This window comes from Paenibacillus sp. NPDC057934 (genome assembly GCF_042887565.1).
Lineage (GTDB): Bacteria > Bacillota > Bacilli > Paenibacillales > Paenibacillaceae > Paenibacillus_AQ.
Map to the genome: position 1 here is coordinate 223,299 of NZ_JBHVPB010000004.1, position 115,343 is coordinate 338,641.

A 115,343-nucleotide genomic window follows, 5' to 3' on the forward strand; every position below is an offset into this window, starting at 1 on the left:
GGAGTATGAGTATGAGTATGAGTATGAGTATGAGTATGAGTATGAGTATGAGTATGAGTATGAGTATGAGTATGAGTATGAGTATGAGTATGAGTATGAGTATGGATTAAGGAAGGAGATGCAATTGTGGAAGTAACTGCTCAGGATGTCGCCGAGTGGATGGTTAAGGAGATCCGGTTTACTGGAACCCTTTATCAGACGGCGGCAATTGAATATGTGAAGACGAATTTCGGCGAAGAATTTGTATTTGTGAATGAGAATGGCAATGCTTCTCTATCCAAGGAAGTGAAAAAATCCTTCCGCAAGCTCCACGGCGGCAGGATCGCCTGGGACCGCGACGGATTCCTGTGGGCCTGGACCTAAAAAAACGACCGGTGAGGGTCGTTTTTTTAGATTCAGGATATCTAGGAGGACAGGTTAGGGACTAGTTGCAGACTTGGCTGTATAGTTAGCATACAAGGTAGCGAGGTAGTGTCGGAAGGTTAGAAGATTAGCAGGAGTTACTTCTGCCGTCGGAATTTTAGAGGAATAACAGGAATTACTCCTGTTATTCTTGACTTGGATCAGCTATACAATATATTAACAGGATATAATCCTGTTAAATTGTGGTTGGAACCCCGATTTAGCCTTCTCTCAAAGAATTAGCTGGAGTTTTTCCAGTTAATTCTGGCCTATTGAAGAAAATCGACGAATTAACGGGAGTTTTTCCTGCTGACTCTGATCGTTATTCTTTAGTGCATATAACAAGTGGGATATACTAGCTACTTGTTAATAGGATGATCTCAGCCACACAGCACTAGTTACTCCGCGACAGGATGATCTCAGCCACACAGCACTAGTTACTCCGCGACAGGATGATCTCAGCCACACAGCACTAGTTACTCCGCGACAGGATGATCTTAGCCACACAATACTAGTTACTCTGCAGCAAGATGAGCCCACCCCACACTATACTAGCAACCTGCAACAAGATGAGTCTAACCACGCAATAATGAGGTACTCCGCAACAGACTAAGTCCAAATTCATATTAAACGAGCCACTCCATCGTTCGGGTCTTAAGTTCATCTAACTAACTATGTTGTATCAACTCACAGCCTTACCCTCCGCTGAAACGTGGTTGTGCTACACACTCTTCTCTTACACTCTTCTCTTACACTCTTCTCTTACACTCTTCTCTGTTACACTCTCTCAAGCTCACCTAGATTCACTGCTGTTGGGCTAGACTACTTCTACATGTGTCCCTCTATACCGGGACAACCCGGGTACTCTTCTCCATCGGTGAGCTACACAGCGGGCAGGGCTTGGAGGCCAGATGGTCCTCGGCCCCGCCTGCCTTCATACGCGTCCAGCCAGGACAGGACGCGCCAGTGCAGTTCCAGACCGGCACGGTGTGGGTCCGGCCGGTCGTAGCTCTGGCGGCCGGCAGCGTCTTGGCCGTGATGACGGCGGCGCTGCGGTGCCCGGAGCCCGGCCGCGTGGACCCGGCTGCTGCGGCTGTGGCTGCCGCCGAGCGAAAAGCGGACAGCATGAAGCGGGAGACGTCCGCTTTTTTGCCCCTGTGACGGGCCGGGGAGCTGATGAACAGCTCCTCCCGAGCCCTTGTTACGGCGACGTAAGCTAGCCGCCGCTCCTCTTCCAGTGCTGCCAGCGCCAACCCTGCGGCAGCGGCGCTACTGCTCCCGGCCCCGGATTTTCGATCCTTGAGCCGGTCGGCTTCCAGTGCCGAGCTATGCGGCAGGATACCTTCGGAGGCTCCGATCAGGAATACGACCGGGAACTCCAGCCCTTTGGATTTGTGAATTGTCATCAGCGCAATCCGGTCGCCTTGCTCCTTGAGTCCGGACTGGCGGCTGTGTTCGTTCCGTTCGGTCACATTGTCTATGAAATCAATGAATGTCTGGATGCTGTCAAACCGCTCCGCCGAAGCTTCCAGTTCATCCAGCATTTCTTTTAGGGTCTCCCGGTGCAGGGTAGCCTGATGCCGTTCATTGGCTTCGATGAAATAATCATAGAATTGCTTGCGAATCTGCCGGATCGCCAGTACCGGAATCTGCTCCCGGAGCCCGCGAATCAGATCGAGCCGCTCCCGTAGCTTGACGGCCTTGAAATCCTCCATCCCTGGCAGGGATAGCAGATGGATCATCGGGCCCTGCTTCGGCTGCATGGCCTCCATGCGGCGGATGTGGTCCATTCCTTTTTCCCGATTCATGTACAGAGTGGGGAGGATGTTCTCAATAGCAGCAAAATTGCGCCGGTTCAGCGACAGCCGCAAATGGTCGACCACCGGCGAGATCAGCCAATGCTCGTAGAGCAACTGGCCTTCACCGTAATCGATATACGGGATGTCGCGGAGCAGCAGTAGTTCTAGCAAAGCCCGGTTGCTGCTGGAAGCCCGGTAGAGCATGGCAAAATCACGGTACTCCCGCCGCCCGGCTGCTACCTCGTTGACGATGAACTCCACCATCTGCTCCGCTTCCTCATCCGCTGTTTGCGGACGCAGATAACGCGGCTGGCTGCCGGTGCCTCTAGCGGCTTGCAGGGTCTTGGAACGCCGCCGCTGGTTGTGGCGGATAATTCCGTTGCCAAGTCCGACGATGGCCGGGCCGGAGCGGTAGTTGATATCCAGCGTAATGACCTTAGCACCAAGATACAGCTTCTCGAATTCCAGAATGAACTCGCTGCGGGCACCGTTAAAAGAGTAGATCGTCTGGTCATCGTCCCCGACAACCATTAGGTTGTTCCGGGGCTGGGCAATCATTTTAACCAATTCGTATTGCAGAGCGTTGGTGTCTTGGAACTCATCCACCATCACATAATGAAACCGTTCCTGGAGATCACTCAGCAGCCGAGGGCTGTCCTTTAGCATCTGATAGGCAATCAGCAGTACATCGTCGAAATCGATTTTTAAATGATCATTCTTCCATTGCTCGTAGAGGCGCAGAACGGCCTTCATCTCTTGCTCGGCGATGGTGGACTCGGGCAGATCTTCCACGGTGCCCATGTTCATTTTGCAGGTGGAAAGCACGGTCAACAGTGTTTCTGGCGGATAAGCATCCTTGGGTAGTCCGAGCTCGCGCATGATTTGTTTCAGCAGAATATGCTGGCGGCGTGTTTCGCTAAAAATCTCCTGTTGCAGTCCCTGTCTGCGCAGGAAATACAGGAAGAACGAGTGAAAGGTCCGTGCTTGCAGCCGCGAGACATCACTCTCGTTCACACCCGGAAGCAGAGCGATCCGCTCACGCATTTCTGCCGCTGCTTTATTGGAAAAGGTCAGCAGCAGCAACTGGCTTGCGGCAACACCACGTACAGACAGCAGATAACCGGTTCTGCAGATCAGCACTGAGGTTTTGCCGGAACCGGCTCCGGCCAGGGTTAACAGCGGTCCAAGATGATGCCGAACGGCCGCGATCTGCGGCTTGTTCAGGTGAATTCCACCTTGTTCCAGTCTGCGAAAATAACCTGCATCCGATTCGCCGGCCTTAACCAGCTCCTTGCTGGTCATAGCAGAGGCCACAGCCGCCTGCGGAATACGTTCCCCGGAAGCGCCTAAGGGGATATTATGAAATAAGAGCTTGTTCAATGAATTCACCTTCGTTTAATCCTTCTTATGCCGTAAAACAGACAATCTACAATATATCATCTGATCCCGAATGATGCACACAAAGAAAAACTGTAAATCATATATTTTGAGATACAAAGGGCATTCCAGGGCGGTGAAGAAATTGCTGAAGTACATCGAGAAGAATTTGACGGAAGCAGTGTGTTTATAGCTGCAGTAGGCCTGGTCACGTTGGCAGCGGGACTGCTTCTACACTGAGTCAGGTTCCCGCTCTATCTGGAGCGGGCGATTTTCCCTAGAATCTCGTTCACATGCCGCTCGAATAACTTGGGGTGGTCTTCTTTGATTTCCTCCAGCAAAAAAGACAGGACGCGTTTGACCTGTGGGGACATTCCTACGGCAATATCGGCGTATTCATTCCGACAAAAGTCATCTTTTAAAATTCTTTTATTTAGTACAATCGCCCAATCCCGGGCCGGTTCCAGCATAGCAGGCAGCGACTCTAGCAGCTGGGTCAGATACATCTCCGTCTGGTAGCTCTCCACGAAATGAACAAGGCTGAACATGACTTCCTCTTGCTCGGTCTCATCATCGAACACCTTGAAAATCTCATGAATGATTCTATCCTCTGTATCCCCTGCAAGGCCCTCTAGCGCGCGGTCAAACCGCTCGCAATCCACTTCCGTGCGAAGCAGTCGATTCTCGTAGAGCGTGGCAATGCCAGGGTGCAAGTTTTCCTCCAAGGGTATGACTCTCCTTCTCTTCACATTCGAATAGATCCACAATTACATCTCTTATATTTTAGAAGCCGCAGAAGAAAATTTCTACCTTATTCAGTAGTGCTGGGATACAATATTATAAGATTAGTCGATAGTCCATTTTACTGTGCGGGAGCTTGCTACATGAATAAAGGCATAGTCTATAAAGTTGCATTGTTGCTGCTGGGCATAAGTTTTTTTGGATATTTTCTGGTTCAATTCTCAATGGCCGGGGCCGGTACCAAGCTCAATGCGAAGGCAGGTTATTTGGATTTAAGAGATTGGGATTTTAAGCAAGACGGCAACGTAGAATTGAGTGGCGAGTGGTCATTTTATTGGAATGTGCTGCTGACGCCTGATGAGCTGAATGCCGCTGCTTCAAATGAGGATATTATCGAGGTCCCGGGTAGTTGGAACCGTCATCTTGAGAAGCAAGGGATTGAAGAGCCCACCGGGTATGCTACGTATCGCCTTAGACTGCAATTAGAGGAGAATCAGGAAGGGATGTACGGCATCCGAACCTCCAATATTCGAATGGCGAACCGAATTTTTGTCAACGGAGTAGAAATTGGGGCAAGCGGTTCTCCGTCTTCGGACGAAAGCCAGGATCGGCAGGGGAACGTTCCATATGCAAGCTTTTTTCCATTATCCGAAGGGACGTCGGAGATTATCGTTCAGGTATCCAATACGCTGTACGCCTCGGGAGGGATGATTTACCCGCTTCTGTTCGGAGAGCAGACGGATATCTTGAGCGTAAGAGATCGCAGTGTTTTCAAGGATGCGGTGCTTATTGCTGGTTTTTTTGTGCCTGCTGCCTATTTCCTGATTCTATACTGGGGACGAAAGCAAGAGCGGTCTATGCTGTATCTGGGGCTGTTCTGTCTAGTCGTGATTCTGTATATGATGACACACGGCGAGAAATTGATGGAGATGCTTATTCCGTCGTTACCTTATACGGTTTTGATGAAAATACAGCCGATCTGCTCCACACTCGCTTATTATTTTCTGCTGCTATCTGCGGTCGGACTGAATCCCCGTGCGATTCATAAAGGAATTGTGCAGGGCGCCCATTGGCTTATGGCGGTTATCGTATCCTTCGCCCTGGTGTTGCCGATGAAAACTTTTTTTAAGTGGGATATTCAAATGATCGGACTTGGTTTTACGATGCTGCTGTTTGTAATGTACATCATGGCCAGATCGATCCGGACGCACAAAGCGGATGCCTTCTATATGATCATGAGTATGCAAAGCATTTTTGCGATTGTTGTGATCAGCACGATGCAAGTTCTGGGGATGTATGACGATCAAGTCCTCATTCCTTTTGAAATGCTGATCTTCGTTGCTGCGCAAGCCCTGATGTTTGCCAGAAGATTTGCGGAATCGGTTCGGGAGGTCGAGGCCCTGTCAAGCAAGCTACTCACGCTGGATGGGCTCAAAGACGAATTTATGGCCAATACGTCCCATGAGCTGCGTACACCACTACATGGCATGATCAATATTGCTGAATCTATGCTAGAGAGTGCTGCCGGGTCCGCTAATAGTGAGAAACAGGCCGAGAACCTGGCGATGATTGTGGCGACGGGGAAGCAGCTTTCCTCGCTGATTAATGATATTTTGGATTTTTCCAAGCTGAAGAACGGGGAGATCACCCTGCACAGGCAGCCTGTAGACCTGCCCTCTGTGGCCCAATCCGTACTGGAAGTGATTCCTTATCTGCTCAAAAGAAAACCGGTGAAACTCGTGCAGCAGTGGCCGGATCAGCTGCCTTTGCTGGATACCGATGAGGATCGGCTGAGACAGATCCTGTACAATCTGCTAGGCAATGCTGCGAAGTTTACGAGCAAAGGGCAAATTACGCTTTCGTCACGTGCTGAAGGAGACGATGTCGTAATTATGATAGAGGATACCGGCATAGGGATCGAAGCGGAGCGGCTGGAGACGATCTTTGATGCTTTTGATCAAGGTGGAGATGCGGTTCATCGCGATTATGCCGGGACAGGACTTGGACTCTCCATTACCAAAAAGTTGGTTGAGCTGAGCGATGGGCGAATCAGAGTGGAATCTGTGCCGGGTCAAGGCTCACGATTCATTGTGTGCCTGCCTTCCGCGAAGACACTCTCGCTGCCAGTGCCAGCCGTTTCAGACAAGCCAACGAAGCTTGTCGAATCGATGGACTCCGCTGGTGTATCAGTTAGGTCCTTAGAAGCGCAGGAACGGCGGGCAAGCCGGGAGCGGGAGAATACAGACGCTGAATATCGAGTAATGGTTGTCGATGATGATCCCGTCAATTTGCAGGTGCTGATTAACTTGCTAGAGCTTGAACATTATGAGGTAACTGCGTTCAGCGGAGGAGAGGATGCGCTAACAGCCTTGAGCGGCGCTCAGTCTTTTGATCTTGTCATCACAGACTGGATGATGCCAGGCATGTCAGGGCTGGAGCTTAGCCGTTCCATCCGTGAACGTTTCATGCTGTCAGAGCTGCCGGTGCTGTTGCTAACGGCCCGAAGCCGGCCAGAGGATATCCGGATTGGATTTGAGGCGGGAATTAATGATTATTTGAGCAAGCCGGTGGACGCCGGGGAGCTAAAAGCGAGGGTGCGCACATTGCTGGAACTGCGCCAATCAGTGCGAACAGCGATTCAATCCGAGCTGGCTTTCCTGCAGGCCCAGATTAAACCGCATTTTCTATATAACGCTTTGAACACCATTATCGCCTTTTGTCCAACTGAGCCTTATCAGGCAATGGATTTGCTTATCGAGCTTAGTCAGTATTTGCGAAGTAGTTTTGATTTCCGCAACCGTGATCGCTTGATCTTGCTGGACAAGGAGTTGGAGCTGGTTCAATCTTATCTGGCACTGGAGAAGGCGAGATTCAACGAACGTCTTCAGGTCGAGCTGAATCTGGAGGGAGACCTGAAGACGATGATTCCGCCGCTTAGTATACAGCCTTTGGTAGAGAATGCGATTAACCATGGCATTATGAAAAAAGAATCTGGCGGCGTAGTTAAAGTGTCGGTAAGCCAGAGCGACGACCACATGCGTATTGAAGTAACGGATAACGGCGTCGGTGTGACCAAGGAAAGGCTGTCGCTCGCATTATCGGATAGCGAAAGCGGCAGAGTAGGGATGAAAAATATCAATCGCCGACTGTTGATGCTGTACGGTGAAGGTCTGCAAATAGAAAGTGTGCCGATGCAGGGAACAACGGTTAGTTTCCGTATTCCGATGAAGCGAAGACAGTAGGACTTGGGCGTGGATGATTCATTGCAAGCAAAATACAGCCTGGACAAAAGCCGAAATGCAAAAAACACGCCACCTTCTCGCAAAGAGATCGGTGGCGTGTTTTTGAATTTGTATCTAGAAAACCGCTAAGAGATTAAAGCTTCCTTGACGTCTAGCATTCCTTGTTTGGGTACTATCGCTTACTGATGATTGTGAGAGGCTGCTTCAATATCTCCAAATGCCCAGTATGTGACGGGAACATCACTCCAGGAAGGGGAGATGGATCCAAGCGATGGTTCTCTGCGCAAAATACGGTTGAAGACGACAACCGCTTCAGCCCGCGTCAAGATCTCATTAGGCCGGAAGTGGCCATCCTGCGTGTCGGTCATAATCCCCACCTGGTTGACCCGTTCAATATCCGCCTGTGCCCAGTGGCCCTGAATATCGTTGGCGTCGGATGCTCCTACACCGGTCAATTTAAGCCAGCGGCTGGCGATTGTAGCCATTTCGGCCCGCGTAATCATGGCCTCTGGTACGAAGCTGCCCGCATAACCTTTCATGAGGCCGGTTGTTTGTACTTGGGCAATGAAGCTTGCTGCCCAGAATGTGGCGGCTACGTCTGTATAGCTGGAAGCTGGGACGGTTCCTTGGTCGCCTGCGCCAACCCGGGATAGCATCGCCGCTATTTCTGCCCGGCTAAGGCCTTTTTCCGGTTTGAAGGTTCCGTCCGGATAGCCGTTAATGAACCCTTTTTGCGGATTAAGGTAAGCCGACCAATTGTCGATATTCACTATCGTAAAGGTGCTGAATTTCAAGACGGTAAACACCAAGCTTAATTGTCCCGCACTGTTCGTCTCAATCTTTGGCTTAATCAACTCACGTTCTCCATCGCTATGTTCAATGAAGATTGCCAGATTGGCCAGCCATTGCTCGCGTTCCCGGGCGTTAGTTGGAATAGCGGAATCCGGTAGCGGAAGTTTGAGATCTACGGCCCGGGAGGAGAGATTGGTCTCGATCGTCATTGGGCGGCCAACGATTCGAATACCACCGTTGCCTAGTGCATCCTTCACGATCTGCTCCTGTTTGGCTCGTTCCTCAACCTGCAGTCGCTCCGAATCTTGTTTAATAGGAAGAATGCGGAAGTAAACGTCGGCCGCGATGCCGGACAGTGAAACGTATGGAATCGTAATACTTGCGTTTGGCGTAACCATTTCCAGATCGATTCCGCCCACCGCCAATTGCTGCACGGTTCCGAGAGGAAGATTCAGCTTCGTCTGCACGACTTCGTCCTTCGGATCTGGAATCAGGATACGAGCTGTATGCAAGCCAGCCGCCTGTAGCTTCGAAACAGTGTTCAGAGCATTGTCAGGCGAGAAGGTGATTTCATCTGTTTTTTGCCCTTTAGCGTCTGTTGTCCGCGTAATGGTAACTGAAGAAATATTATTGTCCCCCCCGCCATCAACGAGTACAGACAACTTCTCGGTCGGATTGGAGACGGTGACAGTCCCAGCGCTTGTGTCAGTGTTTCCGTCATTGTCCCCGCTTGGATTTTCCCCTGAACCTTCGCCCGGATTACTGCCAGAGTCAGCAGCATTAACGGTTACGAGGCATGAAGAGGAGAAGCCTCCGTCTTCTGTTGTCACAGTAATGGTGGCAACACCTGCGCTGATCGGCGTGACAACGCCGTTCTCGACTGTAGCCACCACAGGATTGCTGCTGCTCCAAACAACGGTTTTATTGGTGGCATCCGCCGGAATGATGTCAGCTGATAAGGTGGCTGTAGGTCCGCTAACAGTTAGCGTCTGTGTGTCGGCATTTAAGGAAATGCCGGTGACATGTTGGCCGGAGCCATGGTCTGGATTTTCCCCAGAGCCGTTGCCCGGATTACTGCCGGAATCAGCAGCATGTACGGTTACAATACAGGAAGCGGTGAATTCGCCGTCTTCTGTTGTCACAGTAATGGTGGCGACACCTACACTAATCGGAGTGACAACGCCGTTTTTAACGGTAGCTACCGCAGGATTGCTGCTGCTCCAAACAACTTCTTGATTGTCTGCATCTGCTGGGCTGACGATAGGTATCAACGTGATTGGAGGTCCACCAACCGTCAAGGTCTGTGTCTCAGCATTTAAAGAAACGCCGTCTACGTGTACGGGAGCTGGGATCCGTGTCCGATTGTAGATTTCAATTTCCTGAATGGTGAGATCCGCAGAAGGGACCACGCTCACTTGCACGTATCTTTTGGTGACAGGCTCCGGCAGGGAAAGCGTTTCGGTTGTATAACCGTTGTAACGGCCCTCGGAGTGGTTGACTGGTCCAATAGTGGAAGTATTTTCGATGTTTTCAAAAGGTTCTGTAAGGTCATCGCTGAATTTCACAGTATAAGAGTTAATGGCGGCTCGGCTCACGATGACGATATCGTTATAACTAACCCCTTCGCTCATATCTAGCGTGATCTTCCAAGGACCGTCGTTGCTATTGCTGCTCCAGCCGGTTTCAACGGAGTCGTCTGTTACATCGGCGATATTTCCGCTGGAAGTTGGTTTGTTAACTGCCACGGGAGCGCCTGAAGCTAGATTAAGTGTAAACTCCCTTACAGTGACGGTTCGTTTCACTTCGACAGCTTTGTTCCCCGCTGTGTCTGTGGCGTTATAGCGAAGGACGTAGGTGCCGGGAACAGATGTATCAATGCCAGGCAGACTAATATCATTCATACTGTAAGTCACTTGGGCAGCCAATCCCGTGTCGACGTTATCCGTAACGATGACGCCCGGGTCCGTGAAGACCGAACCATACTTCACTGATAAGTTGGCTGCTCCATTCAGCGTGATCGTAGGTTTTTCGGTATCGGGGGGAGGTCCGATATTGAATTCGGGAGCGGGAGTGATGCTGTTGCTCCGGGAGAGAAATGCCTCACCATCCGGTAGAAAAGCAATGCCGTTGAGACCGGGGATAGGAGCGTTGCTTTTCTTCTTAACCTGACTCCCATCCATGCTGATAGTGTAGAGATTAGAATCATCTCCGACGCCATAAATGACACCGTCTGGACTGATGGAGAGTTTGGAGATATGGGTATTCAAATTTTTGACGATTGTAGTCGCCGAACTTTGCCCCTGTGGCAGTTTGTAAATGCCCTTGTTAATATAGTCCGAGAAATATAAATTGTCGGCTTCATCGAAGGCAAGTCCATAAACATATTTAAAGCCGGTATTATAAAAATTTTTGCTGACAGTGCTGACAGTGGCTGAGGAAAGCGGAAGGTTCTTCAGATCGTTCTTGTCGATTTTTTTGATAGTTTCCGTGCTGTCGACCGTGTAGAACAAGTCTCCTGCCTGATTCAGTGCGACGGACATGATGTAGCCTAGATCAAGCACTTTAGTGACGGAACCTGTGTGAGCATCTACCCGGTAAATACCGCCCGGTCCTCTTTGAGCTACGTAGATATATCCGTCATGGTAAGCGATAGATCTTGCATCGGAAATCGTCGGGCTCTGGAATCCGCCGGAAGACGGGGAATCCGGGGCTGCAAAGACGCTGGACCACGGATGGGTTCCGACCAACAGCAGTAATATTAGTAGTACAGAAATTGTCTTCTTCATTACCCAAAATCCTCTCCTTACTTCATAGTTGCAAATCCGTAATGATAGGATGTTATCAAACAACGCTGGACCGATTCTGAGCAATTTCGACATCCTTTGTTCGGTTCTTTCAAAGCAAAAGTCCGGAGAGCGAAAAAATGATCGCTTTCCGGACTTTTTTTAGGGACTATTATTGCATAAGGGTTTGGTAAAGCGCAGTTGTCTCCGAATCGGGCTCGATGCCAAGCTCCTTGTTCAGCATCGCCGCGAATGAAAAATAATAGGTTTGGAGCAACTCGTAATCTCTCAGGCTGGCACAAGCTTGAAGGATTTGCTGGCAAATCTCCTCAGAGTAGGGGTCCTTGTCCTTGGCGGACACCAGCCTCTTGATGGCTTGCGTCTCACGGCCCGCTGCCGTTTCTTCTCTAGCGATGGCGAGCACCAATTCTATGTATTGCTGCCTCAGCTGCTCCTGTCGCGGTTTGGCCCACCAATAGTCGTGCTCCTCCAGGTAATGCCCGGAGTAGAGACTAAGCGCGCTGTCGTAACGGTGTGATGAAGTATTGGGGGAAGATGACAGGTCTTTCAGAATTCTCTCCAGTTCCTGCAAGAACAGTTCGACATCGGTAACCGTTCCCTCTAGCGAGAGCCGATAACAATCCTGTGCAAATTCGATGCCAGCACCCTCGTCCCATTCCCGCAGCAACTTGCGAATCTGATAGACAGAGGTATGCAAATGGGTTAATCCTTTGTCAGGGGCATAGTCTGGCCATAAGCTGTCGAGCAATAGGTTTTTGCTGACCCATTGTCCTTTGTTATGGAGCAAAAAGGCAAAGAGCTCCTGCGCTTTGGAGGTTCGCCATTTCAGTTTAATACCAGGCGTCCTGCCGCCCCGAAGCTCCAGACGGTGAAAACATAGGATGGACGGCTCGTATTCCGTCTGCGTAGCAGGAGATAGGGCGTTGCTCTTATGGCGATAAATATCTAACATGCGTGTAACGGTTTTGGCAAAGCGGCCAGCGCCGACAGGTTTGAGCAAATAATCAAGGGCATTTAACTCGAACGCTTCGACGGCATATTCAGAGTATGCAGTGACGTAGACAATGCGAATGTCCGGGTCAAGCTGCATAATATATTCGGCAGCAGCGAGGCCGCTCATCTCAGGCATGCCGATGTCTAGAAAGACAAAATCAACTTTGCATGTAGAGAGAGACTCAAGGCTTTCTCGCACGGTCGTAAATGCACCGATAACTTCGATCCGTCCGTCTGCTCTGATTAGTCTCTCCATTTGGATTAGTGCCGCCTTCTCATCATCAATTAATAGGGCTTTCATCTCGTTGGAAAAGAGGCTCCTTTCACAGTATCTTCATGAATGAAATTAGATGTTATCGTGAAGCCGGATTTGAGATATTGTTCATAGACAATCGCCAGTGGCTAGAATTATACGACAATTTGCCCGCACTTAATATGGAGTTTAATGGAAATTCGGGAGACTCCCCTCTTTGCAATCTATATAGGGAGAACAGCCGTCTTTTTGTCGGGCCCATTCATTCCTCAATTGCCGTTCATATCCTAAAAGCAAAATGATAAATCTGGAGATGAACGTATGTCACTACCAAGAAGAGCAGGGATCTCACAAGCGGCCAAGATTGATGTGCTAATTCCTGCTATCGAAAAGGATCTGGCAACCTTACCACATGTGGTGAAAGCTATTAGAACCCATGTTAAGCATCCCATTGGCCGCATCCTTATTGTTGCCCCGCGAAAGGAACGCCTACTGCATTTTTGCCGGGAGTACGGCTGTACCTTTGTGGATGAGAATACAGTTCTCCCTCTTACGAAAAAAGACATCCATTACCGCTCACGTACCTGGGAACGCTCCGGCTGGTTATTTCAGCAGCTGCTGAAGCTGAATGGAGACAGACTCTGCAAGGCCGATTACTTTCTAGTCATCGATGCCGATACGGTGTTGATTGCCCCGCACCAGTTTCGTCAGCATGGTCGCACCGTATTTTTCAGCCGAAGTTGGAGCCAACCGGAGTATTTTGTCACGTACAAAAAGCTCATGGGCCGCAAGGCCAGCGCACCGTCTTCACTTGTCACTCATTACATGCTCTTTGAGCGGAGCAAGCTCTCCCGGATGAAGAAAGAGATCGAAGCCCGGCATGGGGTGCCCTGGTATTCCGCTATACTCCGCAGCATGAACCGGAGCAAGCAATTTGCCTTCTCAGAATTCGAGACCTACGGCAATTACGTGTACCAGAGTGACCCCGGCGGAATGCTCATACGTAAGGCCCGCAATAGGAGTCTGCACCAGGACGCTGCCGGGGTCTCCCAGGCTGAGAAGGCGAAGCTGGCCAAGAGTTATAGATCCCTGTCCTTTCATAAACGCAAAGGGTATTCCCGATCATCGCAGGCCAGCCGCCACTGATTGAAGGTATCGGCTGCCTGATATCAGAGATAAGGAGGCGTCAATGTGCGGATTGTTCTCCTGTCCGGAGGCTCTGGCAAGCGGCTGTGGCCACTCTCCAATGAGGTCAGGTCAAAGGTATTTCTGAAGCTGCTGCGTTCTGAAACGGGCGTCATGGAATCCATGCTCCAGCGGATGTGTAGAGAGCTGGATCGGGTCGGGCTGCTATCCTCCAGCTGTATTGTAACGCACGAGTCCCAGGTCGAGATTACCGCTAGTCATGTCGGTGAGGGAATTCCCGTGCTTGGCGAGCCGCAGAAGCGGGGTACCTTTCCCGCCGTAGCTCTGGCGGCCAGCTACTTCTATTCTGTCCTCGGCATTGCTCCACAGGAGACGGTGGTAGTCCTGCCAGCCGATGCTTATGCTGCGCCGACTTTTTTTCAGCTGCTGCGGTGCTTTCCGGATGTACTTAGAGAGGGGGCAGCAGAGATCGCGCTGATCGGGAGCGTACCGAGGTCTCCCTCCGCGGAGTTCGGATATATAGTTCCGCAGGCGGGAAGCCCGGGCGAGGGCTACTATCATGTAGACCGTTTTGTCGAAAAGCCTGATCCGGTCACAGCACAAAAACTAATTGCGCAGCAAGCCCTGTGGAATTGTGGTGTCTTTGCTTGTTCGTTGTCTTTTCTCCTGAACAGTCTGTCCGAGCGGGGGATCGGATGGGAATATGAAGGGCTGCTGGAGAGCTACGACAGGCTACCTCAGGAGAGCTTTGACCGTGAGGTGCTGGAGCATTCTCGCCATACAGTAGTGATCCCGTACAGCGGCAACTGGAGTGATCTGGGGAGCTGGGACAGCTTATCAGTCCATCTGGAGCATCAGGTTACTGGTAAAGGTAGCCTCTCTCCCGATGCGCACCAGACGTATCTGGTCAATGAGTTATCCCTGCCGGTACATGTTATTGGCCTGAGCGGCGCCATTGTAGCGGCTGGCCCGGACGGTATTCTCGTTGCGGACAAGAGACGGGCAAGTGAAATTAAGACGGCGCTCGGGAGTAGTTATTCCATGCCCAGGTATGAGGAGACACGCTGGGGGACCTCCGTCATTTTGGACGATAACCCCAGTAAGGACGGACCTGTGACCGTAACCAGAAAGCTGCAGATCCATCCCGGTAAGCATACCGAGTATCATTTTCACCACAGGATTTCCGAAGTATGGACAGTAACAGAGGGCACAGGGAAATATATACTGGATGGGATTGAGTATGTCTTATCTACTGGTGACATTGTGCAGATTCCCGCAGGGGTGGGACACGCGATCCAGGCGGTGACTTCGCTCATACTGATTCAGATTGAGACGGGTGGACGACCGGGAGAAGCTGATTGTGTGAGATTAACTCGCAGCTGGAACATCGTGCAGGAGTAGTCTTAGGCCGCCTGGTTGAAGGGTATGGAGTAGAAGAAGCGGGTGTGCAAAGAGGACCGGGCGTGTATGCCCGGTCCTGCCATGTAGAAGGAGTTCTGTAATGATTGCTGGTGCTGTACCGTTACTTTTTATTCAAAATATGCCAAATTGCCGCAGCCACCCCATCTTCATGGTTGGTCGACGTGATATGATCGCAGTTCTCCTTGAGAATTGGTGCGGCATTTGCCATGGCAATACGATAGCCGCCAGCCTCGAACATCGGCAGATCGTTGTAGCTGTCTCCCATAACAACGGTTTGCTCCATCGGAATACCGTAATGAGCGGCCAAAATGGCCAGGCCTGAGCCCTTGTTGGCTTCTTCATGATTGATTTCAATATTATTGATATGGGAAGAAGTGATGATCAGGCCAGGAATGGAAGCGAATCTCGTGGAAGCCTCCTTCAGTAGTTCAGGCTTGAGCGAGAAGGCCAGTGTTTTATAAAGGACACTCTCTTCCTTGCTCCAGATTTCCTCCATACTCTCCACATAGGTTACGGCTGCCTGCCGGAATTGTTGATCGATAACGCCCTTCAGCAGCAATCTCATGTCTTCCGGCAGCTCGTCGCCGCCTTGGGCTGCGAGCTTCTCCAAGTGTACGCGTTTGTTCAGCTCCACGTAGACGTTGTCTTCTGTATAGACTTCATAATATAAGTCAGGAATCTCGTTCATCCAGCGCAGCGCCGGGATAACCTCTTCCTTATGCAGCGGTTTGCTGGCAGCGAGCGTTCGGTCCTGCAGCGTGACTACAGCGCCGTTCAGACTTACCACCGGTAATTCCAGCCCGGCCAGCCGAAGCTGTTTTTCTGCATCCATATACGAGCGTCCTGTAGCAATGATAACAATAGCCCCATGATTTTGAGCCTGTTCAATAGCTTCACGGTTCCCCGGACTGATATTGCCGTTGTCATTCAACAGGGTGCCGTCCATATCCAAAGCAATCAGCATATTCTGGCTCTCCTTTAACGTTAGTAGTCCCTGTTAAGGGCGATGAAAGTGCTAATGATAGTTTATCACTAATTTCCTGAAAACTAATAATTCAATTTCATTAAAAGGATGGTGGTTGGCGGCCCGATCTGCTCATCCGGGCACTAGCATGTACAGAAAGGGGAGTAATCGTGGTACAATGATGGATAAAGCACTGATAGGCCGGAAAAGGTCGCCAGTCCCTTGCCATTCTGCGGCTTGAACTGGCGGTCTTTAGCCTGCAAAGGAAACCGGTAGGTTGTCTATGCTGTACCCAAGGAGGACCCTTATGAGATCTAGACATTTAGCTACAATATCCCTCGCCGTTATGGCGATCGGCTTTCTGGCCACGCTGTTTCTACCGGAGAACCTGGCTGTTATCCTGCTGAGAGGCGGCTTCGAAGCCGGACTGGTAGGGGGAATTGCGGACTGGTTCGCAGTGACAGCGTTGTTCCGCCATCCCATGGGGCTGAAGATCCCCCATACCTCCCTGCTTCTTAAGAACAGGGATAAAATCATCCTGTCTCTGATCCACGCGATGGAGAACGAACTGCTCAACAAGAAGAGTATAGAGGACAAGCTGCGGAAGTTCGGTTTTATCACCCTCGCTTCTCGCTTGTTGACTAGAGTGTTCAGCCGGAAAAAGGCCCGGCAGGAAATGCTGGAGCAATTGAAGAGTATCGTACAGAAGGTGCCAGCCGAGAAGGCTGTTCCATATCTGCAAAAGGCTGTCGCCAGCTACCTCAGTCAGGCGGATCTTGGTACCGCAGCCGATGTTGCTTTGAGCAAGCTGATGAAAGACGGCAAGGATGTGGCTGCACTCGACTTTGCGCTGCAGGGCGTGTCCTCGTGGACCGCACGCCCGGAGACTAAAGCGATGCTGGGCAAGCTGGCCAGTCAGAAGCTGTCTGAAGTCAAGCTGGGCGGCTTTAAGGGTATGGCTTTTCAAGCCTTTGTGGGGTTCGTCGATGACGAGATGCTTGGCGATATGCTACAGGGTATGTTAATCTCCGGGATACGGGATTTTCAAGAAGAGGACAGCCCTTACCGCGAAGATGTCATCCGTGAGATCCGCACGGCACTGTTCCAGCTTATAGGTGACGAGGAGCGTCTGACATCCTTGAAGGCTTGGGCGGTTGAACAGGTAGAGGGCGCATCGGCCAATGGTTTCATGGTGGCCCAATTGGAGCTGCTGCGCAGCAAGACTGTGGCGCTGCTGGAAGAAGAGCAGGCGACAGGCGGGCGCAAGCTGTTCGCGCTATATGCTATGCTCACCCGTCGCATCCGCGACGAGCAGCAATGGATTCAAGGTTGGGAAACGCGTGTCCGTGATTCCCTGATTGCCTTTGTAGAGGCTAACCATTACCGGATCGGCCTGCTGGTGAAGGAGAATCTGGATAGCATGGACGATGCCAGTCTGGTGAACATGTTGGAAGATAAGGTGGGCAAGGATTTGCAATGGATTCGGGTCAACGGGGCATTATGTGGCTTTGTTGTTGGGCTGGTTCTTACCGTAATCCAATTGTTCTGACCCTAGTCTTTGATAAAGGAAATAAGTGGAGCAGTGAATGCAATCCGGGGGTAGCTTAAATGAGCCCCCGGAGGGCTTCGCTGCTTTTTTGCTATATCCGTACAGGTGAACCTCATCATTCGGCAGCAGCTGAAGTGGTTGCTGGCCCATATGCCGGCTTGGGACTGCTTCAGCCGTTCTCGGCTACCTTGAAGCATCTCCACCCGCATGATTCTATGAGCAGCTTACTTCTCGCTGTAAAGGCTGTGATACAGCACCTCTAACCGATCCGTGGTGTGCTGCCACTCAAAGGCCTGCAGCGCGTCGCTGCGTCCCTGTGCCCCGATCCGGGCAGCTAATGCGGGATTACGCGCCAGCCGCAGCAAATATCTTGCAAAGGGCAGCGCCTGAGTATAGCGCTCTACAAGATAGCCGTTATGTCCGGGAACGATGATCTCCCGGATGCCGCCATTGCTGGAGGCGACGACGGGCAGTCCGGAGGCCATGGCCTCGACGTTCACCAGGCCGAAGGATTCATGCCGCTGGGAAGGGCAGACGAAGGCATCTGCGGCCTGGTATAAGCCGTGGATGTCTTCGTGGGGGACGCTGCCGGGAAAAGTGACCGGCACACCCAGTCGGCGGGCGAGCTGTCGCAGCCGCCGGATGTACGCCGGCTTGCCTCTGCCGGCGACGACCAGATGGGCGCGGGTGTGCCGGTTCAGGAGGGCGACCGCCCGGATCAGCACCGGCACACCCTTGCGCGGAATGATCCGGCCGACGAACAATACGTTGAAGGCCGGAGGCAATCTGTGGAGCCCCCGCAGCCTCAGCCGCTCCGGCTGTGATACGGGGGCGAATCGAGACAAGTCCGCGCCTAGCGGGACGACGTGAATGCTGTGCTTTATGTGCGGGAATCGCCGGGCCAACCGCTGCTGCAGGGAGGCACTGTTGGCCACGATGAGATCGGCCCGCGCCAACCGGGCGGCGGTCTTGTCCGAGGCTGGTACAAAGGTCAGAGAATGGAGGAAGAGTACAGCAGGCGTCAGGGGTTGCTTTTGCTTCACTGCGGCTAGCAGATACGGGCGATTATCCACCTGAAATATATCGAAGTCTTTGCCTTCAATATATTTCAGAACCGAGTTGCGATATCTGGCCGGGCTTCCAGCTGGCAATCGCACGATCTCGACACGGGCCAGTTTTTCGGTATCCGGCAGATTCGGCATGTTCCGGCTGACAATGGTCACCTTGTGCTTCTCTGCCAGTCTCTCGGCAATGGCCCAGATGCAGATTTCTACCGAACCGTCCCCAGGCACCGGAAACTGTTCCGGTGCGATGATACAAATATGCATGTTCCCATCCCTCCTGTCCTCAGTTCCCTCTCGCTCTTTTACCATATGCAGCCTGTTGGGCGGAAGATACAGATTGGGCGCGGAGAAGGCGATCATCCCATGCGAACCGTACAGTGCCCGAATACAATACAAGGGCGATCATGTCTGAGCGAATGATACTGACTTAGAACAGGGGAGAGGGCTGGCTTGGGAAAGAAATATAGAACAGGATTGATGAGCAAATGGATCAAGACAAAGGTGTTGCTGCAGAGTCCGGAGATTTCGCCGCTGGTTCCGGATACACAAAGATTTGCCAAAGCAAGCCTGCAGAGCATGCTGCATAAGTACGGCATGGTCTATGTGAAACCGGTCAACGGTACTTACGGCAAGGGTGTCATCAGAGTAGAACTGAACCGAGGTTCAGGTGGAACAACCTATCAGTACCAGAGCGGCACGACCATCCGTACCTTTGGAGCCTTCGATGCCTTCCACCTGTCACTGAAGAAAGCAACCGGCGGACGCAGCTATTTGATCCAGAAAGGGATCGAACTGCTGAAGCATAAGGGACAGCGCTTTGATCTGCGGGTCATGGTCCAGCTCAGTCCGAAGGGGAAATGGGAGACAACAGGGTTGATTGGCCGGGTAGCTCAAAAAGGCAAGATTGTTACGAACTATCACAGTGGTGGCAAGCCAACAGCGATTGAGACCCTGCTGTCCCCGCATCTAAGCATGGCTCAGAAGGGAGAACTCATAAAAAAACTGGAGAAGTTAGGGCGGGATACCGGACGCTTCTACCATAAGAAATATCCCGGATTTAAGCAGATCGGCGTGGATGTTGGCCTTGACCGTAATATGACACCATGGATTATTGAAGTGAATACGAATCCCGACCCCTATATTTTCAACCAGCTTAAGGATAAAAGGATGTACCGTAAGGTGATGTCGTATCGCCGTGCTCACGATAAAGCAAAAACGTCTAAGAAATAAGTTTGGATTCTAAGTTGTCCGTTTAGGATACAAGCTGGGTCTTGGCGGTGGCAATAACGGCAGCCACTTTCTGTTCTGACTCGATGATTCTTTGCTTGGCATCGGCAAGCTGCCGGTATTGGGATACCATGGAGGACAGGGACTGTGAAGTCAGACTGGCGTTCTGCTTGCGGATGGCGGCTTTGAAATCACTCCAGTCGGCGGTTAGCCGCTTGTTCAATGCGGAGACGACGCTTTTCTGCGCCTTAATCGTCGATTGAGGGCTATCGATCCCGCTTAGGATCTTGCGAACTGCCGCAGTCTTCTTGGTGCGAGCGTCCTTGGCGGTACGCAGTTGTGTTTCTTTGGTGCGGATGTCCTGCCGGGCGATCTGGACTGCAATCTTCATAACGTCCGCCTGGGTCTTGAGCACGGCATTAAGATCCTTGTCCTTCAGCTTCTTCGCCAAGGAAATCCTGTTGTTAAGTGCACTGTACTGGTCGAATAGAGGTTGATAGCGTTGCTTCAGCTTGGCAGTTTCCCCCTCTAATTGACTTACTGCTGTGAGGCCAATCTCTTTGACTTGCTGACGTATCGCTGTCAGGGACTGCTCGTTATTGTAATGCAGGGACCGAATATTGCTTTCACGGTTGTCATCCTGCAGCTTCAGAACAGACCACTCGCTATATAAGCTGTTCAACTTGGTTCTGGCTGAGCCTTCTGCTGTGGCCACTGTTAGATCGAAGGCGGTTTTCACCGAAGGGGTAAATTCAATAGCGGGGGCTGCGAAGGCCGCAGTGGGAAGCAGCGGTAGCAGCAAGAGCGAAACGACTAGCGTGATCATGGCTTTGATGTTCATTTGGTGATTGTCCTCCTTTAATAGTTCCCCGATGGACGACAAAAAGCACCCGCAGCAAAGGCAATAAGCCTTTGTTACGGGTGCTTCCGTCGTAACAGGTCACGAATAATATGATGCTCTCATTGTAGTTTTCACAGCCCATAAAAGTCAATCATTTCAATTGAAATTATTCTCTCCTTTTCTTGTTTTAGGTGTGAGTACCGGATTTCTTTCCCTGCCTCTATTGACGTATACTGGGGTTAATAGAGTAAGAGAGAGTCGGCTGGATCAGGCTCATGATGAAGGAGGCCCATTGATGGATCACTTCTTGGCAGAAGACCCCAATATTCTGAATCAGGCGTTCATGAAGTCCCCCGTAGGTATGGCGATCCTTGTCCCTGAAGGAAGTGGCTGGCTGAAGGCCAACCCGGCTCTGTGCAGGCTGCTGGGTTATCAAGAGACGGAGCTCCATACCTTGGATTTTTTTAAAGGGAAAAAGAATGGCGACAGTCCCCTTTTGTCATTCCATGAGATCATGCACGGAATTGAGACGTCTGTTGACGGTGTTTTGGAGAAGGAATTACGTTTTCTTACTGGAAAAGGGAGATATGTTTGGCTCTCTCTGACATTCGCTCGTACGGAGAATGGACAAGCATCTTTAAGTCTGATTTTGTATGCCCAAGATATCACGGACCGCAAAATCGCCGATCAACTGACGGTGGATAGCAGCGATCTGTATGATTTGTTTATTAAAGATGATCAGAATCTCATCTCACTGACTCTGCCCGACGGAACGCTGTCCTTCGTGTCCCCTTCCAGCTATCCGCTCCTCGGTTACCGTCCAGAGGAGATGATAGGTACGAACCGGCTGGATTACTACCATCCCGATGATGCCGAAGAGATTAGACGGTACGGCAAATTTCTGGAGAGTGATGCTGTTGCCCGCCGTGTGCGCCACAAGGATGGTCATTATGAGTGGATCGAGACAGCTTTTAAGGTGAGACGGGATGAGAATAACGAAAGTACCTATATTCTGGGCATCGGGCGCAACGTGACTAAGCGTAAGCAGAATGATGAAGCGCTGGTGACAGCCCAGAGAGTGGCCCGTATCGGTTCCTGGATTTGGGAACTGCCCAGCGATAGGCTGAGGCTATCGGACGAATTACAGCGGATGCTGTTGTACCCACTGGAGAAGGAAACGATGTACTATGCAGATTTTAGACATTTTGTGCATCCTGAGGATCGAGCTTATGTGAATGAGGTGGTTCAGAGAGCTATAGCACAAGGGGGATCGGGAGAAGCCTCTTATCGCTTGTTGCTGCCAGACACCCGAGTTGTTGGCGTGCATGTCCAGTGGGATGTCATCATGGGACCGGGCGGAGTGCCGGTCCAATTAATAGGAATGATGCAGGATATCAGCGACCGGTTGAAGATAGAAGAACAGCTGCGGGAGAGTGAATACCATTTTCGGCTGCTGTCTGAGAGTTCCCTGGATTTAATCTCAAGGCATGCAGTCAAGGGTGTCACCTACCTGTACTGCTCTCCGGCCAGTCGCACTTTGCTGGGATATGAGCCGGAAGAATTGACGGGTACGAGTGCCTATGATTATGTTCACCCTGATGAACTGACCATGATTGAAAGCTATATGGAGAGCTGCCTGAGCACCGGCGTTCTTCCGGTAATCACCTGCCGTTTCCGCCGCAAGAACGGGAGTTATGTCTGGGTGGAGTCGAACAGCCGATTCATCTATGACAAGGGTGGGAATATTGTAGAGATTATCTCGGTGGGACGCGACATTACGGAACGCATACATCATACCGAGCAGATTGAGAAGCTAAGCAATGAACATACATTGATCCTAAATGCGGTGTCAGAGGGCATTCTCCGTCTCGATTCGGAAGGAAGAGTCACGTTCATTAACCCGGCAGGAGCAGCTATGCTAGATTTTCAGCAGGATGAGATCATTGGTCGTGCTTATCTGAAGCATATCCAGCAGAGTGCGTATGACGGAATGAACTTCGGTCCGCAGGAGTCACCGTTAATGCAAGCGCTTCGGTCCGGAATATCCCATGACAGCAAGGATGCGGTTTTATGGCGGCGAGATGGTTCCAGCTTCTTGGCTGAATATCAGGTGACACCGTTGTTCGACCAAGGAGAGCGTATTGGAGCTGTGCTGGTGTTTCGGGACATTACGGACGAGAAGGAGATTATCAAGGCCAAGGAATCTGCCGAAAAGGCCGATCAGGCCAAATCAGAGTTTCTGGCAATTATTAGTCATGAGCTGCGTACCCCGATGAACGGCATAATGGGGATGACCGACTTGCTGTCGGAGACCGAGCTTAATGAGGAACAGCGTGGATATACCGGCATCATCAACCAGAGCAGCGAATCCTTGTTGTCCATTCTTAATGAGATCTTGGATTTTAGCAAAATAGAGGCGGGCAAAATGACAATTGTCGATGAGCCGGTATACCTTCATGCCGTTATGGACAGCGTAATAGAATTGTTCACAGCCAAGGCTCTGGATAAAAGAATCGTTCTGTCCTGTCAAATTGACAGTGACATCCCGGAGGTAATTCATGGAGATGCAGCCCGGCTGCGGCAGGTGCTGGTCAATCTGGTCAGCAATGCGGTTAAATTCACCGAAGTGGGCCAGGTTGTAATGCATGTGGAGAGAGAAGCGTGTTCCAGCAGTCACAAGCTGCTCCTGAAGTTTAATGTCAGGGACACAGGAATTGGTATTCCCGCGTTCAAACAGCATCAATTGTTTCAATCCTTCTCCCAGCTTCATCCTTCGATAAATCGCAAGTATGGCGGAACCGGACTTGGGCTGGCGATTTGCAAGAAGCTGGTGGAGCTGATGGGCGGAGCGATTGGTGTGGAGAGCAGTGAAGGGGAAGGTTCGAATTTCTATTTTACTCTGCCGCTCAATACCATTGGCGATGGACCTCATAGTTGTGACAACGGAATAATGTTAACGGATACAAAGCATTGGACGGGATCTTCCAGGGAAGAAATGGCTATGAAGGCAGTATCAGAGAAAGACGCTGGACCGTCGGAGGAATCTGAGGAGAATGGATGGCTGCCGGGGGGCTCAATGTTAACCAGACCCCAGTATGGGCCGTTGTCCATTCTAGTTGTTGAGGATCATCCAGTGAACCAGAAACTGCTCCTGACAATGCTTGAAAAAAGAGGATATAGCGCCGATCTCGCTGAGAATGGGGAACAGGCGGTGGTAGCGGTTATGCAACAGACGTACGACCTTGTTTTTATGGATGTGAAAATGCCGGTCATGAGTGGTTTTACGGCAGCAGCTCTCATTGCGGACAGAATCCCGGTAGAGCGCCGTCCTTACATCGTGGCCGTGACCGCTTTTGCCGGACCAGAAGACCGCGAGCGGTGCAAGGCAGTGGGGATGCAGGATTTCATCAGCAAACCGTTCCTTTCTTCTGATGTAGAGCGGATATTGCGGGAGCACAGGGAAAAGATATCCTTATGAAGCATGAATTGACTTCCCGCAAGCTGAATATAGAGTCTTATTCGCAGTGCGAGCAAGGCGTGTCCTCTCCGGGCTCAGAAAAATCGTGACATTATCACGATGGTGGGTTTGAACCTCACTTCTTTTCAAAAACGAAGGGAATAAAATTAGTTCAAACGTTTGCACTCCGCTCGTAATGAGATTATAATATCCAGTTATTACAGGGTAAAGGGGAGCGTTGCTTTGGCGGTACAAAGAGAAAGGAAAGAACCTATTCATTACGGCGACCTGGCAGTGACGGGGGGGATTTCCGTTTTTGAGCAAGAATTTGATGATCTCTTCAGTTACGATGGAGATGACTTGGGGCTCGCGTATACACGGGATCGCTCGATGTTTCGGCTATGGGCTCCAACCTCGCAGGAGGCGGAGCTGGTCCTGTACGAATCCTGGGAGGAAGAGTCCCTAAGTAGTCGCTTGCCCATGACCCGTGATAGCAGGGGAACCTGGACAGTTGCGGTTGAAGATGACCTCGCAGGCAAATTCTATACCTACCGTGTACGAATCGGCGGGCAGTGGAATGAGGCCGTTGATCCTTATGCCCGAGTTGTGGGCGTGAACGGCGACAAGGGTGCCATTTTAGATTTAAGGGAGACCGATCCGGAACGGTGGACGGAGGATAAACCGCCACTAAGCCATCACGTTGACGCGGTCATTTATGAACTGCATTTGCGGGATTTGTCCATTCATCCAGCCAGCGGTATTGCTCATAAGGGGCAGTATATGGGACTTGCCGAGGCAGGCACACGTGGTCCAGAAGGAATTATTACTGGTCTAGATCATATAGTCGATCTTGGCGTGACGCATGTCCAGTTGCTGCCTTTTTATGATTTTGCCACCGAAAGTGTAGACGAGACCAAGTGGGATCAACCCCATTATAACTGGGGATATGATCCGAAGAATTACAATGCTCCCGAAGGCTCTTATGCGTCAGATCCTTATGTTCCCGGCCTCCGGATTACCGAGCTGAAGCAGATGATTCAGGCCCTGCATGATCGCGGCCTACGTGTCATCATGGATGTCGTCTATAACCATGTTTACGATGGGTATCGTGTGAATTTCACGAAGCTGGTTCCGGGATATTATCTGCGCTACAAGCCGGATGGCAGTCTGTCCAACGGCAGCGGATGCGGCAACGATACGGCGACCGAGCGGACGATGATGTCCCGGTTTATCGTTGATTCTGTGCTCTATTGGGCCAAGGAGTACCATATTGATGGCTTCCGGTTCGACTTGATGGGTCTGATAGATGTAGGAACGATGGCGGATATTCGCCGTCGTCTGGATGAACTGGACCCGTCGATCCTAACCATCGGCGAGGGCTGGGTCATGGATACAGAGCTACCCATGGAACAGTTGGCTAACCAGAACAATGCCGATTTTCTGCCGGGTATCGGGCATTTTAACGACGGTTACCGGGATGCGGTCAAAGGGAACATCTTTCTATACGATCAGCCGGGGTTTATTAGCGGGAAGCCTGGGCTGGAGCAGGCGGTAAAGACGGGCATCACCGGAGGAATTGTCTATAGTCAGGATATTGGACAATTTGCTGACGAGCCACTGCAGTGTGTGAACTTTGTGGAGTGTCATGACAATCATACCCTGTGGGATAAAATCGTACTGTCCACAGAGGGTGTCCGTGACGAACAGCGAGGGGCCATGCATAGGCTGGCTTCAGCTATGATGCTGACGAGCCAAGGAATATCCTTCATCCATGCTGGGCAGGAGTTTATGCGTACCAAGAATGGTATAGAGAACAGCTACAAATCCCCGGTGGAGATGAACTGGCTGGACTGGGAACGCTGTGCAGCTCGCCAGGAGGATGTCGCTTATATGAAGCAGCTCATTGCTCTACGCAGGGCTCATCCCGCCTTCCGGCTGCGGAACGCGGAAGATATCCGCAGTCATCTTATGTTTGAGAAAACCCCCGCCGGGACGGTGGCATACACTCTGCGAAATCATGCGGGAGGGGATGCTGCAGAGCACTTATACGTCATTTATAACAGTCTCCCTGAAGGAGTCTCCTGCACATTGCCCGGTTTGGGCAAGTGGGAAGTGCTGTTTGGCGGCGATCTTGTAAGCAAGCTTGCGGGGAACCGGCTGGCTGTTCGTGGAATCGGCATGATTGTACTCGTCGTGCAACAGACCTGAAGCGAAACTCAAATAGAGAACTAACATAGCTGCGAAAATTGATATCTACGCCTGAAAAGGGCGTTCTGCAAGGCCGGATGGCCAGCGGAGCGCTCTTTTCTTTTTTCGGGCGCAAAGCTAAATAATTATACTTCACCTGTCGTAGTAATTATGCTACAATTATTACTACGACAGGTGAAGTACGACAGATGCAGTAAAGGAGGCAGACTATTGATCAGCAGTGACGTGATCCGGGGATACAATGATACCCTCATCCTCTATATGCTAATGGACGGCGAATCTTATGGTTACGAGATATCCAAGAAGATCAGGACGCTATCGGAGGAGAAATACATTATGAAAGAGACCACGCTGTATTCTGCCTTCACCCGGCTGGAGAAGAACGGATATATTGTTTCCTTTTACAAGGAAGAGACGTTCGGCAAGCGGCGCACTTACTACCGGATTACTCCGGCCGGCCTGGCCTATTACCGCGAAAAATGCGAAGAATGGCAAGTTACACAAGAGGTCGTTAATAAATTTATTAAGGAGCTGTGAGGTTCATGGATACGATCATCAGTTATTTGAACAACATGTTCGCTACCTTGCCCAAAAGTGGTCAAATGCTGAAGCTGAAGCAGGATCTGCTGGCCAGTATGGAAGAAAAGTACCACGAGTTGAAGATGGACGGGAAATCGGAGAATGAAGCTGTAGGGATCGTGATTTCAGAGTTCGGCAATATTGATGAACTGACCAGTGAACTGGGCATTATGCCTGAGGTGGAGGAAGAAGCATCTCCAATGCTCGTGGACGAAGAAGTTGAAGGCTTCATGGCCGCCAAAAGAAGAGCGGGTCTGCTGATCGGCATCGGTGTAGCCCTGGTCCTGACCGGCGTGGCACTGTTAATTTTAATCACGGCTTCCTTTGAGGCAGGGATGCTGGGAGGAAATTTCTCAGAGGATGACGTGGATATGTTCGGTCTGATCGCTATGCTTCTGTTCATCGTTCCGGCCATTGCGATGTTCATTTATAGCGGCATGAAGCTGGAGAAATATAAATATTTGAAATCTGATTTCACCCTGTCTTACCACTTGAAGGCCTATGTTCAGCAAAGACAGGAAGCCTTTGCTTCTACCTACACCCTATCCCTGATCATGGGCGTATGTCTATGCGTGGTATCGCCGGCTGCGATATTTGTGGGCTCGGCATTCAGCGAAGTGGCGACTTCCTTAGGCGTTGTGGTGTTGCTAGAGATCGTTGCTGTCGCTGTTTTCCTCTTCGTCTACTATGGGAATATCAAGGATAGCTTCAGCATCTTGCTGCAAACTGGCGACTATTCGAAGGCAAAGAAGGAAGAGGACCGGGTTATCGGAGGTGTGGCTACGATTATTTGGCCGCTGGCGACCTGCATTTTTCTAATCAGTGGTCTGGTTTTCCAGCAATGGCATATCAATTGGATCGTGTTCCCGATCACCGCCATTTTATTCGGCATGTTCAGCGGGGCTTATAGTATCTTTAAGAGTAAAGGGCGTTCCTAATCCAGCCGCTGGCTTGTACATTCATTCTTTTCAAAAAAGCAGGCAGTGTCCAGTTGTGGGCACTGCCTGCTTTTGTATGCGTTCCTAACTGCCATGATTCTACACTGTGACTGAATCATCGAGCGTTCCGATAACGTTAATTTGATTATGTCGTTTTGCGTAAAAGGTGATATTGCTCATTTTCGGCAAGACAGCGCAGTGTTAATATGGTCTCACTTATTCCCCTGTTTTATATTGCAGGCAGTGGTAGCAAGGATTTGAAGCCTCTAGGCCACCTCTTGCTTTGCTGCTTTACAGTGGTATATTTCTAGTCGGCTGCAGCATGTGATCTCTTTTGGAAGCCGAATCAGCGCAAGGGAGACCGCCAATTCACTTCACGGCGGCCATTTAAGAAGACTCGGAGGATGACTGTTATGGGCAAAGCAACCGGATTTATGGAATATGCGCGGCAAACGCCGGCAGAATGTGTGCCGCTGGAACGGATCAAGAACTGGAACGAATTTGCTATCAAAATGGATGAGGAAAAATTGCGGGAGCAGGGCGCTCGATGTATGGATTGCGGTACACCATTCTGCCATGTGGGGCGCCTGCTGTCAGGTATGGCTTCCGGCTGTCCGCTGCATAATCTGATTCCGGAGTGGAATGATCTTGTCTACCGTGGGAACTGGGAGGTAGCGCTGAAGAGGCTGCACAAAACCAATAACTTTCCTGAGTTCACAGGCCGGGTTTGTCCATCCCCGTGCGAAGGCTCTTGTACCGTCGGTATGAACGGCAAGCCTGTAACGATCAAGTCGATTGAGAAGGCGATTGTAGACAGGGGCTTTGCCGAGGGTTGGATCGTGCCGGAGCCGCCATTGATCCGGACGGGTAAGAAAGTGGCTGTGGTCGGCTCGGGACCGGCGGGTCTGGCCTGTGCAGCCCAGCTTAATAAGGCTGGACACACGGTGACAGTATACGAGCGGGCTGACCGCATTGGCGGATTGCTGACCTATGGTATCCCCAACATGAAGCTGGATAAAGGGACGGTACAGCGGCGTGTGGATTTACTGGCAGCGGAAGGCGTTACCTTCGTAACCGGAACGGAGATCGGCAAGGACATCCCAGCGGAGCAGGTCCGGGCGGAACATGACGCTGTAGTTCTCTGCGGCGGTTCTACAGTAGCCCGCGACCTGCCGGTGGAAGGGCGCGGGCTGTCCGGTATCCATCAGGCGATGGAATTCCTGACTCTGAATACTAAGAGCCTGCTGGATTCCGAACTTGCAGACGGCGAGTATTTATCTGCAGCAGATAAGGATGTCGTCGTCATTGGAGGCGGTGATACCGGTACCGACTGCGTTGCCACATCCATCCGGCACGGCTGCCGCAGCGTGGTCCAGTTGGAGATTATGCCACAGGCACCGCTCACCCGCCAGCCGGGCAACCCTTGGCCGGAATGGCCGAAGGTGCTCAAAGTCGATTACGGCCAGGAAGAAGCTACCGCCCTGTACAGTGAAGATCCGCGCCGCTATCTCGTATCGACGAAGCGATTCGTGGGGGATGACGGTGGACAGGTGCAGGAGCTGCATACCGTTCGCATTGAATGGACCCGCAACGATCAAGAGCGGATCGTACCGGTCGAAGTGCCAGGCAGCGAAGAAGTACTGAAGGCACAGCTGGTGCTACTGGCTTTAGGCTTCACGGGACCGGAGGGCACGGTGCTGGATCAGCTTGGGATAGCCCGCGACGAGCGCTCTAATGCCGCAGCGGAGTTCGGCGCTCAAGCAACGAATGTGGAAGGCGTGTTCACCGCTGGCGATATGCGCCGCGGACAGAGTCTGGTCGTGTGGGCCATTCAGGAAGGGCGGCAGGCTGCCCGTGAAGTGGATCGCTTTTTAATGGGATCATCTAATTGACCATAAGGTATGATAGGTGATGTATATGTATATAGAAAGCATAGGGCGCCTTCATAGGCGTCCGCTTTGTGTTGTTGCTTCGCATTACTGTCTTGCGTGAGGTGCTTAGCGGACATTTGTATAGGTGTAATTTGAACAAAATCAAGGGCTGACCTACAATGGAAGTGCTTTTGAAATAACGAGATAGAAGGGTTGGATTATGATGAAACTGATGTTTATTTCCGATATTCACGGATCTTTGTTCTGGCTGGAACGTACACTGGACAAGGTAGCTGAGGAACAGCCGGATCAGCTTATTTTCCTGGGCGATTTTATGTATCACGGGCCGCGGAACCCGCTGCCAGAGGGCTATAACCCGCAGGGCGTTGCTGACAAGCTGAATGCATACAAGAACCAAATTGTCGCGGTACGCGGCAACTGTGACGCTGAGGTAGATCAGATGCTGCTGGATTTTCCAATGATGGGCGATTATACCCTAATCCTGTTTGAAGGCAGACGGATCTATGCCACACACGGGCACAGCTTCAGCATGGACAAGCTTCCTCCGCTCTCTCCGGGCGATATTTTTATCCAAGGGCATACCCATGTTCCGGTAGCAGATGTGAAGGAAGGCATTTATGTGCTAAATCCAGGCTCTATTTCTCTTCCCAAGGAGAATTATCCAAACTCGTACGGTATTCTTCAAAACGGCGAGTTCCGGGTGAAGGATTTTGATGGGGATACGATTAAGGGGATACTCCTGTAGGGTGAACCTACTGGTGATTGAGAAATAGCTGAGCTTCTGGGATGAAAATAAGGACATGCAAGGAGGACAGTGTGAAAGCACCTCCAAGCATGTCTCTAATAACATACATATGTTCCGCTATATTGATATTGGTGACCTTACATATTTATGTCTGGAGATATGAAGATGTTGATAGTATTTTTGATAGAAAAATAACTGTCACGAGAAGGAATATGTTATGAATAAATAGAGGAGCTAAGAGGATTCAAGTGAGGGTAAGTAAATCCGAATGTTCTGAAACGATCTATTTTGAAGCTGTATATGTAGTATGTATATCCATCATTATCATTGTGCTCCTGTCTACCTTTGCATTCAGGGAATTGATTTTGCTGGTGTAGACAGGAATTTAGCGCGTCTTTTTTGCTTGCTTTTGTAGTATCCAAAATACAGCGCCCAGGTTCATACCTAATAACAGAATGACTTCCAGCACCTGCTCCATGGTCATAGCTTCAAGTATAGGAATAAACATATAACCCCCTAAATAAAGTATTTATTTATATTGAAAATCATTGGAATAACTAGTTTACAAGCCGTTTGCGTTGATATTGATTTAATAGCTCGTCCAGAATCATCGACTGTTCGATGACCTTGGGATGTGTAAAGAAACCATATCTCTTCTGTGTTTGATGAAGTTCTTCCCGGGCTCTCTCGACTTGAAGTAAGATTGCTGGCTGGCTCAACTGCATAATACATCCCTCCTATATGTAGTATTATAGAATCACCTGTCAAAAAATAGGAGATCGGAGGAACGACGAGGTTTAAAACCAACAAAAGAGTCACTCCTGATACTTCCAGGACGACTCTTTTGTTTTTGCCTAAATATGTAGACGTTAAAAGCTTCTCGTTAGCCGCCAGAGCCGTGTGTCATCAGTTGCAGTGCGGTCTGAATTGGATCGGAACCATCACTTGGTATATTTACTGAAATAATTACGATTAATAAGAAACTAAGCGATGCTGCCCACAAAACCATCTTTCTCATGTTTCGTTACACCTCCCCAATTGTGTAGTGTTATTAATGCTACTTTTAAAAATTGTTGAGGGAATCTTGAAAGTGATTCTATTAATAGTGTATAGGATGATACCAAACTTTGCTCAAAGAATAATTCGGCTGAATAATACTTGTTTTCCAAATAATAGGGTGAATTGTGAGGCGTAGTGTCTATGAAGTCTTGATGATATAAGAGGCTCTCTCTTCATTAATTCGGTGCATTTCCCCGATTAAGCCTGCGTATGCTGCTTGTTGCTCTACTGAAGCTGCTGCGCGGTACTTTTCAAATAAACCGACACATCGCACAATGCTATCATTGCTTCTCGTTCTTACCGAAGATTCCAGACTCCCCATTAAGTTCCCAAAACCAGCCTCTAGATTATTTTTTCTGAGATAATATATGGCCAGTTCGGTAAGAAACCGTGTGTATTTATCTCCGGTTAACTGCTGAGTATACTTCCCCAGGCGGCTGTGTTGCTCTTTATACGTCAGGTTATCTGTGAACTGCAACAAAATCGCATCAACATCAAATAGAAAGCGGTTAGCGGCCTGCATGATTTTAAAAAGAGCCTGGAATATTTCGTATTCCCGTACTTCGACATATTTGATGTAGTCTGGCAAGATGTCTACTTGTCCAGCCATAAGGCGGTAGAGGTAGCTATTCGCTGTAGCCCACTCTTTGAATTGTTCAATTACCCGTGATTCTTCTTCGCTAACAGGCGATCTTGCCCAGCCAACATCCATATATAGAGATGCATAGTGCAAGGCTTGTTCGTAATCTCCACGCTCATCGCAGACCAAAGAGCCCAGTAATTTCGCATAAAGGATGTAATATATGATAGGGCGAGTTGGTGTCTTAGCCACAGAGTCTTTGCGCAGGCGATGATATAGAATATCTGCTTTATAGCCCATAAGCTCCGCGAGTTCCATTACCTTGTCCCAGCGATGCAGCGAGGCATATATATCTGCCAAATGCTTAAGCGCATCCAGTTGATCTGCTTCCTCCAGCCGCTCTACATAGGGCTCGAATTGATTGGCGGCACGCAAGTTCATATCTTGATTATCACCTAAACGAATGGCAAACAGCCTGTACTGGCATTGCGCCAGCCGCTCGGAGTGCTGGAGCTTTTCGCCTTCTGCCACATTCTCGTACAGAAGTGCAGCTGCCACAAGATAACCTTGAGCAAATAGCGTTTCCGCTGCCTCAAACAGCAAGGGAGAGTACATCAGATTGTCCATAATATGCTGTACAACGTGCTTGATCGCGTCTAGCTTGTCCAGTTCAGCACATCGCTGTAATAAGGGGCCAATTCGTCGCCAATCGGCTGCCCCTTCAATAATGTAATCTTGGATATACATTTCATAGAAATAACCTTCTGGCTTCCCCATTGCTGAAGTGATCCGGTCAAGCTGCTGCATGGCAATCGGTCGGCGGCCGTGAAGGATATTACTTAGGGTACCGGAATGAAGGCCGGTACGTTCTGCAAATTGAGCTAGCGTCAGGGCTTCTCTTCTCAGGTAATGCTCCAGTTCAGTCAAAATGGTTGCTGCAGCTTCCAAGGTACGACCACCTTTCGTGCCATAATCCATAAATTGGATAAATATTTCTTCAATTATCGCGCTGAATAGAACAGTGGTCAATACGGTAGATGAGTCTATAATATGATTTTTTTTACTATTATTATAAAATTAACTACTCTCGTAATTATACTTCGGCAATTGAGCTAGGGGGCATATTATTGTATGATATGTAAGGAACTTTGGGGATTCCCGGTTCTAAATTTAACTGTAGAGGTAGCTAACGAAATGTATCCTAAAGAACTGAACTATACAATGCCGCCGGAGTGGAGCCAGCATGAGCGCACCTTTATCTCTTGGCCTGTGCAGGCATCCATGTGTTTTCCAGATAATCATGAGTCTGTGTGCCAAGGGTATGCAGAAATTATAAAAGCAATGGCAGAGTTCGAGCCGGTGACGGTGATCGTAAACCCTGATGAACTGAAGACGGTGGAGGCCCTTGTTGGCGGACCACGTGTCTCCCTGCTGCCGATTGCACATAATGATGCGTGGCTGCGTGACAATGGCCCTACGTTCGTAGTGAACGGAGAAGGCGCGCTTGCAGGTGTGAACTGGAAGTTTAATGCTTGGGGCGGCAAATATTCTCCTTGGGATCTCGACGATAAGGTCGCTCCGCAAATTCTGGAGAATCTGAAGGTTACCCGTTATGACGCACCGCTTGTAATGGAAGGTGGCTCCATTCATACGGATGGAGAAGGAACGATTCTTACCACGGAAGAGTGTCTGCTGAATACGAACCGGAACCCTGATTTGGGACGACATGAGATTGAAGAACAGTTGCGTAATTATATCGGCGCAGAGTCTGTGATCTGGCTGAAGCGTGGTTTGAGCGGCGATGAGACAGATGGCCATGTCGATAACATTGCGTGTTTCGCGGCACCGGGCAAGGTCATTATTCAGGTCTGCGATGATCCGCAGGATGAAAACTATGAGATTACGCAAGAGAATCTGCGAATTCTGGAGAACGCCACTGATGCGAAGGGTCGTAAGCTGGAGATCATCAAAATTCAGCAGCCGCCTCACGTAGATGGGGAAGATGGACGTCTGACCCTTAGCTACCTGAATTTCTATTTTGTGAACGGAGGCATTATTCTTCCTGTATTCGGTGGAACTGCTGCGGAGACAGACAAGCTAGCTGCTGAGACGTTGGCTGGGCTATTCCCGGACCGCCGCATCCGTACGGTGAACGGCATGGCCGTGATCGGGGAAGGCGGAAATGTTCACTGTACTACACAGCAGATGCCTGCGGTGAAGTAAACCCATTTTAACGGATGAACCAACAAGACTGGTTTTATATATAAGGAGGACCGATACGTGAGAAATGTAAAAGTAGCTGCAACGCAGATGAGCTGTTCCGGCAACATTGACGAGAATATTAGCAAAGCCGAGACGTTGGTGAGAGAAGCGGCCGCACAGGGCGCGCAAATTATTTTGCTGCAGGAACTGTTTGAGACCCCGTATTTCTGCCAGAAAGAGAAATCAGATTATTATGCTTATGCAACTGAGCTCGAGCAGAATAAGGCCGTTAATCATTTCAAAAAAGTAGCAAAAGAGCTGCAGGTCGTGCTGCCTATCAGCTTCTATGAGAAGAAAAACTACGCACGCTACAACTCGCTCGCTGTCATTGATGCGGACGGAACGGTGCTTGGCAAATACCGCAAGAGCCATATCCCGGACGGACCAGGCTATGAAGAGAAGTTCTATTTCAACCCGGGTGATACCGGCTTCAAGGTCTGGAATACCCGTTATGCCAAAATCGGCGTCGGTATCTGCTGGGATCAGTGGTACCCAGAAGCTGCCCGCGTGATGAGTCTGATGGGAGCAGAGATTCTCTTCTATCCAACGGCTATTGGTTCGGAACCTCAGGATGGAAGTATTGATTCCAAAGATCACTGGCAGATGTGTATGCGGGGCCATGCCGCGTCTAACCTGATTCCTGTCGTGGCTTCCAACCGGATTGGCGAAGAGATCGACGAGGATTCCAGTATTAACTTCTATGGTTCTTCCTTCATTGCCGGACCGCAAGGCAACAAAATTGTCGAGGCTGGACGCGATGAGCAGACAGTCCTGGTTAGCGAGTTTGATTTGGACGCCCTGGAAGTTCAGCGGATTGAGTGGGGCATTTTCCGTGACCGCCGTCCAGAGCTGTACAGATTGATTGCTTCGTATGATGGAGATTTGACATTTTAATACTTGGTTCAAAAGTACCGCCGGAGATGAATAATGCTCATGGCGGTCTTTTTTGTAGACAAGGCGAACTGAAGGACTCGCTTGAAATGACCGTCCGGCAAACCACACCTCGGGTATCTGGAACTATCGTTGAGGTTATTCGTAAATAATGTTTACAAGAAAGCTGGAAACTAATAATTAATTTTACCGGAGGCGCAAAAGTGGCATGAACGGGTTGAGTGATTTTTTCAGGAATATTAGTGAGAACTATGGACATTTTTTCTCCTGGGGCGATATTATAGGGGCGTTTTCCGATCCTGTAAACTGGGGGATTATCGGTAGTTTGATTCTTCTGGAGGGCCTGCTCTCAGCTGATAACGCGCTGGTGTTGGCTGTAATGGTTCGACATTTACCCAAGGAACAACAGAAGAAGGCCTTGTTCTATGGGATTGTGGGTGCATATCTTTTCAGATTTCTGGCGATCGGGCTGGGAACTGTCTTAATCAAGTTTACGTTGGTCAAGGTTTTGGGCGCGCTCTATCTTTTCTATATTGCGTATAAGGGCCTCTTCAAGGTCGGTGAAGAGAAGGAGATGCAGAATAAAGGGACTTCCTTCTGGAGAACTGTGTTATTAGTAGAGTTGATGGATATCGCCTTCAGTATTGACAGTGTGATCGCTGCATTTGGTCTTAGTGATCAAGTATGGGTATTGTTCCTCGGGGGGATACTCGGCGTGCTGATGATGCGTGGGGTCGCGCAGGTATTCTTGAGACTGATTGAGAAATTTCCTGAACTGGAGCAGACGGCCTTCCTGTTGATTGCGATCATTGCCGGTAGAATGCTGATTGCCGTATTCGGGTATGAGATGCCTTATGCAGTGTTCTTCGCCATTCTGATCACCGTTTTCGTTGGAACCATCCTCTACAGCTTAGGACGCAAGAAGAAAAAAGCTAACAAGGATGAATAACCTTGGTATGACTCCGTCTTAAGAAAATATTTCAAATTTATTGGGTATCCTAACCAAGATGTTGTATAATCAGTCCAATATCGGCTGCAAAATTATACCCAAACGGAGGACGTATGGAGAACGAAGCGCTGCTGCAGGTTGAACGGCTAGCTCTCAAGAAGCAAAAGATTTTTCGGCAAAGTGTACTACGCTATATCGCCAGGGCCATGCTGGCCAGTATGTTTATCGGATTCGGTGTCATCGTGGCCTTTAAGACCGGTAACTTTTTCTACATGGAGCATTCACCGATGACGTACCCGATGGCAGCTATTACTTTCGGGGCGGCTATCATTTTAATCTCCTACGGAGGCGGCGATCTGTTCACGGGGGATACCTTCTATTACTCTTACGCCGCGTTGCGTCGGAAAATGCGCTGGTTAGACGTCATCCGGATGTGGGTCGTCACCTATATTGGTAACATTCTCGGGGCTGCGGCCTTTGCGCTACTGATTTATTTGACGGGTCTGTTCTACGATTCCAATGTCAACGGATTTCTGCTGAATGTGGTGTCCCACAAGATGGAGGCTCCGGCGTTGCAGCTGTTTTTCCGGGCGATTCTGTGTAACTGGCTAGTTTGTCTGGCGTTCTTTGTACCGATGTCTATGAAGAGCGATGGTGCCAAAATGTTCGCCATGATGCTGTTCGTCTTCTGCTTCTTCATCTCCGGCTATGAGCATAGTGTTGCTAATATGTGTACCTTTGCGATAGCGCTGGTGCTGGATCACCCCGGAACGATCTCGTGGGGCGGTGTACTGCATAATCTGGTTCCGGTAACGCTAGGGAATTTAATCGGTGGTGGTGTGCTGATGGCCTATATGTATTATTACGTGAACAAACCGTTTCTCGAGGAAGAGCAGCATTAAGACAAAATGTCAGGCTCCGCCCAATCGGGCGGAGTTTTTTTGATGTGAAGCAAGAGGATCTCAGGTTATGTTTTGTTCGCAATAAGAAATTATTTGAATTTTTAATAATGGAAGGATTAAGGTATATGAAGTAGAATAAATTATTAGTGTTAAAAAATTGAAGCTTATTTATAAATCGAGGAATATGTTCTTGGAAAGAGCGGTGGTAGCCATGAAAACAATGACGGACAACCAAATTATTCAGGATTCTAAACAACAGTGCAAGCTTAGAGGCATAGACCCTGAACAGCCGCCCGTTTTTGCGAATCGTTTGTCTGCCGAGCAACTGAAGACGCAAGTAAGTAAGTATCGCGAAGTCATCGAGGTCATCGATTTCTTTGTTCATAAATTCCTGTCCTCCATTACTGGAACCCCCATTCTTGTCGCTATTTCCGACGATGAAGGATATTTGCTGGCTTTTCAAGGCGACCCCACTATTATCGACACTATTCGACAGATTGGCCTAGGGGAAGGTGCGTTGATGAATGAGGATGTAGGCACCAATTCCATAGCCCTATGTCTCCGTCATAAGAGACCGTTCCAACTGGTCGGAGAAGATCATTATCAGCAGATTCTTCACCGTCTGGCGTGTTGTACCGCCCCTTTTCATAATGAGGATAACCAGATTCTAGGAACGATTTCATTCATGGCCGATATAGATGTAACTCACCCACATCTGCTGCCACTGCTGTGTACGATGGCCGATTCCATTGAGCGGGAGCTGTTGCTTCGCCAGAGTAATGCCCAGCTTGAATTGCTGAATCAAATGTTGCTGGAGACGAATTATCTTGGCGTCATTATTACGGATGAACACGGAAAGATCGCTGATATAAATGAGAATGGCATGAATATGTTGGAGATCGAGCAAACTCGGTATTATGATATCATAGGCTCCAGCGTATTTGAGCTGACTGAAATCGGGCATTACTTTGAGCGGACGCTCATGCTGAATGATCAATGTACTGGCCTCGAACTGGCCCTGGAGCGGAGCGGGTCGATTCAGCACTTTATGATGGATGTCGTGCCAGCTTTTGATAGCAGTGGGAAGCTGTCCCGTGTGATAGGAAGTCTGCGCAACATTACCGAGATGAAACGGACAGAAGAGGTGCTGCGCAATACAGAAAAGCTGGTATTCGCAGGTCAGCTTGCAATGAGCATCGCTCACGAGATTCGTAATCCGCTTACTACGGTCAAAGGAATGCTTCAACTGTCCAACAAGGATAGCAGGCTTCCACATTATGATCTGATCATGTCTGAGGTGGAGCGAATGAATCTGATCGTCAGCGAGTTTCTGATTCTGGGTAAACCGCAGGCGGTGCATTTCAAGAATGAACGCTGTAGCGCTATTCTACAGGAAATGCTCGGGATTTTTGCGATCCAGGTTCGCATGAACAATATTACCGTCACCCGGAACTTTCAAGAGGATCTTGAGATTAAATGTGACCGCAACCAAATTAAACAAGTCTTCCTGAATATTCTGAAAAATGCGATGGAGGCTTTGCCGTTCGGCGGCGATATTATGATCACGCTGGCAGTGGAGGATGGCTTTCAAGCCATTACCATCGCGGATAACGGTGAAGGAATGAGTGAGGAGGTGCTGCTGAAGCTCGGCGAGCCTTTCCATACGACCCGCTTCAACGGCAACGGACTTGGCATGATGATTGTGAAAAAAATTGTATCCGCACATAAAGGCCATATTACGATCAAGAGTGAGATTGGACAAGGCACCGCGGTGAAGATTTTCCTCCCAGCATAGTGAAAAAGGCGAATGCCGCCCCGGACTTACGTCCCTCCGGGCGGCATTTTTTTTACATTGGCGGTATAGAGTAGTATAGTGCGGCCTTCTCCCTTAGCGTACCCTCCAGAGCTCCACCTTCTTGGTGCCAATATTCAATACCTCCAAGCATTTCCTTTACCTGATAACCCATTGCTGCCAGTCTAGCAGCAGCCTTGGTCGCCCCGTTGCAGGCCGGACCCCAGCAGTACACTACCAATACATTATCCGATGGGAACGATGGGGTAGAGCTGTCGATACGTCCGGAGGGTATAGAGAGTGCCCCGGGCAGATGGGCCTCCTCGTAGGATTGGGGGTCACGGACATCCACAATCGTGAATCCGCCTAATCCCCTCCGCATATCGTAAGACACATCAGCTACATCGGTTTCATATTTCCCTTTGGCGTTGAAATATAGCACGGCTTCTTCAGATGTGGCGGCAGGTGTTCCCAGCACCTGGGATTTGGGTGTAATCTTCATGGACGATCCTCCTTGAACATGTCTTGGAGTTATTGTATAACGTATTTATAATTGAAATTATCTATAGTTTTGCATATGTAATATCGAAATAAATGACAATTAATTGATTTGATAGAAAGAGGGTCACAGCTATGGAATTGACGTACTTGCGCACCTTCTGTGAAGTGGCCGCCTGCGGCAGCTACATCAAAGCTGCCGAAAGACTCGGTTATGCGCAGTCGAGCGTGACGTCACAGATCGCCAAGCTGGAAGAAATGTATGGTGCGGTCCTGCTGGAAAGAGTAGGACGGGGGATGACGCCCACGTTTGCTGGCAAAGGACTGCTGCCCTATGCCCGGCAAATACTTGCACTTAGCGAGGAGGCTAAGGGTGTAGTGTCCGGCGGGTATAAGGGTCAACTCGTCATCGGGGCCATTGAGACGCTGGCCGCTTATTATTTGCCCCACCGCCTACATCTTTATCGTACCGCTTATCCGGATATTCGGCTGCGGGTGCAGCCTGGATCAGAGACGGAGATTATTGCCGCTGTCAGGGACAAAACGGCTGACTTTGGATTGATCTTTGATGAACCATTTGAATCAGAGGATCTGGTATCTCTACCACTACGGGAGGAGTCGCTGTTTGTGGTCATGCATCTCGGGCACGCCTATGCGTCACAGTCTGAAATAAATCCGGCGCAGTTGGCAGTGGAGCCGCTGGTACTTACCGAGGATACTTGTACCTACCGGAATCATCTGCTGCATATGCTGAAGCAGTGTGGGGTAACGCCGGGAATAGATATGGAATTTGGCAATCTGGAAGGGATTAAGCAGGCTGTCAGGCACCGCTGGGGCACGGCATTCCTGCCGGGCTATGCTATCGAAGAAGAGCGCCAGGCAGGCTCGCTGGTTGCAGTCCCTCTGGCCGGGGAACATAAGTCATTCAGCATCCAGCTTATTTATCCGAAAGCCCGCTGGCTATCTCCAGCTTTTCGCGATTTTATCAAGGGGCTACAGGAGTCGTAACTACAAGGCCTAAAGGAATGTTCAGTATGGAAAACCCCCTTCAGACCTGCAATAATTGCAAGTTCTGAAGGGGGTTGTGTTCAATGTATCAGGTGCTTGGCTCCATGTGATTTACCATTTGGAACCGCCGGAGGATCTGTCGTTGCCTCCGCCGTCCCAAGAGGAACCACCCGAAGATCTGTTGCTGTCTCCGCCGCCCCATGAGGAGCCGCCAGAGGAATGGTTTCCGCCTCCTAACGAATTATTATTGTGTTGGGCTTGTTGCTGTTGTTGCCGCTGCTGCTCAAGTAACAGTGCCATTGCAGCCTGACGTTCCTGCTCTTGTTTCTGACGGACGAGCCGATTCGCCTCCTCTACAAAGGCGCTGATTGACGCCTCATAGGATCGGGCGAGCGTCTCCAGTTCATCCAGGTGAAATGGCGGTGAGACCAGCCGCAGTGTCAGCTTCTCATAATCGGCAATTAGCGGATTATGAGAACGCGCCCGGCGGGCCAGACCGTTCCGCTGTAGTAAGCTTTGCGCGGCATCGACCCTGGCGGGCCCTTCCGCGAGCAGCCGGTTGATTTTGTCCAACCGGCTATTCAGGGCATCCAGTCCCTCAGAGATGTCGCTAAACTGCGCGGAGGCTTCATCCTGAAGCGACAGAAGGCGGTCAAGACCGCTGCGCGCTTGATCGAATTCCCCGCGCTCATCGCTAGTCCAGGTCTCGATCTGCGGTACTTCGCCCGCACCTTCCCGCAGGCGCGTATCCCATTCGGTTAGCGCCTCACGGGCACTCGCCAGATGCTGCTCCGCGAACCGGCCTCCGGCATCGCGGCTGCGGCTTTGCAGTTCATCCCGCCGCTGCTTCAGGCGAACCCAGTTCGTGCGAACCGTCTCGAGATCCCGCTGATTCTGCCCCCGGATCTGTCCCTGCCGCTCTGTCATTGCCACAGCCTCTGCCAGAAGCAGGTCCATCCGGGCGGCGATGCTGCGCACCTCATCCATGTCCCCACTTTGGAGTGGGGGCTTGATCGTTTCAGCTTGCGCTTCGGCCTGTTCCAGATGGTCATAGGGTCTGACCTTCATATTCTGTAGGGAATGCTGCACGATCAGTGTGGAAATCGTTGTTCGGGTGTCAGACAGCACCCCGGAGAATGCTTTTAGCTTATCGTTATATACGCTCACATCTTGCAGGTCTTTCCCGATTTTTGTCTGTCTTTTCTGAGCATCCTCTGTGAATTCCTGGGCGGCAATGGGGTCGAATAGCTCCAACTGATCGGCTTTGGCTGCTTTCTCAGCCAAGGTCTGGAGATCCTGGACCATCGTTTGCAGGCTATAGCCGGTCTTCCCGATCAGGACTTGCAGAGCTTCGTCCAGCTCGGGGATGTCCTTCTTAAGGGTAGTGATGCGTTGCTTCACATGACGGTCGGCCTCACTGATGACCTCAATTTGCTTCTCATCTTCTTCGAGTGCTGCGCGGAAGGCCCCATTGTCTTGCCGGAGCTTCTCCAAGGCTTTCTGTAGCTCTCTCAAGCGGTATAGAGCAGGTTTAGCATCTTGGCCTGCACGTGCGGAGATGTCTACAAGGCGGGTAGATAGGCGGCTGGAAATTGCTTCGACCAGCGCGCCCGTCTTGCCTTGGACGATTCCTTGGAACGGATTCAGGGATTCCAAAGCCTGGTTGGTCTGTACTAGCAGGCTGGAGAGCTGTTCTTTCTGCTCGCTGAGCTGCTTGCTGCGGCGTAGTCCTGTCAGCAGGAGGAGCAAGGCGCCAAGCAAGAGCACTGCTCCGATGAATACTGCGGCCCGGACCGCGGTCGATGATCCCGAGCTGCTGTTCTTCAATGCGGCTGATCCTGTCCCTGCCGCTCCGGAACCGTGTGATCCAGATGTTGATCCTGTCCCTGCCGAGCCAGAGCCCTGCGACCCGGCGGAGGCTCCACTTCCGGAATGCGCCGCGCCGCTATTACTTCCCGCACGGCCAATCTGTTGCACAGCGCTCAAGAGGGAGGTGATGCCTTCGGTAAAGTCTCCATTTTTAGCGGAGGGAATGAAATACGTATCCAGCAGTTTGGTAAGGGCGGCGCTTCCGCTAGCTGCACCCTTGCCTTTTGCCCACGTGTTAATGGCGGCTTGCAATGGCGGATTCTCGAAGACTAGCTGAACATCATGATCTTGAACAGAAATGAGCAGTAGCACATCCCTGGCGGCCAGACCCCAGGAATTAAAGACGTCATTGGCGTAATCGGCAGCAGACATCCCTTCCGTGGAGTCCACAGTCAGGACATGAAAGGTAAAGGCTTCGCCTGCGGTAACTTTGGAAATGGCCGTTATATCACGGCTATCCAGCAATCCCGCTTCATCCTGAACTGGATTCGATCCCTGTGCAGGAACGTCTGCGGCAAAGACACCTGGTACCCATAAAAGGCTGATCATCAAGAACAACAGTATAAATCTCTTCAAGATGGCACACTCCGATCTCTAGGGACATTAACACACCCTATATTATGTTGAATATTATACTATATAATGAACCATCTGTTGTTCCACTGCTGCGGCCTACATATCTTTAACACTACGGGATCCAGCCGTAGTTGGTTTCCGCCGATCGCGCACAAAAAAAGCCGCATCCCCGGAAAGGGAATGCGGCTGTCAGGTCTTTATTTGGATTGCAGACAGAGGATGTATTGCAGTCTGGATTTGATTTCCTTCTGCCATTTCAGATCGCCGACTTTTACGGCAAGATTGAGCAGGTCCAGGTAATCGTCAACCTGAAGTGTCGTCCGGGAAGTGGCTGCGCTCATCGGTGTTCAGTCTCCTTTGTACTCAATTATAGTCAGTTTGAATAATCTGCTTATTTCAATAATGATAATCATTATCAACCATATTTGTTATTATCCACATTTTAGAGTTAAAAATCAATACAAAATTGAAGATCTTTTCTTTCCGTTGCACATTTTCTATTCACCCCACAGGGAACTTGCAGGAACCTTACCATTTTTTGTCGAATAAAGCTGGAGATAGGGCTGTTATTTAATTTTGGAAAAAGGAGAACTTGCGATGAAGCGATGTGCATTTCTGCTTCTAATTAGTATTCTGCTTATCTTCACGTTTCCTGCAGCCGCTGCTCATGGTCAGCGACAGGAGATTAAATACCAGGCCGAACTGAACTATCCCCCCTACAAATACATACAGAACGGCTATCTGACCGGCTTTGATGTTGATTTGATCAGCATGATTTTTGACAAGCAGGGGTATCTCGTTCACTACAGCACCGGCGATTGGGGAGATGTGTATGAACGGCTGACCCATGGCGAGATTGATACCACAGGGTTGATGGTCGTTACCGATGAGCGAAAGCAGGAGGCTCTGTTCTCGGTGCCTGTATTCAAGAGTAAAATCTCCGTGTACGCCCGCCAGACCCTCAAGGAAGAAGTCACTCTGAACACATTAGGCCGCTACAAGATCGCTGTAGGCAAGAACCAATACACCGAGACCATGCTCCGCGATAAAGCAAACATCAAACAATACATAACATATTCTACTATACCTGCTGCACTGGACGCGCTAAAAAAAGGTGAAGTAGATCTGCTGTTCGAGAACCAGGGGGTTGTCGATTACCTGATTGTCGACCAGGGTCTGACTGGTACCATCGTCCACAAACTCAGTGATCTTTACCCGGTGAATGTGGCTATCGGGGTAAGCAAGTCCAAACCGGATCTTGTCCCTTATTTGAACAGTCGATTGGAACGGCTTAAGCAATCAGGGGCATTCGAAGAGCTGTACCAGCAATACTTTTTCTCCCATTCCGATAGCTACAGAGATAAGATGCTCACTCAGGTGGTTGCTGGCGTGATCATTGCCCTTTGCCTAATGGTGCTTGGTGCTTTTCTGCTGAAAATGTATGTTAATCGCCTGCGCAGGCTGATCCATGCAGAGCAGCAATTTTTCGAGGATGTCATCGAGAATACAGGCATGATGATTTGGGCTGTTCATGGCGACAAAAAAATTGTGCGATTCAACTATTACGCTGAAAGGCTAACAGGACTTTGTGAGCGGGAGATACTGGGCACAAGCATTGAGGATCTGGCTGGTCTTGAGGGTAATTTGGCAACGCTTAGAGACCTGCTGCTGCGAGCAGTGAAGCTGGAGTACGTCAGCGATGTCGAGCTGAAGCTTCCCGAGGGGGATCCGGAAGGCCGATATTTTACCATCCGCACTACACTAATCAAGGGGCTGGATCGTCAGGCTGAAGATATCTTTGTGCTTGCTGGCCTTGATATTGATATCCGCAAGCAAAATGAACTCAAACTCCAACAGAGCTATGAAGAGCTGGAATCTACATACGAAGAATTGGCGGCAACCGAAGAGGAACTGCAGGATCAATTCGATAAATTACGCATCAGCGAGCGCCGGTTCCGGTTAGCTTCCGAAGGCTCCGGGGCTTATATGTGGGAACTGGACTGGGAGAGCGGTTACTATAGGCTTTCGGACCGCTGGTTTGAGGTGATGGGCTACACCGAGGAAGAAATCAATTCCTATGAAGGCGGTGTGCTCAGCATCATTCATCCTGATGAGCAGGCGTCGTCGAATAAAGCTCGTCAGGAGCATTTGGCTGGACTCACTCCTATTTATGAGACAGAATATCGAATGCGGACCAAGGAAGGGAACTATATCTGGTTTGAGGTCAGGGGTAAAGCGATTGTCGACCCGCGGGACAAAATCCTCCTGTTCCTTGGCTCACTGATTGACATCAGCAATCGCAAACAGGTGGAACTCAAGCTGAACAATAGCTATCAGGAGCTTGAAGCGACCTATGAGCAGCTTACAGCGACCCAGCAAGAGCTTATGGGCCAGTACGAGCTTTTGCTGGAGAATCAGAAGAATATGCACCGTCTGGCCTATATTGACTCGCTTAGCGATCTGCCGAACCGTGCCAGCCTGCTGGAGGCGATGGAGAAGTATTTTCGGAAGCTGGGAGGGTCAGCGGCACTGCTATTTGTTGATACGGACAATTTCAAATATATCAATGATACACTCGGCCACAAGTTTGGGGATGTACTGATTCGCAAGGCCAGCGAGCGGTTGCAATCGCTGGTGGGTGAAGGGGGAATGCTCTCCCGGCTAGGGGGAGACGAGTTTGTGATTTTCCTCAAGGATATTCAGGATAGGGATGCCATTTTCGATCTGGCCGAAAAGATTATGCAGGCTTTCAAAAGATCCTTCCTGATCGGAGAGAGCAAACTGTACGTTACGGTTAGCATCGGAATTTCTTTTTACCCCGAGGACGGGAGTACAACAGAGGAAATGCTGAAGAATGCTGACGTGGCCATGTATCGGGCCAAGGAAGAGGGCAAAGGCAGATATGCCGTATACGATAAGTCGATGCAAAAGGCTTTTAATGAACGGATGAACATCGAGAAACATCTGCGGAGTGCTATGAAAAACAATGAGTTTGAGCTGCACTATCAGCCACAGGTGGATATTCGTACGGGTCTAATTTCCGGCTTTGAAGCCTTGATACGCTGGAACAATCCGGTGCTGGGTTTCGTTTCTCCGCTTGATTTTATCAAGGTTGCTGAGGATTCCAGACTGATTACCTATATCGGGGAGTGGGTGCTGCGTGAAGCCTGCCGCTTCATGAAGGATGTGCATGATCGGGTAGGCATTCCCTACAAGATATCGGTGAATATCTCTGTGATTCAAATGCTGCAAGATGATTTCGTTGATGTGGTGCTGAATACGCTACAGGAGACCGGATTACAGCCGGAATGTCTGGAGCTGGAGATCACCGAGTCTATCTTTATGGAATCCTTCGAAAGTATGGTTACCAAGCTGGAGTATCTGAAATCATGCGGGATTCTCATCGCGCTCGATGACTTCGGTACAGGCTATTCCTCGCTGAGCTATTTGCAGCAGTTGCCGATTTCGACACTCAAAATAGACAAGGCTTTTATAGACTCTCTATCAGATAGTACCTACAGCCAGTCCTTTGTTCAGATTATTGTTCAGTTGGGTCATAAGATGGGGCTGGAAGTGGTTGCAGAGGGTATAGAGGAGGACGGGCAGCTGGCATTCCTTAAGGAGTCTGGTTGTGATAAGGTGCAGGGCTATCTCATCAGTCGCCCGGTTCCCGGACGCGGTGTAGGCAAGCTGCTGGAGGTCGAGCGTTACTTCTGAGAAATAGACAGGAAAGCCCCTTGATAAGGCGTGTATGCAGTATAAAACCAAAAAGAACGAGCTACTCCTGGTTGGAGGGCTCGTTCTTTTTGTGAGGGTTCAGAGAGTTATAATCCGATTTTTCCCTGATTTCTTCGCCTGGTACAATGCATCATCGGCTTTCTGGAACACATAGCTCTTGGAGTCGGCACCAGCAAAATCATGCATGCCTATGCTCACGGTGATAACCTGCCCCCCCATCACCTCGATGGGGTGAGCGGCAATTTCCGCACGGATCTTTTCCATAATTTCGCGTGAGCTTTCGAAAGGCTTGGCATTCAAGATCACAACAAATTCCTCTCCACCGTAACGTGCGGCAAAATCATCGGTACAGATGTGCTTGAGGACAACGGCTGCCACATGCTTCAGCACGATATCTCCGACCCAATGCCCGAATCTGTCATTGACCTGTTTGAAGTTGTCGATATCCAAAACCGCCAGTTGCATCGGGAATGGGTTACTCTGCTGATGCTCAATCAGCCAGCCCAGATATTCGTGGAAGGTCTTATGATTGTACAAATCTGTCAAAGGATCAATCTTGGACAAGCGGTCCATGATGATATTCTGTATTCGCAGATCCTGCTCTGACTTCTCTGAATTTTCCAGTGATTGAATCAAGTCCCGCCCACGTCCGATGATTGCGAACCCGGCCAGTGAGGTGCCCGCAAATATGGTAATGATGATAATATTCTCGGTGTACTCTATGTAGTTATAATTCGCACCCGATCCGAATAATACGGCTAAATAGATCAGACAAATCACGGAAGATCCGATCAGATAGCAACTCTTCAGATAGATCATGGATACAAGTAGTGGTATCAGCAGAATGAACGGCTCCACGGTTACTTCCGATGAGATATGTAGAATGATTATCATGGCGTACACATGACTGGCCGCAATAATCGAGATCTCCGAAAAGGTGGGTTTCCAGCGATATATCCCTTCAAGCAGCAGAAGCAGCACCAGGATCATGGAATCGGGAAGTACCATACGGATATGAATATATTCCCTCTCCGAAATCAGCAGCCTGCCATTGCCCATGACCATCAAAACGAGCAACTGACTGGCGAAATAGACCAGGAGAGTAACCCAGAAAGCATTCAGCAGCATGCGATTCCAATATTTTTCGCGAGGATTTTGTAGTAGGGACTGCATAAGATGTTCCTCTTTTCAAGTGGCAATATACTTATATATTCGACAAGAATCTATCGTTTCCTTCTGGAGCTTGCCATAGGATCAATGTTCGGGTTTTGGTGTTTAAAATAAATTTTTATAGGATAATTTTGATCTATATTTAATTATAAGCGAACTATAATTGATAATTAAACTTGACACATTCGTATGTTTTATATAAAATTCGTATTGGATGTTCGTATATCCCCGAAGATAGGGTTTGGGGGTCTCTACAGGGAACCGTAAATTCCTGGCTACGAATAGGATGCTTTGGCATACCTATGAAGTAGGCGGGATTTTTGTTGTTGCTGCTGATCGTTCTGGCAAGCAAAGGTTGGACTGTACAGATGCCCGGTTCCCGCTGTAATTTTGCCAAAAAAACACACAGAATAATCATATTGTGAGAACGTGTAACGTCCGCATCAAGGACGGAGAAGCCTTATCTTCTTGGGAGGAACAAATGAGTAAATATGATGTAATTGTCGTTGGTGCCGGTCCGGCCGGGATATTCGCTTGCTATGAGCTGACGCGCAAGGCCCCGCATTGGAAGGTGCTGCTGGTGGATAAAGGTCATGATATTTATCGCCGCAGTTGTCCGATTCTGGAGGAGAAAATCAAGCTCTGTCCGCCAGCCTCTGGTCGTAAGGAGTTTGCAGGTTGTTTGCCAGCTTGCTCGATTACCGCTGGTTTTGGGGGCGCGGGCGCTTACAGTGATGGCAAGTTTAATATCACAACCGAGTTCGGCGGGTGGATGACGGATTATCTAGCGCCTTCCAAGGTGCTCGAGTTAATCAACTATGTGGACGGGATTAACCTGGAGCATGGGGCCACTGATCTAATTACCGATCCTACGACGGACAGTATCCGAGATATCGAGCAGCGTGGCTATGCGGCCGGATTGAAGCTGTTGCGGGCTCAGGTGCGTCATTTGGGAACAGAACAAAACCTTGAAATTCTAAAATCTATATATGAATATCTGAAAACACGTGTCGATATGGTGTTTAAAGCAGAAGTACAGGACCTGATTACGGTCAAAGAGGATGGAACCCACCGGGTGACTGGCATTTCCATGAAGAACGGCGAGAGCTACGAGGCTAATCTAGTCATGGTTGCGCCGGGCCGTGATGGCTCAGCATGGTTGACTGAGGTGCTGAAGAAGCGCCGTCTGAAGATGTACAACAATCAGGTGGACGTCGGCGTTCGGGTGGAAACATCGGATGTCGTGATGCAAGAGATTAACGAGCATCTCTATGAAGGGAAGTTCATTTTCAATACTTCTGTGGGTACGCGTGTCCGTACCTTCTGCAGTAACCCGTCCGGTCATGTGGTGGTGGAGAATCACAGCGGGGTGATGGCAGCGAATGGACACTCCTATAAAGATCCGGCACTTGGCTCCAAGAATACGAATTTTGCCCTGCTGGTGTCGCATAAGTTCACAGACCCGTTCGACAAGCCGAACGAATATGCCCGCGAAATCTGCAAAAGAGCCAATGATCTTTCCAGTGGTGGCGTTATCGTACAGAAGTATGGTGACATCCTGCGTGGACGGCGCTCTACGGAAACACGGATCAGCGAAGGATTCCTGGAACCGACGCTGAAGGAAGCGGTGCCGGGTGATTTGGGACTGGTGCTGCCGTACAACACCATGAAGAGCCTAATCGAAATGGTAGAGGCGCTGGAGAAGGTCACGCCGGGAATTGCTTCCGAGCACACACTCTTCTACGGTGTGGAAGCAAAATTCTACTCTGCGCGTCCTAAGCTTACGGAAGCGATGGAGACGGAAATATCTGGACTTTATTGCGGTGGAGACGGCGCGGGTATTACCCGCGGTCTGGCACAGGCTGGAGCTGCCGGGGTATGGATTGCTCGCGGCATGGTTGAACGGGCGGGAATATAAAATAAAGGGATCGGCTTCTGAGCATATATTCTGCTCATTGCCGGTCCCTTTTTGAATATCGTTATTGATGAGTATCTTGCTCTCGCGTGGTGTAATGGTGGTGATGATGATGATGGTGGTGGTGAATGTGGTGAATACCCTCAGGGGAACTGTAAATATGAAAATAAGGATGGGGCGAGGGATAGGGGTGAGGATGGGGGTGCTGTGTATGTTCATGGCCATAATATTGTGTTTGGGGATCTCTTGGCTGAAATCCTTGAGATCCATGGTTTTCTTGTCTCATGGATGTACTCCTTTCGTTTTTTAATACTGCATAATATGCCTATACATTAGTATTGACACTTGACCTAAGTGAAATGGGCTATCTATTCAAGGGTAGGAAAATCACTAACAGCACTTGGAGTGTTTAGTCGGAGCTGACTCCAGGTCTGCTGCCAGTTTTTACGCGCGATCCGCTCTTCAAAGATTGGGTGACGTTCCTTGTCTGCTGCAAAATGTGGCGTCGGTCGTAACACCATATTCACCGCATCCTCGATCCCGTGTGGAGCGGTCAGGATGACTTGCCCCTCTTCGTCTAAGCTAAGCCCAAGCGCAGTTGCAGTCTCTGTAAAGTTCGAGATCGCGTCCGTGGAAGATGAGAAAGGGGGCATACTATTGATCAGATGCATTCGCGCTTCATTTTTAACCGACCATGGGATTGTAGGGTCTATGCTTCTTAGTTGCTCCTCCAATCGTTTCTCCTCAGCTTCATCAAGATTAGAAGGGTCAAAATAGACAATATCAACATCCGGCAAAGGTGTTCTTTCCGCAAATCCATGGAGCGTGTCCCAAATTTTAGATCGTACAAACCCTGCGCAAGCCCACCAATCCGGTAAATGGAGTAGGCTGGATTTTTCCAGTACCCCCATCATCCACGGGTCGTTTTGGACAAGTCGCAGGATATCTTCCTCATTGTGTATTTTCATAGTTATCGCCTCCGTTATTGTAAGCTTCCAGCAAGTTTCCCCCAGTTAACTGCTCTAATGGCCCGTCAGCGTTACCGCTATGTATTCATTATAAATCTGAACGAGGATGTTGCCAGTGGAAAAAAGGATGATCAGTTCCCAGTTCCATTGCTTACTGCCTATAGTTTGCCTGGACCTTTATAGAGTACCGAAGGATGTACAGATTCGGGCTGCAATTGGACAGTGGCGAGAACTATAACTATAATGACCGATATATTATCCTTGGGGGCCGTGACTATGCAGCACACGTTTACTATTCTGATGCAATTATTCGAAAGAGCCGCGCTACTGCTGATGTGTTTGTTCGTACTGACCCGTCTGCCGCGGTTTAAAGAGATTTTTCAAAAAGGTGCTTACGCTCCACAGGAACTGGCGATTGTAACGGTGGTATTCAGCCTGTTCGCCATCTTCGGTACGTACAGCGGCATTAACGTGGAAGGCTCGCTTGTGAATGTGCGGATCATTGCCATTATGGCCGGAGGGATTCTGTTTGGCCCTTGGGTAGGGCTGATTACCGGGCTCATCTCGGGTGTGCACCGCTTTCTAATCGACATTGGTGGGGTAACCTCGGTTCCTTGTCTCATCACGAGTGTGATCGCGGGGGTAGTGTCCGGTATCATTTATCGTCGTAGCTCTGTTGAACGGCGCTGGATCGCCGGCATTCTCGCCGGGATGGCCTGTGAGGCGCTGACAATGGTGCTCATTCTAGTGATGGCGCAGCCAACCTCACTTGGTGTGGACATCGTGTCCAAGATCGCTTTTCCGATGATTGTTGGCCAAGTAAGTGTGGGCTTGATCGTTATGCTGATCCAGAGTGTGGAAGGGGAAAAGGAACGGATAGCCGCCAAGCAATCCAAGCTCGCACTCGATATCGCTAACAAAACACTACCGTATTTTCGCAACATCAATCACGAATCCCTCCATACCATTTGCCAGATTATTAAGGAGGATATCGGAGCTGACGCTGTAGCTATTACTGATACCAGATTGATTCGCGCATATGTCGGTATAGGGGAAGAGTATTATGCCGAGACCAGCGAGATTATTAGCGACGAGACCAAGCAGACGCTGTCCAGCGGCGAGATCACGATCCGGAACAATGATACCGATCATACGAACCCGCTGATCAAATCGCTGATTATTATCCCGCTTAAGGAGAAGGGTGAGGTGACGGGGGCACTCAAGATCTACTACACTAAAGCTCATAAGATTACGTATTCCCTGCAGGCTATGGCCGTGGGACTGTCGCAGATGATTTCTACGCTGATGGAAGTATCACGTGTGGAAGGCATCAAGGAGATGGCGAACAAGGCAGAGCTGAAGGCGTTACAGACAAGCATCAACCCTCATTTTCTATTCAATGCACTGAATGCGATCATCTCCTCGATTCGAATCAATCCGGATAAAGCACGGGAGCTGATCGTGAATCTGTCCGGGTATATGCGGTATAATCTGGAACTGACAGATGAATTCATTGATATTAACAAGGAGTTGCAGCAGGTCCAGCAATATGTGGAGATTGAAAAAGCGCGCTTCGGCAGCCGCCTAACAGTGCTCTATGATATCGACGATGAGGTGGAGGTGCGCATTCCAAGTCTCATTATTCAGCCGCTTGTGGAGAATGCCATTGTACACGGGATTTTGAAAGAAAAAGGGAAGGGTACCGTGACCATTTCGCTAAAAGATCAGGGCGATACGGTACGGGTCGGTATCCGCGATACCGGAGTCGGAATTGCTGAAGAGACGATCGCGAAGGTCTACAGTGGCGATATGCCGGAGAACAAGATTGGACTATACAATGTACACCAGCGGGTGAAGCTGATTTATGGGCACGGACTGACGATCCACCGACTTAACAAAGGAACGGACATTTATTTTGATGTCAAAAAGGAGAACCGATGAGAGCGATAATTGTAGAGGATGAAGAACTGGCGAGACAAGAGTTGGCCTTCCTGATCGAGGCGCATAGCGGAATCGAAATTACCGCCGAATTTGAGGACGGACTGGATGCATTGAAATATTTGCATAACCAGGAGGCAGATGTGCTTTTTCTGGATATCAACATTCCTTCCATCGATGGGGTGCTGCTCGCGCAGAATATTAGCAAGTTCTCGGTGAAACCTTATATTGTGTTCATCACTGCGTACAAAGAGCATGCCGCCGAGGCGTTTGAGATAGAAGCGTTCGATTACATTCTGAAGCCGTACAGCGAGGTGCGGATCAAAGCCATGCTGCACAAGCTGGAGACAGCCTATGCCGCCCGTGGTCGGCAGGACGAAGAAGGTGAACGTAATCCACTCAGTGATAAGGTAAACCTATGGAAAAACGAGAAAATCATCGTGGTGGATGCAGATGACATTTATTACGCTTCCGCACAGGAGAAGACCACCAGTGTGATGACCAAAAGTGAAGAATACAGTATGGCGCTCAGTATCAGTGATTTTCATGCCCGGCTGCCGCAGGACCGATTTTTTCGTTGTCACCGTTCCTACTTAGTCAACCTGTCGAAGATCAAGGAAATCATTCCTTGGTTTAACAATACGTATCTGCTGCGCCTGCGTGATCTGGACTTTGAAGTGCCGGTTAGTCGTAGTCGGGTCAAGGAATTCAGGCAGATCATGCGGTTGTAAGCGCATTTCATTCCCCATTTCAGTCATCTCATTCCGTATTTCTCTCAAGCGGTGTTACTTTCGCTACAATGAAGAGGCAATAGAGGCTCTTGCAGCGACCAACGAGAGAAAGAAGGAAACGGCCATGACTACAACTACGGATAACAAAAGTGCCAAACGATGGCTTATTGTACTAGGTACCGTCATTATGCAAATGGGTTTGGGTACGATCTATACCTGGAGCTTGTTCAATGCACAACTGGTATCCAAATTCGGATGGGAGCTTAGCTCCGTCGCAATAACTTTTTCCATTACCAGCTTCGCGCTGGCTTTCGCCACGCTGTTCGCGGGCAAGCTGCAGGACAGGTTCGGTCTCCGCAGACTGACTGGGACCGCAGGGATCGTGTTAGGACTGGGGCTAATGCTCAGTTCACAGGCAAGTTCTCTCCCGATGTTCTATTTGCTGGCAGGATTGATTGTCGGCTATGCGGACGGAACGGCTTATATTACTTCTTTATCTAACTTGATCAAATGGTTTCCAAAAAATAAAGGTTTAATTTCCGGCGTATCTGTTGGTGCTTACGGGACAGGAAGTCTGGTGTTCAAATATATAAATGGCAGTCTGATCGAATCGGTCGGTGTATCTAACACATTCCTTTACTGGGGAATGATTGTGATGGTTATGGTTGTTATTGGCTCGCTGCTGATCAGAGAAGCTGCCGCGCCAGCCGCTGTGCCAGCTGTTGGACAATCTTCAGCGAGTGTGGTCCCTGCAGGAATGCGGACAGGCGTATCTTCTACCGCCACTTCGGGTGTTCCGGCTGGTGCCAAGGACTATACTGTCAAGGAAATGCTTCGCACCAAAGAAGCGTATCTGCTGTTCATTATTTTCTTCACCGCTTGTATGAGCGGCCTTTATCTGATCGGCATCGTCAAGGATATCGGCGTGAAGCTGGCTGGACTTGATGTGCAGACAGCAGCCAATGCGGTGGCAATGATCGCGATTTTCAATACTAGCGGACGCCTGATCCTTGGAGCATTGTCTGATAAAATGAGCCGCTTGAAGCTGGTTGGCGCATCACTCGTAGTAACCGCTGCGGCGATGCTGACGCTTAGCTTGGCTCACCTGAGCTTTGGCCTGTTCTTCGCCTGTGTGGCAGCAATTGCCTTCTGCTTCGGCGGCAACATTACGGTGTTCCCGGCCATTGTCAGTGACTTCTTCGGCCTGAAGAATCACAGCAAGAACTACGGCATCGTGTATCAAGGCTTTGGTATCGGAGCTTTATCTGGATCATTTATTGCTGCTTTGCTTGGCGGGTTCAAACCTACCTTTATCGTGATTGGTCTCTTGTGTCTGCTGGCTTCGATCATCGCAATTTCCCTGAAGCCGCCGGTGCAGAAAGAGAAGACAGAGAAGGGATTGAGTCTGAAACCTTACGGGGGGACAGCTTAACCATATACAGATTGTGATGTTGGCCTAATTACAGAGACAGAGTAACAAAAGGTAACACCTAAATAGAGGAAGGTTAGTTCATTATGTGGCTAATCTTCTCTATTTTTGCTTTAAAGAAATATTAACAATGGCTTTAAAGCTTACTGTACAGTAAAAAGTTACCGGAAAATCGCAACCTATTCGTGATTAAACCAGTAACTAAATTTAGGGCTTATCGAGAGCTTACCGAGTATTTACCGAGGGCTGAACTGGGAACTGAAGTGACGCGCACAATATGGGACTGGCACACAGATTCAGTGAATCAGAAGATCCAAGCGTTCACTTAATCACCCTTTCACTTAATCGCCTATGCTGCTGCAGTTACCTTGCCGCCGTTTTTCTCCGTGTAACGTTTCTTTTTCCAAAGCCGACTCAGTGTTTAAATAACGGCATTTTTGTACCTTATATTTATAATTTTAGCGTAAAAAAGGTAAAAAGAGCATTTTTGTACCTTATTTTCTTACAAATCCCTAAAAAGGTGATATACCCGAAGAATTAACATACAAAAATGCCCCTAATGAATGTTCCCGCTTCGTTACCGCCGATTTAAGGTACAAAAATGCTCTTATTTATGTATTCGTGCGGCTGGTTCTGCTGGCGATAGACAAGCTGTTACACAAGCTTGAGAGAAAGCACTGTCAGGTAGTGGGTTAGCCCCCATTGATCTTCTCATACCCCCTATGGTTATGGAGCCCCGCAGGCTTCTCTTCACTAAAGCTAAGCGGAATGGTAGTTGAATAAATAACTAAGAAAATAAGCTATTATTATATTAGTTATGTCCAGTATGCCCGGCAGCTTATTTCTAACACTTTGTTTGAAAATTTGCTTTTCCTTCCAAGACGGCATGTAAGAATTTTTTCGACTTTTTCAAACGCTTCTGGACATCTTCAATTTCCTTGATTTTTTGTTCAACAACTTGTTTCTTTACCTCATATGACAAATTAAGTTCTTGACTGATTAGCAAACTTAATTCCTCTATAGAAAAACCCACGGATAAAAGTGCCTTCACATCTTCCAGAAATTCAACAATCTCCTCCGAATAAATACGATAATTATTGGCATCTCTTTGCAGAAATATGTCCGGAATTAGGTTTTTACGTTCATAAAATCTCAATGTTGATATGGGCAGATCCGTTAATTTTGAAACATCATTTATTTTCATATATATGACCTCTTTTATTTGTTGCTATAAACTTAGGTTTATAGTTCATAATGCGAATATGATAACGAACGACATACACAATGTCAAAAAACTAACGTTATCAAGAGGAGAGAGAGTCTATGTTTAATAATACTCTAAATAATGATTTCGCCAGTATAGTCAAGGACCGACGTTCTGTTCGTAATTATGACGAGAACTTTAAAATATCGAAAGAAGAGCTAAGTGAAATAATTTCGGAAGCCAGTTTGGCTCCGTCCTCTGCAAATATGCAGCCTTGGCGTGTAGTTGTGGTGGACACTCCCGAAGGAAAAGAAAAACTAAGACCTCTTGTGCGCTTCAATACGTTACAAAACGATACTTCATCAGCCATGCTATTAATTTTTGGTGATACTGATAGCTATTTAAATGTCGAAGAAATTTACAACACCGCTGTGGAACAAGGGAAAATGCCAGCTGATGTACGAGATAGCCAGGTCAAAACCATCCTGTCGATGTATCCAACTCTAGCCAAAGAAGTGAAAATTGAAGTTGCAAAAATGGATAGCAGCCTTTTCGCCATGCAGTTAATGTTAGTAGCACGTGCACATGGGTATGATACGAATCCAATGGCAGGCTTTGAAGTTGATCAGGTAGCTAAAGCATTTGATTTAGACGAAGAACGTTATGCTCCAGTAATGATTATCTCCATAGGCAAAGCCAAGGAAGCAGGTTATGAAACCGTGCGGTTAAGTTCTGACAAGATTACATTTTGGAGATAAAGATTCTTACTTAAGGGTTGGTTGTCGCCACGTTGAATGTTTGGACTTTCGGTCGTTGTTAATTTCCTTCATTGGGAAGGTTAAGGTACAGAACTAAGCAAGAGCTTTAAAAATGGCGGCAAAAAAGGAGATTCCCGGAGCATTGCTCTGGAAATCTCCTTTTTAATTGATAGGTGGTACCCCATCGCAAGGTTGGATGATGGCACTTAGCCCTCTAACAGCAGCGCTTCCGGATCTTCCAGCAGTTCCTTGACTTTAACCAGGAAGCTTACGGCTTCGGAACCGTCGACGATCCGGTGGTCATAAGAAAGTGCGATATACATCATCGGCCGGTTGACGGTAGTTTCTTCGTCCAGAGCAATCGGGCGCAGTTGGATCTTGTGCATACCGAGGATACCGACCTGCGGTGTATTGAGGATCGGCGTCGACAGCAGTGAGCCGAACACTCCGCCGTTAGTAATTGTGAATGTGCCGCCTTGCAGCTCTGTGAGGCTCAGCGTGTTAGCCCGTGCTTTAGCGGCCAGCGCACCAATTTCCCGCTCGATCTGCGGGAAGCTCAGCCGGTCCGCATCGCGGACGACCGGTACGACCAGGCCTTCCTTGGCAGCTACGGCAATGCCGATATCATAGTATTTCTTCAGCAACAGATCCTCGCCGTCGATCTCAGCGTTGAGCATCGGATAGGCCTTCAAGGCGCCGATGACGGCCTTGGTGAAGAAGGACATGAAGCCGAGTCCGACATCGTGCTTCTCTTTGAAGTTATCCTTGCGCCGCTTGCGGATATCCAGAATCGCCGTCATATCCACTTCGTTGAAGGTGGTCAGCATCGCCGCTGTCTGCTGCGCTTCCACCAGGCGGCTGGCAATCGTCAGCCGTCTGCGCGACATGCGCTTGCGCTCCGTCGCTTTGCCGTCCTCCGGGTGCGACGCTTTGCCCAGCGCCGCAAGCGGCTTTGCCGCCTCCGGCTTGCCTTGCGGCGCCGGAGCGGCTGGCGCAGCAGCACTCGCTGCGCCATGGTCCTTCACATCGGCCTGACCAATCCGGCCGATCGGGTCACGGGCGCTAACCTCGCCGAGGGCGATGCCGCGCTCCCGTGCCAGCTTGCGCGCCCCCGGCGTAGCCAGGGCCGCGGAGCTGTCGCCCGCGCCCACAGCTACGGGCGCGGCACTTGCAGCGGGTGCGGGAGCTTCCGCTGCCGCTTCCGGTGCGGCCACGGGCTTGCTGCCCTCGGCCGCTTTCGGCGTGCCGGCTGCTGCCGCGCCGATGATGCCGATAGCTTCGCCAACGGCTACGTTCTCGCCGGCTTGCCGCAGGATGGAGGAGATGACACCATCCTCCTCTGCACTAATCTCAAGATTGACTTTGTCTGTCTCCAGTTCTGCCAGGACATCACCCTGACCAACGGTATCGCCCTCTTTAACCAGCCACTTGTAGATCGTTCCTTCGGAAATGGATTCGCCTAGATCGGGTACTTTAATTTCAGACACAGGCCGCTACCTCCCCAAACTTTATAGTTTACGCTATAGTGACACCATCCTCTTAGGAGGACGGTACAGCCGTTTGTACTTGCGAATTCAATTTTAGGGCTTCCGTAACAATTCTACGTTGCTCGTAGGTGTGAACATCTGCGTAGCCGCTTGCCGGGCTGGAACGCTCCGGACGGCCAATATACTTGATCTTGGTATTCTCGGGAGCGATGGCACGCAGACGCGGCTCAGTGAAGCTCCAGGAACCCATATTCTTCGGTTCTTCCTGCACCCAGACGATTTCTTCCAGAGAGCGGAAGGTACTCAGGTGAGCGGCCAGTTCCTGCTCTGGGAACGGGTAGAGCTGCTCCAGCCGCAGGATGTGCAGCCAGGACCATTCCTTGCCCTTCGCAGTCGCAGCTTCCAGTTCGGCTTGCAGGTCAATGGCGACCTTGCCGCTGCAAACCACGAGACGTTTCACTTCAGATGGGTTCTGGCCGAGCAATGGCTCAGGCAGTACGGTGTGGAACTGACCTGAAGCCAGTTCGGTTCCGGCAGAAGTGCTGCGCGGGTTGCGGATCAGGCTCTTCGGCGCCATGATGACGAGCGGCCGGGCTTCCGCCTTGCCGCACAGAGAAGCCTGGCGGCGTAGCAGGTGGAAATACTGGGATGCTGAAGTCAGATTCGCCACGGTCCAGTTCTCTTCCGCAGACAGTTGCAGGTAGCGTTCCAGTCTGCCGCTGGAATGCTCCGGTCCCTGGCCTTCGTAGCCGTGCGGCAGTAGCATGACAAGATTGCTGCGCTGCGTCCATTTCGCCCGGCCAGCCGAGATGAACTGGTCGATGATAACCTGACCAGCATTGGCGAAGTCGCCGTATTGGGCTTCCCAGATCACAAACGTCTCAGGCGCAAATACATTGTACCCGTACTCGAAGCCAAGCACTGAGGCTTCCGACAATGGACTGTTGTACACACCGAAGGAAGCTTTAGCATCGCTTATTTGATGTAGCGGAGAGAACAGTTCTCCGGTCTCGCTGTCATGCAGGACAAGGTGACGATGCGCGAAAGTACCTCGCTGTGCATCCTGGCCGCTCAAACGGATCGGTGTCCCGTCTCTGATAATGGTAGCGAAGGCCAGGCTTTCTGCCAGTGCCCAATCCACTTTCTCGCCGTCATTCAGTGCGTCTTTGCGGCGCTGCAGAATGCGTTGCAGCTTCGGATAGACGGTGAAGCCATCAGGAACACTAAGTAGCTCACGGTTGATTTGTTGGAGCGCACCCAGGGAGACAGCAGTCGATTTGCTAGGGCTGTCCTCCGTTTTCACGGGTACGGAAGTCTTACTGTCCGCGCTCTTATGTTTGCCTTCTTTCATATTATCATAAGCCTGCTGCAAGATGCTCTCTGCATCGGCATTCATTTGCTTCACATCTTCATCTGTGACGACTTTCTCCTGACGGAGGCGTTCGGCATAGATTCTGTGAACTGTCGGGTGATTGCGGACCTTGCCGTAGACGATCGGCTGGGTTGTTTCCGGATCATCCATCTCATTATGACCGTGGCGGCGGTAGCCGATCAGATCAATGACGAAATCCTTTTTGTACTTATTGCGATAAGCGCTGGCCAGACGAACAGCCGCTACACAGGCTTCCGGATCATCAGCATTGACATGTACGATAGGGATTTCATAGCCTTTGGCCAAGTCACTGGCATAATGCGTCGACCGGGAGTCCTCGCTTTCGGTGGTGAAGCCGATGCGGTTGTTGACGATAATATGAATCGTTCCGCCATTCGTATACCCGTCCAGCTTGCCGATATTCAGCGTCTCGGCCACAATGCCTTCACCCGGGAAGGCAGCATCTCCGTGCATCAGCACGGCTATCGCCTTGTTCGTGTCGAGCTTCGGCAGGCCTGGTAGGATTCGCTCCTCCTGAGCTGCACGAGCGAATCCTTCTACGACAGGATTAACAAACTCCAAGTGGCTCGGATTGTTCGCCAGCGTCAGCCTAGTGCGGACGGTTTCGCCCTCGCGTACAGCGCGATCAGCACCTAGATGGTACTTCACGTCTCCGGTCCAGCCGTAGTTAATGCCCATGGACCCTTCCGAAGGGAATAGCTCCTTGTTCGGCGAATGATGGAACTCGGAGAAAATGATGTCATAAGGCTTGCCGAGGATATGAGCCAGTACATTCAAACGTCCGCGGTGGGCCATACCCATCAGGATATGCTCTGCACCTTCATGCGCGGCCGCGCGTACGATTTCGTCCAGCATCGGTACAAGGGCATCGTTGCCCTCTAGGCTGAAACGCTTTTGGCCCACGAAAGTCTTGTGCAGGAAGGTCTCGAACTGTTCCACTTGAATCAACCGGCTCAGCAATTCCTTGCGTTCAGCGGTATTTAGTGGAGCAGGTGAGTTAACGGACTCTGCCTGGCTGTTCAACCAGCGAAGTTCCTGTTCATCATGCACATGACCAAATTCGTAGGCGATAGTTTGTGTATAGGCTTGGCGCATCCGGTGAACAGCGTCCCAAGCGGTTTGAATATTATCCGGTACATTCTCCCAAATCAGCGAAGCAGGGAGGGCCATGAGGTCCTCACGCGTAAGTTCATACGTTTCGTGATTCAGCCATTTTATCATAGGGTTGTGATCCCGCTCCAGCGGGTCAATATTGGCGGCCAAATGGCCATATATACGAATGTTAGCGATTAGCTTGGAGGCTTTAACAGCCTTGCGAAGCCAAACGGCATCTCCCGAGACGATAGGCTGCGGAGCTGGTTCGGCATCCGGCGCCAGGGGAGGCGGGCCATAAACAGTAAAAAGTTCACGGTAATTATTTTCAATTGAGGAGGGGTCTTTCACAAACTGCTCATACTTCTCTTGAATGTAGCCCAGATTGGGACCGTAATATTTGCTCCAAACAGATTCATTGTAGGGCTCTTTGGCTGCCATGAATACATCCTCCTAACGGATGAACTCCAAACGCGGGGCGCTGGTATGGGCCTTGTTCGGAGCTGTGATGGTTGCGTTTTCATTTCCTTTCTATTGTGCTACTTTCGGTGGCCTTAATCAATTCATACTTTCGTCCAATCCAATCGCAAAACGGTATGGTTCAGCCCGGTCATTGATGCCATAGCGCCATAAATAGATTAGTCTAAGAGGTCGGAACTAGTAAAATGATGCTATAGACCTTGAATTGACAGGAAAAGCTGTTTAGAGGATTTGAATTTTGGTTAATAACTTTATATAGTTCGTATGGATTAGTATATTTATTCATGAATTTAAAATTTTACATTTCGTACAGATAGTTTCAGATTGGACAGGTATTAGTCCAAACGAGCTAAACTTTTTACATTTGTCTCCTTAGAAATTTCCAGAAAACGACACACTTTTCCGATTATTTCTTGTATAATGTTATTGCAGTAAGGTTTTTAATAATAATTTCTAGCCAGATCCTTTCATGTAAAGGGTCCAGTAAAGGGTAAACCTGTTGAAAGACAGGGGCACAAAGTCTCGGGTCTAAGGTAGAAATACTAAGACGGCCGGACTGCCTGGGGACGAGAAATCTTAGGAGGAGATTTTTTGGATAAGTCCAACCAGGGGAGCAACGGAGAACTACAGACAGTCGATCTGGATTTAGAATGGGTATATTTGCTGCTGAGTGCCAAGAAGGCGGGCATCAAGGCGGAGGAGATTCGCCGTTTCTTTAATGAAAAGGCTTTAAAGGCAATTTAGCAGCTTGAATCATAACAGGATACATATAGAGAAGGGCACAGCATATGCTGTGCCCTTCTCTATATGATGGGTCTCCAAGGCATTGAAGCGCTCAGGGCCGGAATCATTAATCCTTTTGTTCAAGACGCCATTTTTGATAATCCAGAAATTCCTTGAACTCCCGCTTGCTGATGCCGGAGCTCATTGCCTCTTGCACGAGCCGGAACCATTCCGAATCCAGAGGCGTATCTTCCGTGTCGGAGAGATCTCCATATAGCAACACGTGAATAGAGACTTGGAGCGCGTCGGCAATTTTCTCAATGAATTGGATAGAGGGGTTGGACTGAATATTTCTTTCAACATTACTCAGGTACGACTTGGCCACATCCGCCTTGTCCGCAAGCTCGGATAAGGATAAGCCCTTCTCGACCCGGAGTTCATGGATACGTCCTCCCATATTATCAGGCACGATGACAACGCCCCTCCGTACTTTTTGTATAAGTATAACAAATTTCCTTGAAACGGACAAAGACACATTGCTGTTCAGAGGAGAAAGAGGGAGGGGACTGGATCAAAAACCGGCATGCCCCAGCCCGATTAAGGGTCTAAGAGATGCCGGTATTTTTTATAAGAACAGGTTTATTTAAATTCGCCAGCGCCTTGCTTGGCGTTGAAGGTCAAAGTCACGTCCAGTTTGTCGCCTTGGAAGATGTTTTGATCCTGATTGTTCTCAACAAACTCAAAGGCTAACTTGAGCGTCTTGGATTGGGCTGCGGAGATGCCACCTGGGAAGGCGTTAGCTACCAGATCGTAGCCCGGATTGCTCTGCAAATCCTTGAGTGTTGCTTCGCCAACGACATGGCCAGTAATCGGACCACTAGTATAGCTGCTGTCAAGGAGTTTTACTTTAAAGTGTGCACCGAGATCCTCTGAGCCATTGTTGGTGTTAGCATCCGTAACATTATACGCTGTAGCCAGCTTCAATTCCTTAATGTCAAGTGTGCCGTTGTTCTGTAGAGTGAAGCTGCGGACAGCGATGTCACCTGGTTTCAGATTGCTCAGGTTCACATTTTGGGTAGGATTAGTATTCAGATCGAGCGTGCCAGCAGCGAAAGTTGCTGTGCTTTCCGCTGTATCGCTGAAGTAAGCGAAGGTGCCGCCCCCGATTAAAGACAATCCCAAAGCTGCTGAGGCTACACCAAGACCCAATGTTTTTTTGATACCCATGATTAAATTCCTCCTCTTATATGGTTAATAAAATGGTAGACAAAATGGATACTGAATTTAGATCAGACGGCTTATTTGTATTCGCCAGCGCCTTGTTTGGCCTCGAAGGTCCAATTCAATTTCAGGCTATCCCCCTGGTAGTAGTTCTGTGGCTGGAAGTTGTCGACAAAGGCAAACTGAACGGACAGCTTATCTAGAGTTCCTGCCTTGATCCCTGATTTTTCCCCGAAAACTGAACCAAGGATGCCTGCTTTTACAAGGTCTGGTGACAGACTTTCCAGCTCAGACAATTTTTTAACAAGGACCGGAGAAGATATCTTGTCTTTATTAACCAAGAAGGTGACCACAATGTCATCTTTCAAATTATGAGTTCCATTGTCATTGTTCACATCTATAACCTGAGCTGCCGTCTTCAGCAGCACTTGGGAAATATCAAGTGAGCCACTATTCTTCAGCTGGAAGTCTCTGGTGATGATATCACCCGGTTTGAGATTGGTAAGGTCCACGATCACAGAGGGATCAGAATCCAGGCTCAATGTTCCGTTTTGAAAAGAAGCGGAGCTTTGCGCGGTATCGCTGAAATATGCGAAGGTTCCTCCGCCGACCAAAGTCAATCCAAGCGCTGCTGAGACAACGCCCAGCCTCAGTGTTTTTTTAATATTCATTAATTTCATCCCTCTCTCAATCTTTTTTTGTTTTTGACTTTGCGTCATGTATATTGTTGCTCCACGTTTCGTAAACGGGAGATTACAATCCTATTAATGTAAGGTATCCGGTAGTGGCTCAGCAGCGGCAGGCGAACTGTTCTTCTTCTCTAGAGCGGTGATGGCTTTCCAGGTGCTGTACAGCGCGTACATCAGGAGCAGAAGTCCTGGCACGATCATTAGCAGCACGCTACCTGCCTTGGAGACTGCGAAGTTCATGGCATAACCAACATATGGAACGGTAAAGCCGGTATACTCTCCGATCACGTTGGTCGAACTGACCGGTGACATGTCGGCGGCGTTATTGTTATCGCCTTTGGTTGTGTAGCTGGCCTCGCCGATTGCGCTATTCATGCTGGCATCCACGATACGGTGGGTAATCAGAATGTTCTCTGGATTCATGAAGGTAATGACATCGCCTTTCTGGAAGCGGGTCATATCACCACCGGGTTTGAGCGCAATAATGGAGCCAGTATGGATCCCCGGTTCCATAGAGCCGGATAGGACCGTCTTGATTTGGTAGCCGAAGAAGGCAGGTTCGCCGCCGGAGGCTTTGGAGACTACAACTGCTACGACTACCACCAGGAACACGATAAGCATCAGGGTGGTTATCGTGTTGCCAATGATTTTTTTGATAAGCATTTCTTAATCGCCGCCTTTAATGGAATCTGGTTCTGGAGAAGCAGAGGGTGCTGGAGTTACCGCAGGGATCGGACTTGTCACAGGCAGAGTTGTTGCCGAAGGTAACGGCTCAGCAGACGGCTGTCCGCTTGGCGTTTCCCCCGGTGTGGTGACAGGGACAGGCTCTCCGTCCAGGGAGTCTACAGGCTTGGCAGGCTCAGGAGTCACTGCCTGCGCTGGAGAAGCTGATGCCGCTGGTTCGTCCGTCCCGTTGTTCTTGCCATCAGGATCGGGCTCCCCGGCCGGAGGCGTTTCCGGCTTAGGTGCATCCTTATCTGGCTTGCCTGCCTTTTCCTTGGCTTTCTCGGCAGCTTCTTCCTGCTGCTTCTTCTCCTGTGCTTGCCGTTCTTCTTCCTCCTTGCGGGCCTGCTCCAGTAGTTTGGCTTTTGCCTCGGAGATCTGGTTCTGCTGACCCTTCAGGTTATCAATCTCACTGGTGAGCGAACGTTTGGCCTCGTTCATCTCAATATTCATCTGTTCATAGGCAGATCGTAATTCCGTGGAGACTTCGGCTTGGGGAACATAGGCTCTGGCCATGAACGTCAGGATGGGTTCTTGTGTCAGGAAGGCTGGGAGATTTGGTTCCAGCAGGGCTGTAACAGGACTTTCCGGAGGAAGTGAACCACCGATCTCATGAATCGAGACGAGATAATTCAGAATTCCGTTCAAGGTAGTCACAAGAGACTCGGATAGCACGCTGCTTTGACTAAGGCTACTTTGGAACTCCTCGAAGAATTGGGCATCGCGGATTTCCAGACAGTTGGGTTCGAAGTTGATCATATACCCTCCGATCTGGGACAGAATTCGGGCCGTGCTTGCAACTTCCTGCATAATCTCTAACCATACCCCTGCATTGAAGCTGAGCTGGCCCTCCAGTACACCGATCTCATCGGTAGCCGCCGCAATCTGCTGTGATGTTTCCTGCGCGGCATGATCAAGATCTTCCAGCGACAAGCTTTCGACCGCTGCGGAGCCTCCCGAAGCCAGCGTGACAGAGTGGGTGCTCAGCGAAGCTGTGAGCTCATTAATCCGTTTAATGTGGCCGCCTAATTCCTGCAGTAGTTTCTCAATCTGGCCGGGGAATACTTTGCACAGCTCTATTGTGGTGTTCTGCTGCTTCGAAGTGTTAAATTCACCATAAGTGCTGCCGATCTGATTGGACGTATAGAGGAAAAGAACCGATATGGCCATGCCGGATTGCAGCATTCGCAGACCGATATGCTTCGTTTTTCTTTTTCGTTGGCGAGCTGATCTAGGATACAGAGGAATACCTCCTCTCATGTCTTACCGGGATACCGGTTCGCTATATTCGTTCTTTATTAAGAACAATGTGATAACCAAATCATACACGGGCACTAGGAAAAAGAAAACCGCTGATTTCATTGATTTGTGCTTTATAAAGAACTAAAAGTTCTTATTTTCTAATAAATACTCTATATATCGCTTGTTTTCTAATAAAATTCGTAATAAAGAACGATATTACATGCCTAATTACGCAATAATAACCGGTACACATTAAATGTGTACCGGTTCGTTATGTTTGGACCATTAGAGTAGGGGCAATAACGCGAGTGGTATAGAGAAAGTTCCCTCCCTTTTGCGGTCAAAGACCTGTGTGGTATTGGTTAGTGCAAACAAAAAAACAGAGGCCCTCAGGCCTCTGTATCCAGTGGTGTTCCGGTATCGCTTAGTTTGTTGGCCAGCACATCTGCATAAAGACGCTTAAGCCACTTTAGTTCGGTAAGACAATGCTCGTACCTGCCATACATTACATGCAGCACAGAACGGGGCACGAGCGAGATATGCTCTTCATAAATCTGATAGGCCAGATTGACATCATGTTCTGCTTTCAGGACGCGTTCGTTCAACAGCTCTGCCAGCTTTCCCTGATCTACATAGCGGGAGAGGGCGAGTGGAATGTACAGCGGATGGAAGACAGGTTCATTCTTCTTGATCTGCTGCAGGATGAGCTGCTCGAATGTATTCTTGCCCTTGTCGGTGATACTGTAAATCGTCTTGTCTGGTCTGTCCTTGCTGCTGATCACTTCTACCGCTTCAATCAGGCCATCTTTCGACATCTTGTCCACAGCATAATAGAGCGATCCCATCTGCAGCTTCATAATCTGGTCCATTCGGCGGTCCTTCATTACCAAAGTGATCTCATACGGGTGCATATTCCGTTCCAGAAGCAAGCCGAGAACTGCAAGTTTGATGGACATGGCTTACCTCTTGGAGGGGGACGTCTGTGCTGACTTACCCGGAATCAGCAGGCGGTCACCTGGCATCAGCAGTACGAAGACCAGAGCAAGTACAGCGGGCACCAAGGCCCACAGGAAGGTATCCGCAATGGAAGTGGATAGCGCAGCTGATATTTTTTCCAGAACCGGCGCTGGAATCTTCGCTCTGGCTTCCGGAGTCAAAGCAGCACGTGGATCACCGAACGCCGATGTTTGGCCACCAGCGCCGAAGGCTTCAGTTAAGCTATTCGTAAAGCTGTTGCGCTGAATAATCCCGAAGATAGTAATCCCAAGCGTCATCCCTAGAGAACGCATAAATGTGTTGGTGGAAGTGGCTGAACCGCGTTCGCGCATTCCGAAGTTATGGATGGAAGCCATGCTTAGGACCGAGAAAGAAAAGCCGACGCCGAAGCCAGTCAAGGCCATGAATACATTGAGCAGCAGACGGGAAGTATCCGGGGACAAGGTGGTCAGCGTGAACACCCCGGCTACGAAGCAGACCGCCGATAGCATCATAATGTTGCGGAAGCTGGTTTTGGCCGCTAGCATACCCCCAGTTTGGCTGCCGAGAACGGAACCAATCATCATCGGCATCAGAATCAGTCCGGAATTGGTAGCCGAACCGCCAAATACGCCCTGGACGAAGATCGGGATATAGATAGTGGCTACAATAAAGGCTGAACCGTAGAAGAAGGCGGTGATGCTACTTGTCGCGAACAATCGTTTACCAAACATGGCGAACGAGATGACCGGCTCTGCAGCTACACGTTCGATGAAAATGAATGAGATCAGGAGAACTGCGAAGCCTGCGAACAATCCCAGGATCATCGGGGAGTCCCACGCATATTGATTGCCGCCCAGTTCCAGCGCGAACATAAGGCAGATGATGGATGCCACCAGTGTGAAAGCTCCGCCCCAGTCAATACGCTGCTTGGAGTGGGTAATAGACTCTTTGTATGACGTAGCAATCAGGAAGATGGCGACAATACCCAGCGGAAGGTTGATGTAGAATACCCACTGCCAGCCTACATAATCGGTGATATATGCGCCCAGCAACGGACCCAGTACACTGGAGATACCGAAGACGGCCCCGAACAGTCCGGTGAGTTTGCCTCTTTTTTCTGGCGGGAAGATGTCAAAAACAATGGTAAAAGCAATTGGCATCAGTGCCCCGCCACCGATTCCCTGAATCGCGCGGTAAATGCTGAGCTGAGTAATAGTGGTCGCTGTTCCGCACAGCGCCGAGCCTATTAGGAAGACAATGAGTCCGAACATGAAAAACCGTTTGCGGCCATACATATCGGAGAGCTTGCCGAAGATCGGGGTACCGGCCATAACCATGACCATGTAGGCAGAGGTGACCCATACGATTTTATCCAGCCCGCCCAAGTCGGCAACGATGGTGCCCATCGCTGAAGCTACTATGGTATTGTCCATTGCAGACATCAATATACCGAGCAGCAGGCCAACAACTACTAGTTTAAGATTACTTTCTTTGGAATGCATGCGTACAGGCTCCTTTTTTTAATAAGATTATCGACTTTAGAATACAGGAAACATGGATATTATATTCAAATTTGAATAGGGTGGCAATATATAAATTTCTTTTTACAATTATTCTGGACAGCGCCTGGAGAATGTAATCAAAGAAAAAAAGCACCGAAAGCGGTGCTTTTCTATAGATGCTAGTATATGGATATGGGCTTAGTGGGTTAAGGAGGAGCCTTGCAATGACATCTGCGTAGCAGTGTCTTCTGATGGAAAAGCCCTGGATTCGATATAGTTGATGAAGAACTCAGTTAACTGCGGATCGAACTGGCTTCCCGCGCAGGCGCGTAGTTCCACAATGGCCTCTGCTATAGATTTTGTAGGCTGGTAGGCCCGTTCGGTAGTCATAGCGTCAAAAGAGTCGATGATGGTCAGCATCCGGCACAGGCGTGGAATTTCCTCGCCTTTGAATCCGTAAGGATATCCTCGTCCATCGTACCGTTCATGATGCAGCTCGATGTAGGGCGCCAGATCCTTGAACTTCTCATTGGTCATTGCCATCTTCTTGCCCCAGGTGACATGCCACTTCACCATTTCCCATTCTTCGGGCGCGAGTTTATCCTTCTTGTTAAGGATGCCCCAAGGAATTTCTAGTTTTCCGATATCATGAATCAGCGCGCCCAGCGTGAACTGGCGTTTGGTGAGGTTGTCCAGATTGAGCAGTCCGCTGATATCCAAGGCGTATTGAAACACTCGCTTGGAATGCTTGAAGGTCTCCAAATCCTTGTACATGAACAGGTTAAGCTGCTGTTCGATGTCCCGCACATCCTGGCTGAAATCAATCTCGCGTTCCAAAGGCGACTGATTGCCATAAACATGGACCAGATTCTTTCCCTGCTTCTTGGCATAATACAATGCCTGATCCGCATGTTCCACAAGCTCCGACTTCTCGTGCACATCTGGCTTGTAGCCAGCGATGCCTGCAGAGAAGGAGAGGCAACCTTGCGGAAAAATCTCGACACCTTCGAAAGGGGATCGGTTAAGCGTCCTGCGCAGTCGTTCGATGAACTGCTTGGCCTGTACTGTATCATGTGCGGGCAGGAGCAGTGTGAATTCCTCGCCGCCATAACGGGAAACGATAATTTCCGTCCCCTTGGACTCTTTTTTCAGCAGCTCTGCGAGGAAGACGATCAGCCCATCTCCCTTCAAATGACCGAAATGATCATTGTATTTCTTGAAATCGTCAATGTCGATCATGGCCAAGGAAAGCGCATAACCGTCAGCTTTAGACTTACGCATAGCCTCTTCCAGTGCTGTCTCAAAATAACTGTGGTTGAACAATCCAGTCCGCTGATCCCGGTTGGCGCGTTCCTCAATGCTGCGGTACATCGCGAACAATTGCTTGAATGAATAGGAGAGTAGCACACTTAGACATAGGAACAGTGCCAACCCAACAAATTGGTTATGGGACACCAGAATAGTCAACACAAGTGAAAGCACCAGCGTACTAAGATAGGCTAGGAGGGTATCTCTGAGCATCCCCTTGAGCGTTTCATACAGATTTTCGTGGAAGACCACGTAATAGTAAAGTCCAATTAATAGTGTGTTTAAGATAAAATATACAGCCATACTCCCGGCATAGGCGTACAAGTGATGGCTCAGCAGAGGGCCTTCCTTCCCGCCAAACGCCGCAAAGGTTAGTGAAGACGTACAGATCATGATGGAATAGATTGCAAAATTATTGAGCTGCTTCCACCAAACTTTATTCCGCTCCAGAAAGAAAGAGATCAGAGAAGAGAGTAGCAGTACCGTCAATGAGAATGAAGGGCCGAAAAGAAAGATGCAGGCCAGATACACCGAAGAGTCCAGGGATAAACCATTCCCCTGTGGAGGAAGCTGGAAGGTGAACACAGTCAGGATTACGGCGGCTGCCGACATGACGCAGATCCAGACCCAGCCTGAAGCAGCATAATGCAGGAAGGCGTCCTGATTATAGATGGCAAAGAGGCTAAAGCCAACCAGGCATATGATCAGTGCATACAGCTGGCCTATATTTCGCCTGAAAAAGTTTAATGTACGGTTGGGCAAGGTGGACCCTCTCCTCTCGAGCAATGTCATGATGTTCCATTAGTTTAAGGGGAATTCCCCAAATTTTCTAGGTACAGGGATGCAAAGGTTGATTCTGGATAAAAAAGGGTATAATTCTAATTGAATTCGCTTCCATGGGCTAAATTCCTGCTATTTTATAACAAAAAACAATTAATTTTACTCATTTTCAACATCATTTAACCGGAAAGATGGAATGAATTAATTTCTCTGGTCCATCTTGACATACCCATGGGGGGTATATTATAGTGGGGTCAAGGAGGTTGATGCATGTGTCTGTTAATGACAAAGAACGGGCAGGGCATACCTGCGACGATGAATGCGGGACGTCCGATTCCGGCGTGCGTAAGAGTCATCACTCTGCGGATTTCAAGAACCTACTGACCACACGGCTCAACCGAATTGAAGGCCAGGTTCGTGGGATCAAAGGAATGATTGACCGCGACACCTATTGTGATGATGTACTTAATCAACTGGCTGCAGTTCAATCGGCACTCAACAGCGTGGGACGGTTGCTGCTCGAAGGCCATATGAAGAGCTGTATTATCGAACGGATCGAAGCCGGTGAGCATGAGGTCATCGATGAGCTGCTGGTGACTGTTAATAAATTAATGAAATAATTAAGGAGGAATTATCATGTCAAATGCTGTACTTAATGTTGAAGGAATGTCTTGCGGTCACTGTGTGAATTCTGTAGAGAAGGCTGTATCGAGTCTTGGTGCTTCTGCGAAAGTAGATTTGCCAGCAAAGACAGTAGCCGTTGAATTCGATGAGAACAAGGTAAGCCTCAGCGCGATCAAGGAAGCTATCGAAGATCAAGGGTATGATGTAGTTTAACTTGAAGCACAGTAATAAGGCTTGGAGCGGTGCGGACCTTTTTGGTTCCCGAGGCGCCAAAGCCTTTTCTTTTGAAGATAATTATACCCCCTCGGGGTATAAAAGGAGTGGGGAATATGGGGAATACCGCAGCGGCACAGGAAGAGAAGCAGACGACTCTGCAAATTACAGGGATGACCTGTTCGGCTTGCGCAACCCGGATTGAGAAAGGGTTGTCCAAGATGGAGGGCGTCTCCCGGGCCAATGTTAATTTAGCGCTGGAGCAAGCTACCGTGGGGTTTGATCCGAAGGTGGCCGGGCTGCCTGAGATCGAAGAGAAGATACGTGCATTAGGCTATGATACTGTAAAAGAATCCGCGGATTTTGATATCTCGGGAATGACCTGTGCAGCTTGTTCGGCACGCATAGAGAAGGTGCTCGGGAAGATGCCGGGGATTGCTTCCGTGAATGTGAATCTGGCGCTGGAAACCGCGCATGTTGAATACACTCCGGGCGATATCGGGACCCGTGAGATCATGGAGAAGGTCAGCAGTATCGGATATAAAGCTACGCTCAAGCAGGATCACAAAGACAATGTTGATCGGCGTGGAGCAGAGATTAAGCATAAGCGGAACAAGTGGATCATCTCCGCAATCCTGTCATTACCGCTTTTATGGGCTATGGCTGGACATTTTTCCTTCACTACCTGGATTCCTACTCCTGATTTGTTCATGAATCCGTGGTTCCAACTGATACTGGCTACTCCGGTACAATTCATTATCGGTTGGCAGTTCTACGTTGGTGCTTATAAGGCGCTGCGCAATGGCAGTGCCAACATGGACGTGCTGGTGGCACTTGGAACTTCGGCTGCCTATTTCTACAGCTTGTACCTGACAATTGATTCGCTTAACATGTCGGGCATGGAACATACGGTGGAAATGTACTATGAGACGAGTGCGGTTCTAATCACGTTGATTCTGGTCGGGAAGTGGTTCGAGGCGTTGGCCAAGGGCCGCTCTTCGGATGCGATCAAGAGCCTTATGGGTCTGCAGGCGAAGACAGCGCTCGTCATTCGGAACGGGACTGAGATCAGCATCCCTGTGGAAGAGGTAGTTCCTGGCGATATCGTATTGGTCAAGCCAGGCACGAAAGTACCAGTGGATGGCGAGGTTGTGGAGGGACTGTCATCTGTCGATGAATCCATGTTGACAGGTGAGAGTATCCCGGTAGAAAAGAAACCTGGGGATACTGTAATTGGCGCAACGATTAACAAGAACGGGATGCTGCGAGTGAAAGCCAGCCGGGTAGGCCGGGACACTGCGCTTGCACAGATTATCAGGGTCGTGGAAGAAGCACAAGGCTCCAAAGCACCCATCCAGCGGATTGCTGATGTCATTTCAGGTATCTTCGTACCAATTGTGGTCGGGATTGCTGTATTAACCTTCCTGATCTGGTATTTCGGGGTTGCCCCTGGTCAGTTCGCGGAAGCGCTGGAGAAAGCGATCGCCGTGCTGGTGATTGCCTGTCCGTGTGCTTTGGGGCTGGCAACGCCAACTTCAATTATGGCGGGATCGGGCCGCGCAGCGGAACTGGGCATTCTGTTCAAGGGCGGCGAGCATCTGGAAGCCGCGCAAGGCATTCAGGTCGTTGTTTTGGATAAGACAGGGACTGTAACCAACGGCAAACCTGTGCTAACGGATGTTATTATTACCGCGGGTGCTGCGGGGGATGACAAAGCAGCAGCCGAGAATGAGCTGTTGGCATTGACCGCCGCTGCGGAAAAGCTGTCGGAGCATCCGCTTGCGGAGGCGATTGTTGCCGGAGCTGTGGACAGAGGGCTGACCCTGCCCGAAGCGGGACAATTCAATAATATACCTGGCCGGGGTATATCGGCTGTGGTGAATGCAAAAGCAGTGAAGGTTGGTACACGCCGGATGATGGAAGAGGCAGGTCTGGATATTGCGGCCTGGACGGCGATTATGACAGGGCTGGAGCAGGAAGGGAAGACAGCGATGCTGGTCGCTGTCGAGAAGGCCGTAGTTGGGGTCGTCGCGGTGGCCGACACGATTAAGGAGACTTCGCGGGCAGCCGTAGCCGCGCTGCACAAGATGGGTATCCAAGTTGTCATGATTACAGGTGACAACAAGATCACTGCCGAGGCCATTGCGCAGCAGGCCGGGATCACGAAGGTGCTGGCCGAGGTCTTGCCGGAGGGCAAGGCTGAGGAGGTTCGCAAGCTGCAAGCGGGCGGAACCAAGGTGGCGATGGTCGGCGACGGCATCAACGATGCGCCAGCGCTGGCGACAGCCGACACAGGCATGGCGGTCGGCACCGGGACGGACGTGGCGATGGAAGCCGCGGATATCACGCTGATGCGCGGCGATCTGAAGAGCATTCCGGATGCGATTGAGATGAGCCGCAAGACGATGCGGAATATCAAGCAGAATCTGTTTTGGGCGCTGGCCTACAATACCATCGGTATACCAATCGCAGCCCTGGGCTTCCTGGCTCCATGGCTTGCGGGAGCAGCGATGGCATTCAGCTCTGTATCCGTTGTGCTGAATGCACTACGGCTGCAGCGGGTGAAGCTGTAAAGGGAATATAGATCTGATTTCTGTCGACAGGGGAACTGTGAATTCTTTAGGCAGAACTAACAAAAAAGTCGTAGGTGCCTTATTAGGCATCTGCGACTTTTTGAATATATAGAGCAGTACTTTGCTGATTTTTAAGTTCAGCTTATATGGCAGGATCGAAGTGACGATTATACGCTGCTAGGGTAAGAATCATAATTTTGCTGATTTAGATAATGGTACATTAGCAAGAGTAGCGGCAGCTTTTTTCCGTCCCAGACGGTTCGTACCAATTACGCCTGCAATGATCAGAGCCGATCCAATCCAGTGGTACACCGTGATTTCTTCGCCCAGGAAGATCGCCCCAGCTGCAAGCGATACAATGGTGGAGAGATTGGCGAACACGCTCATGAGGGAAGCTTCGATTTTGGACAAGATATAGTTAGAGGCTAGTGTAGTGACGAGTGAAGCGATGACGCCTAAATAAAGTGCCGATAAGACAAATGTGCCGCTGCTCAGTGGTTTGAAGAACTCGCCCATTGTTCCGTTGCTGACATGACTGGTTAAGGAAATAATCAGGAAGGTAGCGAAGCCAATCCCCATCATCAAGTAGCTGATTTCAGCAGGACTGAAATGCTTGGTGAGTGAACGGGCCAACACGCTGTATCCGGCAAAAGCCACACAGGTCAGGAACAGTAGCACAATTCCTGTCATATTGGACAGATTGAAACTGCTTCCTTTCATCACAAAGATGAACACCACGCCGAACACGGACAGGAAGATACATAGCTTCTGCAAAAGCGTCGTCGTTTCTTTCAAGAAGATCGAAGCGATAATCATCGTCACTACCGGTGTAAAAGCGTAGAGAATCCCTCCCTCGGCCGAGGTGGCGTGCTGGAGTCCGAACACTTGAAGCGTGAAGAACCCGAGCGGGTACATGGATGCCAGCAGTAGCGCTTTAAAAATGGGTTTGCCGCGGTAGGAGATTTTGACCCACCCGAAGGCAACCGGGATCGACATCACCAGAAACGAAGCGGCGAAGCGGAAGGTCAGGGTATCGAGCGGCCCCGCGTGGCCGAGCGCTACTTTGGTGAACAAGAATGAGAATCCGATAATAGCCGCATTGAGTACGGCTAAGATATATGCCGATTTAAGACCTTTTTGCTGCATGGTTGCATCTCCCTTTCTATAACAAGGCAGGATCGTGTATCCGCCTCTGTTTGTTACTTTAAAATTAAAAGAATTTACGCGGGCCTACAATGTGAGTTTTTCATGACTGTACCGATACAGTTGGGGATTCGTTTATAATAAATGGAGAAGAATGGTGTTAACATGAACTTATAAGATCTCGGATTTCACATTTTGAGTATGACGCAGGCCGTACAGGGGGGCATTATGAAAAAGTATCATTCTGTTTTAGCTGATATGGAACACCTAATCCGGGAGGGCAAATACAGCCCCGGGCAGAAGCTGCCCTCCGTGCGAAGTGCCGCAGAATTCTATGACTGCAGTGTCAGTACTGTTCTGAGGGCATACGGTGAGCTCGAAAGAAAACACACGGTATATTCCATTCCGCAGAGCGGATATTATATGGTGGAGAAACCTGAAGACCTGGAGCCTTCCACTGGGCATGAGACCCTGGATTTTGCATCCGCTTCGCCCGACCTGAATGTGTTCCCGTATTTGGATTTCCAGCATTGTCTCAACAAAGCAATTGATATCTACAAATATCACCTGTTCACCTACAGCGATGTTTTGGGATGGGGGACGCTGCGTCATACGCTGGTATCTCATTTGGCTGAATATCAGGTATTTGCCAAAGCCGAGCGGATCATTATCACCTCGGGTATCCAGCAGGCACTCGAAATTCTGGCCAAGATGCCATTTCCAGGTGGAGGGACCCAAATTCTTGTCGAACAGCCGGGCTATGACATCTATCTGCGTTATTTGGAGGGGGAGGGTCTGCCAGTCAGCGGAATCGCTCGTTCGGCGGCGGGAATTAATCTGCTGGAGCTGGAGGAGCGGTTCAAGGGCGGGGACATCAAATTTTTCTATACCATGCCCAGATATCAAAATCCGCTCGGAACCTCCTACAGCGCAGAGGAACGGAGAGCCATCGCCGGGTTGGCCGCCAAATACGATGTCTATATCGTTGAGGATGACTATATGGCCGACCTGGGTGCAGAGAGGCGTTTTGATCCGATCTATGCGTATGATCAGACTTCACATGTCGTTTATTTAAAAAGCTTCTCCAAGATCATCTTCCCTGGCCTCAGACTGGGTGCGGTAGTGTTGCCAGAAGCCCTGCTGGAGGCCTTCCGCGCACATAAGGGATATACGGACACTTCCCTTTTGTCTCAGGCGGCACTTGAGATCTACATCAAGAATGGGATGTATGAGCATCACAAGCACAAAATAAAAGACCTGTATGCGGAGAGAATGCACGCTCTGTATGCAGCCCTTGAACGACATAATACAGAAGGCTTGATTGAGGTATCTCCCGCAAGTTCCGGTGTCTACGTGCAGTTTAAGCTGCCGGGAACGCTGAACCTGGATCGTCTGCTTAAACGCCTGAAAGAGAGAAAGATCAGCGTTGTGTCCGGCAGAGGGTTCTATTTATCCGACTATCAGGAGCGAGAGAAATTTATACGGATTAGCATTTCACGTGCCCGGCTAGAACAGATTGACGAAGGCGTTCAGGCAATTGTCCAGGAGGTTAAGCGCACGGGTAAGTGGTAGATTGCCTACTCTGTATATTTTTATTTGTGTGGGAATGTATGCTAATAATATAGAGACAGGCTTGCATGAGAAGCCAATTTCGGAAAAAGAGAGGCGGATAAGTTATGAACCCAAATAATGAAACCCTGGAGCTGTTGAACCGGCATGCATCGGTCCGACAGTATAAGGATACCCTTGTTAGCGAAGAGCAGCTTGCAGCTATCATCAGTGCAGCCCAGATGGCCTCCACCTCCAGCAATGTTCAGGCGTACAGCGTCATCTCAGTGACCGATCCTGGATTGAGAAGCCAGCTAGCCGAATTAGCCGGAAATCAAGCCTATATCGAGCAGGCTCCTGTCTTTCTGGTCTGGTGTGCGGATTTGTATCGTCTGCGGGAAGCATCCGCGCCGCATCTGGCAGGCGGCTCCTCCTATGAGGACACCACAGAGAACTTGATCGTCGCCACTGTCGATGTGGCCCTCGCCGCGCAAAATGCAGCTGTAGCGGCAGAGTCGCTGGGACTGGGCATTGTCTATATCGGCGGTATCCGCAGTAAGATTGCCGAGGTGTCGGAGCTGTTGGGTCTTCCAGAGTTGGTCTACCCTGTATTCGGTATGTGTGTCGGTTATCCGGCAGCAAGGACAGGGCTGCGTCCGCGTCTGCCGCTTCAGGCTGTGTTGCATCGCAACGGCTATGATGCAGCGACAACTCTGGAGCAGGTCAAAGTTTACGATGAAGAAAGTCGGGTATACATGCGTGAACGGACCGGCGGCGCGAATGACACGCCTTGGTCTGAAATGATGGCGAAACGAATCTCAGAGCCGGCTCGTATGCAGTTGAAAGACTTTTTGCAGGCGAAAGGCTTCCTGCGGAGATGATTAAGGTACACATATACCAGGAAGCTATAGGGAAGTTATCACGAGGCTATAACGAACCAATAGAAAGTTCTTGTAGAAGATTAAAGGCAACTAGAGAGCAATCAGAAATCCAGAGAACATCCCCCGGGAGCTTAGGCTTCAATCGGGGGATTTTTAATGGGAACTTTGGTACATCTATAATGAAAGTTGATTTCGATCAACAGGTGACAATTGTCAGCTTAAAGCTGTGACACTCCATACTGATGTCATTCCTTTCCAGAACGTATCATTAGGTACATGAAGCAGAACTGAGCGGGTTACGGGAGGGAATAGGGTATGGAAACAGTGATAGCAATGAATGGCGTCAGCAAAGCGTTCAAGGGGAAAAAGGCGGTAGACAACATTAGCTTTAAAATAAACAAAGGTTCGATTACCGCCATCCTGGGGCCAAATGGAGCAGGCAAGACGACAGCCATCCTGATGATGCTGGGTCTGCTAGAGCCGACTGAAGGTTCCGTTACCATCTTTGGGCAGCACCCCAAAGATAAAGCGGTGCGTGAGAAGACGGGCTCCATGCTGCAAGAGGTCAGTGTCATGGACCGTCTGAAGGTCAAGGAGATCATCAGTCTGATCTCCAGCTATTATCAGCACCCCATGGAACCGAAGCTGTTAGTGGAGGCGACGGGTCTGGTTCCAGACGACCTAAATCGATTTGCGGAGAAGTTATCGGGTGGCCAGAAGCGCAGTCTCGGCTTTGCGCTCGCACTTGCTGGAGATCCAGAACTGCTCTTCTTCGATGAGCCGACAGTCGGGCTGGATATTACCGCCCGGCGACGGTTCTGGGAGAAGGTCCGGGGACTGGCAGAACAGGGGAAGACCATTCTGTTCACTACACACTATCTTCCGGAAGCGGAGGATATCGCCGACCGGATTCTGCTTTTCAACCGGGGAAGCCTCGCGGCAGACGGCAGTCCGGATGAGATCAAGGCGAGAATCGTGAAGCGCTCGCTGTCCTTTTTGCAACCGGCTGATGGACTGGATCTTCGGCAACAGTTACTGGCTCTGCGTTCTATAGACGACTGCTACAGTAAGGACGGGCGAATCTTCGTGACTACTGAGGATACGGATGAAGCGTTACGGGATATTTTTACGGCGGGTCTGCCGGTGAAGGATGTACGTATTGACCAAGGGCGGCTGGATGAAGCCTTTGAACAGCTAACAATGAACCAAGAGGGGGCGGTCTAACGATGAGAAGCCTAACGATGCAATGCAAAGCGGAAATGCTGCGGATTGTGCGCAACCCCTACTATGTATTCTGGTCGCTGCTTATGCCGATCATGTTCTATTTTATTTTCACTAGAGTCGTGAACACGGGCGATAGCGATCCGACCTGGGCAGCACATTATCTCATGTCGATGGCAGCCTTCAGTGTAATGGGATCAGCGATTATGACGCTAGGTATTCGTCTCGTACAGGAGCGTTCACAGGGCTGGACGACCTTTATCCGCATTACTCCGCTGCCGGGATATATATACTTTTTGGGCAAAATGTTCGGTCAGACGATGATGCATCTCTTCTCGATCATCTGCATTTTTGCAGCAGGCTATCTCATTAACGGGGTCTCACTATCTGCGGGGCAGTGGTTGCTCAGCGGATTGTGGCTATTGAGCGGCTCCCTGCCGTTCCTCGCGATGGGGACGCTAGTGGGTTCGATGAAACGGGTGGATACCGCTAGTGGTGTCAGCAACGCCGTCTATATGGCCCTTGCTATAACGGGCGGCATGTGGATGCCGCTGGAGATTTTGCCGCGCCTGATGCAGAAGATCGGAGTCTGGTTGCCTTCCTACAACTATGGAAACGGTGCTTGGCAGATTGTGCAGGGCTCGCATCCGGAGTGGAGCAATATCCTGATTCTGTTCGGTTATCTCGCCTTATTTATGATACTATCGGTGTACATTCGTAAAAAACAGGAAGCGGTGTAAAGGACGATGAGGCAATGGGAGTTCCGGTTATTTCCTAAAAAATTCGGCATCTTCCCATTTATTTGGGTGGTTTATATGATCCTGCCGATCATGAATATGCAGAACGTTACCGGAATCAAGCTGGTGCTGGGCTATGCCATGATGGGCTTATTTGCTATAACCTATCGTCAGTTGTACTGGATTGAAGGCCGTGCATTTACCGCTTGGCTGGCCGTGCAAATGCTGCTGATTTTGCTGCTCTGTCTATTTTACAGCCCCCAAAACGTCTACCTGGGTTTCTTTACGGCAAATTTCGTCAGTTGGTATAGCGATAATCGGAAATTTAAGATCGTCTATGTCATCTTCGCGGTGCAGGAATTATTCCTGGTGATTTGGGGACTCCAGGCGATAGAAGGTATGGAGTTAATGTTTCTACTTCCATTCTTTATAATCATGATGATTTCGCCTTTTGGGATACGTTCTATGTTTCGCCGCCGACACCTGGAGAAGGAGCTGGACGAGGCGAATAAGGTCATCAAGGAGCTGGTTAAGCGCGAAGAGCGCATGCGTATCGCCCGTGACTTGCACGATACGCTGGGTCATACACTCTCGCTGATCACTTTGAAGAGCCAGTTGGTTGAGAAACTCGTGTCCAAGGATACAGAACGCGCAGAGGCCGAAGCGCGGGAGATCCAGCACACTTCCCGGGCCGCGCTGCGGCAGGTGCGGGAACTGGTCTCCGAGATGCGGGCCATCACCGTGGCCGAGGAGTTAACTGAGGCCGGAGAAATGCTGCGGACGGCGGAGATTGCCCTGGAGATTGAGGGGGATGTTTCCCTTGGGGAAGTATCCGATCTCAATCAGAACATACTCAGCCTCTGTATCAAAGAGGCTATCACCAACATTGTGCGGCACAGTGGGGCCAATAAATGTGTTATTAGTATTGTGAAGAGCGAGGGACAGGTGCGAATCATGATCCGGGACAACGGGCATGGATTGCACGGTCAGGGTGTCTCAGATGCTGGATTCACAGAGGGCAATGGCCTGAAGGGAATGAATGAACGCCTGTCCCTGATTGACGGCTCGCTGACCATCACTGCGGCTGGCAATAAAGGTACAGTATTAATGGTAATGATTCCCCTAGTAGTCAAAGAACGAAAGGATGGGGAGACGGCATGATAAGAATCATAATCGCGGAGGATCAGCGGCTGCTGCGCGACGCCATGGCTTCCCTGCTAGATCTGGAAGACGATATCGAGGTGGTTGGAGCGGCGGCGGACGGTGCTGAGGCGCTGGCCCAGATTGAGAAGCTTCAGCCAGATGTCTGTCTGATGGATATTGAAATGCCGCGAATGAGCGGATTGGAAGTTGCCGAATTATTGAAGAAGCAGGGGTGCAGGACTCGCATCATTATCTTGACAACCTTTGCCCGGCCGGGTTATTTCGAACGGGGTGTAAAGGCGGATATACAAGGCTACCTGCTCAAGGACGAGCCTGTTGAGAAGATCGCAGGTGCCATCCGCCAAGTCATGCTGGGGCATAAGGAAGTGTCTCCGGAGCTGGTCTTCGGAAGCTTGCGGGAGGAGAATCCGCTGACCTCCAGAGAGCGTGAAATTCTGAAGTTGGCAGGAGGAGGTCAGACAGCGGGTGAGATCGCGGCTACACTGCATCTTTCTTATGGCACCGTCCGTAATTATATTTCCGAGATTCTGAACAAGCTTGAAGTGAAGAGCCGGATTGAAGCGGTGAGGATTGCCGAGGAGAAGGGCTGGATTTAGTGTTAGGATTTTTACACAAGGATATAAAGGTAATTTCAAGCGTAATAAAATTAGGATTAAATAAATGAAAAGGCGTTCTTATCAGTAGTGTAATTAACGGTATTTTCGTATCTTAAATCCTCTGCAGCTAGGGGGAAGTGGAGATTGAGTGCAATATTGCGCCTTGAATATTCCAGAATAGCCCATTCTGTCGAGAGGTAGTCTATGGCCCCGTGCTAGCTCTCCTATGGAAAGAGAGCTTTATGGCAGCATGCAACGGACTGGTTGGAGTGAAATAAATGGGTAATTAAGTAATCTTCTAGAATCTCTAGCCTAAATAAAACCCAGTTTCGCCTTTGTGTGCGGAACTGGGTTTTATTTTATACTCGGCTCTTGGCCTGCTCCTCACGCATCCACTGTGAGAGCTGACGCTTCAGCGCGAGGAATTCTGGCGTATCCGCAATCTCCTCACGGCGCGGGCGCGGGAACGGCACATCTACCGTGTGCAGAATCTGACCAGGGCGGCTGGAGAAAACGTAGATACGATTCGAGAGGAGCAGCGCCTCTTCGATGTTGTGGGTGATGAACAGCACGGAGCGGCGGTTCTCCTCCCAAAGCTCCAGCAACCAGCGCTGCATTTCGCTGCGGGTCAGCGCATCCAGCGCACTGAATGGCTCATCCAGGAGCATCAGCTCCTGAGGTGCCAGCAGTGCCCGGAGGAATGCCACGCGCTGCTGCATCCCGCCCGATAGCATATGCGGGTAAGCCCGCTCGAAGCCGCCAAGGCCGACCTTGGTCAGCCACTGACGTGCTTCTTCGCGGCTGCCGTCCCGGGCAGCGCCTTTGATCTCTTGGGATAGGAGGACATTGTCTTCGATGGTCCGCCAGGGAAAGAGTGCAGGCTGCTGCGGCATGTAGCTGATTTCTCCGCGCTGGCCGGTAACGACTTTTCCATTCATGCTGATTGTTCCACTGTCCGGCTGCTCCAGGCCGCCGATGATATGGAACAGCGTGCTTTTGCCGCAACCGGAAGGACCGAGTATGGTCACGAATTCTTGTTGCTCCACCTTTAGTGAGACATTGTGCAATACAGGAGTAGAGCTGCGGCGCTGGGTGAAGGTTTTGGACACGGTACTGACTTCCAGTGCAGGTGGCAATCCGTGCATTCCGGCTTCGAACGTTCTAATCTCGTTATTTACCGGCTCATGGGGCGACATATGTGTGAGTTGGGACATTTCGGGAATCCCTCCTTTCTAAGGGTTGCGGCGCGGCTTCCAGCGCACCAGCCATTTTTCCAGTACGGCGATAATGGCGAAGAGCACCAGACTCAGCAAGACAACAATGACGATGGCAACGAACATTCGGTCGGTCCGGTAGGCTGATTTTTGCAACTGCATATAATACCCGATCCCCTTGTCGGCGCCGATCCATTCGGCAACCACGGCCCCCATGACGGCATAGGTGGCGGAGATTTTAACCCCGGAGAAGATCGCAGGCAGAGAATGAGGCAGCTCCAGCTTGGTGAAAATCTGCCACTTGCTCGCCCCCGCCATTTTCATATAATTGAGCATCACCCGGTCACTCTGTGACAGCCCGCCCATGGCGGCCACGGCGACAGGGAAGAAGCAGACCAGCGTAATCAGCACCATCTTCGGCAGCAGACCGAAGCCGAACCAGATGACAAGCAAGGGACCTAGGGCGATGGATGGCACGTTCTGGCTCAGGATCAGCAGCGGGTAAAAAGCACGTTTCGCCCAAGGCATCAGGTGCAGTAGTAGCGCCACCGCAAGCCCTACGCCGGTACCGATGGGAAAGCCAATCAGCGTCAGCTTCAGTGTAGCCAGCGTATGGTCCCAGACGCCGGCTGGATTGCCAGCGAATTCATGACCGATATCACGGGGGCTGGGCAGAATCCATTTTTCAATATCAAAGAAAGATACCGCCAGCTGCCATACCGCTAAAAAGAAGACGACCGCCACAATGGGCGGCCATATCTGCTTCCAGGACGATCTCACGGCCGGTATTTCTCCGTCAGTTTGTCCATGCTGATTCCGTTCGGATTGTGGGCGATTTTGATCTGGGAGATCACGCTTGGGCTGCCGGCTTGGACCAGTGCTTCATGCATTTCGCGCACGATGTCCAGCAAGTCATTTAGTTCGCCTTCCATCGTCGTTTCGAGCGGGTTCACCTGATGCTTCACACTGGACTTCTGAATGACCTCGATCGCTTTATCCACATAAGGGATGGAATCCTCATTGTTAGGGGTTTTAGGGATAACTTGAATGCTTAGCAGTGTGTTAGCCAAAATGATCAATCCTCTCTCAATATAGTATGGTTAAATATGAATCCATTCATTACTGTGCTGCAGGCAGGAAATCATTCGTAAACGCCTTGCTGGTATCTACTGGTTGCTCAAGTAGCTTAAGGCCATACATCCAGTCAGCATAGTTTTTCCAGACCTCAGCTTTTTGTTCCCCCCAGCGCGGCGCATCATCCTGATATTTTGGACTGAGCCATTTCTGACTGGCCATCACAAGTTTCGGATCGAGATCAGGGACGGCTTTGATCAGAACGTTTGCAGCATCCTCTGGATGATCGATGGCGTATTTGTAGCCTTTGGAGGTCGCTTTAACGAAGGCTTTGACGATCTCGGGATGCTCGGTGATCTCTTTCTCGCTGGTGGTCAGCACAGGTGTGTAATAATCGAGCTGTGGTGCGTAGTCCTTTACATAGAGCATGTCGATGGGTTCTCCGCGCAGTTCAGCTTGAATACCGGTCCAGGCATAGAAAATCCAGGCGAAATCAATATCCCGCTTCACAGCTGTAAAAAAGTCGGCTTCGCCCATATTGATGATCTTTACCTTTTTCACATCGGCACCTTCCGGGTCCATGATAGCTTTGAGTGCTGCTTCTTCCACCGGGGAGCCCCAACCTCCGTATGTTTTTCCTTCAAAATCCTTCGGAGAGGTAATGCCCTTGCTCTTGGGGGCCGCAAAACCAGATGTATTATGCTGAATGATGGCGGCAAGCGAGACCAGCGGTACGCCTTGCAGACGGGCCAAAGTCAGGCCTTCCTGATATCCGATACCAAAAGCGGCTTCACCGGAAGTGACCATCGTGTCTGCACCAGCCGCGCCGGGTTGCACAATCTCAACATCCAGTCCTTCTTCCTTGTAATACCCAAGATCTCTTGCGACATATAACCCCGTGTGGTTCGTGTTCGGTGTCCAGTCGAGCGCGATCTTGACTTTGGTCAGTTCTTGCGATGTACCTGGCTTCCCGGTAGAGGCTCCGGTGTTTGTCTTGCCGGTTTCCTTGTTGCCTTCGGCAGAGTTGCTGTTATTGCTGCCGCATCCGGCAACGGCGATAACGAGCAGACAGGTCAGGCCCAGCATAAGCAGTTTCTTGACTCCCATGTTCTTCTCTCTCCTTTTGGTACCGGTTCTTCGCAGTGATTGCGTTAATTCCGGCGAATTCCCCGTCTTCACACCGTCATCTGCCACCTAAAGTACAGGCAGCGCGATTCAATTCCCCATGAATTGTGTTAATCGGAAATATACCATAAAAAAGCGTCCCGAAGATGAACGGGACGCGGCTTTGCGCAAGGATGGCATAGGCCTTAAAGCAGCCATGCTCAATTACGGTTCCTACGCTGGCATTATCCAGATCAGGTATAAGGGTCAGTATCTTGAGGGATACACTCTCAGCCGGCCAATCCCAGCCCCCCTGGTGCTATGAAGTTAACGGGTGATGCTTCTTGCTTACGGTGTAATTATAGACTCCCCTCTTTTCGTTGTCCAGCAGCTTTGTTGTTCATTTTGAAGTTGGAGGCGGAAGAGAGGGATAACATAAACTATTTAAGAGGTGGAATTATCATGCTAAATAAGCAATATTTAATCGATGAAGAGACGGTCGCTGGCATCAAAGCACTGGATGAAGATGGCGAAGGGTTGTTCGCCGGACTGATTGGAATGTTCAAGACCGATACGCCGCCGAGACTGGAGGCGCTTCGGTTAGCCTTGGACAGCAGCGATTCCGCGAGCATTGCCGGAATTGCCCATAGCCTGAAGTCAGGCAGCCTCAGCATTGGCGCAGGATACTTTGCTTCTCTGTGCGCAAGCATTGAGCAACAGGCCCGGCGGGGGGATCTAAATTCCCCACAGTCGTTAGATTCCCTGCTAGCCGCTGTTTTTACTGATACGTGTCGTGCATTGGAACAGCAGATAGAGTAACGAAGGCTAATTCTGATATTTGATTTTCTTCCGGCGGCGAGCCCGGATGCCGTTCCATATCTCCCGCACCGTCAAGACAACGCTGATCACAATGCCGCTGAAGGTCAGCACTAGCGCGAAATACTGGAATAGGGAATATTGCATCATTTTGCCCCAGTTAATGGTCCCTTCCAGATCATCAATCACTTGATTCATTCCGTATATACCGCTCACTACAGTGAAGACGGTCAGAATCATCAGCAGCATATCCCGCCGTTTCGACTGGTACTTCACTTGATACTGAAACAGATCATTCAGTGTCTGCTTCACCTCGTCGAATAGCGCATCGTTGCCATAAACTTTGCGGAGCTGGAAGAAAATCTCCCGACCTTGTGATTGGGAAATCAGCTCCAGAAAATAAAATTTGGCCGAGAATTTATTGATGAAGAAGATCAAATCCTCAATATCGTCATCATCCCGATTGATGCGGAGCCGGGAGTGCATATTCGCCAGCTTCAGCAGGACAATTTTGTGAAACATGCTAAGTAGCAGGCCATAATAATATTCTCCATACATTTGATTGGCAAGCTGTATGGCGAGCGGGCGTTCTGCCCGGCTGATGCAGCAGAAGGTCTGTTCATTAGTCATATAATACGTCTGGGGTCCCCAGCGGGTATAGGTATGCTCCTCGCAATATTGTTCAATGTAACCAGGATCGCTCGCGCTGATGTAGGGTTGACCCGCGGCATCCAGTCCATCAAGCTGGGAGGCACGGTAGCGCATACTCAAGGGAATATCGTCGGTAACTCCTTCCGGTTCCAAGCCATAAAAGGCTTGCACCAGCATACGTTCATCCACGAAAAAAGGCAGCGTTTCGAAATAAGCTCCGTTCAGCTCGGACTGGTCCAAAAACGGCTTCAGCCCTTCCGCCAGATAATTAAAGATAAAATCCTCTACCTGACTAAAGGTTTGTTCTCCGCTACGGATAACCGTCTGTTCATCCTGCACACTGACATTCTCAAGGGTACGGAAACGGTCGGCAAATTCGAGAGCGATGCTGAAGGGGAGCTTATCTTCCTCAATCTGCACCCGCAAGGTTACAAATCCGGTCTGAAATGGGCAAATGAACAGATCTGTGGAGAGTACCCGGAAGGCTACATTCGCTTGTGACATTTCCATCCGGCAGAACAGATCATTAACGCGCGAGAAGCGGCGGAAGGAATCCTCGTCATCTTCCTGCGGGAACAGTACGTGTGCAGCAAAAGGCAGATAGGTGCGTTCCATTTTTTCATGAGAGACACAGTATTCATTGCCATAATAAGCGCCTTCCAGTTCTTTTTTATCGAGGGAAAAAGAAGTGTATCCGTTCTTCCCCAGTTCAGAGATCAGTCGTGCAGACGCTCCCTGCTTGATAGAGAAAGGGAAAATAAACTGGAGCAGCGCCGTATGAAGTAAGGGCTCGGCAGACAGCATATCCATCATGAGTTCCACCTTATGTACAGGATATCAATACAATCTACATTACCCCAAAAAGCGAATTGTGATTACCCGGCCTCAATGACCGGGTGATGTATGTCCGGAATCCCGTTCCGGACGTATTCTCCATGCAGCTATGCTGAGCAGGAAGAGGACAGTAGCAAATGCTGCAAGCAGTCCGGCCGTTTGTGTTGCTTGCAGGTGGTCCATCGACCAGCCGGTAAGCAGTGGCAGAATGGCTCCGCCAATGCCGCCGGAGGCAATCATGATGCTTGGCGTGGACTCCTCGGTGCCCGGCATTAATTTACTGGAGAAGACTAGTGCGATGGAGAAGAGGCCGGACATGAACAATCCCAGTAGAATGATAATGGTAAAGGCAACGAGACGGTGTTCAGTGAATGGAAACAGCGCCAGTAGCACGACGGTCAGCAGGCAGCTGCCCAGAACATAGACGCGGTAAGAAATTTTTTCGGCGAGTACCCCGGCGAACAGGCGTCCTATCGACATAGCCAGCCAGAAGCAGGTAACGGTCAAGGCTGCTCCCGATTCTGACATGCCCAGCTTGGCAATGAAGATGGCGGGCATGAAATTTACCAGGCTCATTTCCGTGCCTACATAGATAAAGAAGAAGACCATGAATATTCCGAGTATGAACCACTGCTTGCCCTTGTAAGGAAAGCGCGGCGTGTGACTGTCCGAAGTCTCGTTCGTCACTGGGCGGCGTGAACCGCGGTCATCCAGCAAGGACTGCAGCTTGCCGAACCGGCCCTTGCTCCAGAAGATCAGGGCAACTAAGGAGAAGGCAGCTACAATCAGGAAGCTCAGCTTCCACCAACCGGCAGCGATAAGGCCGCTGGAGATTAAAGGCATAAGCAGTGCACCGACGCCGAATAGAACTTCAAGCCTGCTCATGGCAACAGCAGTGCCCTCTGTGATTGCGGCAATAATGACCGTGCCGATGACGGCTTCAACCATACCAAAGCCAAAGCCTGCGGCAACAGCGATAACATACATCCAGCCCCACGGCGGTAAGAAGGTGTAAGCAACCTCGGCAACAAGCAACAGTCCGGTGGCAATGAGAATACCACCGCGCTTACCGAAGCGGCGATTCAGAAAAGGAGAGAGCAATACACCGGCCAGGAAGCCGGCAAATTGGGTGAAGATCAGTTGCCCACCAGCGCTGTAGCTCTGGTCATAATGCTCCAAGAGAACGGGGAGAATAGAACCCAGTACTACATGGGCCAAGCCAATCACAAAGTAGGAGAGACAGCCAAGCCAGATCAATTTTTTCACGTTGGAATACTCCTTAACAAGTTAAGTTTATGGAACCGTGCCCGGATTCAATACGCTCAGGACGGGTACACTATCTTAAGCACAATCAATATCATAAGTCTAATTGGTGGATGTGGATATATAAACTTATATTTACACTTGCCAGGAGGGAGATGTCTTGAATAATGAATTCAAAGGACTTGGAACAGAACATCATCAAGGCACTGGAAGACAACAAGTTCGGCTCTTTCGGAACCATTGAAACGGGGAACAAACCGAAGGTTCGTTACATGGCGGTCTTTCACGATGGACTTAAAATTTATTTGGCAACAGACCGTAAAACCCATAAGGTAGAGGAACTGAAGGAGAACCGCAATGCTTTTCTTCTGCTTGGCTATGAAGCCGGCGGGGGGAAGGATATACTTGAGATTGAAGCGACCGTAGACATTACAAAGGACGAGACCCTTCGTGCCAAGGTCTGGAATAAGGATCTGGAGCCATGGTTCAATGGACCGGACGATCCGGATTATGTCATTCTGGAACTTACCCCGTCACGCATCGAATATATGGGCAAAACAAAGGAACATGGTGTCTGGGAGAGACAACTTGCAGGCAGTGTAAAATAATCCTATATCCAGCGAATAAACAGCAAGCTTCCTATAACGGGGCTTGCTATTTTTCATTGTCGGCTTGTGGTAAATAAATCATGGTATAGCCTCATTGGCAACGCAATGTCGCCCCACAGTCAGGACACCTTAGGAGTCTAAAACCTTCCGCTGAAGCGAGTGATGCTCGTTGTCTGCGACAGCTAGCGCTTCCATGGACAGCAGATCATCTTTTTCTTATAATAGATGAAAGTGATCGGGTGATCCGGTGAATCGACAGAACTGTGGAGGAGGGCGAAGTCATGGAACCAGCAGCAATTGAAGAGTGCGACAACACATGCCACGGTTCAGAGTTGGAACCGGAAGACGTGTCCTTGATTCTGCCTGACCGGGAAACAACAGACAAGATGGCCGAGATGTTCAAGGCACTAGGCGATCCGACGAGAGTGCGTCTCATCTATGCCCTGTCACAGCGGGAGCTGTGTGTGCATGACCTGTCCGACATTCTGGATATGGGCCAGTCTGCCGTATCCCATCAGTTGCGGTACTTGCGGAACTTGCGGATTGTGAAGCGTCGCAAGGAAGGTAAGACGGTGTATTATTCGTTGAACGATGCGCATGTGGAGCAGATCTTCATGCAGACGCATGAGCATATCAGACATGAATAACTATTGATGTATACAGCAATAGACCGCCTATGGCGGTCTATTTTAGTGTGTGGCTATTTAACCGGCTTGGTCTATTCCCGAAAGCAACGGTGTTCTTTTCAAAGATAAAGCAATCCATGTCGCATAGGCAGCAAGCACCACCACGATAAGGAGATCGTAGCTGATAAAGCCTTCGGGACTATCATTGCCCACGAATCGAATCAGGTTATGTAAAAAGTGGAACAGAATCAGTGGAATGATATTATTATTCTTCACCATCAGCAGAGCCAGCACTATTCCTATAAGAAGAGCGTATACGATCTGAAGCAGGGTCTCGGTGAGATTTTGGCCGGAAAGAGCATTCAGAATGTGGGTGACTGCGAACAGGATACTGGACGTAGCTACAGCGACCTTCATGCTCTTGGTCAGCAGCGTCTTCAGGATCAGGCCCCGATAGAGGCTCTCCTCTACGAATCCCACCAGCAGGGTGAAGAAGAGATAGTATAATGCATCGGAAAGCTCGATTTTGCGAAATCCATTTAACGTAGTAATAACAAGGATTAGCAGCAGCGGGGCATAATAAATCCAGTTCGCTGTAGGAATGCTACCTAGCGGACGAAAGCCCATGTAGCTCCACTTGTGCCTGATTGTAAAATAAGCAATTAAGACAAGCGCGATAGGGACAAACGCAATAAGCACAGGTGCAGTGTAGCTAAGTTGTTTGATGGTAGCGTAGGCTCCAGTGGCTATCATGGTGACCAGTAGCAGTCCTTCAATAATAACAACGGCCCATACCGGGTGTCTCTGTGAAAATGAAGAATTAACCTTCAGGTTTGTCATTATTCAACCTCTTCCTCTCCAGGATTTCTTTCAACCACTGCTTCTCCATCATCCCCTTATCGGTCAGTCGTTTGACGCATTTCATAATTACATTTATTTGTAATATTGTCAAACGTTTATTTCGGTGTGTGAAAAAACTGCCCCGGCCATAAACAAGGATGGCGGGGCAGCGCTAAAACCTTATACTTTTAATTCTCCGTGCTGGAATGGGGAGGTCTCGATCTGAATGGTAGTATGACTGATATTATATTTATCCTCGATTAGAGTAACTGCCTGCTGCAATATTTCCTGAGGGTTTCTGTCTTCTTCAATCCGCAGGTGGCAGCTTAACGCGTTCAGGCCTGAAGTAATAGTCCAGATATGCAGGTCATGAACATTTGCAACACCGCTAATTTGTAGCAGCGTTTGTCTGACCTGATCGCTGTTCAATGCAGCCGGTGTGCCTTCCATAAGGATATGGAACGAATGTTTGAGCACGCCCCAGGCACTTTTGAGTATCAGAAGAGCCACCAGCACACTGATAATAGGGTCAGCCGCATACCAAGAGAATAATTGCATGATCACACCAGCAACAATCGCCCCGACCGAACCAAGAGCATCACCAATAACATGGAGATAGGCACTGCGCACATTGAGGTTATCCTTCACATCGCCTTTGCGGATCAAGATCCAGGCGCTTACCAGATTGGCAAGCAAACCAATGGCAGCGATGATGATCATAGAGCCGCTGGCGACGACGGTTGGTTCGAACAAGCGTTGCCAGGCTTCCCGGATAACAAGTCCGGCAATCACGAACAGCATGACGCCGTTGAACAGTGCGGCCATGACCTCAAAGCGGTAGAAGCCGTAGGTGTTTTTGGAGGAGGCCGGTTTAGCGGCAAATATCATTGCTACAAGGCTCAAAGCCAGCGAGGCAATATCGCTGAGCATATGACCTGCGTCGGAGAGTAGGGCAAGGCTATGAGTGAAGAGCCCGCCGAAGAACTCCACGAACATGATCCCCGATGTAATGATTAGGGCGATCAGGAGCCCTTTTTTATTGTTAGGTGCGTGCGAATGTCCATGATGATCATGAGTATGATCGTGATGGGAATGCCCAAGTTCTTCTTGAGAATGTCTGCCTGTGTGTGGACGATGGTTCATGGAAAGACCTCTTTTCAAAATAACATATGAATGATTGATCATATATTAATAGTAAATGCTTGAACCAGAGATTTCAAGATGTTTTGAACAAAGTGAGGACATTTCTTTATTCTCAGAAAGGCGGAGGGAAATTATGCATATGCACATTGACACTCCAAGATTGGAAGGCATATAATGTGGTTAAGTTAACATATGAACAAATACTCATATATGATTATTTAAGGGAGATGAGTAGTTTGAATACGATTCAGGGAACGGTAAAACGCCAGTGGGAGCTGGAAGGGTTGCACTGTGCAAACTGCGCAATGAAAATTGAAGATAAAGTGGGCAAAATCGAGGGGGTGTCCTCCTGCTCCGTGAATTTCGTGACCAAGACGCTAACTATGGTTACCGATGAGAACCATGCGGAAGCGGCCGGGGTGGAAGCGGCGCGGACCGTCACGGCGCTGGAGCCCCATGTGAAGCTAAAGGAGAAACTGGCTGGAGGCAGCAGAGCGATTCCGCAGACTAAATCCGGTCATGAGCATGGGCATGGGCATTCACATGAAAAAAAGGGACATACACATGATCATGGAACCGGTCATGATCATGGACATGGGCACGCCCATGGCGATGAGGATGGTCACGGGCATACACATTCCCATGGGGAAGGCGACACGCGCCGAATCTTGACCCGCCTGGCTGGCGGAGGGATTCTTGCAGCGGCAGGCATGCTGCTGCCGGTGAACGGAGTTGTCGAACTGCTGATCTTTCTGGCCGCTTACTTTATTGTCGGTGGCGAGGTGGTGCTGCAGGCAATCAAGAATATCGTCAGAGGTCAGGTATTTGACGAGAACTTCCTGATGGCGCTGGCAACGATCGGCGCATTTGCGATTGGGGAGTACCCGGAAGGGGTCGCTGTAATGCTCTTCTATCAGGTCGGAGAGCTGTTCCAGGGCCTAGCGGTGAATCGTTCGCGCAGATCGATTACGGCGCTGATGGATATTCGTCCCGAGTTCGCCGAACTGAAAGTTGACGGTGGAACAAGACGCGTCTCGCCAGAGGAAGTGGCGATTGGCGACATTATTCTCGTCAAGCCCGGTGAGAAGGTGCCGCTGGATGGGACCATTCTTGAAGGCAGCGCGATGATGGATACCTCAGCGCTGACCGGTGAATCGGTACCACGCTCTGCGGGTCCGGGCAGTAAGGTCTTGAGCGGTTTCATTAACCGCAACGGGGTAATTACCGTGGAAGTTACGCAGACGTTTGGAGAGTCTGCCGTCTCCAAGATTCTGGAGCTGGTGCAGAATGCGTCCTCCAACAAAGCCAAAACAGAGAATTTTATAACCAAATTCGCTCGTGGCTATACGCCTGTAGTAGTGATTACAGCGCTGCTGTTGGCTGTTATTCCACCACTTCTGATCAGCGGAGCAACCTTCTCGGATTGGATCTACCGGGCACTAGTCTTCCTCGTGATCTCTTGCCCTTGTGCGCTGGTCGTGTCGATCCCGCTTGGCTTCTTCGGTGGCATCGGCGCTGCTTCCCGAAGCGGTATTCTCGTGAAGGGCAGCAATTACCTGGAGGCGCTCAATGATGTTAAGGTCGTTGTTTTCGATAAGACGGGTACACTGACCAAGGGGCAGTTCAAGGTCACTGGCATATATCCGGCGGCAGGCAGAAGTAAAGAAGAGCTGCTTCGCACGGCCGCCTATGCGGAGAGTCATTCGAACCATCCGATTGCGGAATCTATTCGGGCCGCTTACGCTGAGGAAATTGCTAAGGCTGCCATCTCGGATTATAACGAAATCTCCGGTCACGGCATTTCCGTGAATGTGGACGGTAAGGCTGTGCTGGCCGGGAATGCCCGACTGATGGAACGGGAGGGCATCGCTCATCAGGTGCCGGAGCAGAGTGGCACAATCGTGCATATCGCGACCGGCAAGCAGTATGATGGTTACCTCGTCATCGCAGACGAGGTGAAGGAGGATTCAGCGCGAGCCATCTCGGCGCTGAAGGGACTCGGCATCCGCAAGACGGTCATGCTGACCGGCGATGCTGCTTCCGTTGCGGAGGCGGTAGGCCGCGAACTCGGCGTAGACGAGATTCACGCCGAACTGCTGCCGCAGCATAAGGTTGAGGCTATTGAGCGGCTGGAGCGCGAGAAGAGCGGACGGGAGAAGATTATTTTTGTCGGAGATGGAATCAACGACACTCCAGTATTGGCCAGAGCAGATGTTGGCATCGCGATGGGCGGACTCGGTTCCGATGCCGCAATCGAAGCTGCAGATATCGTCATCATGACCGATGAGCCTTCGAAGATTGCCACCGCCATTGGCGTGGCTAAGCGTACACGGAGAATCGTCTGGCAGAATATTGGTTTCGCACTTGGTGTTAAGGCGATCTTCCTTCTGCTCGGCGCATTCGGGATTGCGACGATGTGGGAAGCGGTCTTCTCGGATGTTGGTGTCACTGTACTGGCTGTACTTAATAGTGTTCGCGCACTAAAAGTTGAACAACAAGGTTAAGTCCATAATAAAACCTCCAGTGTCTGCACATTTATGAGTGCTTACGGACTGGAGGTTTTTTAATTTGTTCTTATTCAGGATTGGAGAGACTGAGACTGCTAATTCCAGAGCGCACAATTTCACAAGAAGCGCCGAATTTAACGGATTCCTCCTTATTCAGGTTCAGCTCCAGCAACTCATGAATGCCGCTGCGCCCAATAATGGCAGGCACACCTGCGCACACATCCTCCTGCCCGTATTCTCCTTCCAGAATTGCCGAGACAGCAATAATCTTGTTCTCATCGTTAAGGATAGCCCGGGTAATGTAGGCCAGGGCACTACCGATTCCAAAATGTGTTGAGCCCTTGCGGGTAAAGATCTCCCAACCGGCATCCTTTGTCTTGCGGGCGATGTCGTCCAGATCCAGGTGACTGAAGCGTTCGCGATGCTGCTCCATAATGTGGAGAATAGGTTTGCCCCCGATGGTCACATGCGACCAGGCAACGAACTGGGACTCCCCATGCTCGCCTAGCGCGTATCCGTTCACGCTGCGAGGGTCGATGGAGAACACATCGGATAGCAGCGTCTTAAGCCGCGAAGAGTCAATGGAGGTACCTGTGCCGATCACCCGATGCCGGGGCAGTCCGGACATTTTCCATACCATATAAGTGACGATATCTACCGGATTCGCCGCAATGACGAAGATGCCGTCGAAGCCACCTGCCATAATTCCGGCCACAATTTCTTTAGTTATTACAGCTGCAGCGTCAAGTACATCCAGCCTGGTCTGACCGGGCTGCGGGTTAGCGCCTGCCGTGAGAATAACAACGTCCATTCCGGCACAGTCACTGTAGGTTCCGGCATATACCTTTGTTCGGGTACCTGTGAAATCCATGCAGTGGGAGAGATCCAGCGCCTGAGCCATGGCCCGGTCGTAGGTTCGGTCGATCATCATGATCTCATCGCAGATCGATTGATTGACCATGGAGTAGGCACAACTGGAGCCCACCATTCCGGAGCCGACAATCGCTACTTTTCTTGTTTTACTCTTCAATTTGTTAAATCCCCGCTCTCTAAAAAAAGTCTGCGATTTGCTGCTTACATTATTCTTGCACATATCTTTATTTTAGCCGATCATCCAGAAAGTTACCTGACATACCGCGAAAAAAAACGGAGGTGCATGTCCCTGTTAGTCTCAGATTGTACATTAAATTAGAGGGACTTTCGTAAGGATAAATACATAGCTACATGCCGTTTTTCGCAAATGTATTTCTGCATTAAAAAGAGCATTCATCAAACCGTTAGGCTTGTTGAATGCTCTGTCATGAGATAGTGCTACTGTCCTCGGACTAAGATTAAGATTGTGGAATCCGTGTTTCTGGCGGTACGATCACATTGTAGCGTCTATACATGAACAGTCTCCAGTGGACAATCATGCCAAAGGCCAGGATGAAGAACAGCCCCCCGGATTGCGGCACTGAGACATAGCGGTTAATGAACTCGTGCAGCAGTGTGCGGACCAGTAACAGGCCAAGTAGAATAAACGCGAAGCTCTTGGAGCGCTGGGCAAATACCTGTCCGTCCCGTTGCTCGAAGCTTGTTGTACGGATAAGCGGGTAGGCAAAGATAAACCAGCCGACCAAAAAGGCGATAGCTGCCCACCATAGCGGAAACCTCACCTCCGGGACGACGAACATGGCAAAGCCAGTTGACATGCCGAGGGGGGGGATCCATATTTTGCGAATGGTAACCGGACGGGCGCTGGCCTTCAGCCGAATAAAGATCACCATCAATGCCATGATAACGGCCCCCACGGTGGAACCGATATGTAGTAGCGAGGGGTTGATGCTGCCCATAATTCACGACCTCTCTGTGATTTGAGTCACTTGTGCCTTCATTATAACAGAAAAATGATGGCAAAACATTGAAGCCTCCGTGAGGCTCCGCACAATGCGCGGCCATTGGCATGGGAGAGCTGCAAACTCAAAAAAGCCTGCCGGGCTCAGGCTCCGGCAGGCTTTCCATCAATCACTATCTATGGGTATCAGTTCTATGTTCCAAGATATACAGTTTATGAGCGGCTACGCCCACCGGTCGAGCGCAGGATCAGACTTACAATGAAGATCAGCACGATGGCACCAATCAGGGACGGGAAAACATAGAAATCACTGACCTTGGGTCCCCAGCTCCCCAGCAGCATGCCACCCAGCCATGAGCCGAGAATCCCGGCAATAATGTTGCCGATTACGCCTCCCGGAATATCTCTACCCATAATTAGACCTGCCAGCCATCCGATAATTCCGCCAACAATCAACATCCATAGAAAACTCATTAGGCTTCAGCTCCTTTGTGATGTATTGTTCGATGGTAACTATTAACCTGTTGCCGATTGTTTTAACCAGATGTGAAAAATTGGGACATGCTTTCGCTTCTCGCCGAATTGCGTAGTTTTAGTCTGATGTATTGCCCCAGCAAACATGCTATAGTGAAAAAAATGATAATTGATAAGGAGCCGCTGCCATGGAATGTTCTGATGAAGTGTTATTTTATGTGGGTACGTACAGTCCTGAGGGTGAACAGGGTATTCGTCTCTGCACCTTGAACCGTAGTACCGGGGACATGAGAGTTCTGGAGGGGACGAGCGGTATCGAAAATCCTTCATATCTGGCAGTGAATCGCGCCGGGAGCGTTTTGTATGCAGTCAGTGAGAAGGATGAGGGAGAGGTTCAGGCATTCGCTATTGATCCTGGATCGAAGGTATTGTCACCGCTGGGAAGCATCCGCAAAACGGAAGGTGGCGCGCCGTGTTATGTCTCCATCAGCCCGGAGGAAGACAGGATTTTCGTAGCTAACTACTCGGGGGGAAATGTTAATGTGTTCCCTTTAAGTGAAGACGGCTCGATTCTGGAAATGTCGGCTCAGATCCGGCATACCGGCTCTGGATCACGTCAGGATCGGCAAGAAGCGCCACATCCGCACTCGGTCATTCCAGGCAGCACGGGTGATCGTCTTTTTGTCTGTGACCTTGGTCTAGATCAGGTTATTATCTATCGTCAGGAGGAGGACGCGCTAGTCAAGCAAGCTGCGGTAGATCTACCGCCGGGCTCCGGGCCACGCCACCTGACACTTCATCCCTCTGGAAAATGGGCTTACTTGATCAATGAGCTGAACAATAAGGTCACAGTATTCGCAAAAGATGAACAGCATGATGAACTAACTGTCTTGCAGCATGTTAGTACACTGCCTGAATCCTATATTGCCGGCAGCGACGATTCAGGGGCCGACATTCACATCGCACCGTGTGGTCGTTATCTGTATGCTTCCAACCGGGGACATGACAGTATTGCGCTGTTCCTTATTGATGCGCTCACAGGGCTACTGGAGCCTGCCGACTGGCAGAGCACCGGCGGACGGACTCCGCGAAATTTCGCTATTCTTGGCGGAAAGCTGCTGGCAGCCAATCAGAACAGCGGTACGATTGTTTCGTTCCAGATCGACGGGGACAGCGGCCGGTTGATTCCGACAGGCAATGAGTTGGAAATCCCAGCCCCGGTCTGCATTAAGGCACTTAATTAATATAGAACATATTACCGAAGTGTAATTAACGACATTTTTGTACCCTAAATATTCTGGGGGTAACGGGTTGTGGGAATTAAATGCAATTTTGTACCTTAAATCTTCTATAATACCCCTGTTAGCATATTTTTTCGAAAATAAGATACAATAATGTTCTGAGTTCCCTTTTTCACCTCAATTTAATAAATATAAGGTACAAAAATGCTGTTAGTTGGGGTGGTGCCCCCGTTCCACTTTAAGAAGACGGGTATATTAAGAAAAATGACACTTAAATAGAAATTATATCTAATAAGTACAGGCCATTCGAAGTCCATCCGGGTTACCGGATAGACGGAATGGCCTGTTCGATGATATAGGGGTAATTTACTTTTCGTGATAGGAGAGCAGTTTACTTTTCATTATGATATAAGGGAGTTTACTTAACGTACATTTTCGATACTTCCGACATAGAATCCGATGTCGTCCAGCATAATTTTGTCGCCTTTTTCTTCGAGATAGAACGTAATCTCGGTCAGGTTCTCCGGCTCCAGAGCGGGCTCGACCTCCTGGAATCGCTCAAAGGGCAGTTCGTAGGTTTGGAATACGGCCTCCGTAGGATCTCCGTATTTGCCGTCGCTTACGCGTTCCTCCAGCCACGGAAGCAACGTGAACTGAGTGTGCGGCAGCGGCAGCACGTCCATTATTTCAGACAATGGCAGGCGCGCCGAGGTGTCGTTGCTATCCGTCAGTTCTACCTCCACCTCAGGAGCTAACGAACTTTCCTCATTCTCCTCTTCATCGTCGTCAGCATTGCGGTTGGCGAGGGAGAAGGACAGACCTTCCGCTTCCGACAAATCAAGGGGAGCAGCGGCCGCCTCCTTCCATTTGACCCGGTAGTAAGCTTCTTCCCCCTTCCCGGCTGTACGTTTCAAGACAACGCCGTAGGTGGTTTTGCTCTTGTCCTCCCGATCTTTGGCTAGCTCTTCAGTCCAGTCCATGCCTTGGGCAGAGGCGGTACCGATACCTGCGGTATACTTGTTACGATCCTCGTCAAAATTGACAAGGGTACGATAGTCTCCGCCTTGGAAGCGGCTATAGTATGCCGTGTCCGGTAGCCACTGCAGTCCGCTCCGATAATCGCGGAACAGCTCCCGGTATTCACCCTTGCCAAGCAGTGTCGTCTCCAGAAAAGCCGACACGTACACCTTGGTAATCTGTCGCTGTTCGGCGCCATCCATAATTAGGCTGCGGTCCAAGAACAGCCCGGTGGGCAACGATTGATCGCGCAGTCCCCAGTCGCTGTTGAACTGGCTGTGATTGGCATCGGCAATGTAGAGAGAGCTCTTGAAGGCGGCTGAGCCTTCAGAGTAGGAGGAACGGATGTATTGCCGATCCCCGTAAAAGTCATGCACATCGCCATCGCGTGCGCCCTGCAGTGTCAAATAGCTGATATCCTTCAGTTTAGCCTGCTGCCCGTCAATTGCCTTATCGGTAGGCGCGAGGGCAACGACAGCAGAGATCTGGAAGCGGTCCGTTACTGTTTTCCATACAGGATCGTTCTTGAACCAGCGCCCAGAATCGGCGGCCATGGCTACGGCTTGTCCGCCCCGGCTGTGGCCCAGCAGAGCCGTCTTGCTGAAATCAATTTTTCCATAGAACGGATTGCCGGGCTGATCTGAGAATGCTGCGAGTTGTTCCATATGCTTAAGGATCAGCCAGGCGCGGACCGTAAAGTCATTGTCGGGTATTCCCGTCCAGGCCGAATAGTTAAGGAAGTTCTCGTCTAGTGAGACGGCGATAAATCCCCGGCTGGCCAGCAGTTCCCCAAGATAGGCGTAGCCCCCGTCAGAATAATCCTCCATCATATGGTTGCCGTGAACGATCAGCACCAGCGGATGTGAACCTTCTCCCTCCGGCATCCAGACCCTGCCGTTCAGAGGCAGCGCACGATAGTCAAAACCCCAGAACAGGCTACGCAGTTTCGGCCAGCCCTTCTGGATATATTCAGATGCGTCGACCGAGGAAGAGATAAGTGCCGCATCGCTGCCGTATTCCTTACGGTGCAGATCATTACCGCTGGCATACGTGAAGGAGTCGTAGGCGTAGGGGCCAGGCTCCGCAGGGTTGGAGGCAGTCAGTGGATTTACAAGGCTGTCGCTAACGGCAGTTGCCCCGGGGTCGTCGGGTCGATTCTGTCCACCACCAGCCAAAGCCATCTGTGATAACATGAGTGCCGACGCCAGCAGTAGTCCAGCAGCTAACCGCTTGTTCCGCAATAGCCCCAGAACGATGCCGCCGAGGGCACTAAGGCAGGTGCATAGTATGGCTATGACTGTAGAGGCGATCCAGTCCATGTTGGCGCCGTATAGGACAAGCCATACAATGACCAAATCTGAGAGCAGACAGCCTGCGAATAACCGCGGGATGCGTAGGCCTGTTATTGCAATCAGCAAGGCGATCAAATGACCTGCGCCTGCTAGTATTATTGTCCCCACCACAGCGGCAAAGGCGATGTCGGCAGGGATGCCGAAGCCCGTTGGCATTCCTAGGATGGTTGCTGTGAAAGCCAAAAAGCTGAGTGTCCACAGACCAGCTAGTGAGGTTCTCCATAGAGTTGTATCATAACGATAGGTTTCCCTGATTCTTTGTCCGATTACAGCTGAAATTCGCTTGTGCAGCCGCGGCTTTTGCGGCACCGGCACAAGTTCTAAATCCATTCCCATGACAGTGTCCTCCGAAAGTTGCAGTGAGATCCTGTTGCTCCCTCATTTTATCTTAAATATTGCAGCAATGACATTACTTTAAAGAAAAAAAGGTTTGACAGGCTAGGAGGGTTTCAGTATTATATCAATAATACCCTACTAATTAGGTAGGAATAATGAATAAAGTTCTTACCGTACAGACGGAGGAGCGCCTATTGAAGCTAGCAGACACGTGTCTTTAGGGACCGGTTTGACTTGCCATTTTAGGTCTTCCTCTGTCATTTTTTCATGCCAAAACTACCATGTAAAGTCAGAGGGGTCATCGGAAAGAGAAACATGAACTCATCACAACAATACGGGGGGATGGTTAAAATGAAAAAGAGGATCAAGAAAGGACTTTTAACGGGCTTTACACTGTTGTTGACGGTGGGCCTTACGGCTTGCGGAAATAATACAAATTCGGCGGGTAATCCACCGGCTGAGGCTACCAATTCAGGGAATACCGCAGCAGCAACGACTGAACCGACCAAGGCTCCTTCCAAAGATCCGGTAGAACTGCTCAACGTTTCCTATGATCCAACACGCGAACTTTATGAGAATTATAATAAGGCTTTCTCAGCCTATTGGGAAAAAGAACACGGTCAGAAAGTAACCATCAAGCAGTCCCATGGCGGCTCCGGCAAGCAAAGCCGTGCGGTGCTCGATGGGCTGGAAGCAGATGTGGTCACTCTTGCGCTGGGCTATGATATTGATGCCCTGCAGGAGACAGGTCTGATTCATGAGGGCTGGCAGAGCAAATTCGATCACAACAGTTCTCCGTACACCTCAACGATTGTGTTCCTGGTGCGCAAGGGTAATCCGAAAGGCATTAAGGATTGGCCGGATCTTTTGAAAGAAGGAGTAGAGGTCATTACGCCGAACCCGAAGACTTCAGGCGGTGCGCGCTGGAACTATCTGGCGGCTTGGGGCTATGCGCTGGATCACAATAATAACGATGAAGCCAAGGCTGAGGAATTTGTAAAAGAGCTGTTCAAGCATGTGCCTGTGCTCGATACCGGTGCGCGCGGAGCGACCACAACGTTCGTTGAGCGTGGGATCGGTGATGTGCTGCTGGCCTGGGAGAATGAAGCCTACCTCTCTGTGAAGGAACTCGGTCCTGATAAGTTCGACATCATCAATCCGTCTGAGAGTATTCTGGCTGAGCCGCCGGTGGCTGTCGTAGATAAAGTGGTCGACAAGAGAGGTACCCGTGAGGTGGCCGAGGCCTACCTGAAATATCTTTACACTGAAGAAGGACAGAAGATCGCTGCGGAGAACTACTACCGCCCAACGCTGGAAAGCGTGAAGGAAGAGTACAAGGATAAATTCCCGGAGATTAAGCTGTTCACATTGGCAGATAAATTCGGTACGTGGAAGGAAACACAGGAGAAGCATTTCAATGACGGCGGAATTTTCGACAAGATCTATGTACCTGGTAAATAAAATCCTCTTGGTTTCGGCAGAAAGTTAGCAACAAGTATGCTGTAAGTAGGCTTGAGCTGATCGGTAAAAGAGCCGAAGGCGAGAAAGGATGAACAGGGAATGAGTATCACCGCTACCACCACTGCCTCCGCAGCAACTGCGCGGCGGAAGGTTCTGCCCGGCTTTGGGCTGACTATGGGATACACTGTGCTGTATCTGAGTCTTGTTGTGCTGTTGCCACTGTCGGCGCTGCTCTTTAATTCGACAGGCTTGAGCTGGGCTAAATTCTGGGATGTAGCTACAGATGCACGGGTGCTCGCATCCTATCGTGTCAGTCTGTCAACGGCCGCTGCGGCGGCCTTGGCTGATGCATTTTTGGGTCTGCTGCTAGCCTGGGTGCTGGTGCGGTATGAGTTTCCGGGTAAAAGGTTGTTCGACGCTCTGATCGATCTTCCGTTCGCGCTGCCGACAGCGGTAGCGGGTGTCTCGCTCACCGCTCTGTATGCAAACAAAGGTTGGATCGGCTCCTGGCTGGAGCCGCTGGGGCTGAAGGTCGCCTTCACCCCGCTCGGCATTACACTGGCGCTAATGTTCATCGGGATTCCGTTTGTCGTCCGTACAGTCCAGCCTGTACTTGAGGAACTGGATCGGGACATGGAGGAAGCCTCCGCTACATTAGGTGCCGGACGCTGGAGAACCTTCCGCAAGATCGTGCTGCCGGAGCTGTTCCCGCCGCTTTTGACTGGCTTCTCGCTGGCTTTTGCCAGAGGTATTGGCGAGTTCGGATCGGTCGTCTTCATCTCTGGTAATATGCCGATGAGAACTGAGATTGCGCCGCTGCTCATCATGTCCAAGCTGGAACAGTTTGACTACGCTGGTGCTACCGCTGTGGCGTTGCTCCTGCTACTGATCTCTTTTCTGATGCTGCTGGTGATCAATACCTTGCAGCGCTGGGTCCGTAAAACGTCCCGGTAACAGGTGATCCTCCGGGAATTCACAAGGCTCGCTTCGTAAAATCGTTGTAAGGAGGAATACCTATGGCGGGCACCGTCCCACTATATGCTCCCCAATCGCGAAAAAGCGTCTCTTCGCCGGCTTCACAGGAATCTGCATTCGTAAAGTGGCTCCTGATAGGCGCAGCCGGACTGGTGCTGTTCTGGCTGATTGTGCTGCCGCTGATTGTCGTGCTGACTGAATCACTGAAAAAAGGGGTGGATGTCTATCTGGCCGCCTTAACCGATCCCGATGCTCGTTCCGCTCTCCGATTGACTCTTCTGGTTGCGTTGATTACGGTTCCGCTCAATACTATATTCGGTATTGCGGCAGCCTGGGCGGTCACCAAATTCAGGTTCCGTGGCAAGGGTTTCCTAATCACCCTGATCGACCTCCCGTTTGCTGTTTCCCCGGTCATTGGAGGGCTCATCTTTATTCTGGTATTCGGGGCTCATGGCTGGTTCGGGCCATGGCTGAGCGCACATGATATCAAGATTGTTTTTGCCATACCAGGCATTATTCTGGCTACATTGTTCGTGACCTTTCCTTTTGTGGCCCGGGAACTGATTCCCTTAATGGAGGATCAGGGGACGCAGGAAGAGGAGGCGGCAATTACTTTGGGCGCTAAGGGCTGGCAGGTCTTCCTCCGGGTTACGCTGCCCAACATTAAATGGGGCCTGCTATACGGTATTATTCTCTGTAATGCGCGGGCCATGGGAGAGTTCGGGGCAGTGTCTGTCGTGTCCGGACACATTCGCGGAGAGACGAATACGCTGCCGCTTCATGTCGAGATCTTGTATAACGAATATCAGTTTTCGGCATCGTTTGCGGTCGCCTCGCTGCTCCTGTTATTGGCTTTAGTGACAATGATTCTGAAGAGTTGGCTGTCGCGTAAAAATGCTCATTGACGCGCTAATATATCCGTGCTAAGTTAATTCGTAGTATACAAATTGGTAATAACGGATTTTGATTGAACATCTCCCCGGATTTGGGGGAAGGGAGGCTGGGGAATGGCTAAACCGCTGAAGGTGGATGAGGTGTGGCTAGAACGTATAGCTGGGCTTTTAGATGACATGGAATTTGGTTCGTTGCAAATCGTCGTACATGAAGGGCAGATTGTGCAAATGGAACGTACGGAGCGCAAGCGTTTCGAGAATGGTAATGCACGCTATAGTGGCGAGACCGGAAGCCGGCGTACCGATACCCGTCCAGCGAGACGAGGATAGGTCATTCGCCCTTGCTGTCGAATCATGACCGTCCTTTTGGCATTCATTATAATTGGAGAACATGAAATGGCCCGTTTCCTTGGCAGAGGGAGCGGGTCATTTCTGCGATCATAGATATGGCTTCATTATTTAGTAGCGGCGTGTTCTTTGTGACACCATAACGCTTTCTACGAACAAACAAATGGCCGTGAGACCGTGCATGATCCAGCCGACTACAGGAATCAGGGCTACGACGGAAGTAATAACGCCGAGAGCGTTGCCGACAAAGGGTCCTCGTTCTTTCATCATCACGATAATTGTAATTGCATGCAGCAGAAAAGCGATGCCCAGCGGAGTCCAGCCGTTTGCTACAACGAATATGCCGCCCACAAAGGGGATCGCGAGAAAGGCTTCATAGAGAAAGGTTACCCACTTCAAAAGTTTTGCCAGGGAAGACATTAGACTTCACCAACCTTTTTATAAAAGTAGTGTTTAAAATAGACCCTTTGAATAGGTTACGCAGCAAGCGCCAGATTGTTTCAAGTGATGGATAGTGAACTCTTGTTGTGGACAGCTTAGTCGTATATAGTGGGTAACAGAAATGCTGTGCAAGAAACATGTATTTTTATTCGGAGACCAGAAGGGGGAGAAGATATGGAGATCCAGGGTAAGCTGGTTATTCGCCATGCGCCACCTTCGGTTCAGCAGTATTTGGCGTTACGGGTTCAAGCAGGGCTTAGTCCAATGAGTGCGGAAGGGGCGGCCATCGGGTTGCCGCGTTCCATCTTTGCAGTTACGCTATTTGAGGACGATGTCTTGATTGGGATGGGGCGAGTCATCGGAGACGGAGGGTGCTTCTTCCAGGTGACCGATATCGCCGTACAGCCTTCTCATCAAGGGCGGGGTCTTGGCAAAATCATTATGCGCGAGATCAGGGAGTTTCTGGATACGCTGCCTGACAAAGCTTATACCAGCCTTATTGCTGACGGAGAAGCAACGTGGCTGTATGCTCAGTTCGGGTTCGTACCCGTCGCTCCCAAATCACAGGGGATGGCTTTTAAGCGTTGAACTGCGCGGTGTCGAAGTAACCCTATTAGCGGATCATTGACAGGCCCCCTTATCTAGGGGGTTTTCGTATGCCTGCTGCTGCCCGCAGGGAATCCGAAATTTTTATATACGTGTAATTATGGCATCATTCAATCAGAGAGAGTGAGGAATAAGAGAATGGATATAGTGGTACTTGCAGCATCAGGAACGATTGGAAAGGCAATTGTAGAGGAAGCGTTGAAAAGAAAACATCAAGTGACGGCGGCGATGCGTCATCCGGAGAATTTCCCGTTTGAACACGAGCGTCTGAAGCTTGTGGCTGTCGATCTTCTGGACCCAGCCTCAGTAACGTCTGCTGTTCGTGGACATGAAGCTGCCGTTAGCGCCTATGGGCCAAAGGCTGGCGAGGAGAACGAACTGCTCGCGGCCGCTGCTTCGCTGGTGGAGGGCTTGCAGGCAGCGGATATGGATCGTCTTGTGATTGTAGGCGGTGCAGGCAGTCTGAAAACGGAATCTGGCGAATGGTTGATGGATACGCCAGAATTCCCGGAACATGTACGGCCGCTAGCTGCAGCCCATGCGGATGCCTATGAGATTTATAGAGGCTCAGATCTGGACTACACCTATGTGAGTCCTGCGGCTTCCATTCAACCCGGACGTCGTACGGGGATGTTCCGCATCGGTCTTGACCGGCTGGTCGTCGATGAGAACGGGCAAAGTGCCATCAGTGTGGAGGATTTTGCTGTAGCTATTGTAGATGAGATAGAGGAAGGGAATTTCAGTCGCGAAAGATTCACGGTGGCTTACTAGAACCTGGCTTGTGTAGGAATGCTGAGGGTATTCCGTACGGATATATAAGACGAACAAAAGAAAGTAACAGAAGGCGAGAAGGAACGCAGGGAAAGCTTGGGATTGTAGGAGCGAAAGCGACCGGCTGAAAGCTTTCCATAGGAAAGCCCGCAACCGGAAGCAGAGGTTCGCCAGATTTCAATCGCTATATAGATTGAACTAAAAAATTTAACATAAGGGGACGGAATGGAGGGGGAGTTTGGAACTGAAGAAGCGAAGGCGACCGACTAGAAGCTTTTCGTAGAAAAGCTGGCATCGGAAGCAAAGGCTTTCTCCGGATTTTATCCGCGAATCGCCGTACAATCTAAAGAAATATGGGGACAACAGCGGCCGGAAGTCCAAATGTTCTCCGCAATGACGATCTAACCCCGTGTAAGAATTCTAAGTTCAATCTATATAGAAGTGGTGGCTAGCACCAGGGTAGATGAAAGGGGCGGAGCGATGTATCTTGTAACTGCAGAGCAAATGAGAGAGCTAGACCGTATTACCATTGACCGGCTGGGTATCCCGGCGGTTGCATTGATGGAAAATGCGGGACGCGCTATTGCTGAGGAGATCATTGAGTTGTGCCGCAAGCGGAACGGCGGCAATGCTAGTGAGGGGATTGAGCGTACCATTGAGAACGGGACTGGTCAAGACCTTACGGGTTTTGAGGTCAGCGGAGACCGTGCGCTGACCTTGGATACTGCCGCAGCCGAGCACTGGTTTGTCCTTGTCGGCAAAGGCAACAACGGCGGCGACGGATTAGTCGCCGCCAGGTATCTCCGCGAGGCGGGCATTGCCGTCACGCTGGTGTATGCCGTGCCGCCGGAATCTTTGACCGGCGAGGCCGCCCTGCAGCGTGATGCCGCTGCAGCCCTGGGCTTGTCCGCCGTCATCTACGGCCAGGACCGCCTGGACTTTGCCGCGTGCAGCGGCATCTTGGATGCGCTGCTTGGCACTGGCGCCGTTGGCGCGCCTCGCGGCGCCTACGCGGAGCTGATTGCCGCCGCCAATGCCAGCGGCAAACCGATCGTGTCCGCGGACATCCCGAGCGGGCTGAACGCGGACACGGGGGAGATGCATGCGCCTTGCGTGCATGCATCCGTGACGGTCTGCCTCGCGTTTCTCAAGCGAGGCCTGCTGCAGTACCCCGGCGCCGGGGCTGCGGGGACTGTGGTGGTGCGCGCCATCGGTATCCCCGTGTCTCTGGCGCGTGAAGTTGGCCTGCAGAGCTATTGGCTGACGCCGGAGGTGCTGCAGGCCGGGCTAGGCGTGGATGTGTCACGCCAGCGTTCGCCCGAAGGGCACAAGGGCACTTACGGCCATGTGCTGGTGGCCGGTGGCACGCTGCGCATGAGCGGCGCAGGTCTGTTGGCAGCCCGTGCTGCGCTGCGGGCGGGCAGTGGTCTGGTGACTTGGGCGCTGCCACAGAAGCTGCTGCCCGCGGTTATTGGCGCTGCTCCGGAACTGATGCTGGCTGAAGTCGGCGGAGATAAGCAGGGCAACTGGAACGCCGGGACGGCTGCGGAATTGCTCCGATTGAGCGCAAAACGAGATGTAACAGCTGTTGGGCCAGGTCTTGGGCGCTTCCAAGGCGATACCGATTGGCTCCGTACCATATGGGAAGGAACGGAAGGGCCGCTAGTCATTGATGCAGATGCTCTGAACATTCTGGCGGAGACGGATTACAATCTTTGGGACAGCCGCCGAGGACCAGCCATTCTGACTCCCCATCCAGGGGAGATGGCCCGGCTAGCCGGTATTTCCTCTGCTGAAGTGCAGCGTGACCGGATTGGCCTCGCGGAAAGCTACGCCCAGGAGCACGGTGTGATCCTAGTGCTCAAAGGGGCACATACCGTCATTGCCGCCCCGGACGGGGTAAGCTATGTCAACACCACGGGACATCCTGGTATGGGGACCGGCGGTGTGGGTGATGTGCTGACTGGCATCATCGCCGGCTTACTGGCCCAAGGACTGAATGCCTTGCAGGCTGCGGCGTTTGGTGTCTATCTGCATGGCCTGGCCGGAGAACGCGCGGCAGGTCTGCGGAATCATCCGGCGTCATTGATCGCCGGAGATATAATTGAGGCACTGTGAAGAGCGGCGGAAGGTATGCCAGTCCAAACATTTCAATGTAGTGACGACGAGCTACGTTCGGTTCTTAAGTTCGTCTTTATGGCTGAGCGATAGGCCGCAAAGCCATAACTAGCGAAGCCATAACGAACGAGTCGTAACTAACCAAGCCATATCTAACAAAATCATAACTGCGAATCTATAACCGCCGGATCGCACTATAACACCAGCGACATTGGCTGATAGTGCCAAGCCCCATACCTAATCGGTTAGGACAACACCAGGCACAGGAGTGGAACGAACAGAGCGAACACAGGCAGCAAGAGCGGAAGCCGCTCCACGGCGATTTGTGCCGTGCGGAACAAGAGCAGGACGATGATGCCAGCGGCTGCACAGAGCAAGGGAGTGCCGCCTTGCTCCGCAGCCAGCCAAAAGCCTGCTCCTAAGCCTGCTGCGGCGTAAACGACGAAGGCCAGGGCCAGTAGGCGGAGGCGCAGGAGGCGCAGCAGTCCGTCTGCGACCAGCGCCGCAGGCAGGCCATAGGCATAGATGGCATAGGCAGCAGAGACAGACCATTCTCCGCCCAGCGATCCTTCGCTTGTGGGGTAGACCAGCGTCACAAGGGATAAGAGTAAGAATGACAGGCCTGCACAGGCTAATTTGCTCAAGGCATACATTCCGGCAGTCAATCTGACGGAAGTGATTTCAGAAGGATGGGTTCTTTGCATCGTTTTGGTTCCTTTCAGTGAAATTTTCAGCTGGTGATCATGTCTCCACCGTTGACATGAATGCACGCGCCGGTTACGAAGGAGGACTCCGGTCCCGCCAGGTACAGATATGCTCCAGCCAGTTCATACGGCTGTGCTGCTCGCTTGAGGGGGGTACCCGTACCGAATATGCTAACCTCTTCGGCTGAGAAGCTGGATGGAATCAGCGGTGTCCATGTCGGACCGGGGGATACGCTGTTGACACGGATTCCGCTATCTGCGAGCGAAAGTGCTAGCGCCCGGGTAAAGGAGACCACAGCTCCCTTGGTGGAGGAGTAATCAATAAGCTCTACATTCCCCCGATAAGCGGTAATGGAGGCCGTGTTAATAATGGAAGCTCCTTTTTTCATATGAGGCAGTGCGGCTTGGGTCAGGAAAAAGTAGGAAAGGATGTTGGTCTGGAAGGTCAGATACAACTGTTCTTCCGAGATGTCGAGGATGCTCTTTTGTGGAAAATGAATACCATGGTTGTTCACAAGAATATCTAACTTACCAAAGGTGTTAACGGTATGATCCACAGCCGCGGTGCAGTTCTGTTTGAAGCGCAGGTCACCTTCAATTCGTAGACAGCGCTGGCCCAACTCTTCAATGCGCCGCTGAGTGACCACGGCGTCGGAGACTTCATTCAAATAGGCGATGGCTACATCTGCGCCCTCTTTAGCCAAAGCGATGGCTACATCTGCGCCCTCTTTAGCCAAAGCAATGGCTGCAGCTTTCCCGATGCCGCTGTCGCCCCCGGTAATAAGGGCTACCTTGCCCTTCAGCTTGCCGCTGCCGCGCAGCTCCGGGTTCTCACTAATCGGACGAGGATTCATCAGGCTTTCAAGTCCAGGCTTTCGGTCCTGATGCTGGGGCGGGAAGGCAATCGGCTGATCCTTGCAGACTGTTGTTTGTCCGTAATAGGGATATACCAGGGGTTGCTTCATGGAACTAACTCCTCCTAGGACTTCTCTGTGTTCTTATATTTCTATGCGTTCGCCCAGGGAATCGTGCACCGCCTTGCGCATGAGTGCAAGGATTCATTAAATGAAAAAAACTATGGCCAGGCTTTCGAGGTAGAACAGAGCGATATTTTGCAAGGGGGATTAGAGGGTGGAAGAAGGGCGTTGGCTGGATATCTCCTATTTGCTGCAGGGCACAGCACTTCAAAAGGAGGTGCATGCCTTGCTGGTGAGACTGAATGTGATGACCCTTTTGAGACATTACCACCCTATATTTGTAGGGACAATTCCGCTTGGCATTCAGGTGGAGGACAGCGATCTGGATATTATCTGCGAGGTGCATGATCGGGAAGCCTTTGCCGCGCAGGTCGGTCTACACTTTGGTGAGATGGACCAGTATAGCTGCGAATCGCGTATCGTGGATGGAATCCCTCGCATTAAGATCAACTTTACCGTGGAAGATTGGCCGCTGGAACTGTTCGGACAGCCACGTCCGAGCAAGAAGCAGAACGGCTATATTCATATGGATGTCGAAGCCCGGGTGCTGAATATATTGGGCAGTCCTTTCAGAAGGCAGGTTATAGAGCTGAAATGTCAAGGGGTGAAGACGGAACCGGCCTTTGCCCGGCTTTTGCAGCTGGAGGGTGACCCTTATCAGGCTGTGCTTGGACTTGGTAAGCTTTCTGAGATGGAATTAGAGGCTTTGTGCAGGGAGAGGTTCATAAATTGAACGCGAGGAAGCACATGCTTTTTATAAGAGATTGGGATATGAGATTACGGGCTACCGGTTTGTAAAGGCAGGAGGGAAATCATGATCTATAGAGCAATGACAGCTGACGACTATGCTGCTGCTTATGAATTATGGGTGAATACTGAGGGGATGGGGCTTAACGAGGCGGATTCACGGGAAGGAATCTTATGTTTTCTGGAGCGCAACCCGGGTTTAAGTCAGGTTTGTGTACATGAGGACGGTTCTCTGGTCGGTACGGCACTTTGTGGGCATGATGGTCGCCGGGGATTTCTGTACCATGTTGCCGTTAGCCACGTATCGCGTGGCAAGGGTGCAGGGCATGAACTGGTGGCACGTTGCTTGGATAAGCTGCGGGATAACGGTATCGCCAAATGCCATCTCATGGTGATCAAAGAGAACCAGAAGGGTCGGCAGTTCTGGGAAGAGCTTGGCTGGCAATACCGTGACGATATCGCGCTGTACTCTCGGGATATATAAACTATGACCCTCAGGGTAGGGAGCTAGGGCGTGCCCTTTGCGAAAATAATCGCTGCTTCCACCGTGTAGGTTTGGAACCTGTGCAGTATAATAGGGGTATGCAATCATAGAATATTTGCTTAGCTGTATAAACGGAGGCTTTATCATTATGCGTTTTAAAGATGTATTCTCAATTATCGGCCCGGCTATGGTCGGGCCTTCCAGTTCGCATACAGCGGGAGCAGCCCGGATTGGACGGGCGGCCCGCCAGGTGTTAGGCGAAATGCCGCGCGAAGCTGAAGTTACGTTCTTCGGCTCTTTTGCTGCGACTTATGAAGGTCACGGTACGGATCGGGCAATTATCGGCGGGCTGTTGGACTTTGCTACTGACGACCCAAGGCTACCGGATTCCATAACGCTTGCTACAGAGGCGGGTATGGATATCTCCTTCCTCCAGGGAACGGGTTTGTTCCCTCACCCCAATACAGTACGGCTACGTCTTGTTGGCCGGGACAGCGGGCAGGAGTTGACATTGACCGGGACTTCTATCGGGGGAGGTAACATCGAGATTGTTGATATTGACGGCTTCGGAGTCAAGCTGACAGGGATGTATCCTACGGTTCTTATTCAACATATGGATTACTTGGGCGTACTTGCGAGTGTCACGGATGTTATGCGCAGCGGGCAGGTCAATATTGGGCATATGTCTCTTGATCGCAAAAATCGTAGCGGTGCTGCGCTGACCGTGCTTGAGCTGGATGAATCGGCGACACCAGAATTGCTTCAGGCTCTGGGGGATCTCCCAGCAGTGAAGTCGGTGAAGCTGGTAGATTTGAATGAAGCTGGGCAAGAGGAGAAGGGGAAGGAAAGTACATCATGAATTTTCGAACATTAAGTGAATTGGCTGTATTATGCGAAGAACGGGGCCTTGGGATCGGCGCCCTGATGCTGGAAGAACAAAGCACGGAATCGGGTCGCTCCAAGGAGCAGGAATTCGCCACGATGAGCCAGTATTACGGGGTCATGAAAGAGGCTGTACACCGCGGGATGCATGAGGATACAACCTCTCGCAGCGGACTTACCGGGCTGGATGCCCAGCGGGTAGGCGCTTATAATACGGCAGCGGAGCCCCTCCTTGGTGGCCCAGCGGGTCAGGCCATGGCCTATGCGCTGGCGGTATCCGAAGTGAATGCTTCAATGGGTCGCATTATTGCTACGCCTACAGCAGGCTCTTGCGGCATCATTCCAGGGGTGTTCCTCAGCTGCCAGGAGCGATTTGGCTGGAGTGATGATGTTATGGTCTCCGGCTTGTTTGCCGCTGGGGCGATTGGCTACGTTATCGCCAACAATTCCTTTGTCTCTGGCGCGGAAGGCGGTTGCCAGGCCGAGGTAGGGTCGGCCATCGGCATGGCAGCGGGCGCGCTGACCGAGCTGCGCGGGGGAACCCCGGCACAGGCTGTGCATGCTGTTGGCCTGGCGCTCAAGAACACGCTGGGTCTCATTTGTGACCCTGTAGGCGGTCTCGTAGAGATTCCTTGCATCGTCAGAAACGGCTTCGGCGCAGTGACTGCACTGGCCGCCGCAGATATGGCACTAGCGGGGGTACGCAGCGTGATTCCTTCCGATGAAGTGATCAAGGTAATGCTGGAGGTTGGCTCGGCGATGCCGGAGATCCACCGTGAGACCGCCGGAGGCGGATTGGCTCAGACGCCTACCGGGCGCAAGATTATGGAAGACCTGCGGCGTAAGAAATAGCATAGCAGGTCAATGTCGTTCTTATCAGAGCAGCTTAAACCGTTCCAACTGGTCTAGCTGTCCCTCGCTGCGGAGAATTTCCTTCTGGCGGTGGCCCATGAGATCAAAATGGGGGAACGGTGAGCGGTTATGAATATATTTGGCGGGCAGACCATGCTGGTTGCACCAGCGGGTCAGCCGATCCAGGTCGCTGCAGCCAACCTTGGTCACGGTGGTCATGCCGGGAAATCGGGGATCAATCCAATAGTGTGTCAGAAACGCAATCTCTCCAGCAGAGACAGCCTTCTTCCATGCCTGTAATTCTTCTCTGTTGATTCCGAAGGCCATAACTGTTCACATCCTTAATATGTTTAAGATATATAAATTCAGCTGTAATTGGTTGTTAACAATAATATTAAGCATGAAAGGGGACGACATCATGAATGGACAAAATAGGGCGGATATCCGGCCTGGACTTGAAGTGGACATTGTACTGAAGCAGGATCAGGCTACAGGCAAGCTTACCCATGGTCAGGTAAAGGATATCCTGACTAATTCCCCGCGGCATCCGCATGGCATCAAGGTCAGGTTGACTAGCGGCCAAGTCGGGCGGGTCAAGAATATTACGGGCTAAATGCTCATCCATCCCGTTGCTTCAAGACGGAACCGGGCTGTATTCGGCTCTACCTTAACATTTCTAAGAACGCTCCGATGCCTTGGCTTACGCTGCCCATAAACAGCAGCTTGCCGAGGAATTGGAGCGTTTATTTGTTAAGGGCAGGCGGCTATCTTTTCCTGCCCATAAACTCCTCGACATCCTTATCTGCTTTGGTCTGGTTGCACAAGTTGCAGGCGCATACACAATTGTCCGGTGTCGTATGGCCGCCCTTGGCACGGGGTAGCAGGTGATCGATGGTATCCCCGTAGAGTCCACAGAAATAACAGGTGTAGCGGTCCCTGTTCAGGATAAAGAGACGAAATGCCTTGTTACTGTATAGGCGACGAATGGTACGCCGATTGACGACTACTGCAGCATGCTCCTTAACCAGTGTAACCGCCAGCTCCAGGTCAATCTCCTGATGCCAGCGTCTTCCCTTGTCGCTATGACCACGCATCAAGATCATACCCTGCGACGAGGGCACTAGAGCCGTGGTATCCGTAGGCTCTGGCTTCGGGCCCCGGTGATGTAGCGGCGTTCGCCGTGGCTCGGACCCGCGTGGCCGCCCCTTGGTGTAAGGCTTCGCTGCCAAGAGCGCAGCGGCGATTTTCCGCTCCTTGGCTCGTTCCGTACGGGAGCGGGCTAGCGGGCTACCCCCCGCTTTATTGGTAACTCCCCGCGTGGCTTCCGGCGGGGATGGAGATGCTACCGCTGCCGTTCTGGGCTCCGGCTGGAGCGGCAGGGCTGCCGTCGGTGGCTGCAAGGACTGCAGCTGAGTGACGCCAGATTCAGCCGCGCGCTGCTTGCGGCAATCCCGGCACGCGCCCCGCCGGGCTTGGGCCTTGGAACGCTTGCCGGTCCGCCTGCGGAATTCGGCCAGCGGCTTAAGCTGCTCACAATATGCGCATTGTTTGGATGAAGGCAGAATGGTATCGGTCATCGGTATGTTTCGGACGAAGAATCTTACAGCCCTGTCCTGTCCCCTCGTAGTATAGATAGCAGTTTCAGTATAACGCAAAGTGCAGACGTTTACACCGCAGACAATAAATGTCGCCAAAGGTCCTTCGCTTGTGACTTCTGTCTCGGTATATCCAATTCAAACACTGTAAACTGGTAGTAAGATAACTTATTAAGTAATTTGGAAGAGATCATAAGCACAACTATTCATGGAAATGAGGGATAGGGATGCAGTCCGAATTAGAGGTTTTGCACCGCCAGACAAGTGGAGGTAAGAGGCCACCTTCGGTAGTGCTGCTGTATGTTCTTCAGGCCTTTCTGGGAGTTGGAGCGGTTGCTGGTGGTGGCGCTCTGGTGGCTGACCCCGGAGGTGGTTTGCTGGGTATGCCGCTAACCTTACTGACCAGCTCACCATTTTCTGATTTTCTGATACCGGGATTGTTGCTGTTTACGGTATTTGGTCTGTTCCCTTTGCTGGCGTTGTACAGTATGATCAGAAGGCCGCAGTGGAGGTGGGCTGCGGCACTGAATCCGTTCAGAGCGCTTCATAGCTCATGGGCATTTTCACTCTATATTGGCTTCGGGCTGATTATCTGGATCATGGTGCAAACCTATATGTTGAATGCGGTGGGCTGGATTCATATTTTGTATATGAGTCTGGGACTTCTGATTCAGGTGGTGACCCTTTGGCCTTCTGTACAGAGATATTTTATGCTGGACTACCGTACGGAAAGACGTTAGAATGTCAGTGAACGGAGAGCGTTCTCATGATGAGAGGCGGGAGTGAACCGGATTGACGACCATTTATGATATTGCCAAAAGAACCGGTTACTCTCCGACAACCGTGTCCAAGGTGTTCAATAATTATTCCGATGTGCGCGAGAAGACGCGCCAGGATATCCTCCGTACAGCACGCGAGATGGGGTATGTTCCCAACTCCCATGCCCGCACGCTGACCACGAAGAAATCGTGGACTATCGGTGTGTTGTTCGTGGAGAGCACCGGAGCGGGTATCCGCCATCCCTTTTTCAGTGCCGTGATCGAAAGCTTCAAGCAGGTGGCCGTGGCCAAAGGGTATGCGCTGATGTTCATATCGAAGGATGTGGGCGGCAAGCAGAGTGGATATCTGGAGAACTGCCGGATTCGCGGGGTGGACGGGGTTGTGGTCTTTCTGTCAGATTATGAAGACCCTTATTTTCAAGAGCTGCTGGACAGTGATATTCCTACAGTGGTGCTGGACTATGAGACGCCGGAATCCCATACCGTATGCTCGGATAACTGGAGCGGTGCTGTGCAGGCAGTGGAGTATCTGGCCCGTTTGGGCCATCGCAGAATTGCGCATATTTCCGGCGGTGTGAACACCACTCCAGGAAGTCGACGGCAGGAGGGATATGAGGCCGCGATGCTGCAGCAGAATCTGGAGCTGCGGGATTCCTATATTGTCACGGGAGCTTATTATTCTATGGAGAGCGGTTACAATGCCATGCTAGAGTTGCTGCGATTGCCGGAGCGGCCAACGGCCGTGTTTGCTTCGGGTGACTTGCTGGCCTTTGGGGCCGTCAAGGC

100 protein-coding genes and 3 riboswitches (1 of these 103 only partly in view) are annotated in these 115,343 nt (G+C 50.4%); of the genes, 55 read left to right on the top strand and 45 right to left on the bottom strand.

The window, feature by feature from the left end:
* The first annotated feature begins 126 nt into the window (after positions 1 to 126).
* A complete protein-coding gene (locus ACFVRY_RS10910) occupies positions 127 to 363 on the top strand; it encodes a DUF6953 family protein (RefSeq protein WP_387500063.1) in 237 nt (78 codons plus the stop codon).
* Positions 364 to 1,244: 881 nt separating this feature from the next.
* Here the strand turns inward: ACFVRY_RS10910 and ACFVRY_RS10915 are convergent.
* Positions 1,245 to 3,581: a UvrD-helicase domain-containing protein gene (locus ACFVRY_RS10915; protein ID WP_387500482.1), complete on the bottom strand. Its 2,337-nt coding sequence runs from the start codon at positions 3,579 to 3,581 to the stop codon at positions 1,245 to 1,247.
* A 251-nt stretch (positions 3,582 to 3,832) separates the two neighbouring features.
* Entirely contained in the window at positions 3,833 to 4,303 is a 471-nt protein-coding gene (locus tag ACFVRY_RS10920; protein ID WP_387500065.1) for an Imm30 family immunity protein, read from the bottom strand.
* Between the two features lie 159 nt (positions 4,304 to 4,462).
* Here ACFVRY_RS10920 and ACFVRY_RS10925 point away from each other — a divergent pair, with 159 nt between their 5' ends.
* On the top strand, positions 4,463 to 7,561 hold the full coding sequence (locus ACFVRY_RS10925) for a hybrid sensor histidine kinase/response regulator (protein WP_387500067.1): 3,099 nt from the start codon (positions 4,463 to 4,465) through the stop codon (positions 7,559 to 7,561).
* Positions 7,562 to 7,740: 179 nt separating this feature from the next.
* On the opposite strand, the gene ACFVRY_RS10930 is transcribed toward ACFVRY_RS10925, so the two are convergent.
* Both ACFVRY_RS10930 and ACFVRY_RS10935 read right to left on the bottom strand, forming a co-directional pair.
* Positions 7,741 to 11,139 (bottom strand): S-layer homology domain-containing protein, encoded by a 3,399-nt coding sequence (locus tag ACFVRY_RS10930; protein ID WP_387500069.1) that lies wholly within the window; start codon positions 11,137 to 11,139, stop codon positions 7,741 to 7,743.
* Positions 11,140 to 11,308: 169 nt separating this feature from the next.
* Entirely contained in the window at positions 11,309 to 12,451 is a 1,143-nt protein-coding gene (locus ACFVRY_RS10935; RefSeq protein ID WP_387500071.1) for a response regulator, read from the bottom strand.
* A 273-nt stretch (positions 12,452 to 12,724) separates the two neighbouring features.
* Here ACFVRY_RS10935 and ACFVRY_RS10940 point away from each other — a divergent pair, with 273 nt between their 5' ends.
* Positions 12,725 to 13,549 carry a DUF6492 family protein gene (locus ACFVRY_RS10940; protein ID WP_387500073.1) on the top strand — a complete coding sequence of 275 codons (825 nt, stop codon included), beginning with the start codon at positions 12,725 to 12,727 and terminating at the stop codon, positions 13,547 to 13,549.
* A 45-nt stretch (positions 13,550 to 13,594) separates the two neighbouring features.
* Positions 13,595 to 14,950 (top strand): sugar phosphate nucleotidyltransferase, encoded by a 1,356-nt coding sequence (locus tag ACFVRY_RS10945; protein WP_387500075.1) that lies wholly within the window; start codon positions 13,595 to 13,597, stop codon positions 14,948 to 14,950.
* Between the two features lie 121 nt (positions 14,951 to 15,071).
* Here ACFVRY_RS10945 and ACFVRY_RS10950 read toward each other — a convergent pair whose 3' ends face one another.
* The gene (locus ACFVRY_RS10950; RefSeq protein ID WP_387500077.1) at positions 15,072 to 15,935 is read right to left on the bottom strand and encodes a Cof-type HAD-IIB family hydrolase; all 864 of its coding nucleotides are present in this window, start codon (positions 15,933 to 15,935) and stop codon (positions 15,072 to 15,074) included.
* A gap of 307 nt (positions 15,936 to 16,242) precedes the next feature.
* Here ACFVRY_RS10950 and ACFVRY_RS10955 point away from each other — a divergent pair, with 307 nt between their 5' ends.
* Positions 16,243 to 17,484: a DUF445 domain-containing protein gene (locus ACFVRY_RS10955; protein WP_387500079.1), complete on the top strand. Its 1,242-nt coding sequence runs from the start codon at positions 16,243 to 16,245 to the stop codon at positions 17,482 to 17,484.
* 59 nt (positions 17,485 to 17,543) lie between these two features.
* Positions 17,544 to 17,747: a hypothetical protein gene (locus ACFVRY_RS10960; protein WP_387500081.1), complete on the top strand. Its 204-nt coding sequence runs from the start codon at positions 17,544 to 17,546 to the stop codon at positions 17,745 to 17,747.
* On the opposite strand, the gene ACFVRY_RS10965 is transcribed toward ACFVRY_RS10960, so the two are convergent.
* Positions 17,709 to 18,812, bottom strand: a complete 1,104-nt coding sequence (locus tag ACFVRY_RS10965) for a glycosyltransferase family 4 protein (protein WP_387500083.1) — start codon at positions 18,810 to 18,812, stop codon at positions 17,709 to 17,711. The genes ACFVRY_RS10960 and ACFVRY_RS10965 overlap by 39 nt on opposite strands.
* 186 nt (positions 18,813 to 18,998) lie before the next feature.
* On the opposite strand from ACFVRY_RS10965, the gene ACFVRY_RS10970 reads away from it, so the two are divergent.
* On the top strand, positions 18,999 to 19,778 hold the full coding sequence (locus ACFVRY_RS10970) for a YheC/YheD family protein (RefSeq protein ID WP_387500085.1): 780 nt from the start codon (positions 18,999 to 19,001) through the stop codon (positions 19,776 to 19,778).
* Between the two features lie 22 nt (positions 19,779 to 19,800).
* Here the strand turns inward: ACFVRY_RS10970 and ACFVRY_RS10975 are convergent, their stop codons facing one another.
* Positions 19,801 to 20,616, bottom strand: coding sequence for a hypothetical protein (locus ACFVRY_RS10975; RefSeq protein ID WP_387500087.1), 816 nt, complete (start codon positions 20,614 to 20,616; stop codon positions 19,801 to 19,803).
* A gap of 295 nt (positions 20,617 to 20,911) precedes the next feature.
* Between ACFVRY_RS10975 and ACFVRY_RS10980 the strand changes: the two genes are divergently transcribed.
* The 6 genes from ACFVRY_RS10980 to yfcE all read left to right on the top strand — a co-directional run bounded on the left by ACFVRY_RS10980 (position 20,912) and on the right by yfcE (position 30,435).
* Positions 20,912 to 24,094 (top strand): PAS domain S-box protein, encoded by a 3,183-nt coding sequence (locus tag ACFVRY_RS10980; protein ID WP_387500089.1) that lies wholly within the window; start codon positions 20,912 to 20,914, stop codon positions 24,092 to 24,094.
* Positions 24,095 to 24,316: 222 nt separating this feature from the next.
* The gene (gene pulA / locus ACFVRY_RS10985; protein ID WP_387500091.1) at positions 24,317 to 26,281 is read left to right on the top strand and encodes a type I pullulanase; all 1,965 of its coding nucleotides are present in this window, start codon (positions 24,317 to 24,319) and stop codon (positions 26,279 to 26,281) included.
* Between the two features lie 210 nt (positions 26,282 to 26,491).
* Positions 26,492 to 26,818, top strand: a complete 327-nt coding sequence (locus ACFVRY_RS10990) for a PadR family transcriptional regulator (RefSeq protein ID WP_175372009.1) — start codon at positions 26,492 to 26,494, stop codon at positions 26,816 to 26,818.
* A gap of 5 nt (positions 26,819 to 26,823) precedes the next feature.
* Positions 26,824 to 27,798: a permease prefix domain 1-containing protein gene (locus ACFVRY_RS10995; protein ID WP_387500093.1), complete on the top strand. Its 975-nt coding sequence runs from the start codon at positions 26,824 to 26,826 to the stop codon at positions 27,796 to 27,798.
* A gap of 413 nt (positions 27,799 to 28,211) precedes the next feature.
* Complete coding sequence (locus tag ACFVRY_RS11000; RefSeq protein WP_387500095.1) at positions 28,212 to 29,690, top strand: glutamate synthase subunit beta; 1,479 nt, start codon at positions 28,212 to 28,214, stop codon at positions 29,688 to 29,690.
* A 202-nt stretch (positions 29,691 to 29,892) separates the two neighbouring features.
* Positions 29,893 to 30,435 (top strand): phosphodiesterase, encoded by a 543-nt coding sequence (gene yfcE, locus ACFVRY_RS11005; RefSeq protein ID WP_387500483.1) that lies wholly within the window; start codon positions 29,893 to 29,895, stop codon positions 30,433 to 30,435.
* Positions 30,436 to 30,820: 385 nt separating this feature from the next.
* On the opposite strand, the gene ACFVRY_RS11010 is transcribed toward yfcE, so the two are convergent.
* The 4 genes from ACFVRY_RS11010 to ACFVRY_RS11025 all read right to left on the bottom strand — a co-directional run bounded on the left by ACFVRY_RS11010 (position 30,821) and on the right by ACFVRY_RS11025 (position 33,052).
* On the bottom strand, positions 30,821 to 30,943 hold the full coding sequence (locus tag ACFVRY_RS11010) for a hypothetical protein (protein ID WP_387500097.1): 123 nt from the start codon (positions 30,941 to 30,943) through the stop codon (positions 30,821 to 30,823).
* A gap of 49 nt (positions 30,944 to 30,992) precedes the next feature.
* Complete coding sequence (locus ACFVRY_RS11015) at positions 30,993 to 31,160, bottom strand: Spo0E family sporulation regulatory protein-aspartic acid phosphatase (RefSeq protein WP_387500099.1); 168 nt, start codon at positions 31,158 to 31,160, stop codon at positions 30,993 to 30,995.
* A 158-nt stretch (positions 31,161 to 31,318) separates the two neighbouring features.
* Positions 31,319 to 31,453 carry a hypothetical protein gene (locus tag ACFVRY_RS11020; protein ID WP_387500101.1) on the bottom strand — a complete coding sequence of 45 codons (135 nt, stop codon included), beginning with the start codon at positions 31,451 to 31,453 and terminating at the stop codon, positions 31,319 to 31,321.
* 180 nt (positions 31,454 to 31,633) lie between these two features.
* Entirely contained in the window at positions 31,634 to 33,052 is a 1,419-nt protein-coding gene (locus tag ACFVRY_RS11025) for a helix-turn-helix domain-containing protein (RefSeq protein ID WP_387500103.1), read from the bottom strand.
* 216 nt (positions 33,053 to 33,268) lie between these two features.
* Here ACFVRY_RS11025 and ACFVRY_RS11030 point away from each other — a divergent pair, with 216 nt between their 5' ends.
* The 5 genes from ACFVRY_RS11030 (at position 33,269) to ACFVRY_RS11050 (ending at position 38,873) form a co-directional block, all read left to right on the top strand.
* The gene (locus ACFVRY_RS11030; RefSeq protein ID WP_387500484.1) at positions 33,269 to 34,297 is read left to right on the top strand and encodes an agmatine deiminase family protein; all 1,029 of its coding nucleotides are present in this window, start codon (positions 33,269 to 33,271) and stop codon (positions 34,295 to 34,297) included.
* Positions 34,298 to 34,354: 57 nt separating this feature from the next.
* Positions 34,355 to 35,230, top strand: coding sequence for an N-carbamoylputrescine amidase (aguB, locus tag ACFVRY_RS11035; protein WP_066375030.1), 876 nt, complete (start codon positions 34,355 to 34,357; stop codon positions 35,228 to 35,230).
* A gap of 205 nt (positions 35,231 to 35,435) precedes the next feature.
* Positions 35,436 to 36,176, top strand: a complete 741-nt coding sequence (locus tag ACFVRY_RS11040) for a TerC family protein (RefSeq protein WP_387500105.1) — start codon at positions 35,436 to 35,438, stop codon at positions 36,174 to 36,176.
* A 113-nt stretch (positions 36,177 to 36,289) separates the two neighbouring features.
* On the top strand, positions 36,290 to 37,078 hold the full coding sequence (locus ACFVRY_RS11045) for a formate/nitrite transporter family protein (RefSeq protein WP_387500107.1): 789 nt from the start codon (positions 36,290 to 36,292) through the stop codon (positions 37,076 to 37,078).
* A gap of 211 nt (positions 37,079 to 37,289) precedes the next feature.
* A complete protein-coding gene (locus ACFVRY_RS11050) occupies positions 37,290 to 38,873 on the top strand; it encodes an ATP-binding protein (RefSeq protein WP_387500109.1) in 1,584 nt (527 codons plus the stop codon).
* 52 nt (positions 38,874 to 38,925) lie between these two features.
* On the opposite strand, the gene ACFVRY_RS11055 is transcribed toward ACFVRY_RS11050, so the two are convergent.
* Positions 38,926 to 39,372, bottom strand: a complete 447-nt coding sequence (locus ACFVRY_RS11055) for a rhodanese-like domain-containing protein (RefSeq protein WP_387500111.1) — start codon at positions 39,370 to 39,372, stop codon at positions 38,926 to 38,928.
* A 131-nt stretch (positions 39,373 to 39,503) separates the two neighbouring features.
* On the opposite strand from ACFVRY_RS11055, the gene ACFVRY_RS11060 reads away from it, so the two are divergent.
* Positions 39,504 to 40,376, top strand: a complete 873-nt coding sequence (locus ACFVRY_RS11060) for a LysR family transcriptional regulator (protein ID WP_387500113.1) — start codon at positions 39,504 to 39,506, stop codon at positions 40,374 to 40,376.
* Positions 40,377 to 40,487: 111 nt separating this feature from the next.
* Here the strand turns inward: ACFVRY_RS11060 and ACFVRY_RS11065 are convergent, their stop codons facing one another.
* Complete coding sequence (locus ACFVRY_RS11065; RefSeq protein ID WP_387500115.1) at positions 40,488 to 42,821, bottom strand: TPM domain-containing protein; 2,334 nt, start codon at positions 42,819 to 42,821, stop codon at positions 40,488 to 40,490.
* 197 nt (positions 42,822 to 43,018) lie between these two features.
* Entirely contained in the window at positions 43,019 to 43,162 is a 144-nt protein-coding gene (locus tag ACFVRY_RS11070) for a hypothetical protein (protein ID WP_175371995.1), read from the bottom strand.
* A gap of 256 nt (positions 43,163 to 43,418) precedes the next feature.
* Here ACFVRY_RS11070 and ACFVRY_RS11075 point away from each other — a divergent pair, with 256 nt between their 5' ends.
* Positions 43,419 to 46,538, top strand: coding sequence for an EAL domain-containing protein (locus ACFVRY_RS11075; RefSeq protein WP_387500117.1), 3,120 nt, complete (start codon positions 43,419 to 43,421; stop codon positions 46,536 to 46,538).
* 99 nt (positions 46,539 to 46,637) lie between these two features.
* Here the strand turns inward: ACFVRY_RS11075 and ACFVRY_RS11080 are convergent, their stop codons facing one another.
* Positions 46,638 to 47,732 (bottom strand): GGDEF domain-containing protein, encoded by a 1,095-nt coding sequence (locus tag ACFVRY_RS11080; protein ID WP_387500119.1) that lies wholly within the window; start codon positions 47,730 to 47,732, stop codon positions 46,638 to 46,640.
* Between the two features lie 195 nt (positions 47,733 to 47,927).
* Positions 47,928 to 48,027, top strand: a riboswitch (purine riboswitch).
* A 183-nt stretch (positions 48,028 to 48,210) separates the two neighbouring features.
* On the opposite strand from ACFVRY_RS11080, the gene ACFVRY_RS11085 reads away from it, so the two are divergent.
* Entirely contained in the window at positions 48,211 to 49,647 is a 1,437-nt protein-coding gene (locus ACFVRY_RS11085; RefSeq protein ID WP_387500121.1) for an NAD(P)/FAD-dependent oxidoreductase, read from the top strand.
* Between the two features lie 51 nt (positions 49,648 to 49,698).
* Positions 49,699 to 49,980 (top strand): hypothetical protein, encoded by a 282-nt coding sequence (locus ACFVRY_RS11090; RefSeq protein ID WP_387500124.1) that lies wholly within the window; start codon positions 49,699 to 49,701, stop codon positions 49,978 to 49,980.
* A 32-nt stretch (positions 49,981 to 50,012) separates the two neighbouring features.
* On the opposite strand, the gene ACFVRY_RS11095 is transcribed toward ACFVRY_RS11090, so the two are convergent.
* Entirely contained in the window at positions 50,013 to 50,612 is a 600-nt protein-coding gene (locus ACFVRY_RS11095) for a nucleotidyltransferase family protein (RefSeq protein ID WP_387500126.1), read from the bottom strand.
* 276 nt (positions 50,613 to 50,888) lie between these two features.
* Here ACFVRY_RS11095 and ACFVRY_RS11100 point away from each other — a divergent pair, with 276 nt between their 5' ends.
* The 3 genes from ACFVRY_RS11100 to ACFVRY_RS11110 all read left to right on the top strand — a co-directional run bounded on the left by ACFVRY_RS11100 (position 50,889) and on the right by ACFVRY_RS11110 (position 54,713).
* Positions 50,889 to 52,553, top strand: coding sequence for a LytS/YhcK type 5TM receptor domain-containing protein (locus ACFVRY_RS11100; RefSeq protein ID WP_387500128.1), 1,665 nt, complete (start codon positions 50,889 to 50,891; stop codon positions 52,551 to 52,553).
* Complete coding sequence (locus ACFVRY_RS11105) at positions 52,550 to 53,281, top strand: LytR/AlgR family response regulator transcription factor (protein ID WP_387500130.1); 732 nt, start codon at positions 52,550 to 52,552, stop codon at positions 53,279 to 53,281. The genes ACFVRY_RS11100 and ACFVRY_RS11105 overlap by 4 nt, the downstream gene beginning before the upstream one ends.
* A 124-nt stretch (positions 53,282 to 53,405) precedes the next feature.
* The gene (locus ACFVRY_RS11110; RefSeq protein ID WP_387500132.1) at positions 53,406 to 54,713 is read left to right on the top strand and encodes an L-lactate MFS transporter; all 1,308 of its coding nucleotides are present in this window, start codon (positions 53,406 to 53,408) and stop codon (positions 54,711 to 54,713) included.
* Positions 54,714 to 55,554: 841 nt separating this feature from the next.
* Here ACFVRY_RS11110 and ACFVRY_RS11115 read toward each other — a convergent pair.
* Positions 55,555 to 55,914, bottom strand: coding sequence for a MerR family transcriptional regulator (locus ACFVRY_RS11115; protein WP_387500134.1), 360 nt, complete (start codon positions 55,912 to 55,914; stop codon positions 55,555 to 55,557).
* A 119-nt stretch (positions 55,915 to 56,033) separates the two neighbouring features.
* Here ACFVRY_RS11115 and ACFVRY_RS11120 point away from each other — a divergent pair, with 119 nt between their 5' ends.
* Positions 56,034 to 56,672 carry a nitroreductase family protein gene (locus ACFVRY_RS11120; protein ID WP_387500136.1) on the top strand — a complete coding sequence of 213 codons (639 nt, stop codon included), beginning with the start codon at positions 56,034 to 56,036 and terminating at the stop codon, positions 56,670 to 56,672.
* 206 nt (positions 56,673 to 56,878) lie between these two features.
* Here the strand turns inward: ACFVRY_RS11120 and odhB are convergent, their stop codons facing one another.
* Positions 56,879 to 58,159 carry a 2-oxoglutarate dehydrogenase complex dihydrolipoyllysine-residue succinyltransferase gene (gene odhB / locus ACFVRY_RS11125; RefSeq protein WP_387500138.1) on the bottom strand — a complete coding sequence of 427 codons (1,281 nt, stop codon included), beginning with the start codon at positions 58,157 to 58,159 and terminating at the stop codon, positions 56,879 to 56,881.
* Between the two features lie 52 nt (positions 58,160 to 58,211).
* Entirely contained in the window at positions 58,212 to 61,085 is a 2,874-nt protein-coding gene (locus tag ACFVRY_RS11130) for a 2-oxoglutarate dehydrogenase E1 component (RefSeq protein WP_387500140.1), read from the bottom strand.
* 518 nt (positions 61,086 to 61,603) lie between these two features.
* Positions 61,604 to 61,688, top strand: a riboswitch (cyclic di-GMP riboswitch).
* Positions 61,689 to 61,715: 27 nt separating this feature from the next.
* On the opposite strand from ACFVRY_RS11130, the gene ACFVRY_RS11135 reads away from it, so the two are divergent.
* Positions 61,716 to 61,868 (top strand): anti-repressor SinI family protein, encoded by a 153-nt coding sequence (locus ACFVRY_RS11135; protein WP_387500142.1) that lies wholly within the window; start codon positions 61,716 to 61,718, stop codon positions 61,866 to 61,868.
* Between the two features lie 106 nt (positions 61,869 to 61,974).
* Here ACFVRY_RS11135 and ACFVRY_RS11140 read toward each other — a convergent pair whose 3' ends face one another.
* The 8 genes from ACFVRY_RS11140 to ACFVRY_RS11175 all read right to left on the bottom strand — a co-directional run bounded on the left by ACFVRY_RS11140 (position 61,975) and on the right by ACFVRY_RS11175 (position 70,272).
* Positions 61,975 to 62,304 carry a helix-turn-helix domain-containing protein gene (locus ACFVRY_RS11140; RefSeq protein WP_387500485.1) on the bottom strand — a complete coding sequence of 110 codons (330 nt, stop codon included), beginning with the start codon at positions 62,302 to 62,304 and terminating at the stop codon, positions 61,975 to 61,977.
* 182 nt (positions 62,305 to 62,486) lie between these two features.
* Entirely contained in the window at positions 62,487 to 63,074 is a 588-nt protein-coding gene (locus ACFVRY_RS11145) for a TasA family protein (RefSeq protein WP_387500144.1), read from the bottom strand.
* Between the two features lie 71 nt (positions 63,075 to 63,145).
* Positions 63,146 to 63,739, bottom strand: coding sequence for a TasA family protein (locus ACFVRY_RS11150; protein WP_387500146.1), 594 nt, complete (start codon positions 63,737 to 63,739; stop codon positions 63,146 to 63,148).
* Between the two features lie 93 nt (positions 63,740 to 63,832).
* Complete coding sequence (gene sipW, locus ACFVRY_RS11155) at positions 63,833 to 64,420, bottom strand: signal peptidase I SipW (protein WP_387500148.1); 588 nt, start codon at positions 64,418 to 64,420, stop codon at positions 63,833 to 63,835.
* Between the two features lie 3 nt (positions 64,421 to 64,423).
* Positions 64,424 to 65,665, bottom strand: coding sequence for a hypothetical protein (locus ACFVRY_RS11160; protein WP_387500150.1), 1,242 nt, complete (start codon positions 65,663 to 65,665; stop codon positions 64,424 to 64,426).
* A 446-nt stretch (positions 65,666 to 66,111) separates the two neighbouring features.
* On the bottom strand, positions 66,112 to 66,678 hold the full coding sequence (locus tag ACFVRY_RS11165) for a PadR family transcriptional regulator (protein ID WP_387500153.1): 567 nt from the start codon (positions 66,676 to 66,678) through the stop codon (positions 66,112 to 66,114).
* A 3-nt stretch (positions 66,679 to 66,681) separates the two neighbouring features.
* On the bottom strand, positions 66,682 to 68,202 hold the full coding sequence (locus ACFVRY_RS11170) for an MDR family MFS transporter (protein WP_387500156.1): 1,521 nt from the start codon (positions 68,200 to 68,202) through the stop codon (positions 66,682 to 66,684).
* Between the two features lie 198 nt (positions 68,203 to 68,400).
* Entirely contained in the window at positions 68,401 to 70,272 is a 1,872-nt protein-coding gene (locus ACFVRY_RS11175) for a bifunctional diguanylate cyclase/phosphohydrolase (protein WP_387500158.1), read from the bottom strand.
* Positions 70,273 to 70,556: 284 nt separating this feature from the next.
* On the opposite strand from ACFVRY_RS11175, the gene ACFVRY_RS11180 reads away from it, so the two are divergent.
* From ACFVRY_RS11180 to ACFVRY_RS11190, 3 genes are all read left to right on the top strand, one after another.
* Positions 70,557 to 70,910, top strand: coding sequence for a metal-sensitive transcriptional regulator (locus ACFVRY_RS11180; RefSeq protein WP_387500486.1), 354 nt, complete (start codon positions 70,557 to 70,559; stop codon positions 70,908 to 70,910).
* Positions 70,911 to 70,926: 16 nt separating this feature from the next.
* Entirely contained in the window at positions 70,927 to 71,127 is a 201-nt protein-coding gene (copZ, locus tag ACFVRY_RS11185; protein WP_379467112.1) for a copper chaperone CopZ, read from the top strand.
* A 116-nt stretch (positions 71,128 to 71,243) separates the two neighbouring features.
* Complete coding sequence (locus ACFVRY_RS11190; protein ID WP_387500160.1) at positions 71,244 to 73,700, top strand: heavy metal translocating P-type ATPase; 2,457 nt, start codon at positions 71,244 to 71,246, stop codon at positions 73,698 to 73,700.
* Between the two features lie 189 nt (positions 73,701 to 73,889).
* On the opposite strand, the gene ACFVRY_RS11195 is transcribed toward ACFVRY_RS11190, so the two are convergent.
* Positions 73,890 to 74,846, bottom strand: coding sequence for a DMT family transporter (locus ACFVRY_RS11195; RefSeq protein WP_387500162.1), 957 nt, complete (start codon positions 74,844 to 74,846; stop codon positions 73,890 to 73,892).
* A 225-nt stretch (positions 74,847 to 75,071) separates the two neighbouring features.
* Here ACFVRY_RS11195 and ACFVRY_RS11200 point away from each other — a divergent pair, with 225 nt between their 5' ends.
* From ACFVRY_RS11200 to ACFVRY_RS11225, 6 genes are all read left to right on the top strand, one after another.
* The gene (locus ACFVRY_RS11200) at positions 75,072 to 76,415 is read left to right on the top strand and encodes an aminotransferase-like domain-containing protein (protein WP_387500164.1); all 1,344 of its coding nucleotides are present in this window, start codon (positions 75,072 to 75,074) and stop codon (positions 76,413 to 76,415) included.
* A gap of 104 nt (positions 76,416 to 76,519) precedes the next feature.
* On the top strand, positions 76,520 to 77,272 hold the full coding sequence (nfsA, locus tag ACFVRY_RS11205) for an oxygen-insensitive NADPH nitroreductase (RefSeq protein WP_387500166.1): 753 nt from the start codon (positions 76,520 to 76,522) through the stop codon (positions 77,270 to 77,272).
* A gap of 315 nt (positions 77,273 to 77,587) precedes the next feature.
* Entirely contained in the window at positions 77,588 to 78,496 is a 909-nt protein-coding gene (locus ACFVRY_RS11210; protein WP_387500168.1) for an ABC transporter ATP-binding protein, read from the top strand.
* 2 nt (positions 78,497 to 78,498) lie between these two features.
* Positions 78,499 to 79,233, top strand: coding sequence for an ABC transporter permease (locus tag ACFVRY_RS11215; RefSeq protein WP_387500171.1), 735 nt, complete (start codon positions 78,499 to 78,501; stop codon positions 79,231 to 79,233).
* 6 nt (positions 79,234 to 79,239) lie between these two features.
* Complete coding sequence (locus tag ACFVRY_RS11220; RefSeq protein WP_483875148.1) at positions 79,240 to 80,391, top strand: sensor histidine kinase; 1,152 nt, start codon at positions 79,240 to 79,242, stop codon at positions 80,389 to 80,391.
* Positions 80,388 to 80,990 (top strand): response regulator transcription factor, encoded by a 603-nt coding sequence (locus ACFVRY_RS11225; protein ID WP_387500175.1) that lies wholly within the window; start codon positions 80,388 to 80,390, stop codon positions 80,988 to 80,990. Before ACFVRY_RS11220 ends, ACFVRY_RS11225 begins: the two co-directional genes overlap by 4 nt.
* Before the next feature lie 359 nt (positions 80,991 to 81,349).
* On the opposite strand, the gene ACFVRY_RS11230 is transcribed toward ACFVRY_RS11225, so the two are convergent.
* From ACFVRY_RS11230 to ACFVRY_RS11245, 4 genes are all read right to left on the bottom strand, one after another.
* Positions 81,350 to 82,135, bottom strand: coding sequence for an ABC transporter ATP-binding protein (locus ACFVRY_RS11230; RefSeq protein WP_387500487.1), 786 nt, complete (start codon positions 82,133 to 82,135; stop codon positions 81,350 to 81,352).
* A gap of 87 nt (positions 82,136 to 82,222) precedes the next feature.
* On the bottom strand, positions 82,223 to 82,984 hold the full coding sequence (locus tag ACFVRY_RS11235; RefSeq protein WP_387500177.1) for an ABC transporter permease: 762 nt from the start codon (positions 82,982 to 82,984) through the stop codon (positions 82,223 to 82,225).
* Positions 82,981 to 83,274, bottom strand: coding sequence for an MTH1187 family thiamine-binding protein (locus tag ACFVRY_RS11240; RefSeq protein WP_387500179.1), 294 nt, complete (start codon positions 83,272 to 83,274; stop codon positions 82,981 to 82,983). Before ACFVRY_RS11240 ends, ACFVRY_RS11235 begins: the two co-directional genes overlap by 4 nt.
* Positions 83,275 to 83,323: 49 nt before the next feature.
* Positions 83,324 to 84,385 (bottom strand): ABC transporter substrate-binding protein, encoded by a 1,062-nt coding sequence (locus tag ACFVRY_RS11245; protein ID WP_387500181.1) that lies wholly within the window; start codon positions 84,383 to 84,385, stop codon positions 83,324 to 83,326.
* Between the two features lie 210 nt (positions 84,386 to 84,595).
* Positions 84,596 to 84,707: riboswitch (TPP riboswitch) on the bottom strand.
* A 137-nt stretch (positions 84,708 to 84,844) separates the two neighbouring features.
* On the opposite strand from ACFVRY_RS11245, the gene ACFVRY_RS11250 reads away from it, so the two are divergent.
* Positions 84,845 to 85,201: an Hpt domain-containing protein gene (locus ACFVRY_RS11250; RefSeq protein ID WP_387500183.1), complete on the top strand. Its 357-nt coding sequence runs from the start codon at positions 84,845 to 84,847 to the stop codon at positions 85,199 to 85,201.
* 6 nt (positions 85,202 to 85,207) lie between these two features.
* On the opposite strand, the gene ACFVRY_RS11255 is transcribed toward ACFVRY_RS11250, so the two are convergent.
* Both ACFVRY_RS11255 and ACFVRY_RS11260 read right to left on the bottom strand, forming a co-directional pair.
* Complete coding sequence (locus ACFVRY_RS11255) at positions 85,208 to 86,662, bottom strand: hypothetical protein (protein WP_387500185.1); 1,455 nt, start codon at positions 86,660 to 86,662, stop codon at positions 85,208 to 85,210.
* Between the two features lie 72 nt (positions 86,663 to 86,734).
* Positions 86,735 to 87,949: an MFS transporter gene (locus ACFVRY_RS11260; protein ID WP_387500187.1), complete on the bottom strand. Its 1,215-nt coding sequence runs from the start codon at positions 87,947 to 87,949 to the stop codon at positions 86,735 to 86,737.
* 164 nt (positions 87,950 to 88,113) lie between these two features.
* Here ACFVRY_RS11260 and ACFVRY_RS11265 point away from each other — a divergent pair, with 164 nt between their 5' ends.
* Complete coding sequence (locus tag ACFVRY_RS11265) at positions 88,114 to 88,554, top strand: pyridoxamine 5'-phosphate oxidase family protein (RefSeq protein ID WP_387500189.1); 441 nt, start codon at positions 88,114 to 88,116, stop codon at positions 88,552 to 88,554.
* 281 nt (positions 88,555 to 88,835) lie between these two features.
* Positions 88,836 to 89,201: an ArsR/SmtB family transcription factor gene (locus ACFVRY_RS11270; RefSeq protein ID WP_066374889.1), complete on the top strand. Its 366-nt coding sequence runs from the start codon at positions 88,836 to 88,838 to the stop codon at positions 89,199 to 89,201.
* 57 nt (positions 89,202 to 89,258) lie between these two features.
* Here the strand turns inward: ACFVRY_RS11270 and ACFVRY_RS11275 are convergent, their stop codons facing one another.
* Together ACFVRY_RS11275 and ACFVRY_RS11280 are read right to left on the bottom strand one after the other, a co-directional pair.
* A complete protein-coding gene (locus ACFVRY_RS11275; protein WP_387500191.1) occupies positions 89,259 to 90,020 on the bottom strand; it encodes a CPBP family intramembrane glutamic endopeptidase in 762 nt (253 codons plus the stop codon).
* A gap of 180 nt (positions 90,021 to 90,200) precedes the next feature.
* Positions 90,201 to 91,163 (bottom strand): cation diffusion facilitator family transporter, encoded by a 963-nt coding sequence (locus ACFVRY_RS11280; RefSeq protein ID WP_387500193.1) that lies wholly within the window; start codon positions 91,161 to 91,163, stop codon positions 90,201 to 90,203.
* Positions 91,164 to 91,390: 227 nt separating this feature from the next.
* On the opposite strand from ACFVRY_RS11280, the gene ACFVRY_RS11285 reads away from it, so the two are divergent.
* Positions 91,391 to 93,667, top strand: coding sequence for a heavy metal translocating P-type ATPase (locus ACFVRY_RS11285; RefSeq protein WP_483875149.1), 2,277 nt, complete (start codon positions 91,391 to 91,393; stop codon positions 93,665 to 93,667).
* 70 nt (positions 93,668 to 93,737) lie between these two features.
* Here the strand turns inward: ACFVRY_RS11285 and ACFVRY_RS11290 are convergent, their stop codons facing one another.
* From ACFVRY_RS11290 to ACFVRY_RS11300, 3 genes are all read right to left on the bottom strand, one after another.
* Entirely contained in the window at positions 93,738 to 94,700 is a 963-nt protein-coding gene (locus ACFVRY_RS11290) for an L-lactate dehydrogenase (protein WP_387500197.1), read from the bottom strand.
* Between the two features lie 301 nt (positions 94,701 to 95,001).
* Complete coding sequence (locus tag ACFVRY_RS11295; RefSeq protein ID WP_387500199.1) at positions 95,002 to 95,502, bottom strand: CcdC family protein; 501 nt, start codon at positions 95,500 to 95,502, stop codon at positions 95,002 to 95,004.
* 215 nt (positions 95,503 to 95,717) lie between these two features.
* A complete protein-coding gene (locus ACFVRY_RS11300) occupies positions 95,718 to 95,978 on the bottom strand; it encodes a GlsB/YeaQ/YmgE family stress response membrane protein (RefSeq protein WP_066374856.1) in 261 nt (86 codons plus the stop codon).
* Positions 95,979 to 96,166: 188 nt separating this feature from the next.
* On the opposite strand from ACFVRY_RS11300, the gene ACFVRY_RS11305 reads away from it, so the two are divergent.
* Positions 96,167 to 97,222, top strand: coding sequence for a lactonase family protein (locus ACFVRY_RS11305; RefSeq protein ID WP_387500201.1), 1,056 nt, complete (start codon positions 96,167 to 96,169; stop codon positions 97,220 to 97,222).
* 419 nt (positions 97,223 to 97,641) lie between these two features.
* On the opposite strand, the gene ACFVRY_RS11310 is transcribed toward ACFVRY_RS11305, so the two are convergent.
* A complete protein-coding gene (locus ACFVRY_RS11310) occupies positions 97,642 to 99,924 on the bottom strand; it encodes an alpha/beta hydrolase family protein (RefSeq protein ID WP_387500203.1) in 2,283 nt (760 codons plus the stop codon).
* Between the two features lie 351 nt (positions 99,925 to 100,275).
* Here ACFVRY_RS11310 and ACFVRY_RS11315 point away from each other — a divergent pair, with 351 nt between their 5' ends.
* From ACFVRY_RS11315 to ACFVRY_RS11330, 4 genes are all read left to right on the top strand, one after another.
* Entirely contained in the window at positions 100,276 to 101,385 is a 1,110-nt protein-coding gene (locus tag ACFVRY_RS11315) for a sulfate ABC transporter substrate-binding protein (protein ID WP_387500205.1), read from the top strand.
* Positions 101,386 to 101,484: 99 nt separating this feature from the next.
* A complete protein-coding gene (cysT, locus tag ACFVRY_RS11320; protein ID WP_387500207.1) occupies positions 101,485 to 102,339 on the top strand; it encodes a sulfate ABC transporter permease subunit CysT in 855 nt (284 codons plus the stop codon).
* A 62-nt stretch (positions 102,340 to 102,401) separates the two neighbouring features.
* The gene (cysW, locus tag ACFVRY_RS11325; RefSeq protein WP_387500209.1) at positions 102,402 to 103,265 is read left to right on the top strand and encodes a sulfate ABC transporter permease subunit CysW; all 864 of its coding nucleotides are present in this window, start codon (positions 102,402 to 102,404) and stop codon (positions 103,263 to 103,265) included.
* 102 nt (positions 103,266 to 103,367) lie between these two features.
* A complete protein-coding gene (locus ACFVRY_RS11330; RefSeq protein WP_066374835.1) occupies positions 103,368 to 103,583 on the top strand; it encodes a YezD family protein in 216 nt (71 codons plus the stop codon).
* 129 nt (positions 103,584 to 103,712) lie between these two features.
* On the opposite strand, the gene ACFVRY_RS11335 is transcribed toward ACFVRY_RS11330, so the two are convergent.
* Positions 103,713 to 104,000, bottom strand: coding sequence for a hypothetical protein (locus ACFVRY_RS11335; RefSeq protein ID WP_387500211.1), 288 nt, complete (start codon positions 103,998 to 104,000; stop codon positions 103,713 to 103,715).
* 216 nt (positions 104,001 to 104,216) lie between these two features.
* On the opposite strand from ACFVRY_RS11335, the gene ACFVRY_RS11340 reads away from it, so the two are divergent.
* From ACFVRY_RS11340 to ACFVRY_RS11350, 3 genes are all read left to right on the top strand, one after another.
* Positions 104,217 to 104,630 carry a GNAT family N-acetyltransferase gene (locus tag ACFVRY_RS11340; RefSeq protein WP_387500213.1) on the top strand — a complete coding sequence of 138 codons (414 nt, stop codon included), beginning with the start codon at positions 104,217 to 104,219 and terminating at the stop codon, positions 104,628 to 104,630.
* 156 nt (positions 104,631 to 104,786) lie between these two features.
* Positions 104,787 to 105,419, top strand: coding sequence for an NAD(P)-dependent oxidoreductase (locus ACFVRY_RS11345; protein WP_387500215.1), 633 nt, complete (start codon positions 104,787 to 104,789; stop codon positions 105,417 to 105,419).
* 480 nt (positions 105,420 to 105,899) lie between these two features.
* Positions 105,900 to 107,537 carry an NAD(P)H-hydrate dehydratase gene (locus tag ACFVRY_RS11350; protein WP_387500217.1) on the top strand — a complete coding sequence of 546 codons (1,638 nt, stop codon included), beginning with the start codon at positions 105,900 to 105,902 and terminating at the stop codon, positions 107,535 to 107,537.
* A 245-nt stretch (positions 107,538 to 107,782) separates the two neighbouring features.
* Here ACFVRY_RS11350 and ACFVRY_RS11355 read toward each other — a convergent pair whose 3' ends face one another.
* Positions 107,783 to 108,241, bottom strand: coding sequence for a hypothetical protein (locus ACFVRY_RS11355; RefSeq protein ID WP_387500219.1), 459 nt, complete (start codon positions 108,239 to 108,241; stop codon positions 107,783 to 107,785).
* Positions 108,242 to 108,267: 26 nt separating this feature from the next.
* Complete coding sequence (locus ACFVRY_RS11360; protein WP_387500221.1) at positions 108,268 to 109,206, bottom strand: SDR family oxidoreductase; 939 nt, start codon at positions 109,204 to 109,206, stop codon at positions 108,268 to 108,270.
* Between the two features lie 166 nt (positions 109,207 to 109,372).
* On the opposite strand from ACFVRY_RS11360, the gene ACFVRY_RS11365 reads away from it, so the two are divergent.
* From ACFVRY_RS11365 to sdaAA, 4 genes are all read left to right on the top strand, one after another.
* Positions 109,373 to 109,951, top strand: coding sequence for a DUF4269 domain-containing protein (locus tag ACFVRY_RS11365; RefSeq protein WP_387500223.1), 579 nt, complete (start codon positions 109,373 to 109,375; stop codon positions 109,949 to 109,951).
* A gap of 81 nt (positions 109,952 to 110,032) precedes the next feature.
* Positions 110,033 to 110,449: a GNAT family N-acetyltransferase gene (locus ACFVRY_RS11370; RefSeq protein WP_387500225.1), complete on the top strand. Its 417-nt coding sequence runs from the start codon at positions 110,033 to 110,035 to the stop codon at positions 110,447 to 110,449.
* A gap of 148 nt (positions 110,450 to 110,597) precedes the next feature.
* Positions 110,598 to 111,308: an L-serine ammonia-lyase, iron-sulfur-dependent subunit beta gene (gene sdaAB, locus ACFVRY_RS11375; protein ID WP_387500227.1), complete on the top strand. Its 711-nt coding sequence runs from the start codon at positions 110,598 to 110,600 to the stop codon at positions 111,306 to 111,308.
* The gene (sdaAA, locus tag ACFVRY_RS11380; protein WP_387500229.1) at positions 111,305 to 112,183 is read left to right on the top strand and encodes an L-serine ammonia-lyase, iron-sulfur-dependent, subunit alpha; all 879 of its coding nucleotides are present in this window, start codon (positions 111,305 to 111,307) and stop codon (positions 112,181 to 112,183) included. The genes sdaAB and sdaAA overlap by 4 nt, the downstream gene beginning before the upstream one ends.
* Positions 112,184 to 112,207: 24 nt before the next feature.
* On the opposite strand, the gene ACFVRY_RS11385 is transcribed toward sdaAA, so the two are convergent.
* Positions 112,208 to 112,510, bottom strand: a complete 303-nt coding sequence (locus ACFVRY_RS11385; protein WP_387500231.1) for a hypothetical protein — start codon at positions 112,508 to 112,510, stop codon at positions 112,208 to 112,210.
* 91 nt (positions 112,511 to 112,601) lie between these two features.
* On the opposite strand from ACFVRY_RS11385, the gene ACFVRY_RS11390 reads away from it, so the two are divergent.
* Positions 112,602 to 112,796, top strand: coding sequence for a YwbE family protein (locus tag ACFVRY_RS11390; RefSeq protein WP_175370842.1), 195 nt, complete (start codon positions 112,602 to 112,604; stop codon positions 112,794 to 112,796).
* Between the two features lie 151 nt (positions 112,797 to 112,947).
* Here ACFVRY_RS11390 and ACFVRY_RS11395 read toward each other — a convergent pair whose 3' ends face one another.
* The gene (locus ACFVRY_RS11395; RefSeq protein WP_387500233.1) at positions 112,948 to 113,760 is read right to left on the bottom strand and encodes an HNH endonuclease; all 813 of its coding nucleotides are present in this window, start codon (positions 113,758 to 113,760) and stop codon (positions 112,948 to 112,950) included.
* Positions 113,761 to 114,005: 245 nt separating this feature from the next.
* Here ACFVRY_RS11395 and ACFVRY_RS11400 point away from each other — a divergent pair, with 245 nt between their 5' ends.
* The gene (locus tag ACFVRY_RS11400; protein ID WP_387500235.1) at positions 114,006 to 114,518 is read left to right on the top strand and encodes a hypothetical protein; all 513 of its coding nucleotides are present in this window, start codon (positions 114,006 to 114,008) and stop codon (positions 114,516 to 114,518) included.
* 52 nt (positions 114,519 to 114,570) lie between these two features.
* A protein-coding gene (locus tag ACFVRY_RS11405) for a LacI family DNA-binding transcriptional regulator (protein ID WP_387500237.1) crosses the window boundary here: on the top strand, positions 114,571 to 115,343 show its 5' portion. It continues 247 nt past the right edge of the window; the window shows 773 of its 1,020 coding nt (coding positions 1–773); it begins with the start codon at positions 114,571 to 114,573; its stop codon lies off the right edge, out of view.

Excerpts from the sequence above, each read along its gene's own strand:
- ACFVRY_RS11140 (WP_387500485.1), bottom strand. The coding sequence starts at position 62,304 with ATGGGAGGACGTATCCATGAACTCCGGGTCGAGAAGGGCTTATCCTTA.
- cysT (WP_387500207.1), top strand. The coding sequence starts at position 101,485 with ATGAGTATCACCGCTACCACCACTGCCTCCGCAGCAACTGCGCGGCGG.
- ACFVRY_RS11295 (WP_387500199.1), bottom strand. The coding sequence starts at position 95,502 with ATGGGCAGCATCAACCCCTCGCTACTACATATCGGTTCCACCGTGGGG.
- ACFVRY_RS11045 (WP_387500107.1), top strand. The coding sequence starts at position 36,290 with ATGGAGAACGAAGCGCTGCTGCAGGTTGAACGGCTAGCTCTCAAGAAG.
- ACFVRY_RS11275 (WP_387500191.1), bottom strand. The coding sequence starts at position 90,020 with ATGACAAACCTGAAGGTTAATTCTTCATTTTCACAGAGACACCCGGTA.
- ACFVRY_RS11055 (WP_387500111.1), bottom strand. The coding sequence starts at position 39,372 with ATGAAGATTACACCCAAATCCCAGGTGCTGGGAACACCTGCCGCCACA.
- ACFVRY_RS11355 (WP_387500219.1), bottom strand. The coding sequence starts at position 108,241 with ATGCAAAGAACCCATCCTTCTGAAATCACTTCCGTCAGATTGACTGCC.
- ACFVRY_RS11085 (WP_387500121.1), top strand. The coding sequence starts at position 48,211 with ATGAGTAAATATGATGTAATTGTCGTTGGTGCCGGTCCGGCCGGGATA.
- ACFVRY_RS11060 (WP_387500113.1), top strand. The coding sequence starts at position 39,504 with ATGGAATTGACGTACTTGCGCACCTTCTGTGAAGTGGCCGCCTGCGGC.
- ACFVRY_RS11245 (WP_387500181.1), bottom strand. The coding sequence starts at position 84,385 with ATGGGAGTCAAGAAACTGCTTATGCTGGGCCTGACCTGTCTGCTCGTT.
- ACFVRY_RS11070 (WP_175371995.1), bottom strand. The coding sequence starts at position 43,162 with ATGAGCGCAGCCACTTCCCGGACGACACTTCAGGTTGACGATTACCTG.
- ACFVRY_RS11370 (WP_387500225.1), top strand. The coding sequence starts at position 110,033 with ATGATCTATAGAGCAATGACAGCTGACGACTATGCTGCTGCTTATGAA.
- ACFVRY_RS10955 (WP_387500079.1), top strand. The coding sequence starts at position 16,243 with ATGAGATCTAGACATTTAGCTACAATATCCCTCGCCGTTATGGCGATC.
- cysW (WP_387500209.1), top strand. The coding sequence starts at position 102,402 with ATGGCGGGCACCGTCCCACTATATGCTCCCCAATCGCGAAAAAGCGTC.
- ACFVRY_RS11195 (WP_387500162.1), bottom strand. The coding sequence starts at position 74,846 with ATGCAGCAAAAAGGTCTTAAATCGGCATATATCTTAGCCGTACTCAAT.
- ACFVRY_RS11120 (WP_387500136.1), top strand. The coding sequence starts at position 56,034 with ATGTTTAATAATACTCTAAATAATGATTTCGCCAGTATAGTCAAGGAC.
- ACFVRY_RS11385 (WP_387500231.1), bottom strand. The coding sequence starts at position 112,510 with ATGGCCTTCGGAATCAACAGAGAAGAATTACAGGCATGGAAGAAGGCT.
- ACFVRY_RS11255 (WP_387500185.1), bottom strand. The coding sequence starts at position 86,662 with ATGATGGATATGCTGTCTGCCGAGCCCTTACTTCATACGGCGCTGCTC.
- ACFVRY_RS10935 (WP_387500071.1), bottom strand. The coding sequence starts at position 12,451 with ATGAAAGCCCTATTAATTGATGATGAGAAGGCGGCACTAATCCAAATG.
- ACFVRY_RS11330 (WP_066374835.1), top strand. The coding sequence starts at position 103,368 with ATGGCTAAACCGCTGAAGGTGGATGAGGTGTGGCTAGAACGTATAGCT.
- ACFVRY_RS11190 (WP_387500160.1), top strand. The coding sequence starts at position 71,244 with ATGGGGAATACCGCAGCGGCACAGGAAGAGAAGCAGACGACTCTGCAA.
- ACFVRY_RS10980 (WP_387500089.1), top strand. The coding sequence starts at position 20,912 with ATGGATCACTTCTTGGCAGAAGACCCCAATATTCTGAATCAGGCGTTC.
- ACFVRY_RS11170 (WP_387500156.1), bottom strand. The coding sequence starts at position 68,202 with ATGCATTCCAAAGAAAGTAATCTTAAACTAGTAGTTGTTGGCCTGCTG.
- copZ (WP_379467112.1), top strand. The coding sequence starts at position 70,927 with ATGTCAAATGCTGTACTTAATGTTGAAGGAATGTCTTGCGGTCACTGT.
- ACFVRY_RS11315 (WP_387500205.1), top strand. The coding sequence starts at position 100,276 with ATGAAAAAGAGGATCAAGAAAGGACTTTTAACGGGCTTTACACTGTTG.
- ACFVRY_RS11395 (WP_387500233.1), bottom strand. The coding sequence starts at position 113,760 with ATGACCGATACCATTCTGCCTTCATCCAAACAATGCGCATATTGTGAG.
- ACFVRY_RS11030 (WP_387500484.1), top strand. The coding sequence starts at position 33,269 with ATGTATCCTAAAGAACTGAACTATACAATGCCGCCGGAGTGGAGCCAG.
- ACFVRY_RS11075 (WP_387500117.1), top strand. The coding sequence starts at position 43,419 with ATGAAGCGATGTGCATTTCTGCTTCTAATTAGTATTCTGCTTATCTTC.
- ACFVRY_RS10975 (WP_387500087.1), bottom strand. The coding sequence starts at position 20,616 with ATGAACATCAAAGCCATGATCACGCTAGTCGTTTCGCTCTTGCTGCTA.
- ACFVRY_RS11215 (WP_387500171.1), top strand. The coding sequence starts at position 78,499 with ATGAGAAGCCTAACGATGCAATGCAAAGCGGAAATGCTGCGGATTGTG.
- ACFVRY_RS11015 (WP_387500099.1), bottom strand. The coding sequence starts at position 31,160 with ATGCAGTTGAGCCAGCCAGCAATCTTACTTCAAGTCGAGAGAGCCCGG.
- sdaAA (WP_387500229.1), top strand. The coding sequence starts at position 111,305 with ATGAATTTTCGAACATTAAGTGAATTGGCTGTATTATGCGAAGAACGG.
- ACFVRY_RS11010 (WP_387500097.1), bottom strand. The coding sequence starts at position 30,943 with ATGTTTATTCCTATACTTGAAGCTATGACCATGGAGCAGGTGCTGGAA.
- ACFVRY_RS11020 (WP_387500101.1), bottom strand. The coding sequence starts at position 31,453 with ATGAGAAAGATGGTTTTGTGGGCAGCATCGCTTAGTTTCTTATTAATC.
- ACFVRY_RS11280 (WP_387500193.1), bottom strand. The coding sequence starts at position 91,163 with ATGAACCATCGTCCACACACAGGCAGACATTCTCAAGAAGAACTTGGG.
- ACFVRY_RS11095 (WP_387500126.1), bottom strand. The coding sequence starts at position 50,612 with ATGAAAATACACAATGAGGAAGATATCCTGCGACTTGTCCAAAACGAC.
- nfsA (WP_387500166.1), top strand. The coding sequence starts at position 76,520 with ATGAACCCAAATAATGAAACCCTGGAGCTGTTGAACCGGCATGCATCG.
- ACFVRY_RS11225 (WP_387500175.1), top strand. The coding sequence starts at position 80,388 with ATGATAAGAATCATAATCGCGGAGGATCAGCGGCTGCTGCGCGACGCC.
- ACFVRY_RS11270 (WP_066374889.1), top strand. The coding sequence starts at position 88,836 with ATGGAACCAGCAGCAATTGAAGAGTGCGACAACACATGCCACGGTTCA.
- ACFVRY_RS11130 (WP_387500140.1), bottom strand. The coding sequence starts at position 61,085 with ATGGCAGCCAAAGAGCCCTACAATGAATCTGTTTGGAGCAAATATTAC.
- ACFVRY_RS11080 (WP_387500119.1), bottom strand. The coding sequence starts at position 47,732 with ATGCAGTCCCTACTACAAAATCCTCGCGAAAAATATTGGAATCGCATG.
- ACFVRY_RS11210 (WP_387500168.1), top strand. The coding sequence starts at position 77,588 with ATGGAAACAGTGATAGCAATGAATGGCGTCAGCAAAGCGTTCAAGGGG.
- ACFVRY_RS10950 (WP_387500077.1), bottom strand. The coding sequence starts at position 15,935 with ATGCTGATTGCTTTGGATATGGACGGCACCCTGTTGAATGACAACGGC.
- ACFVRY_RS11400 (WP_387500235.1), top strand. The coding sequence starts at position 114,006 with ATGCAGTCCGAATTAGAGGTTTTGCACCGCCAGACAAGTGGAGGTAAG.
- ACFVRY_RS11145 (WP_387500144.1), bottom strand. The coding sequence starts at position 63,074 with ATGGGTATCAAAAAAACATTGGGTCTTGGTGTAGCCTCAGCAGCTTTG.
- ACFVRY_RS11390 (WP_175370842.1), top strand. The coding sequence starts at position 112,602 with ATGAATGGACAAAATAGGGCGGATATCCGGCCTGGACTTGAAGTGGAC.
- ACFVRY_RS11165 (WP_387500153.1), bottom strand. The coding sequence starts at position 66,678 with ATGTCCATCAAACTTGCAGTTCTCGGCTTGCTTCTGGAACGGAATATG.
- ACFVRY_RS11000 (WP_387500095.1), top strand. The coding sequence starts at position 28,212 with ATGGGCAAAGCAACCGGATTTATGGAATATGCGCGGCAAACGCCGGCA.
- ACFVRY_RS11285 (WP_483875149.1), top strand. The coding sequence starts at position 91,391 with ATGAGTAGTTTGAATACGATTCAGGGAACGGTAAAACGCCAGTGGGAG.
- ACFVRY_RS11105 (WP_387500130.1), top strand. The coding sequence starts at position 52,550 with ATGAGAGCGATAATTGTAGAGGATGAAGAACTGGCGAGACAAGAGTTG.
- ACFVRY_RS11050 (WP_387500109.1), top strand. The coding sequence starts at position 37,290 with ATGAAAACAATGACGGACAACCAAATTATTCAGGATTCTAAACAACAG.
- sdaAB (WP_387500227.1), top strand. The coding sequence starts at position 110,598 with ATGCGTTTTAAAGATGTATTCTCAATTATCGGCCCGGCTATGGTCGGG.
- ACFVRY_RS10930 (WP_387500069.1), bottom strand. The coding sequence starts at position 11,139 with ATGAAGAAGACAATTTCTGTACTACTAATATTACTGCTGTTGGTCGGA.
- ACFVRY_RS11265 (WP_387500189.1), top strand. The coding sequence starts at position 88,114 with ATGAATTCAAAGGACTTGGAACAGAACATCATCAAGGCACTGGAAGAC.
- ACFVRY_RS10995 (WP_387500093.1), top strand. The coding sequence starts at position 26,824 with ATGGATACGATCATCAGTTATTTGAACAACATGTTCGCTACCTTGCCC.
- ACFVRY_RS10925 (WP_387500067.1), top strand. The coding sequence starts at position 4,463 with ATGAATAAAGGCATAGTCTATAAAGTTGCATTGTTGCTGCTGGGCATA.
- yfcE (WP_387500483.1), top strand. The coding sequence starts at position 29,893 with ATGAAACTGATGTTTATTTCCGATATTCACGGATCTTTGTTCTGGCTG.
- ACFVRY_RS11310 (WP_387500203.1), bottom strand. The coding sequence starts at position 99,924 with ATGGGAATGGATTTAGAACTTGTGCCGGTGCCGCAAAAGCCGCGGCTG.
- ACFVRY_RS11360 (WP_387500221.1), bottom strand. The coding sequence starts at position 109,206 with ATGAAGCAACCCCTGGTATATCCCTATTACGGACAAACAACAGTCTGC.
- ACFVRY_RS11110 (WP_387500132.1), top strand. The coding sequence starts at position 53,406 with ATGACTACAACTACGGATAACAAAAGTGCCAAACGATGGCTTATTGTA.
- ACFVRY_RS10940 (WP_387500073.1), top strand. The coding sequence starts at position 12,725 with ATGTCACTACCAAGAAGAGCAGGGATCTCACAAGCGGCCAAGATTGAT.
- ACFVRY_RS11300 (WP_066374856.1), bottom strand. The coding sequence starts at position 95,978 with ATGAGTTTTCTATGGATGTTGATTGTTGGCGGAATTATCGGATGGCTG.
- ACFVRY_RS10960 (WP_387500081.1), top strand. The coding sequence starts at position 17,544 with ATGAGCCCCCGGAGGGCTTCGCTGCTTTTTTGCTATATCCGTACAGGT.
- ACFVRY_RS11180 (WP_387500486.1), top strand. The coding sequence starts at position 70,557 with ATGCATGTGTCTGTTAATGACAAAGAACGGGCAGGGCATACCTGCGAC.
- ACFVRY_RS10965 (WP_387500083.1), bottom strand. The coding sequence starts at position 18,812 with ATGCATATTTGTATCATCGCACCGGAACAGTTTCCGGTGCCTGGGGAC.
- ACFVRY_RS11200 (WP_387500164.1), top strand. The coding sequence starts at position 75,072 with ATGAAAAAGTATCATTCTGTTTTAGCTGATATGGAACACCTAATCCGG.
- ACFVRY_RS11230 (WP_387500487.1), bottom strand. The coding sequence starts at position 82,135 with ATGCACGGATTGCCACCTGCACTGGAAGTCAGTACCGTGTCCAAAACC.
- ACFVRY_RS11220 (WP_483875148.1), top strand. The coding sequence starts at position 79,240 with ATGAGGCAATGGGAGTTCCGGTTATTTCCTAAAAAATTCGGCATCTTC.
- ACFVRY_RS11340 (WP_387500213.1), top strand. The coding sequence starts at position 104,217 with ATGGAGATCCAGGGTAAGCTGGTTATTCGCCATGCGCCACCTTCGGTT.
- ACFVRY_RS11160 (WP_387500150.1), bottom strand. The coding sequence starts at position 65,665 with ATGCTGCAATCCGGCATGGCCATATCGGTTCTTTTCCTCTATACGTCC.
- ACFVRY_RS11150 (WP_387500146.1), bottom strand. The coding sequence starts at position 63,739 with ATGAATATTAAAAAAACACTGAGGCTGGGCGTTGTCTCAGCAGCGCTT.
- ACFVRY_RS11025 (WP_387500103.1), bottom strand. The coding sequence starts at position 33,052 with ATGGATTATGGCACGAAAGGTGGTCGTACCTTGGAAGCTGCAGCAACC.
- ACFVRY_RS11250 (WP_387500183.1), top strand. The coding sequence starts at position 84,845 with ATGCTAAATAAGCAATATTTAATCGATGAAGAGACGGTCGCTGGCATC.
- ACFVRY_RS11345 (WP_387500215.1), top strand. The coding sequence starts at position 104,787 with ATGGATATAGTGGTACTTGCAGCATCAGGAACGATTGGAAAGGCAATT.
- ACFVRY_RS11040 (WP_387500105.1), top strand. The coding sequence starts at position 35,436 with ATGAACGGGTTGAGTGATTTTTTCAGGAATATTAGTGAGAACTATGGA.
- sipW (WP_387500148.1), bottom strand. The coding sequence starts at position 64,420 with ATGCTTATCAAAAAAATCATTGGCAACACGATAACCACCCTGATGCTT.
- ACFVRY_RS11305 (WP_387500201.1), top strand. The coding sequence starts at position 96,167 with ATGGAATGTTCTGATGAAGTGTTATTTTATGTGGGTACGTACAGTCCT.
- ACFVRY_RS11115 (WP_387500134.1), bottom strand. The coding sequence starts at position 55,914 with ATGAAAATAAATGATGTTTCAAAATTAACGGATCTGCCCATATCAACA.
- ACFVRY_RS11350 (WP_387500217.1), top strand. The coding sequence starts at position 105,900 with ATGTATCTTGTAACTGCAGAGCAAATGAGAGAGCTAGACCGTATTACC.
- ACFVRY_RS11100 (WP_387500128.1), top strand. The coding sequence starts at position 50,889 with ATGCAGCACACGTTTACTATTCTGATGCAATTATTCGAAAGAGCCGCG.